At 55.6% G+C, this 115343-nt stretch carries 103 protein-coding genes, 3 tRNA genes, 1 pseudogene and 1 other annotated feature (2 of these 108 cut by a window edge); of the genes and pseudogenes, 52 read left to right on the top strand and 55 right to left on the bottom strand.

Annotated elements, in window-relative coordinates:
• From araA to BFG58_RS16600, 6 genes are all read left to right on the top strand, one after another.
• On the top strand, nucleotides 1–24 hold the 3' portion of the coding sequence (gene araA / locus BFG58_RS16625) for an L-arabinose isomerase (RefSeq protein ID WP_045907781.1). Its footprint begins 1479 nt before the window's first position; 24 of the gene's 1503 nt are visible here — the last part of the coding sequence; its start codon lies beyond the left edge, outside the window; it ends in the stop codon at nucleotides 22–24.
• Nucleotides 25–113: 89 nt separating this feature from the next.
• Nucleotides 114–809 (top strand): L-ribulose-5-phosphate 4-epimerase, encoded by a 696-nt coding sequence (gene araD, locus BFG58_RS16620; RefSeq protein WP_069720152.1) that lies wholly within the window; start codon nucleotides 114–116, stop codon nucleotides 807–809.
• Between the two features lie 156 nt (nucleotides 810–965).
• The gene (gene polB / locus BFG58_RS16615) at nucleotides 966–3323 is read left to right on the top strand and encodes a DNA polymerase II (RefSeq protein WP_069720151.1); all 2358 of its coding nucleotides are present in this window, start codon (nucleotides 966–968) and stop codon (nucleotides 3321–3323) included.
• A 128-nt stretch (nucleotides 3324–3451) separates the two neighbouring features.
• Nucleotides 3452–6358: an RNA polymerase-associated protein RapA gene (rapA, locus tag BFG58_RS16610; RefSeq protein WP_069720150.1), complete on the top strand. Its 2907-nt coding sequence runs from the start codon at nucleotides 3452–3454 to the stop codon at nucleotides 6356–6358.
• A 12-nt stretch (nucleotides 6359–6370) separates the two neighbouring features.
• Nucleotides 6371–7030, top strand: a complete 660-nt coding sequence (gene rluA, locus BFG58_RS16605) for a bifunctional tRNA pseudouridine(32) synthase/23S rRNA pseudouridine(746) synthase RluA (RefSeq protein WP_069720149.1) — start codon at nucleotides 6371–6373, stop codon at nucleotides 7028–7030.
• A 312-nt stretch (nucleotides 7031–7342) separates the two neighbouring features.
• Complete coding sequence (locus tag BFG58_RS16600) at nucleotides 7343–10627, top strand: autotransporter outer membrane beta-barrel domain-containing protein (protein ID WP_069720148.1); 3285 nt, start codon at nucleotides 7343–7345, stop codon at nucleotides 10625–10627.
• A gap of 60 nt (nucleotides 10628–10687) precedes the next feature.
• Here BFG58_RS16600 and djlA read toward each other — a convergent pair whose 3' ends face one another.
• The gene (djlA, locus tag BFG58_RS16595; protein WP_008502016.1) at nucleotides 10688–11503 is read right to left on the bottom strand and encodes a co-chaperone DjlA; all 816 of its coding nucleotides are present in this window, start codon (nucleotides 11501–11503) and stop codon (nucleotides 10688–10690) included.
• A 239-nt stretch (nucleotides 11504–11742) separates the two neighbouring features.
• Here djlA and lptD point away from each other — a divergent pair, with 239 nt between their 5' ends.
• The 6 genes from lptD to apaH are packed head-to-tail and all read left to right on the top strand — an operon-like array spanning nucleotide 11743 to nucleotide 18496.
• Entirely contained in the window at nucleotides 11743–14118 is a 2376-nt protein-coding gene (gene lptD / locus BFG58_RS16590; RefSeq protein WP_069720147.1) for an LPS assembly protein LptD, read from the top strand.
• Nucleotides 14119–14171: 53 nt separating this feature from the next.
• A complete protein-coding gene (surA, locus tag BFG58_RS16585; RefSeq protein WP_045907775.1) occupies nucleotides 14172–15458 on the top strand; it encodes a peptidylprolyl isomerase SurA in 1287 nt (428 codons plus the stop codon).
• Nucleotides 15458–16444 (top strand): 4-hydroxythreonine-4-phosphate dehydrogenase PdxA, encoded by a 987-nt coding sequence (pdxA, locus tag BFG58_RS16580; RefSeq protein WP_069720146.1) that lies wholly within the window; start codon nucleotides 15458–15460, stop codon nucleotides 16442–16444. Before surA ends, pdxA begins: the two co-directional genes overlap by 1 nt.
• On the top strand, nucleotides 16441–17262 hold the full coding sequence (gene rsmA / locus BFG58_RS16575; RefSeq protein WP_008502020.1) for a 16S rRNA (adenine(1518)-N(6)/adenine(1519)-N(6))-dimethyltransferase RsmA: 822 nt from the start codon (nucleotides 16441–16443) through the stop codon (nucleotides 17260–17262). Before pdxA ends, rsmA begins: the two co-directional genes overlap by 4 nt.
• A gap of 3 nt (nucleotides 17263–17265) precedes the next feature.
• Nucleotides 17266–17643, top strand: a complete 378-nt coding sequence (gene apaG / locus BFG58_RS16570) for a Co2+/Mg2+ efflux protein ApaG (protein ID WP_032644031.1) — start codon at nucleotides 17266–17268, stop codon at nucleotides 17641–17643.
• A 4-nt stretch (nucleotides 17644–17647) separates the two neighbouring features.
• Nucleotides 17648–18496: a bis(5'-nucleosyl)-tetraphosphatase (symmetrical) ApaH gene (gene apaH, locus BFG58_RS16565; RefSeq protein WP_045907773.1), complete on the top strand. Its 849-nt coding sequence runs from the start codon at nucleotides 17648–17650 to the stop codon at nucleotides 18494–18496.
• A 36-nt stretch (nucleotides 18497–18532) separates the two neighbouring features.
• Here apaH and folA read toward each other — a convergent pair whose 3' ends face one another.
• The 3 genes from folA to kefF form a co-directional block, all read right to left on the bottom strand.
• Complete coding sequence (folA, locus tag BFG58_RS16560) at nucleotides 18533–19012, bottom strand: type 3 dihydrofolate reductase (RefSeq protein ID WP_069720145.1); 480 nt, start codon at nucleotides 19010–19012, stop codon at nucleotides 18533–18535.
• A gap of 114 nt (nucleotides 19013–19126) precedes the next feature.
• Complete coding sequence (kefC, locus tag BFG58_RS16555; RefSeq protein WP_069720144.1) at nucleotides 19127–20992, bottom strand: glutathione-regulated potassium-efflux system protein KefC; 1866 nt, start codon at nucleotides 20990–20992, stop codon at nucleotides 19127–19129.
• Nucleotides 20985–21515 (bottom strand): glutathione-regulated potassium-efflux system oxidoreductase KefF, encoded by a 531-nt coding sequence (gene kefF, locus BFG58_RS16550; RefSeq protein ID WP_045907770.1) that lies wholly within the window; start codon nucleotides 21513–21515, stop codon nucleotides 20985–20987. The genes kefC and kefF overlap by 8 nt, the downstream gene beginning before the upstream one ends.
• Nucleotides 21516–21866: 351 nt before the next feature.
• Here kefF and BFG58_RS16545 point away from each other — a divergent pair, with 351 nt between their 5' ends.
• The gene (locus BFG58_RS16545) at nucleotides 21867–24752 is read left to right on the top strand and encodes an autotransporter outer membrane beta-barrel domain-containing protein (protein ID WP_083261497.1); all 2886 of its coding nucleotides are present in this window, start codon (nucleotides 21867–21869) and stop codon (nucleotides 24750–24752) included.
• Between the two features lie 47 nt (nucleotides 24753–24799).
• Here the strand turns inward: BFG58_RS16545 and BFG58_RS16540 are convergent, their stop codons facing one another.
• From BFG58_RS16540 to BFG58_RS24355, 10 genes and pseudogenes are all read right to left on the bottom strand, one after another.
• Nucleotides 24800–25033 carry a YgdI/YgdR family lipoprotein gene (locus tag BFG58_RS16540; RefSeq protein WP_021240552.1) on the bottom strand — a complete coding sequence of 78 codons (234 nt, stop codon included), beginning with the start codon at nucleotides 25031–25033 and terminating at the stop codon, nucleotides 24800–24802.
• Between the two features lie 182 nt (nucleotides 25034–25215).
• A complete protein-coding gene (gene carB, locus BFG58_RS16535) occupies nucleotides 25216–28440 on the bottom strand; it encodes a carbamoyl-phosphate synthase large subunit (protein ID WP_047072642.1) in 3225 nt (1074 codons plus the stop codon).
• An 18-nt stretch (nucleotides 28441–28458) separates the two neighbouring features.
• On the bottom strand, nucleotides 28459–29607 hold the full coding sequence (gene carA / locus BFG58_RS16530) for a glutamine-hydrolyzing carbamoyl-phosphate synthase small subunit (protein WP_010427050.1): 1149 nt from the start codon (nucleotides 29605–29607) through the stop codon (nucleotides 28459–28461).
• A gap of 454 nt (nucleotides 29608–30061) precedes the next feature.
• On the bottom strand, nucleotides 30062–30883 hold the full coding sequence (gene dapB / locus BFG58_RS16525; protein ID WP_045907766.1) for a 4-hydroxy-tetrahydrodipicolinate reductase: 822 nt from the start codon (nucleotides 30881–30883) through the stop codon (nucleotides 30062–30064).
• A gap of 205 nt (nucleotides 30884–31088) precedes the next feature.
• On the bottom strand, nucleotides 31089–32039 hold the full coding sequence (gene ispH / locus BFG58_RS16520) for a 4-hydroxy-3-methylbut-2-enyl diphosphate reductase (RefSeq protein ID WP_045907765.1): 951 nt from the start codon (nucleotides 32037–32039) through the stop codon (nucleotides 31089–31091).
• A 1-nt stretch (nucleotide 32040) separates the two neighbouring features.
• Nucleotides 32041–32490 carry an FKBP-type peptidyl-prolyl cis-trans isomerase gene (fkpB, locus tag BFG58_RS16515; RefSeq protein WP_003856450.1) on the bottom strand — a complete coding sequence of 150 codons (450 nt, stop codon included), beginning with the start codon at nucleotides 32488–32490 and terminating at the stop codon, nucleotides 32041–32043.
• 117 nt (nucleotides 32491–32607) lie between these two features.
• Nucleotides 32608–33108, bottom strand: coding sequence for a signal peptidase II (lspA, locus tag BFG58_RS16510; protein WP_008502034.1), 501 nt, complete (start codon nucleotides 33106–33108; stop codon nucleotides 32608–32610).
• Nucleotides 33108–35924 (bottom strand): isoleucine--tRNA ligase, encoded by a 2817-nt coding sequence (gene ileS / locus BFG58_RS16505; RefSeq protein WP_069720143.1) that lies wholly within the window; start codon nucleotides 35922–35924, stop codon nucleotides 33108–33110. The genes lspA and ileS overlap by 1 nt, the downstream gene beginning before the upstream one ends.
• A gap of 45 nt (nucleotides 35925–35969) precedes the next feature.
• Entirely contained in the window at nucleotides 35970–36896 is a 927-nt protein-coding gene (ribF, locus tag BFG58_RS16500) for a bifunctional riboflavin kinase/FAD synthetase (RefSeq protein WP_045907763.1), read from the bottom strand.
• Nucleotides 36897–36903: 7 nt separating this feature from the next.
• Nucleotides 36904–37110 (bottom strand): annotated as a pseudogene (locus tag BFG58_RS24355) (DUF2575 domain-containing protein); the annotation flags it as partial.
• 115 nt (nucleotides 37111–37225) lie between these two features.
• Between BFG58_RS24355 and rpsT the strand changes: the two are divergent.
• On the top strand, nucleotides 37226–37489 hold the full coding sequence (rpsT, locus tag BFG58_RS16495; protein WP_003856458.1) for a 30S ribosomal protein S20: 264 nt from the start codon (nucleotides 37226–37228) through the stop codon (nucleotides 37487–37489).
• A 59-nt stretch (nucleotides 37490–37548) separates the two neighbouring features.
• Here rpsT and nhaR read toward each other — a convergent pair whose 3' ends face one another.
• From nhaR to dnaK, 4 genes are all read right to left on the bottom strand, one after another.
• The gene (nhaR, locus tag BFG58_RS16490) at nucleotides 37549–38448 is read right to left on the bottom strand and encodes a transcriptional activator NhaR (RefSeq protein ID WP_032660752.1); all 900 of its coding nucleotides are present in this window, start codon (nucleotides 38446–38448) and stop codon (nucleotides 37549–37551) included.
• Nucleotides 38449–38506: 58 nt separating this feature from the next.
• Nucleotides 38507–39682 carry a Na+/H+ antiporter NhaA gene (gene nhaA / locus BFG58_RS16485; RefSeq protein WP_069720142.1) on the bottom strand — a complete coding sequence of 392 codons (1176 nt, stop codon included), beginning with the start codon at nucleotides 39680–39682 and terminating at the stop codon, nucleotides 38507–38509.
• Between the two features lie 172 nt (nucleotides 39683–39854).
• Nucleotides 39855–41000, bottom strand: a complete 1146-nt coding sequence (dnaJ, locus tag BFG58_RS16480; RefSeq protein WP_008502040.1) for a molecular chaperone DnaJ — start codon at nucleotides 40998–41000, stop codon at nucleotides 39855–39857.
• A gap of 87 nt (nucleotides 41001–41087) precedes the next feature.
• Nucleotides 41088–43001 carry a molecular chaperone DnaK gene (gene dnaK, locus BFG58_RS16475; protein ID WP_045907761.1) on the bottom strand — a complete coding sequence of 638 codons (1914 nt, stop codon included), beginning with the start codon at nucleotides 42999–43001 and terminating at the stop codon, nucleotides 41088–41090.
• A 296-nt stretch (nucleotides 43002–43297) separates the two neighbouring features.
• Here dnaK and satP point away from each other — a divergent pair, with 296 nt between their 5' ends.
• Nucleotides 43298–43864 (top strand): acetate uptake transporter, encoded by a 567-nt coding sequence (gene satP / locus BFG58_RS16465; RefSeq protein ID WP_032649862.1) that lies wholly within the window; start codon nucleotides 43298–43300, stop codon nucleotides 43862–43864.
• Here the strand turns inward: satP and BFG58_RS16460 are convergent.
• From BFG58_RS16460 to tal, 3 genes are all read right to left on the bottom strand, one after another.
• Nucleotides 43841–45163, bottom strand: a complete 1323-nt coding sequence (locus tag BFG58_RS16460) for an MFS transporter (protein ID WP_069720141.1) — start codon at nucleotides 45161–45163, stop codon at nucleotides 43841–43843. The genes satP and BFG58_RS16460 overlap by 24 nt on opposite strands.
• A gap of 122 nt (nucleotides 45164–45285) precedes the next feature.
• Nucleotides 45286–45873 carry a molybdopterin adenylyltransferase gene (mog, locus tag BFG58_RS16455; protein ID WP_008502044.1) on the bottom strand — a complete coding sequence of 196 codons (588 nt, stop codon included), beginning with the start codon at nucleotides 45871–45873 and terminating at the stop codon, nucleotides 45286–45288.
• Nucleotides 45874–45983: 110 nt separating this feature from the next.
• On the bottom strand, nucleotides 45984–46937 hold the full coding sequence (gene tal, locus BFG58_RS16450) for a transaldolase (RefSeq protein ID WP_024907418.1): 954 nt from the start codon (nucleotides 46935–46937) through the stop codon (nucleotides 45984–45986).
• Nucleotides 46938–47199: 262 nt separating this feature from the next.
• On the opposite strand from tal, the gene BFG58_RS16445 reads away from it, so the two are divergent.
• Nucleotides 47200–48630: a sodium:alanine symporter family protein gene (locus BFG58_RS16445; RefSeq protein ID WP_045907759.1), complete on the top strand. Its 1431-nt coding sequence runs from the start codon at nucleotides 47200–47202 to the stop codon at nucleotides 48628–48630.
• Between the two features lie 66 nt (nucleotides 48631–48696).
• On the top strand, nucleotides 48697–49470 hold the full coding sequence (gene yaaA, locus BFG58_RS16440; protein WP_048225595.1) for a peroxide stress protein YaaA: 774 nt from the start codon (nucleotides 48697–48699) through the stop codon (nucleotides 49468–49470).
• 32 nt (nucleotides 49471–49502) lie between these two features.
• On the opposite strand, the gene BFG58_RS16435 is transcribed toward yaaA, so the two are convergent.
• From BFG58_RS16435 to yjjY, 7 genes are all read right to left on the bottom strand, one after another.
• Complete coding sequence (locus BFG58_RS16435; protein ID WP_045907758.1) at nucleotides 49503–49805, bottom strand: DUF2502 domain-containing protein; 303 nt, start codon at nucleotides 49803–49805, stop codon at nucleotides 49503–49505.
• Nucleotides 49806–50115: 310 nt separating this feature from the next.
• Nucleotides 50116–51402, bottom strand: coding sequence for a threonine synthase (gene thrC, locus BFG58_RS16430; protein ID WP_069720140.1), 1287 nt, complete (start codon nucleotides 51400–51402; stop codon nucleotides 50116–50118).
• A 3-nt stretch (nucleotides 51403–51405) separates the two neighbouring features.
• Entirely contained in the window at nucleotides 51406–52335 is a 930-nt protein-coding gene (thrB, locus tag BFG58_RS16425; protein WP_069720139.1) for a homoserine kinase, read from the bottom strand.
• 1 nt (nucleotide 52336) lies between these two features.
• A complete protein-coding gene (gene thrA / locus BFG58_RS16420) occupies nucleotides 52337–54799 on the bottom strand; it encodes a bifunctional aspartate kinase/homoserine dehydrogenase I (protein ID WP_069720138.1) in 2463 nt (820 codons plus the stop codon).
• 24 nt (nucleotides 54800–54823) lie between these two features.
• Nucleotides 54824–54941: a sequence feature (Thr leader region), on the bottom strand.
• Nucleotides 54880–54948 carry a thr operon leader peptide gene (thrL, locus tag BFG58_RS23460; protein WP_015572623.1) on the bottom strand — a complete coding sequence of 23 codons (69 nt, stop codon included), beginning with the start codon at nucleotides 54946–54948 and terminating at the stop codon, nucleotides 54880–54882. It overlaps the preceding feature by 62 nt.
• Nucleotides 54949–55159: 211 nt before the next feature.
• The gene (locus tag BFG58_RS16415; RefSeq protein WP_045907754.1) at nucleotides 55160–55846 is read right to left on the bottom strand and encodes a tRNA/rRNA methyltransferase; all 687 of its coding nucleotides are present in this window, start codon (nucleotides 55844–55846) and stop codon (nucleotides 55160–55162) included.
• 399 nt (nucleotides 55847–56245) lie between these two features.
• Entirely contained in the window at nucleotides 56246–56386 is a 141-nt protein-coding gene (yjjY, locus tag BFG58_RS23915; RefSeq protein WP_085928893.1) for a protein YjjY, read from the bottom strand.
• Nucleotides 56387–56481: 95 nt separating this feature from the next.
• On the opposite strand from yjjY, the gene arcA reads away from it, so the two are divergent.
• Nucleotides 56482–57198 (top strand): two-component system response regulator ArcA, encoded by a 717-nt coding sequence (arcA, locus tag BFG58_RS16410; protein WP_003856501.1) that lies wholly within the window; start codon nucleotides 56482–56484, stop codon nucleotides 57196–57198.
• 46 nt (nucleotides 57199–57244) lie between these two features.
• Here the strand turns inward: arcA and creD are convergent, their stop codons facing one another.
• From creD to creA, 4 genes are read right to left on the bottom strand one after another with little or no spacing between them, the layout of a single operon-like run.
• Complete coding sequence (gene creD / locus BFG58_RS16405) at nucleotides 57245–58597, bottom strand: cell envelope integrity protein CreD (RefSeq protein ID WP_069720137.1); 1353 nt, start codon at nucleotides 58595–58597, stop codon at nucleotides 57245–57247.
• Between the two features lie 56 nt (nucleotides 58598–58653).
• Complete coding sequence (gene creC / locus BFG58_RS16400; RefSeq protein ID WP_048225587.1) at nucleotides 58654–60078, bottom strand: two-component system sensor histidine kinase CreC; 1425 nt, start codon at nucleotides 60076–60078, stop codon at nucleotides 58654–58656.
• Entirely contained in the window at nucleotides 60078–60767 is a 690-nt protein-coding gene (gene creB, locus BFG58_RS16395; protein ID WP_069720136.1) for a two-component system response regulator CreB, read from the bottom strand. Before creB ends, creC begins: the two co-directional genes overlap by 1 nt.
• Nucleotides 60768–60781: 14 nt before the next feature.
• Nucleotides 60782–61252: a protein CreA gene (creA, locus tag BFG58_RS16390; RefSeq protein ID WP_063620725.1), complete on the bottom strand. Its 471-nt coding sequence runs from the start codon at nucleotides 61250–61252 to the stop codon at nucleotides 60782–60784.
• Nucleotides 61253–61463: 211 nt separating this feature from the next.
• Between creA and robA the strand changes: the two genes are divergently transcribed.
• Nucleotides 61464–62333, top strand: a complete 870-nt coding sequence (gene robA, locus BFG58_RS16385) for an MDR efflux pump AcrAB transcriptional activator RobA (protein ID WP_045907752.1) — start codon at nucleotides 61464–61466, stop codon at nucleotides 62331–62333.
• On the opposite strand, the gene gpmB is transcribed toward robA, so the two are convergent.
• On the bottom strand, nucleotides 62330–62977 hold the full coding sequence (gpmB, locus tag BFG58_RS16380) for a 2,3-diphosphoglycerate-dependent phosphoglycerate mutase GpmB (protein WP_008502057.1): 648 nt from the start codon (nucleotides 62975–62977) through the stop codon (nucleotides 62330–62332). The two genes, robA and gpmB, sit on opposite strands and share 4 nt — an antisense overlap.
• Nucleotides 62978–63027: 50 nt before the next feature.
• Here gpmB and yjjX point away from each other — a divergent pair, with 50 nt between their 5' ends.
• Nucleotides 63028–63543, top strand: a complete 516-nt coding sequence (gene yjjX, locus BFG58_RS16375; RefSeq protein WP_069720135.1) for an inosine/xanthosine triphosphatase — start codon at nucleotides 63028–63030, stop codon at nucleotides 63541–63543.
• Here yjjX and trpR read toward each other — a convergent pair.
• On the bottom strand, nucleotides 63540–63866 hold the full coding sequence (trpR, locus tag BFG58_RS16370; RefSeq protein ID WP_047747961.1) for a trp operon repressor: 327 nt from the start codon (nucleotides 63864–63866) through the stop codon (nucleotides 63540–63542). The two genes, yjjX and trpR, sit on opposite strands and share 4 nt — an antisense overlap.
• Nucleotides 63867–63921: 55 nt before the next feature.
• Nucleotides 63922–65859: a murein transglycosylase gene (gene sltY, locus BFG58_RS16365; RefSeq protein WP_048028566.1), complete on the bottom strand. Its 1938-nt coding sequence runs from the start codon at nucleotides 65857–65859 to the stop codon at nucleotides 63922–63924.
• Nucleotides 65860–66086: 227 nt separating this feature from the next.
• On the opposite strand from sltY, the gene ettA reads away from it, so the two are divergent.
• Entirely contained in the window at nucleotides 66087–67754 is a 1668-nt protein-coding gene (ettA, locus tag BFG58_RS16360; protein WP_003856515.1) for an energy-dependent translational throttle protein EttA, read from the top strand.
• 128 nt (nucleotides 67755–67882) lie between these two features.
• Here ettA and BFG58_RS16355 read toward each other — a convergent pair whose 3' ends face one another.
• Entirely contained in the window at nucleotides 67883–68782 is a 900-nt protein-coding gene (locus BFG58_RS16355; RefSeq protein ID WP_069720134.1) for a LysR family transcriptional regulator, read from the bottom strand.
• A 108-nt stretch (nucleotides 68783–68890) separates the two neighbouring features.
• On the opposite strand from BFG58_RS16355, the gene BFG58_RS16350 reads away from it, so the two are divergent.
• On the top strand, nucleotides 68891–69892 hold the full coding sequence (locus tag BFG58_RS16350) for a zinc-binding alcohol dehydrogenase family protein (protein ID WP_044597175.1): 1002 nt from the start codon (nucleotides 68891–68893) through the stop codon (nucleotides 69890–69892).
• 65 nt (nucleotides 69893–69957) lie between these two features.
• Here the strand turns inward: BFG58_RS16350 and nadR are convergent, their stop codons facing one another.
• The 3 genes from nadR to serB form a co-directional block, all read right to left on the bottom strand.
• Nucleotides 69958–71190 (bottom strand): multifunctional transcriptional regulator/nicotinamide-nucleotide adenylyltransferase/ribosylnicotinamide kinase NadR, encoded by a 1233-nt coding sequence (gene nadR, locus BFG58_RS16345; protein ID WP_032643997.1) that lies wholly within the window; start codon nucleotides 71188–71190, stop codon nucleotides 69958–69960.
• 35 nt (nucleotides 71191–71225) lie between these two features.
• Complete coding sequence (gene radA, locus BFG58_RS16340; RefSeq protein ID WP_023293325.1) at nucleotides 71226–72611, bottom strand: DNA repair protein RadA; 1386 nt, start codon at nucleotides 72609–72611, stop codon at nucleotides 71226–71228.
• A gap of 74 nt (nucleotides 72612–72685) precedes the next feature.
• Complete coding sequence (gene serB, locus BFG58_RS16335) at nucleotides 72686–73654, bottom strand: phosphoserine phosphatase (protein ID WP_008502066.1); 969 nt, start codon at nucleotides 73652–73654, stop codon at nucleotides 72686–72688.
• Nucleotides 73655–73771: 117 nt separating this feature from the next.
• On the opposite strand from serB, the gene BFG58_RS16330 reads away from it, so the two are divergent.
• From BFG58_RS16330 to BFG58_RS16295, 8 genes are all read left to right on the top strand, one after another.
• A complete protein-coding gene (locus tag BFG58_RS16330; RefSeq protein WP_048225575.1) occupies nucleotides 73772–74416 on the top strand; it encodes a YtjB family periplasmic protein in 645 nt (214 codons plus the stop codon).
• Nucleotides 74417–74455: 39 nt separating this feature from the next.
• Nucleotides 74456–75472 (top strand): lipoate--protein ligase LplA, encoded by a 1017-nt coding sequence (gene lplA / locus BFG58_RS16325; RefSeq protein WP_063620719.1) that lies wholly within the window; start codon nucleotides 74456–74458, stop codon nucleotides 75470–75472.
• A gap of 234 nt (nucleotides 75473–75706) precedes the next feature.
• Complete coding sequence (locus BFG58_RS16320) at nucleotides 75707–76417, top strand: DUF1120 domain-containing protein (RefSeq protein WP_045907746.1); 711 nt, start codon at nucleotides 75707–75709, stop codon at nucleotides 76415–76417.
• A gap of 245 nt (nucleotides 76418–76662) precedes the next feature.
• Nucleotides 76663–77379, top strand: a complete 717-nt coding sequence (locus tag BFG58_RS16315; RefSeq protein ID WP_069720133.1) for a DUF1120 domain-containing protein — start codon at nucleotides 76663–76665, stop codon at nucleotides 77377–77379.
• An 82-nt stretch (nucleotides 77380–77461) separates the two neighbouring features.
• Nucleotides 77462–78151, top strand: a complete 690-nt coding sequence (locus BFG58_RS16310) for a fimbria/pilus chaperone family protein (protein WP_048028575.1) — start codon at nucleotides 77462–77464, stop codon at nucleotides 78149–78151.
• Nucleotides 78152–78214: 63 nt separating this feature from the next.
• Nucleotides 78215–80581, top strand: coding sequence for a fimbrial biogenesis usher protein (locus tag BFG58_RS16305; RefSeq protein ID WP_254665205.1), 2367 nt, complete (start codon nucleotides 78215–78217; stop codon nucleotides 80579–80581).
• Entirely contained in the window at nucleotides 80572–81135 is a 564-nt protein-coding gene (locus BFG58_RS16300; protein WP_069720131.1) for a hypothetical protein, read from the top strand. The genes BFG58_RS16305 and BFG58_RS16300 overlap by 10 nt, the downstream gene beginning before the upstream one ends.
• A 117-nt stretch (nucleotides 81136–81252) precedes the next feature.
• The gene (locus BFG58_RS16295; protein ID WP_045907742.1) at nucleotides 81253–81957 is read left to right on the top strand and encodes a DUF1120 domain-containing protein; all 705 of its coding nucleotides are present in this window, start codon (nucleotides 81253–81255) and stop codon (nucleotides 81955–81957) included.
• Nucleotides 81958–82000: 43 nt separating this feature from the next.
• On the opposite strand, the gene deoD is transcribed toward BFG58_RS16295, so the two are convergent.
• The 4 genes from deoD to deoC all read right to left on the bottom strand — a co-directional run bounded on the left by deoD (nucleotide 82001) and on the right by deoC (nucleotide 86314).
• Nucleotides 82001–82723 carry a purine-nucleoside phosphorylase gene (gene deoD / locus BFG58_RS16290; protein WP_045907741.1) on the bottom strand — a complete coding sequence of 241 codons (723 nt, stop codon included), beginning with the start codon at nucleotides 82721–82723 and terminating at the stop codon, nucleotides 82001–82003.
• A 103-nt stretch (nucleotides 82724–82826) separates the two neighbouring features.
• Entirely contained in the window at nucleotides 82827–84050 is a 1224-nt protein-coding gene (deoB, locus tag BFG58_RS16285; RefSeq protein ID WP_014882457.1) for a phosphopentomutase, read from the bottom strand.
• A gap of 53 nt (nucleotides 84051–84103) precedes the next feature.
• Nucleotides 84104–85426, bottom strand: a complete 1323-nt coding sequence (deoA, locus tag BFG58_RS16280; RefSeq protein ID WP_024908263.1) for a thymidine phosphorylase — start codon at nucleotides 85424–85426, stop codon at nucleotides 84104–84106.
• 108 nt (nucleotides 85427–85534) lie between these two features.
• The gene (deoC, locus tag BFG58_RS16275) at nucleotides 85535–86314 is read right to left on the bottom strand and encodes a deoxyribose-phosphate aldolase (RefSeq protein WP_069720130.1); all 780 of its coding nucleotides are present in this window, start codon (nucleotides 86312–86314) and stop codon (nucleotides 85535–85537) included.
• Between the two features lie 262 nt (nucleotides 86315–86576).
• On the opposite strand from deoC, the gene BFG58_RS16270 reads away from it, so the two are divergent.
• On the top strand, nucleotides 86577–88124 hold the full coding sequence (locus BFG58_RS16270) for a YjjI family glycine radical enzyme (protein WP_069720129.1): 1548 nt from the start codon (nucleotides 86577–86579) through the stop codon (nucleotides 88122–88124).
• Entirely contained in the window at nucleotides 88099–88959 is an 861-nt protein-coding gene (locus tag BFG58_RS16265; RefSeq protein ID WP_069720128.1) for a YjjW family glycine radical enzyme activase, read from the top strand. The genes BFG58_RS16270 and BFG58_RS16265 overlap by 26 nt, the downstream gene beginning before the upstream one ends.
• Here BFG58_RS16265 and BFG58_RS16260 read toward each other — a convergent pair.
• The 8 genes from BFG58_RS16260 to BFG58_RS16225 form a co-directional block, all read right to left on the bottom strand.
• A complete protein-coding gene (locus BFG58_RS16260) occupies nucleotides 88954–89736 on the bottom strand; it encodes a TatD family hydrolase (protein ID WP_069720127.1) in 783 nt (260 codons plus the stop codon). The two genes, BFG58_RS16265 and BFG58_RS16260, sit on opposite strands and share 6 nt — an antisense overlap.
• Nucleotides 89733–90785 (bottom strand): patatin family protein, encoded by a 1053-nt coding sequence (locus BFG58_RS16255; protein ID WP_045406360.1) that lies wholly within the window; start codon nucleotides 90783–90785, stop codon nucleotides 89733–89735. Before BFG58_RS16255 ends, BFG58_RS16260 begins: the two co-directional genes overlap by 4 nt.
• Nucleotides 90786–90905: 120 nt before the next feature.
• Nucleotides 90906–91067: a DUF1328 domain-containing protein gene (locus BFG58_RS16250; protein WP_003856556.1), complete on the bottom strand. Its 162-nt coding sequence runs from the start codon at nucleotides 91065–91067 to the stop codon at nucleotides 90906–90908.
• A 127-nt stretch (nucleotides 91068–91194) separates the two neighbouring features.
• Complete coding sequence (gene osmY / locus BFG58_RS16245; protein ID WP_008502075.1) at nucleotides 91195–91812, bottom strand: molecular chaperone OsmY; 618 nt, start codon at nucleotides 91810–91812, stop codon at nucleotides 91195–91197.
• A gap of 299 nt (nucleotides 91813–92111) precedes the next feature.
• Nucleotides 92112–93701, bottom strand: coding sequence for a peptide chain release factor 3 (gene prfC, locus BFG58_RS16240; RefSeq protein ID WP_008502076.1), 1590 nt, complete (start codon nucleotides 93699–93701; stop codon nucleotides 92112–92114).
• A 91-nt stretch (nucleotides 93702–93792) separates the two neighbouring features.
• On the bottom strand, nucleotides 93793–94470 hold the full coding sequence (gene yjjG, locus BFG58_RS16235; RefSeq protein ID WP_045907737.1) for a pyrimidine 5'-nucleotidase: 678 nt from the start codon (nucleotides 94468–94470) through the stop codon (nucleotides 93793–93795).
• A gap of 20 nt (nucleotides 94471–94490) precedes the next feature.
• Complete coding sequence (gene rimI, locus BFG58_RS16230; RefSeq protein ID WP_008502078.1) at nucleotides 94491–94934, bottom strand: ribosomal protein S18-alanine N-acetyltransferase; 444 nt, start codon at nucleotides 94932–94934, stop codon at nucleotides 94491–94493.
• The gene (locus BFG58_RS16225) at nucleotides 94903–95316 is read right to left on the bottom strand and encodes a DNA polymerase III subunit psi (RefSeq protein WP_045907736.1); all 414 of its coding nucleotides are present in this window, start codon (nucleotides 95314–95316) and stop codon (nucleotides 94903–94905) included. Before BFG58_RS16225 ends, rimI begins: the two co-directional genes overlap by 32 nt.
• Before the next feature lie 102 nt (nucleotides 95317–95418).
• Between BFG58_RS16225 and rsmC the strand changes: the two genes are divergently transcribed.
• The 4 genes from rsmC to BFG58_RS16205 all read left to right on the top strand — a co-directional run bounded on the left by rsmC (nucleotide 95419) and on the right by BFG58_RS16205 (nucleotide 96949).
• A complete protein-coding gene (gene rsmC, locus BFG58_RS16220; protein ID WP_069720126.1) occupies nucleotides 95419–96447 on the top strand; it encodes a 16S rRNA (guanine(1207)-N(2))-methyltransferase RsmC in 1029 nt (342 codons plus the stop codon).
• Between the two features lie 172 nt (nucleotides 96448–96619).
• A tRNA-Leu gene (locus BFG58_RS16215) sits at nucleotides 96620–96706 on the top strand.
• A 28-nt stretch (nucleotides 96707–96734) separates the two neighbouring features.
• Nucleotides 96735–96821 (top strand) — tRNA-Leu (locus BFG58_RS16210).
• Between the two features lie 42 nt (nucleotides 96822–96863).
• A tRNA-Leu gene (locus tag BFG58_RS16205) sits at nucleotides 96864–96949 on the top strand.
• 38 nt (nucleotides 96950–96987) lie between these two features.
• Here the strand turns inward: BFG58_RS16205 and BFG58_RS16200 are convergent.
• A complete protein-coding gene (locus BFG58_RS16200; protein ID WP_175430177.1) occupies nucleotides 96988–97257 on the bottom strand; it encodes a DUF1435 domain-containing protein in 270 nt (89 codons plus the stop codon).
• A 215-nt stretch (nucleotides 97258–97472) separates the two neighbouring features.
• On the opposite strand from BFG58_RS16200, the gene BFG58_RS16195 reads away from it, so the two are divergent.
• Entirely contained in the window at nucleotides 97473–98537 is a 1065-nt protein-coding gene (locus BFG58_RS16195; RefSeq protein WP_045907733.1) for a GGDEF domain-containing protein, read from the top strand.
• A 95-nt stretch (nucleotides 98538–98632) separates the two neighbouring features.
• The gene (gene fhuF / locus BFG58_RS16190; RefSeq protein WP_069720125.1) at nucleotides 98633–99421 is read left to right on the top strand and encodes a siderophore-iron reductase FhuF; all 789 of its coding nucleotides are present in this window, start codon (nucleotides 98633–98635) and stop codon (nucleotides 99419–99421) included.
• Between the two features lie 83 nt (nucleotides 99422–99504).
• On the opposite strand, the gene BFG58_RS16185 is transcribed toward fhuF, so the two are convergent.
• Nucleotides 99505–100851 (bottom strand): PTS sugar transporter subunit IIC, encoded by a 1347-nt coding sequence (locus BFG58_RS16185; RefSeq protein WP_045907731.1) that lies wholly within the window; start codon nucleotides 100849–100851, stop codon nucleotides 99505–99507.
• A 328-nt stretch (nucleotides 100852–101179) separates the two neighbouring features.
• Between BFG58_RS16185 and BFG58_RS16180 the strand changes: the two genes are divergently transcribed.
• Entirely contained in the window at nucleotides 101180–101638 is a 459-nt protein-coding gene (locus tag BFG58_RS16180; protein WP_008502085.1) for a YbaK/EbsC family protein, read from the top strand.
• A 38-nt stretch (nucleotides 101639–101676) separates the two neighbouring features.
• On the opposite strand, the gene bglJ is transcribed toward BFG58_RS16180, so the two are convergent.
• On the bottom strand, nucleotides 101677–102312 hold the full coding sequence (gene bglJ / locus BFG58_RS16175; RefSeq protein ID WP_048028597.1) for a DNA-binding transcriptional activator BglJ: 636 nt from the start codon (nucleotides 102310–102312) through the stop codon (nucleotides 101677–101679).
• Nucleotides 102309–103046: a LuxR C-terminal-related transcriptional regulator gene (locus tag BFG58_RS16170; RefSeq protein WP_048225553.1), complete on the bottom strand. Its 738-nt coding sequence runs from the start codon at nucleotides 103044–103046 to the stop codon at nucleotides 102309–102311. Before BFG58_RS16170 ends, bglJ begins: the two co-directional genes overlap by 4 nt.
• A 408-nt stretch (nucleotides 103047–103454) precedes the next feature.
• Between BFG58_RS16170 and BFG58_RS16165 the strand changes: the two genes are divergently transcribed.
• From BFG58_RS16165 to BFG58_RS16105, 13 genes are all read left to right on the top strand, one after another.
• Nucleotides 103455–104231, top strand: coding sequence for a threonine/serine exporter ThrE family protein (locus BFG58_RS16165; RefSeq protein ID WP_048028601.1), 777 nt, complete (start codon nucleotides 103455–103457; stop codon nucleotides 104229–104231).
• Nucleotides 104222–104695 (top strand): threonine/serine exporter, encoded by a 474-nt coding sequence (locus BFG58_RS16160; protein WP_045907727.1) that lies wholly within the window; start codon nucleotides 104222–104224, stop codon nucleotides 104693–104695. The genes BFG58_RS16165 and BFG58_RS16160 overlap by 10 nt, the downstream gene beginning before the upstream one ends.
• Nucleotides 104696–104762: 67 nt before the next feature.
• Nucleotides 104763–105404, top strand: coding sequence for a TetR family transcriptional regulator (locus tag BFG58_RS16155; RefSeq protein ID WP_063620696.1), 642 nt, complete (start codon nucleotides 104763–104765; stop codon nucleotides 105402–105404).
• Between the two features lie 41 nt (nucleotides 105405–105445).
• Complete coding sequence (locus BFG58_RS16150) at nucleotides 105446–105898, top strand: MarR family winged helix-turn-helix transcriptional regulator (RefSeq protein WP_023293337.1); 453 nt, start codon at nucleotides 105446–105448, stop codon at nucleotides 105896–105898.
• Between the two features lie 84 nt (nucleotides 105899–105982).
• Nucleotides 105983–106411, top strand: a complete 429-nt coding sequence (locus BFG58_RS16145; RefSeq protein WP_008502092.1) for an organic hydroperoxide resistance protein — start codon at nucleotides 105983–105985, stop codon at nucleotides 106409–106411.
• A 148-nt stretch (nucleotides 106412–106559) separates the two neighbouring features.
• Nucleotides 106560–107105, top strand: a complete 546-nt coding sequence (dnaT, locus tag BFG58_RS16140) for a primosomal protein DnaT (protein WP_063620694.1) — start codon at nucleotides 106560–106562, stop codon at nucleotides 107103–107105.
• Nucleotides 107102–107839: a DNA replication protein DnaC gene (gene dnaC, locus BFG58_RS16135; RefSeq protein ID WP_008502094.1), complete on the top strand. Its 738-nt coding sequence runs from the start codon at nucleotides 107102–107104 to the stop codon at nucleotides 107837–107839. The genes dnaT and dnaC overlap by 4 nt, the downstream gene beginning before the upstream one ends.
• An 83-nt stretch (nucleotides 107840–107922) precedes the next feature.
• Nucleotides 107923–108405 (top strand): DUF2501 domain-containing protein, encoded by a 483-nt coding sequence (locus BFG58_RS16130; RefSeq protein ID WP_024908282.1) that lies wholly within the window; start codon nucleotides 107923–107925, stop codon nucleotides 108403–108405.
• 270 nt (nucleotides 108406–108675) lie between these two features.
• Nucleotides 108676–110967, top strand: coding sequence for a phosphatidylglycerol--membrane-oligosaccharide glycerophosphotransferase (gene opgB, locus BFG58_RS16125; RefSeq protein WP_069720188.1), 2292 nt, complete (start codon nucleotides 108676–108678; stop codon nucleotides 110965–110967).
• Between the two features lie 180 nt (nucleotides 110968–111147).
• A complete protein-coding gene (locus tag BFG58_RS16120; RefSeq protein WP_048028608.1) occupies nucleotides 111148–111786 on the top strand; it encodes an EAL domain-containing protein in 639 nt (212 codons plus the stop codon).
• Between the two features lie 178 nt (nucleotides 111787–111964).
• Nucleotides 111965–112459 carry a spore coat protein U domain-containing protein gene (locus tag BFG58_RS16115; RefSeq protein ID WP_063620692.1) on the top strand — a complete coding sequence of 165 codons (495 nt, stop codon included), beginning with the start codon at nucleotides 111965–111967 and terminating at the stop codon, nucleotides 112457–112459.
• A gap of 2 nt (nucleotides 112460–112461) precedes the next feature.
• Nucleotides 112462–113238: a molecular chaperone gene (locus BFG58_RS16110; protein WP_063620690.1), complete on the top strand. Its 777-nt coding sequence runs from the start codon at nucleotides 112462–112464 to the stop codon at nucleotides 113236–113238.
• Nucleotides 113159–115343, top strand: the 5' portion of a protein-coding gene (locus BFG58_RS16105) for a fimbria/pilus outer membrane usher protein (RefSeq protein WP_254665204.1). 104 nt of this gene lie beyond the right edge of the window; the window shows 2185 of its 2289 coding nt (coding positions 1–2185); the start codon lies at nucleotides 113159–113161; its stop codon lies beyond the right edge, outside the window. The genes BFG58_RS16110 and BFG58_RS16105 overlap by 80 nt, the downstream gene beginning before the upstream one ends.

Here is a 115343-nt window from a genome sequence, read left to right as displayed (position 1 = left end):
GTCTATTACGGTTCAAAACGCTAAAGCACGGAATGCCCGGTGGCGCCGCGTTTACCGGGCCTACGAACCTGTAGGCCGGATAAGCGAAGCGCCATCCGGCACTGGAGACAACAATGTTAGAAGAGCTCAAACGGCAGGTACTTGAAGCCAACCTGGCGCTGCCGAAACATAATCTGGTCACCCTGACCTGGGGCAACGTGAGCGCCGTTGACCGCGATAGAGGCGTGTTCGTGATCAAGCCTTCCGGCGTCGATTACGCGGTGATGACGGCGGACGATATGGTCGTTGTCAGCATCGAAACAGGTGAAGTGGTGGAAGGCAACAAAAAGCCGTCATCCGATACGCCCACTCACCGCCTGCTCTATCGATCATTCCCGACTATCGGCGGTATCGTGCATACCCATTCGCGCCATGCCACCATCTGGGCGCAGGCGGGCCAGTCCATCCCGGCGACCGGCACCACCCACGCGGACTACTTTTACGGCACCATTCCCTGCACGCGTTTGATGACCGATGCGGAAATCAACGGCGAGTATGAGTGGGAAACCGGTAACGTGATCGTTGAGACCTTCGAAAAACAGGGAATCGACGCGGCGCAAATGCCCGGCGTGCTGGTGCACTCCCACGGCCCGTTTGCCTGGGGGAAAAACGCGGAGGACGCGGTGCACAATGCCATCGTGCTCGAAGAGATCGCCTATATGGGGATCTTCTGTCGCCAGCTGGCGCCGCAGCTGCCGGATATGCAGCAAACCCTGCTGGATAAGCATTACCTGCGCAAGCACGGTGCGAAGGCCTACTACGGACAGTAACCCCTTGCCCGGTGGCGCTGTGCTTACCGGGCCTACGGAACCTGCAGGCCGGATAAGCGCAGCACCATCCAGCGAAACAGGCACTGTATAAAACCCCAGCAAACCTACCTCAACCAGGCTATAATCAGGCCTGGTTTTGTTTTCTGGGATAACGGCGTGGCGCAGGCGCAAGAAGGCTTTTTACTGACCCGACACTGGCGGGATACGCCTCAGGGCACCGAGGTTGAATTCTGGCTGGCAACGGACAACGGCCCGCTGCAGGTGACGCTGCCGCCGCAGGAGTCCGTGGCGTTTATTCCAGAAGCGCACGTCGAAAAAGTGAAACAGCTGCTGCGCGGTGAAAACGGCTGGCGCATTACCCCGCTTGAGCTGAAAGATTTCCACCGTCAACCGGTTTATGGCCTCTACTGTCGCGCCCATCGTCAGCTGATGCGCTATGAAAAACTGCTTCGCGAAGCGGGCGTAACGCTCTACGAAGCCGACATCCGCCCACCGGAGCGCTTTCTGATGGAGCGGTTTATTACCGCGCCCGTCTGGGTCGACGGCACCGCGCACAACGGCAGCCTCGTTAACGCGCGGCTGAAGCCGAACCCGCACTACCGCCCTCCGCTGAAGTGGGTCTCCCTGGATATCGAAACCACCCGCCACGGCGAACTGTACTGCATAGGACTTGAAGGCTGCGGCGATCGGGTTGTCTATATGCTCGGGCCGGCAAATAGTGATGCCTCTGCGCTGGATTTCCGGCTTGAGTACGTCAACAGCCGCCCGCAGCTGCTGGAGAAGCTGAACCAGTGGTTTGCCGACTACGATCCCGATGTCCTGATCGGCTGGAACGTGGTGCAGTTCGACCTGCGCGTGCTGCAAAAACACGCCGAGCGTTACCGCATCCCGCTGATGCTCGGGCGCGGCAACAGCGAGCTGGAATGGCGCGAGCACGGTTTTAAGAACGGCGTTTTCTTCGCCCAGGCGAACGGTCGCCTGATTATCGACGGCATTGAGGCGCTCAAGTCCGCCTTCTGGAACTTCTCATCATTCGCCCTCGAAGCGGTGGCGCAGGAGCTGCTTGGCGAAGGCAAATCCATCGACAACCCCTGGGACAGAATGGACGAGATCGACCGGCGCTTTAACGAAGACAAGCCCGCGCTCGCCACCTATAACCTGAAAGATTGCGAGCTGGTCACGCAGATTTTCCACAAAACCGAAATTATGCCCTTCCTGCTGGAACGCGCGACGGTGAACGGCCTTGCGGTAGACAGGCATGGTGGATCGGTTGCCGCCTTTAGCCATCTCTACTTTCCCCGAATGCACCGGGCAGGATATGTCGCCCCTAACCTCGGAGAGGTGCCGCCGCAGGCCAGCCCCGGCGGCTACGTCATGGATTCCCGGCCAGGATTGTATGATTCCGTTCTTGTGCTGGACTACAAAAGCCTCTACCCGTCGATAATCCGCACCTTCCTGATCGATCCAGTCGGGCTGGTTGAGGGCCTGGCCCAGCCGGATGATGAACACAGCACCGAAGGCTTCCTCGGCGCACGCTTCTCGCGGGAAAAACACTGCCTGCCCGACATCGTGGGAAACATCTGGCACGGCCGCGATGAGGCCAAGCGCCACGGCAACAAACCGCTATCACAGGCGCTGAAAATCATCATGAACGCCTTCTACGGCGTGCTGGGTACCAGTGCCTGCCGCTTCTTCGACCCGCGGCTGGCGTCGTCGATCACCATGCGCGGGCACGAGATCATGCGTCAGACCAAAGCGCTGATTGAGTCCCGGGGCTATGACGTCATCTACGGTGACACCGACTCCACCTTTGTGTGGCTTAAGGGCGCGCATTCAGAAGAAGACGCCGCGCAAATCGGCAAAGCGCTGGTCGCCTTCGTGAACGACTGGTGGCAGGAACATCTGCAGAAAGCGCGGTTAACCAGCGCGCTGGAGCTGGAATTTGAAACCCATTTCGCCCGCTTTTTAATGCCCACCATTCGCGGTACCGATCAGGGCAGCAAGAAGCGCTACGCCGGGCTGATTCAGGACGGCAACGCACAGCGGATGGTGTTTAAAGGGCTCGAGACGGTACGTACCGACTGGACGCCGCTGGCGCAGCAGTTCCAGCAAACGCTCTATCTGCGGGTGTTTCGCAATGAACCGTATCAGGACTACGTGCGCGAGACGATAGCCAGCCTGATGGCGGGCGAGCTTGACGCGCAGCTGGTGTATCGCAAACGCCTGCGCCGCCCGCTCGCGGAGTACCAGCGCAACGTTCCTCCGCACGTGCGCGCCGCGCGCCTCGCGGATGAAGAAAACGTCCGCCGTGGCCGCGCGCCGCAATATCAGAACCGGGGCACCATCAAATACGTCTGGACGATAAACGGTCCGGAACCGGTGGATTATCAGCACTCACCTCTGGATTACGAACACTATCTGACACGTCAGCTTCAGCCGGTTGCCGACGGAATTTTGCCCTTCATCGACGACGACTTTGCTACACTGGTTACAGGGCAACTTGGCCTATTTTGACACGTGACGAAATGGCTGCCATCCAGTACCATAGCGCCCTTTCCATTCCCGGACCCATTTTTCGATGACCGTCTTTTTTGACGGTGGTCGAACTATTGCCTGCAATTAAAGATTAGAGCCGAACAACTATGCCTTTTACACTTGGTCAACGCTGGATCAGCGATACAGAAAGCGAACTTGGATTAGGAACCGTCGTTGCCGTTGATGCGCGCATGGTTACCCTCCTCTTCCCTGCCACTGGTGAAAACCGCCTGTACGCTCGCAATGACTCCCCTGTAACCCGCGTGATGTTTAATCCGGGTGACACCGTGACCAGCCATGACGGCTGGCAGCTCAAGATTGAAGACGTAAAAGAAGAGAATGGACTGCTCGCCTACATCGGCACTCGCCTGGACACCGACGAGGCCAATGTCATCCTGCGCGAAGTGCTGCTCGACAGCAAGCTGGTGTTCAGCAAGCCGCAGGACCGCCTGTTTGCCGGGCAAATCGACCGTATGGATCGCTTCTCGCTGCGCTATCGCGCGCGTAAGTTCCAGAGTGAACAGTACCGCATGCCGTGGAGCGGCCTGCGCGGCCAGCGCACCAGCCTGATCCCCCACCAGCTGAACATCGCCCATGACGTGGGCCGTCGCCATGCGCCTCGCGTGCTGCTGGCAGATGAAGTGGGCCTGGGTAAAACCATTGAAGCGGGTATGATCCTGCATCAACAGCTGCTCTCCGGCGCCGCCGAGCGCGTGCTGATCGTGGTGCCAGAAACCCTGCAGCACCAGTGGCTGGTTGAGATGCTGCGCCGCTTTAACCTGCGCTTCTCTCTGTTCGATGACGAACGCTACGCCGAAGCGCAGCACGATGCGGACAACCCGTTTGAAACCGAACAGCTGGTGATTTGTTCTCTCGATTTCGTGCGCCGCAGCAAGCAGCGTCTTGAGCATCTGTGCGATGCCGAGTGGGACCTGATGGTGGTCGACGAAGCGCACCACCTGGTCTGGAGCGAAGATGCGCCGAGCCGCGAATATATGGCTATCGAGCAGCTTGCCGAACGCGTGCCTGGCGTCCTGCTGCTGACCGCAACGCCGGAACAGCTGGGTCTCGAAAGCCACTTCGCCCGTCTGCGCCTGCTCGATCCCAACCGTTTCCACGATTTTGAGCAGTTTGTGGAAGAACAGAATAACTACCGTCCGGTGGCGGATGCCGTCGCCCTGCTGCTGGCGGGCAAGCGTCTTTCTAATGACGAACTCAACACCCTGAGCGATCTGATCGGCGAGCAGGATATCGAGCCGCTTTTGCAGGCCGCGAACAGCGAGAGCGACAACGCGGAATCCGCGCGCAAAGAGCTGATCGACATGCTGATGGATCGCCACGGCACCAGCCGCGTGCTGTTCCGTAACACCCGTAACGGCGTGAAAGGGTTCCCGAAACGCGAGCTGCACACCATTAAACTGCCGCTGCCGACGCAGTATCAGACGGCGATTAAAGTCTCCGGCATTATGGGCGCGCGCAAAACGCAGGAAGAGCGCGCCCGCGACATGCTTTATCCGGAGCAAATCTACCAGGAATTCGAAGGCGATACCGGCACCTGGTGGAACTTCGATCCGCGCGTGGAGTGGCTGATGGGCTACCTGACTGCACACCGCTCCCAGAAAGTGCTGGTGATCTGCGCCAAGGCGGCTACCGCCCTGCAGCTGGAGCAGGTTCTGCGCGAGCGTGAAGGTATTCGTGCCGCCGTGTTCCATGAAGGCATGTCCATCGTTGAACGCGACCGTGCCGCGGCGTGGTTTGGCGAAGAGGACAGCGGCGCGCAGGTTCTGCTGTGCTCGGAAATCGGCTCCGAAGGCCGTAACTTCCAGTTTGCCAGCAACCTGGTGATGTTCGATCTGCCGTTTAACCCGGATCTGCTCGAGCAGCGTATCGGCCGTCTGGACCGTATCGGTCAGGCCCATGATATTCAGATCCACGTGCCATATCTGGAAAAAACGGCCCAGTCCGTGCTGGTGCGCTGGTTCCACGAAGGTCTGGATGCGTTTGAACATACCTGCCCGACGGGCCGCACCATTTACGATCAGGTGCATGGCGATCTGATCGGCTACCTGGCCGCGCCGGAAAACACCGACGGCTTTGACGATCTGATTAAGTCCTGTCGTGAGAAGCACGACGCGCTGAAAGCCCAGCTGGAACAGGGTCGCGATCGCCTGCTGGAGATCCATTCCAACGGTGGCGAGAAAGCGCAGGCGCTGGCAGAGAGCATCGAAGAGCAGGATGACGACACCAGCCTAATAAGCTTCTCGATGAACCTGTTCGATATCGTCGGCATCAACCAGGACGATCGTGGTGAGAACCTGATAGTCCTGACCCCGTCCGATCACATGCTGGTACCGGATTTCCCGGGCCTGCCGGAAGATGGCTGTACGATCACCTTCGAGCGTGACGTGGCGCTGTCCCGTGAAGATGCCCAGTTCATCACCTGGGAACACCCGCTGATCCGCAATGGGCTGGATCTGATCCTCTCCGGCGATACCGGCAGCAGCACGATCTCCCTGCTGAAAAACAAGGCGCTGCCGGTGGGGACGCTGCTGCTGGAGCTGATTTACGTTGTGGAAGCACAGGCGCCGAAGCAGCTGCAGCTCACCCGTTTCCTGCCGCCGACGCCGGTCCGTCTGCTGCTGGATAAAAACGGCACGAACCTGGCCGGACAGGTCGAGTTCGAAAGCTTCAACCGCCAGCTGAGCGCGGTGAACCGCCATACCGGCAGCAAGCTTGTTAACGCGGTCCAGCAGGACGTGCACGCTATTCTGCAGCAGGGCGAAACCCAGATTGAGAAAGCGGCCAGAGCGCTGATCGATGCCGCACGCGCGGAAGCCGACGAGAAACTGTCTGCGGAGCTGTCGCGTCTGGAAGCGCTGAAGGCCGTGAACCCTAACATCCGTGACGACGAGCTGGCGGCGATTGAAAGCAACCGTCAGCAGGTGCTGGAAAGCCTCAACCAGGCTAGCTGGCGTCTGGATGCCCTGCGTCTTATCGTTGTGACGCATCAGTAACCGGAGCGCAAGATGGTGATGGAGCCGTACAATCCGCCGCAGGATCCCTGGCTGGTCATTCTGTATCAGGATGAACACATTATGGTGGTCAACAAGCCCAGCGGGCTGTTGTCCGTGCCGGGGCGTCTGGATGAGCACAAAGACAGCGTGATGACGCGCATTCAGCGCGATTTCCCTCAGGCGGAGTCTGTCCATCGCCTGGACATGGCGACCAGCGGCGTGATTGTGGTGGCGCTGAATAAGGCGGCGGAACGCGAGCTGAAGCGCCAGTTCCGCGAGCGCGAGCCGAAAAAGCAGTATATCGCCCGCGTCTGGGGTCACCCCGCGCAGGCGGAAGGGCTGGTGGATTTACCGCTGATCTGCGACTGGCCGAACCGGCCAAAGCAGAAGGTGTGCTACGAAACCGGCAAGGCCGCGCAGACCGAGTATGAAGTGCTGGAGTACGCGCCGGATAATACCGCGCGCGTCCTGCTTAAGCCGATTACCGGACGCTCACATCAGCTACGCGTGCATATGCTTGCCCTGGGTCATCCGATTCTGGGTGACCGGTTTTACGCGCCGCCTGAAGCGCTGGCCTTAGCGCCACGTCTGCAGCTGCACGCGCAGACGCTCACCATCACCCATCCTGCCTTCGGTAATGCGATGACGTTTAAAGCTCCGGTGGACTTCTAATCCACGCTCAATAAATATTTGTTATCGGGCACGCGCCTGATAACAAATATTCAAAATCCATATATTTCACACCAATAATAAAACCACCACAAATAATATTCACAAAAGTCATTTCTTATAATAACGCCTCTCTCATTTATTTAAAAAAACTAAAATACATATTAAAAAATAGTAAATTGAATTAACGTCGGTCATTGTTAAAAATCCTCCTAAAAAATAAGGAAATACTAATCCCACTGGCTCCCAGGCCAGGTCGTTTCGCTAGCCAAAAACATTCAGAAACAATCGACTCATCAATTTACAAGGACGTATATGAACAGGACTTACAACATCATCTGGAATTACGCCAGAAATATGTACATTGTTGCCTCTGAGTTTTCCCGTGGAGACAGCAAAACCCGCTCACGCGTTCGCGCTGGAGGGGCTATCGCGACCTTTATTTTATCCGGCATTGCGGGTTCGGCACTCGCGACTGACAGGACGTTTGAGGCTGTCCCAGGTGATAACGAGATCAGCGGCGAATACTCAACCACAGAGAATGTTACCGCAGCGGTAACAGCCAACGGTTCCGATGTCGTTGTTAACGATAGTGGCGCGCTGACAATATCGACTAGCGGAGACTCAGCGATGGGCCTTTACGTTTTCAATGGCGCGAAAGTCACGCTAGACGATCCCAACACCACCATTACTACTTCTGGATATGGCATGGCCAGGGGGCTCGTTAACCAACAAGGAACGGTCACATTAGCTAACGTTACTATAAAAACCACCGGTGATTTTGGTAATGCGGGCATATTTAACAATGGCGAAATGACCGGCACCGGGGTCACCATTAGTACAACCGGTAGCGAGAGCTACGGGATTCAGAATTACACCCAAACGTTTACCTTTGACTCATCAAAAATTGATACTTACGGTGAAAAGTCTATCGGATTATTGAATACCGGTCGCGCAGCGCTCTCGGATACGCAAATTACCACGCATGGACAGAATTCTGACGCGATATCCTCCAGTAAAGCAACCAGCGCTGTCGTGCTGAATAACGGTTCTGTTATCACGACAGGGGAAAATTCACGGGCGGTGGTAATCGATAATGGCGGGAAATTTGATGCAACCGGCACCACGATTACCAGTGAACAGTCTGCAGCCATCGTCTTGCAAAACGCCAGCAATGCCGCCATCGCTAACAGTAATATTTCCGGTAGCAATGCCGTCTTCTCGTTCAGCGGTGGAAAAAATGTCGCCACAATTGACGGCGGAAGCATTACGGCAACCGCATCCGGAGGAAGTACTTTTGCCGTGGATTCAGGATCTGCCGATATTAGCGTGAAGAATGTGCAAACGATGAATGCAGACAATCTGCTCACCGTGGCCAATACCGCCGATGCAGTCACCCTGAGCGCTGAAAACAGCAAGTTGTCCGGCGCCGTTAAGGCCAGCGGTGATAATGTCAGCATGAATCTGGATGAAAACAGCCAGTGGCTGCTTACCGGCGATTCCAGCGTCGGTAATCTTTCCAGTAACGGGCGCATCACGCTCGGCGATGAAAACGGCAGTGCCGGTATGCTCAATGTCGGTAATCTCATCCTTCAGGAGAACAGCCAAACTGATGTCTACCTCGATGCAAACGCGACAAGTGCCCCTGTTATCGCTCAGAATGCAACGTTGAATGGCACGCTGAATATTACGGGTTACGGTGGTGCCAGCACGCTTTCAGCGGATAGCACCTTCACGGTGATTGACGCTGAAAATGCAATCAATGGCAATTTTACCCACCTCACCGTCGCGGGTATGGCATCAGGATCCGTTGACTTCATCACCTTCAGCGGCACCGTTGACCCCGCCGACGTGACGAATTACGTCCTGACGCCGTCATTAGCCTGGTATGCCAGCCAGAACCCAACGCCAACGGCGGCTCACGGCACATTCACCCTGAACAATGCTGACGGCAGCTTTACGCTGAGCACGGCGCTTGTCGATCAAAATGCTAACGCCACGACGGGATGGGACGGTAAATCACTCACCAAAGAGGGGCAAGGTACGCTGATTCTGAATGCCGCAAACAGTTACAGCGGCACAACAGATGTTAACCAGGGCACGCTCTGGCTGGGCGAGGCCGGCGTTATCGGCGTACAAAACAGCGAGCAGGCCGTGAATGTTGCGGCAGGCGCGACGTTTGGTGGCGACAACGGTGTGGTGAACGGCAATGTTAACAGCAAAGGCACCGTTCAGTTCAACGACACGCTTACGATCAATGGTGATCTGAGCAACGCAGGCAGCATTATCAGCGGCAATATCGAAGGTACCGACGGCACAACGACCAGTAACACACTGATCGTAAACGGCGATTATACCGGTAATCAGGGGTCTCTGACGCTGAATACGCAGTTAGGCGACGACACGTCGCAAACCGATATGCTTAACATTACGGGGAATACGTCCGGTAACACTACCCTGTACATTAACAACGCAGGCGGTCAGGGGGCCCTGACCCAAAACGGAATTGAAGTGATTAAGGTCGGCGGTGAATCAAACGGTACCTTTGTTCAGGGTAACCAGGTCCAAATCAACGCCTACGAATACCGTCTGTATCAGGACTCAGGGAACTGGTATCTCCGTTCCCAGGCCACGGGTGAGGGTGGCGACGTAACGCCTCAGTATCGTGCTGATATCGGTTCATACCTTAGCAACCAGTGGCTGGCTCGCGATCTGCAGATGCAGACCCTCTCAGACCGAGAAGGCAGCCAGTTCAAATCGCAAAACGGCACGACATGGGCGCGTTTCAAAGCAGGTAAGAACCAGTCCACTGCGGCAGAGAGCAATATTGATATCGACAGCAACTACTCCCAGTTCCAGATGGGGGGCGATGTTGCAGCCTGGAACAACGGCGAACAAAACCTGGTGGTCGGGATTATGGGTAGCTATATGAACGCCAGCAGCGACAGCACAGGAAATAGAGGTGCTGACGGCAGCCACTTTAGCGCTGACGGTAAAGTCGATGGCTATAACCTCGGCGTCTATGCCACCTGGTTTGCCGATGCCCGACAGCATCAGGGTTTTTATGTCGACAGCTGGTATCAGTACGGGATGTACCACAACAGCGTAGATAACGGGGACGTTGGCTCAACGGATTACGATTCAAACGCCAACGCCGTTTCGCTGGAAACGGGCTATCGCTACGATGTCGCACTCGGCGACAACACGCTGAGCCTCACGCCGCAGGCACAGATCGTCTGGCAGGATTACCGTGCCGATGACATCAAAGACAGCAGCGGCACAACGATTGATGGGCAAAACGGTGACAGCTGGACCACCCGTTTAGGTCTGCGAGTTGACAGCAAGATGAATAAGGCGAACGACGCGGTTATCCAGCCGTTTGCGGAGGTCAACTGGCTGCATACCTCTGAAGAAACGGCAGTTAACTTTGGTGACACACAGATCAAACAGGATATTCCTGCCGATCGTGCGGAGCTGAAAGCGGGTGTTCAGGCGAATGTGAACAAGCAATGGAGCGTTATCGCCCAGATGTCCGGACAGAAAGGTGATAATGATTACAGCGATGTAAACGGCAGTCTGAACGTACGCTACAGCTGGTAATCACGTAGAAAGGGCCTGGCAGTTCATCCTGCCAGGCCCTTCTTCATTCTGCAGAGGGGCTTATTTAAAGCCTTTCTTCTCTTTAATCAGTTCGTACGCTTTCTGAATTTCCTGCGCCTTTTGCTTCGCCATCTCCATCATTTCCGGCGGTAAGCCTTTCGCGACCAGCTTGTCCGGATGGTGCTCGCTCATCAGCTTACGATAGGCACGTTTGATCGTGGTCTGATCGTCAGAAGGCTTTACGCCAAGTACGTTACAGGCATCTTCCAGCGTCGGACCACGCTGCGCCTGCTGCCAGGCACCGCCAGATGACTGCTGGTGATAGCCGCCGCCAAACTGCGCCCCACCCTGCATCATGCGCAGGAACTGGTCGAACTGCATACGGGAGATGCCCAGCTCTTCCGCAATCACGTATAAAACATCGCGCTCGTTAGGATGAAGCGAGCCGTCGGCGAAGGCCGCCTGAATCTGAATTTCCAGAAACATCCGAATTAAATCAAAACGGCCGAAGCAGATGCTGCGGAACTGACGCATTTTTTCGCGAAGCGGATAGTTATCGGATTTCCCGATGCGAAACGCATTTTGCGCCTCCAGGCGGGAGTCACCGTGCAGATTCATGCGGTCCATAAAGACGCTGGCAATCTGAATATCGGCTTCCGTAACGCGGCCTTTGGATTTGGTTAAATGCCCCATCACCTCAAAAGTGGTGGAGAAAAAGAGTGACTGACGCTCGCGCTGATTGGCAAACCAGGCCATTTTGCGGCTGCGCGCCTTATCAAACATATGGCCAATAATAAGCCCCAGCACTATTCCCCAGAACCCGGCACCCATGATGATGGCGAACGCAACGCCGATTATTTTACCCCAATACTGCATATACTCCCCGGATAGTCATATTCCTGGCCGACGCAACGTCATCATCACTGTGTTCAAGTCACGGTCAATTGAAGGACATCGCCTATAATTTGCTTTATCATACTCGTCATTCGATAGCGAGCCTAACACTCTGGCACGCAAACGGGCAGGATTAACGCTGGTACTGCGCAGATGAGTAAGATAGTCTCTGAGCGTTTGTAAGCCGTAGCCACTGATGACGGAACAATAAAATACAACGTATGAAAAAACGTATCCCCACCCTCCTGGCCACAATGATTGGCACCGCCCTGTACAGTCAACAGGGGCTGGCGGCCGATCTCGCCTCGCAGTGTATGCTTGGCGTCCCAAGTTATAATCGCCCACTGGTGAGTGGCGATACCAATAGCTTGCCGGTAACCATTACTGCCGACAGTTCAAAAGGGACTTACCCTGACAATGCCACGTTTACAGGTAATGTCGATATTAATCAGGGCAATAGCCGCCTGCAGGCAGATGAAGTACAGTTGCACCAGAAGCAGCCGGAAGGCGCGGCCGAACCGGTACGCACGGTGGATGCGCTGGGTAATGTGCACTATGACGACAATCAGGTCATCCTGAAAGGTCCGAAAGCATGGTCAAACCTGAATACCAAAGACACTAACGTCTGGAAAGGTGATTACCAGATGGTGGGTCGCCAGGGGCGCGGTGACGCAGACCTGATGAAACAGCGCGGAGAAAACCGCTATACCATCCTGGAAAATGGCACGTTCACGTCGTGTCTGCCGGGTTCAAATACCTGGAGCGTGGTCGGGAGCGAAGTGATCCATGACCGCGAAGAGCAGGTCGCTGAGATCTGGAATGCCCGCTTCAAAGTGGGTCCGGTCCCCATATTCTACAGCCCTTATTTGCAGCTTCCCGTGGGTGACAAACGTCGCTCCGGTTTCCTGATCCCAAATGCCAAATACAGCACCACGAACTACTTTGAGTTCTACCTGCCGTATTACTGGAATATCGCGCCCAACATGGATGCGACGATCACGCCGCATTATATCCATAAGCGCGGCAACGTCATGTGGGAGAACGAATTCCGCTATCTGACCCACGCCGGTGCGGGTCTGATGGAGCTGGATTATCTGCCGTCGGATAACGTTTACAAGGACGACGCCAGAAACGTCTCGGGTGATAACCGTCACCGTTGGCTGTACTACTGGCAGCATTCCGGGGTGATGGATCAGGTGTGGCGCTTTAATGTTGACTACACCAAAGTCAGCGATTCGGCTTATTTTAATGACTTCTCGTCCAAATACGGCTCGAGTACCGATGGCTATGCCACGCAGAAATTCAGCGTAGGCTATGCGGTGCAGAACTTTGACGCAACGGTCTCGTCCAAGAAATTCCAGGTGTTTTCTGACCAGTCCACGCCTACCTATGGCGCTGAGCCACAGCTGGACGTCAACTGGTATCAGAATGACGTGGGACCCTTCGACACCCATGTTTACGCTCAGGCGGTGCATTTCGTGAACACGGATTCGGACATGCCTGAAGCCACGCGTGTTCACCTGGAGCCGACGATCAATCTGCCATGGTCTAACGACTGGGCAAGCCTGAATACCGAAGCCAAGCTGATGGCGACGCACTATCAGCAAAAAAATCTCGATAATTACAACGCAACGAACAGTGCGCATCTGGAAGAGTCGGTTAACCGAACGCTCCCTCAGTTTAAAATGGACGGCAAGCTGATCTTCGAGCGTGATATGGCCCTGCTGGCGGATGGGTATACCCAGACGCTTGAACCGCGTATGCAGTATTTGTACGTGCCATACCGCGATCAGAGCAACATTCAAAACTACGACTCCTCTTTACTGCAGTCTGACTACAGTGGTCTGTTCCGCGACCGTACTTACGGCGGTCTGGACCGCATCGCCTCAGCGAACCAGTTAACGACCGGCGTCACAACACGTGTTTATGATGATGCCGCCGTTGAACGTTTTAACGTTTCTGTGGGTCAAATCTACTACTTCACAGAGTCTCGCACGGGCGATGACAATATTCAGTGGGAGAAAGACAACAAAACGGGATCGATAGTGTGGGCGGGAGATACCTACTGGCGTATGACTGACCGTTGGGGCCTGCGTGGCGGTGTGCAGTATGACACGCGTCTCGACAACGTTGCTAACAGTAGTGCGGCCATAGAGTATCGTCGCGATGAAGATCGTATGATTCAGGTAAGCTATCGTTACGCTAGCCCAGAATATATTCAGGCAACGCTACCGAAAAGCAATGATCAGAACAGCATCAACTACTGGAAATCGCCACAATATTCGGATGGTATTTCTCAGGTCGGTGCGGCAGCGAGTTGGCCCATCGCCGACCGTTGGTCAATCGTAGGCGCTTACTACTTTGACACTAACGCGAATAAAGCTGCTGACCAGATGGTGGGGCTGCAATATAACTCCTGCTGCTACGCGCTGCGTGTCGGTTACGAACGTAAGCTTAACGGCTGGGAAAACAATCAAAGCAAATACGATAACGTGATTGGCTTTAACTTCGAGTTACGCGGCCTGAGTTCCAACTACGGTCTGGGTACGCAGAAAATGCTGCGCTCGAATATTCTGCCTTACCGCAGTTCCTTGTAATGTGCTTGATTTGCAACGTAATCCGCTTTGCGGTTAATTGAAATGGAAAAAGTATGAAGAACTGGAAAACGCTGCTGCTCGGTGTCGCTATGGTTGCGAATACCAGCTTCGCGGCCCCCCAGGTTGTTGATAAAGTCGCCGCGGTGGTTAACAACGGCGTCGTGCTTGAAAGTGACGTTGACGGTCTGATGAAATCGGTGAAGCTCAATTCGGGCGAAGCGGGTCAGCAGCTTCCGGATGACGCCACGCTGCGCCACCAGATCCTGGAGCGTCTGATCATGGATCAGATCGTTCTGCAGATGGGGCAGAAAATGGGTGTGAAGGTCACTGACGAGCAGCTCGATCAGGCGATCGCTAACATCGCGAAACAAAACAACATGTCTTTAGACCAGATGCGCAGCCGTCTGGCCTATGACGGCATCAGCTACGCCACCTACCGTAATCAGATCCGTAAAGAGATGCTGATTTCGGAAGTGCGTAACAACGAAGTGCGTCGCCGCGTCACTATCCTGCCTCAGGAAGTGGACGCGCTGGCAAAACAGGTGGGTAACCAGAACGATGCGAGCACGGAGCTGAATCTGAGCCACATTCTGATCCCACTGCCAGAGAACCCAACGTCCGATCAGGCTGCGGAAGCAGAAAGTCAGGCGCGTTCCATTGTCGAACAGGCGCGTAACGGCGGCGACTTTGGCAAGCTGGCCATCACCTACTCCGCAGACCAACAGGCGCTGAAAGGCGGCCAGATGGGCTGGGGACGTATTCAGGAGCTGCCGTCCATCTTTGCTCAGGCCCTGAGCACGGCGAAGAAAGGGGATATCGTCGGTCCAATCCGTTCAGGCGTGGGCTTCCACATTCTGAAAGTGAACGATCTGCGCGGCCAGAGCCAAAATATCTCCGTTACCGAAGTTCACGCTCGTCATATTCTTCTGAAACCGTCACCAATCATGACTGACGATCAGGCGCGAGCGAAGCTGGAACAGATTGCAGCAGACATTAAGAGCGGTAAAACCTCGTTTGCGAAAGCAGCAAAAGAGTTCTCTCAGGATCCTGGCTCTGCTAACCAGGGCGGCGATCTGGGCTGGGCGGCAGCGGATATTTACGATCCTGCCTTCCGTGACGCGCTCATGAAGCTGAACAAAGGCCAGATTAGCGCGCCGGTCCACTCTTCGTTTGGCTGGCATCTGATCGAGCTGATGGACACCCGTAACGTTGATAAAACGGATGCGGCGCAGAAAGACAGAGCCTACCGTATGCTGTTTAACCGTAAGTTCTCTGAAGAAGCAGCCACCTGGATGCAGGAACAACGCGCCAGTGCTTACGTGAAAGTGCTGAGCAACTAATGAAACAGCATCGTGTTGTTATCACGCCCGGCGAACCCGCCGGGATTGGGCCTGACCTCGTTGTCCAGCTCGCCCAGCGCAGCTGGCCAGTAGAACTGGTTGTCTGCGCGGATGCAACACTGTTACAGGACCGGGCAACGCTGCTCGGTCTGCCTTTAACGCTCATCCCTTACGTTGAAGGTCAACAGCCTGCACCGCAGCAAGCCGGTACCCTCACCCTTCTCTCTGTTCCCCTTCGTACGCCGGTCATTCCTGGCCAGCTCAGCACGGAAAACGGCCACTATGTGGTTGAAACCCTTGCGCGCGCCTGCGACGGTTGCCTGAAGGGCGAATTTGCCGCCCTGATTACCGGCCCCGTCCACAAAAGCGTGATCAACGAAGCGGGCATACCGTTTACCGGGCATACGGAGTTCTTCGAAGAGCGATCGCACAGTCCGAAAGTGGTGATGATGCTGGCGACCGAAGCGATGCGCGTTGCCCTGGTGACCACCCATCTGCCGATCAAAGCGATTCCGGATGCGATCACCCCCGATCTCCTGCGCGAGATCATCGGGATTTTGCATCACGATCTGCAGACAAAATTTGGGATCCCGCAGCCGCATGTGCTGGTTTGTGGCCTGAACCCGCACGCGGGCGAAGGCGGGCACATGGGCACCGAAGAGATCGACACCATCATTCCGGTACTCAACGAAATGCGGGCGAAGGGAATGAACCTCAGCGGTCCGCTGCCTGCTGATACCCTTTTCCAGCCGAAATACCTGGATAATGCCGACGCCGTGCTCGCGATGTACCACGATCAGGGCCTGCCCGTGCTAAAATACCAGGGCTTTGGCCGCGGGGTGAATATCACCCTCGGTTTACCCTTTATTCGAACGTCCGTTGACCACGGTACTGCGCTGGATCTGGCAGGCCAGGGGAAAGCGGATGTCGGCAGTTTTATTACGGCGCTTAATCTCGCCATCAAAATGATTGTTAATACTCAATGACTAATCGAGTCCATCAGGGCCACTTAGCCCGTAAACGTTTCGGGCAAAACTTCCTTAACGATCAGTTCGTGATCGAAAGCATTGTCTCGGCTATTAATCCACAAAAAGGCCAGGCGATGGTCGAAATCGGCCCGGGCCTTGCCGCACTGACCGAGCCGGTAGGCGAACGCCTCGACGAACTGACCGTCATCGAACTGGACCGCGATCTGGCCGCACGCCTGCAAACGCACCCGTTCCTCGGGCCGAAGCTGACTATCTATCAGCAGGACGCCATGACCATGAACTTCGGCGAACTGTCGGAAAAAATGGGCCAGCCGCTGCGCGTATTCGGCAACCTGCCGTATAACATCTCCACGCCGCTCATGTTCCACCTCTTTAGCTATACTGATGCCATTGCCGATATGCACTTCATGTTGCAAAAAGAGGTGGTTAACCGTCTGGTTGCAGGCCCGAACAGTAAAGCGTATGGTCGTTTAAGCGTGATGGCACAATATTACTGCAACGTGATCCCGGTACTCGAAGTACCGCCGTCAGCGTTCACACCACCACCGAAAGTGGATTCAGCGGTTGTGCGCCTTGTGCCGCACAAAACGAAACCGTACCCGGTTAAAGATCTGCGTGTACTGAGCCGCATTACCACTGAAGCCTTTAACCAGCGTCGTAAAACGATCCGTAACAGCCTCAGCAATTCATTCACCGTTGAGGTATTAGCTGAACTGGGGATCGACCCGGCAATGCGTGCGGAGAACATTTCCGTAGAGCAGTACTGCAAGCTGGCTAATTACATCAGCGAAAATGCGCCGCCGAAGGAGAGTTAAGCCATGATTGATTCGCCCCGCGTATGTGTCCATGTACAAAGTGTCTATGTTGAATCACAGTCCTCGCCGGACGAAGAACGCTTTGTCTTTGCTTACACCGTGACCATTCGCAACCTGGGGCGGACGCCCGTGCAACTGCGCGGACGCTACTGGCTTATCACCAACGGCAATGGCCGCGAAATCGAAGTTCAGGGGGAAGGTGTGGTCGGTGAACAGCCCCACATCGCCCCTGGCGAAGAGTACCAGTACACCAGCGGCGCGGTGATTGAAACGCCGATGGGTACCATGCAAGGCCATTATGAAATGGTCGATGTCGATGGCAATGGCTTCCGCGTTGCCATTCCCGTGTTCCGTCTCGCCGTAACCACACTTATTCATTAATCTAATGTCTACATATCTGATTGGCGACGTTCACGGTTGCTACGATGAACTGATCGCATTATTAAAACAGGTCGACTTTACGCCAGAACAGGACACGCTCTGGCTGACGGGCGATTTAGTCGCACGTGGCCCCGGCTCGCTTGAGGTATTACGTTTCGTCAAATCACTGGGCGACAGCGTGCGCATGGTGCTGGGCAATCACGATCTGCATCTGCTGGCAGTGTTCGCCGGGATCAGCCGCAATAAACCTAAAGATCGCCTCACCCCGCTGCTGGATGCGCCGGACGCGGACGATCTGATTAACTGGCTGCGCCGTCAGCCCCTGCTGCAGGTTGACGAAGAGAAAAAGCTGGTCATGGCGCATGCCGGGATCACGCCACAATGGGATCTTGAAACGGCGAAAACCTGTGCGCGTGACGTTGAGGCAGTGCTGGCAAGCGACTCGTATCCTTTCTTCCTCGATGCCATGTACGGCGACATGCCGAACCACTGGAGCGAGGATCTCAGCGGTCTGGCCCGTCTGCGCTTTATCACGAACGCCTTCACCCGTATGCGTTTCTGCTTCCCGAACGGACAGCTGGACATGTATTCCAAAGAGACGCCGGAAAGCGCACCGGCCCCGCTCAAACCGTGGTTTGCCATTCCGGGACCGGTGACAAGCGAGTACAGCGTGGTATTTGGTCACTGGGCTGCACTGGAAGGAAAAGGGACGCCGGACGGGATTTACGGTCTGGATACCGGATGCTGCTGGGGCGGAGAGCTAACCTGTTTACGCTGGGAAGATAAAGCTTACTTTGTTCAGCCGTCCAACCGACAGCTGGACTTAGGGGAAAGTGAGGCCGTCGCCTCCTGAATCATGCCCTCTCCCGGGCGGGAGAGGGCAAATCACTTAACGACGTTCCAGGATCTCGAAGCAGTAGCTGTGAGAGTTCTGTGCATCCGCATCGTGGAATTCGCTGAATACCGATTCCCACTCGTCCGGATCGTAGTCCGGGAAATGGGTATCCCCTTCCACTTCCGCATCAATATGGGTCAGATACAGCTTCTGCGCTTTAGGCAGGAACTGCTCGTACACGCGCCCGCCGCCAATTACCATGATCTCTTCGGCATTGCCGCATGCAGCAATCGCCTCGTCGACGGATTTTACCCATTCGACGCGATCGTCAGTACGCGGCTGGCTACTGATAACGATATTTTTACGGCCCGGCAATGGACGACCAATCGACTCCCAGGTCAGGCGGCCCATCACTACCGGCTTGTTTAACGTAGTACGTTTAAACCATGCGAGATCGGCAGGCAGGTTCCACGGCATGGCATTTTCCATACCGATAACGCGGTCCACCGCCAGCGCTGCAATCAGACTGATCATTGAAAATTTCCCGGATGCAAAAAATTGCCGCCACTATACGGAAAGCTTAATCTTTCGTCGACTGGCGGCAGAGTAAAGATACAGAAATTTTTTAATATTGCTGGCAACTCCACTTCACGCGGAAGGTTTACTCTCCGGTTCGTCAGCCGGATCGCCGGTATGCTTGCCCTCTTCCGTGCCCTGCCAGCCGTGACGCTGGATCAGCGACAGGTGATTGCGATCCTCATTGATGATTTCCGTCAGCATGGCGCTGGTGCGTTTAAACACTGCCGCACGCTCCGTGGCCGTACTGCCTGCCATCGCCGCCATCTCTTCCACCATTTCGGTATTAAAGCGACGGAATAGATCCGCCCGTTCGCGGGCTTCATACGCGCCGAGCCCCAGGTTTTCCAGCGCCATGCGGCCAGACTTCAGCGCGCCTTCAAAGGTTTCACGCTCGGGGGCTGCGACGCCCGCCTGCCTGAGGCGGATATAATGATCAACATCGCGCGCGCGGGAAATGATGGTCAGATCCGGAAAATGCTCTTTCGCCATTTCCACCATCTGCATGCTGGTCTCCGGATCGTCAATCGCGTTAATCAATACCTCCGCTTTCGCCGCCCCGGCGGATTCCAATAGATCGACGCGGGTTGCATCGCCGTAAAACACCTTCATATCAAATTTACGCAGGGTATCGACATGGTCGGGGTCGTGATCGAGGATAACCATTTTCACCCCGCTGGACAGCAACAGACGGCCAACGATCTGCCCGTAGCGGCCAAATCCGGCAATGATGACGCGAGGCTGCTCCTCGTCAATCTCATCGGCTTCGCGCTCCTGATCGCTACCCGATTTTTCCAGACGCGTCAGCACCACAAGCAGAACGGGCGTCGCGGCCATCGACAGTGCGACTGCCAGCGTCAGCGCTTTTGCCCACTCGGGATCGAGGACGTTTGCCATCTGCGCCGCGCCAAAGACCACGAACGCAAATTCGCTCCCCTGCCCCAGCAGAACCGCAAACCAGCTGCGCTGCTTATTCGGCACCTTCAGCGGACGCGCAATCAGCCACAGCATCGCCATTTTAATGATCAGGAAGCCGACCAGCAGGACGACGATCCGCAGCGGGTGCGTCACCAGCGTGCCGAAGTCGACGGACATTCCTACGCCGATGAAAAACAGCCCCAGCAGCAAGCCTTTGAACGGCTCGATATCGCTTTCCAGCGCGTGACGGTATTCGGAACTCGCCAGCAGAACGCCCGCCAGGAAGGCCCCCATCGCCATCGAAAGACCGGCTTCCTCCAGCAGCAGACCGAAACCAAACACCAGGAAGAGCGCCACGGCACTGAACACTTCGCGAAGGCCCGAGCGGGCAACGAACCGCAGCAGCGGGCGGGTGACGTAGCGACCAAGCAGCACCACCAGCGCCAGCGCCCCCACGACTTTTAATGCCGACAGCGCGAACGCCCCCAGCGTCGTGGAGGAACCGCTGGCCGCTAGCAGCGGGATCATCGCCACCAGCGGGATAGCGGCAATGTCCTGGAACAGCAGCACTGAGAACGCGCTGCGTCCCATCTGGGAGACCGTCAGATTGCGCTCGTTCATAGCCTGCATGGCAATGGCGGTCGAGGAGAGCGCCAGCGTCATGCCGATAAGCTCTGCCACTTTCCAGTCCATGCCCAGCAGGATGCAGAACCCACCCAGCAGCAGGCCACAGGCCACCATCTGCAGCGCCCCGCCGCCAAATACCGAGGCGCGAAGCTTCCACAGGCGCTGCGGATCGAGCTCCAGACCAATCACAAAGAGCATCAGCACAACGCCAATTTCAGCGAAATGAAGGATCGCCTCTGCATCCGTCACCAGTCGAAAGCCCCACGGTCCAATAACGCAGCCCGCAATCAGGTAGCCGAGAACAGAGCCCAGCCCCAGGCGTACCGCCACGGGCACAATCAGCGCCGCTGCGCCAAGGTATATCAGCGCCTGTATCAGCGTATGGCTATCCATGGTGCGCCTCCTGCCACTCAAGTAAGCGTTGTTTATAATGGCGAGCCTGCGCCTGCAGCGTTTCGTCATCGCAGACAAAGGTGCAGTGCATCGCAAAAGGCGGGAGCCAGTTCAGGCCGCAGTAGAGCGCGGTCGCCTGCAGCGGCTGTGCCAGGACCTCAAAACCCGGGAAGGAACCAATATCAAAGTGGCTTTCTCCTCCGCCCGTGGTAACCGCCCACATCAGGCTTTTCCCTTTTAGCGCATGACCATTGTGGCCATACGCCCAGCCGTGGGAGAAGACCTTATCAATCCACAGCTTCAGCAGCGGGGGCGTGCTGTACCACTGCATGGGATGCTGCCAGACGATCAGATCGGCACGGGAAAGCGCCTCCTGTTCAGCGGCGATATCGATGTTGAAATCGGGATAAAGTTGATAGAGAGAACGTATCTCTACGTTATCAAGCGTCCTTACCTGCTCAAGCATCCGCTTATTCGCATGAGAGTGCTGCGGATAAGGGTGCGCGTAAATAATGAGTATCATCAAATGGCCTGTCTTCTTCTCTTCTTGTAGCAGTGAGTGTAGACAGTTAACCCGCCCGGTGAAAGGGGCGTAGAGGCCATGAAAAGGAAAGCGCAGCTATTGGTAATCATCATTCGCAGGACGTTTTTATCTTCGCAAAAGATCCATGACATGAATTCCTCCCGTTAATCCATATAAAGATGAGATATTTTAAGAAAATCTAAAATAATTTTTTAATAAATCGATCTATACATAACACATTGAAAAAATAATAATTTTATGCTCTTTGTCGCGAGCTCATTCTTTTACTTCGCATATAAACGTTATTTTAATGCGTTATATCGCGCCCTTCTTATTCAAATGGATGTGTACATGAGCAACAATTATTTCAGACTCAATAAAACAACCAGAACGCTGGGCAATCTGTTTCCTGCCTTGTTGATATTCACGCCCGCCGTAGCCTTTTCCGGTACGATTGACCAGTCCACCTCCGTGCCGCAAGATTTCTCCGCCGACACTGAATACGTCATAAGTAAAGACGTTACGATCACCTCTTCCGGGAATGAGGCGGCCGTCTCCGTAACAGGGTTTAACGTAAAAACGGCCACCAATCAGGGAAATATTTCTGGAACGGCAAACGGGCTAGAGATTAATACTGGCGCGCAGCGCGTCATTATTAATAATGATCTCAACGCAAATATTACATCTAAAACAGGCAACGCTATTAACATCCAGTCAATGCTGGGTGACTTAAATAATGAGGGAAATATTTCCGGCGCTGAAAATGGGATCTTTGTCAGTGAATCTTCCTCTGCAATAAATATTTCCAATACGTCATCGGGAGTGATAAAAGGTAAGAACGGTATCAGCGCTCAAACAGGGGCCGGTATAGATAACAGCGGTACAATCACCGGCACGAGTGACAACGGTATTATCCTGAGCGATGGCAATTCGAAAATCATCAACACGGGTACCGTTCAGGGCCTTCAGAACGGCATCAACGTAACGGATACGGCGAAAGTTGATATCACTAACAAGGGCTCGATTGGCGGTGGCGATACGGCGATTACGTTTGCCAGCAGCAAAAATAATACGTTGGTACTTGATACAGGCTCGTCACTGAAAGGCGACGTCATTTCTAGCATCTCTAAAGGAAATACGGTAACCCTGGCAGGAACCGGCACAGAAGACAGCAATTTTGTTGGCTTATCGGAAGGTGATGGCTTCGCTTCTTTAGAAATGGACGGTGAAAGCTGGGCGCTCTCAGGGAATATCGACATTATCGGTTCTGGTAATTCGCTGCTGGTTAACAGCGGTGAGTTAATCCTGTCAGGGAATGTGTCTAATGCAGGCACGACTCTCGTTGCCAAAGATGCTTCTCTCCAGTTGGGTGATGGCACGAGAACGGCGACGCTGAGCGGTGGACTGACCAACAACGGCACCCTTATTTTTAATCAGGGCAGTAATACGGCGTTCGCCACCGGCATTACCGGTAGCGGCAATGTTGAAAAAGTGGATTCCAACACCCTGACGCTAACCGGCAAAAACACCTACACGGGTGATACCGTTCTGCATAGCGGCACCACGCTGGTCGGTGTTGGTTCAACGCTTGGTACAAAGAGTAGCAACGCGACGATTACTGTCGAAAATGGCGCTCAGTTTGCCACTGCTGGCGAAGTAAACGACAATATCAACATCCTCACGGGTGGTACGCTGGCAGCATGGAATGCGATTCAGGGTAACGATACGCTGAGCGTTTCAGGTATCGATACGGTCAACGGCAACGTCACCAACGGTGGCACACTGTTACTCAGCGCCGCCAATCACAGCGTTGGCAATAATTTCACCATTAACGGCGACTATACCGGCTCTGCGGGCAGTCAGATCGTGATGAACAGTACCCTGGGTGAAGACAACTCGCCAACCGATCATCTCACCATTACTGGCAGCAGCTTTGGGCAGTCCGACGTCAGCGTGAACAACATTGGCGGCCTGGGCGCGCAAACCGTTAACGGCATGGAAATTGTCAGCGTTGGCGGCAGCTCCGAAGCCCAGTTGACCCTTGCCAAACCGGTGGTTGCCGGTGCGTGGGAATATAATCTTTATCAGCACAGCAACGGCAACTGGTACCTGGAGTCAAAGGCCACGCCTTCCGATGAACCGTCTGACAATACCGATGATGGCGATAACACCGACAACGGTGATAACACCGACAACGGCGGTAACACCGACAACGGCGGTAACACTGACAACGGCGGTAACACCGACGACGGCGGCAACACCGACAACGGCGGTAACACCGACAACGGCAGCAACAGCGGTCCTGAGGTCATGGCTCCGGAGGTTGGCGCTTACTTAGGCAACTACCTTGCCGCGCAGAGCATGTTCCTGCACAAGCGTGACGATCGCGATCAGATCACCTTCCGTAATGAAGAAGACCTCAACACCTGGATGTACGTCAAAGGTCGCTACCATGAAAACAATGCAGGCGGCGACAAAGTCAGCTATGACACCACCACCACCGTGCTTCAGGTAGGCAGCGACTTTATGAGCAAGCCTATGGACAACGGTATTCTGCGTGCGGGCGGCATGTTCGGGGCCGGTCAGGCGAAAACCCACTCTGATGCAAAACACAACGTGCGTGATGCGCAGGGCAAAGTGGACGGCTTTAACGTCGGCCTGTATGCAACCTGGCAGGAAGATCAGAAGCTGCGCCTGGGCAGCTACGTTGATACCTGGGCCGCCTACAGCTGGTACAACAATAAAGTGACCAGCAATCGCAACGATGAAGACTACGACAGCACCGGTTTTGCCGCTTCCGTCGAAGTGGGCCATGCGTGGGTGGTTGATTCAGAGAATGAGCGCACCTGGAAAATCGAACCGCAGGCCCAGATCGTCTACAGCTATCTGGATCAGGAAAATCATACCGATCGCGACGGCGTGCGGGTGACAACGCTGGACAACGACGGTCTGTTTGGTCGTCTGGGCGTCAAATCAAGCTACTTCCAGCAGAAAGATGTGAAAGCCTGGCAGCCGTACGTTGCCGTGAACTGGCTGAAAGGTGCGGGTCAAAACGATCTGGCGTTTAACGGCGAGACTGTCAGCAACGATACGCCGGAAGATCGTGGACAACTGGAACTGGGCGTCACCGGTAACCTGAACGACACCACCACGCTCTCCCTGCGCGCCAGCGGCGAGTGGGGTGAAAACAGCTATGCTGCTTATGGCGGTCATATCCTGCTGAACCACCGCTGGTAATCGTTCCTGAAAGACTAAAAGCCGTGGCAAACGCCACGGCTTTTTTATTAGTTATCCAGCTCGCCCATTGATTTAACCTGATCGCGGTTGATCTGCTCGGTCTGACCCGTTTCCGCATTTTTATACGACACCAGACCGGTATCATCATCGACCTGTGGTTTTCCGTCGGTGACAATAGTTTTGCCATCGGTGGTTTTCACTGCCTGGTTAGAGGAACAGCCCGCGACGGTAAACGTTGCAGTGGCGGCAAGAAGGGTGGCGATCAGTAATTTATTTTGCATGGTGTTTTCCCCTGCTCTCAGTTGAATTTCGTTATCGACCTAATGATTTTAGGCTAACTCACTGAATGCGGATGAAAAACCAGAAGGTTCTGAAGATGGATAAAGAAAAAAAGTAGGGCGGGTAAGCGAAGCGCCACCCGCCATTTGCCCGGCGGCGCTACCGCTTGCCGGGCCTACGCAGATTACTTGCTAATCTGCGCGTGCATTTCCTGAACCGAAATCACCTTCTCGGTGGCATCCGCGTTCAGCGCCATGGCTGTTGCGAAACCGCCGTTCAGGGTGGTGTCGTAGTGCACTTTGTACTGCAGCGCGCTGCGGCGAATCAGCTTGGAGTCTTCAATCGCCTGGCGGCCTGCGGTGGTGTTGATGATGTAGGTGTATTCGCCATTCTTAATACGATCCTGAATGTGCGGACGACCTTCATGCACCTTGTTCACCAGACGCGGATTGATGCCCGCTTCGCCCAGCACAATCGCCGTACCGTGGGTCGCGTCCAGCTCAAAGCCCTGCTTCAGCAGCTTGGCCGCAAGGTCAACCACGCGCTCTTTGTCGCCTTCGCGAACGGAGAGCAGCGCACGGCCCGATTTTCTCATGGTTGAGCTACTGCCCAGTTGCGCCTTCGCGAACGCTTCTGCGAAGGTGCGGCCTACGCCCATCACTTCCCCGGTTGAGCGCATTTCTGGCCCTAACAGCGGGTCAACGCCCGGGAATTTGTTGAACGGCAGCACCACTTCTTTCACCGAGTAGTACGGTGGAATGATCTCTTTGGTCACGCCCTGCTGTGCCAGCGTCTGGCCTGCCATCACGCGCGCCGCCACTTTCGCCAGCGGAATACCGGTGGCTTTGGAGACGAACGGTACGGTACGTGCCGCACGCGGGTTGACTTCAATCAGGTAGACTTCGTTATCTTTCACCGCGAACTGGACGTTCATCAGGCCGCGAACCTGCAGCTCGAAGGCCAGCTTCTGCACCTGCTGGCGCATCACATCCTGAATTTCCTGGCTCAGGGTGTACGCAGGCAGAGAACAGGCAGAGTCACCGGAGTGCACGCCCGCCTGCTCGATATGCTCCATGATGCCGCCAATCAGCACCATTTCACCGTCGCAGATGGCGTCAACGTCCACTTCTACCGCATCGTCGAGGAAGCGGTCGAGCAGCACTGGCGCATCGTTGGAGACGCTCACCGCCGTCTGGAAGTAGCGACGCAGGTCGGCTTCGTCGTAGACGATTTCCATCGCGCGGCCGCCCAGCACGTAGGAAGGACGCACCACCAGCGGGTAGCCAATCTCTTTCGCCTTCTCTACAGCCTGTTCGATGGCCGTCACCGTGGCGTTCGCTGGCTGTTTCAGCTTCAGACGGTCAACCGCCTGCTGGAAACGCTCGCGGTCTTCCGCACGGTCAATCGCATCCGGGCTGGTACCGATAACCGGTACGCCTGCCGCTTCCAGCGCGCGCGCCAGCTTCAGCGGAGTCTGGCCACCGTACTGCACGATAACGCCTTTTGGCTTCTCAATGCGCACGATTTCCAGCACGTCTTCCAGGGTAACCGGCTCGAAGTAGAGGCGGTCGGAGGTGTCGTAGTCGGTGGAGACGGTTTCCGGGTTACAGTTGACCATGATGGTCTCGTAACCGTCTTCGCGCAGCGCCAGCGAGGCGTGTACGCAGCAGTAGTCGAACTCGATGCCCTGGCCGATACGGTTTGGACCACCGCCCAGCACCATAATCTTGTCGCGGTCGACGGACGGGTTCGCTTCGCACTCGTCTTCATAGGTGGAGTACATGTACGCGGTGTCGGTCGAGAATTCAGCCGCACAGGTGTCCACGCGCTTGTAGACCGGGTGCAGGTCATACTGGTCACGCAGCTTGCGGATTTCCGCTTCGCGCACGCCCGCCAGCTTAGCCAGACGCGCATCGGCGAAGCCTTTACGCTTCAGCACGCGCAGGAAGTCAGCGTCCAGGCCGTTGATACCCAGCTCGGCCACTTTCTCTTCCAGACGCACCAGCTCTTCAATCTGCACCAGGAACCAGCGGTCGATGTTAGTCAGGTTGAAAACGCCGTCGACGGACAGGCCGGCACGGAAGGCATCGGCGATGTACCAGATACGCTCTGCGCCCGCGTCTTTCAGCTCGCGGCGGATTTTGGTCAGCGCTTCCGGGTCGTCCAGACTCACTTTAGGGTCGAAACCGGTCGCGCCCACTTCCAGGCCGCGCAGCGCTTTCTGCAGGGATTCCTGCTGGGTGCGGCCAATCGCCATCACTTCACCGACAGATTTCATCTGGGTGGTCAGACGGTCGTTCGCGCCCGCGAATTTCTCGAAGTTGAAGCGAGGAATTTTGGTCACAACGTAGTCGATGGACGGCTCGAAGGACGCAGGCGTGCGGCCACCGGTGATGTCGTTCATCAGCTCGTCGAGGGTGTAACCCACCGCCAGTTTCGCCGCCACTTTCGCAATCGGGAAGCCGGTCGCTTTAGACGCCAGCGCGGAGGAACGGGACACGCGCGGGTTCATTTCGATAACAATCAGGCGGCCGGTTTTCGGGTTCACGGAGAACTGCACGTTTGAACCACCGGTTTCCACGCCGATTTCACGCAGTACCGCCATCGAGGCGTTACGCATGATTTGGTACTCTTTGTCGGTCAGCGTCTGGGCTGGCGCAACGGTGATGGAGTCGCCGGTGTGGATACCCATCGCATCGAAGTTTTCGATGGAGCAGACGATGATGCAGTTGTCGTTTTTATCACGCACCACTTCCATCTCGTACTCTTTCCAGCCAATCAGCGATTCATCAATCAGCAGCTCTTTGGTTGGAGAGAGATCCAGACCGCGTTCGCAAATTTCTTCGAACTCTTCACGGTTGTAAGCGATACCGCCGCCGGTGCCACCCATGGTGAACGATGGACGGATGATGCACGGATAGCCCACGTCAGCCGCAACGGCCAGCGCTTCTTCCATGTTGTGCGCGATACCGGAGCGCGCGGTGTCGAGGCCGATTTTCTTCATCGCCACGTCGAAGCGGCGACGGTCTTCGGCTTTATCAATCGCGTCGGCGGTCGCACCAATCATGGTGACGCCGAATTCGGCCAGCACGCCCTGACGCTCCAGCTCGAGCGCGCAGTTCAGCGCCGTCTGGCCGCCCATGGTTGGCAGCACCGCGTCCGGACGCTCTTTCTCGATGATTTTACGCACCACTTCCCAGTGAATCGGCTCGATGTAGGTCGCATCTGCCATTTCCGGGTCGGTCATGATGGTAGCCGGGTTAGAGTTAACCAGGATGACGCGGTAACCCTCTTCACGCAGGGCTTTACACGCCTGCGCGCCGGAGTAGTCGAATTCGCAGGCCTGGCCGATGACGATCGGGCCAGCGCCAAGGATCAGGATGCTTTTTATGTCTGTACGTTTTGGCATTGTCTTCTCGGCTCCTGATTATTTAGCGGTCTTACGGTATTGCTCGATAAGTTCGATGAAGTGATCGAACAGCGGCGCGGCGTCGTGTGGGCCCGGGCTGGCTTCCGGATGCCCCTGGAAGCTGAACGCTGGCTTATCGGTGCGATGAATCCCCTGCAGGGTGCCATCGAACAGCGACTTATGGGTCACGCGCAGGTTAGCCGGCATTGAGGCCTCATCGACGGCAAAGCCGTGGTTCTGCGCGGTGATCATCACCGTGTTGTTATCGATATCTTTCACCGGGTGGTTACCACCGTGGTGGCCGAACTTCATCTTGACGGTGTTCGCACCGCTCGCCAGCGCCAGCAGCTGATGGCCGAGGCAGATGCCGAATACCGGGATGTCGGTTTCCAGGAAGGACTTGATGGCAGCGATGGCGTAATCGCACGGCGCCGGGTCGCCAGGGCCGTTGGACAGGAAAATACCGTCCGGATTCATCTTCAGTACGTCTTCAGCAGACGTTTGTGCCGGCACCACCGTCAGGCGGCAGCCGCGGTCAACCAGCATGCGCAGGATGTTGCGCTTGGCGCCAAAATCGTAGGCCACCACGTGGAACGGCAGCTCGCTCTCTTTTTTCGCTTCCGGCAGGTCGCCTTCCAGCGTCCAGCTACCCTGAGTCCAGCTGTAGGCTTCTGCGGTAGTGACTTCTTTCGCCAGGTCCATGCCGTTCAGGCCCGGGAAGGCTTTCGCTTTTTCCAGCGCCAGCGTCGCATCGAGGTTATCACCCGCGATGATGCAGCCGTTCTGTGCACCCTTCTCGCGCAGCAGACGCGTTAACTTACGGGTATCGATATCGGCAATCGCCACGATGTTATGGCGCTTCAGGTAAGAAGAGAGGTCTTCGGTATTGCGGAAGTTGCTGGCAATCAGCGGCAGGTCACGAATGACCAGGCCCTGCGCATGTACCTGAGAGGATTCTTCGTCAGCCGCATTGGTGCCGACATTGCCGATATGAGGATAAGTAAGAGTAACGATTTGGCGAGAATAGGAAGGATCAGTGAGGATTTCTTGATAACCGGTCATTGAAGTATTGAAAACGACTTCCCCAACCGCCGAACCCGTTGCCCCTATGGCCCGACCGATAAACTGGGTTCCGTCTTCCAGAACCAATAGCGCTGACTTAATCAAAACACCCTCCAGAGAATATTCACTCACTTTATTTGCATATTAATTCATAACCATGTCATGGATCAATGCAAATGTGTTGCCAGCGGATTTTTGGCAAACGGCGGCATTCTGGAGATTTGGTGGGTAAAAGTCAACTTAAAACCGATATTTTGTTTAGTCTTTTGCGTATCTGACGAGGTGAGTGAAGCTTAAGCGACAAAAAGATCAGGTAAATCACTGCGGAAAACGCTTGCGCACCGGTTTTAATGAAAAATGAGTCGGCACAGCATCAAAAAGTGGACCAAATGGTCAAAATTTACATTTCAGTAACGAGAATTAAGTGGAATAGCTATACTTTCAAGGCTAAAGGAACGAAATGAGCACGAAACAGATAAAATAAAAGGGCAATAAATTATTGCCCTATGCAATCAAAGGATTACGACTGCAATAACCACATCACGATGGGTAATAATGCTTACAGATTGTTGAGATCAAGCACATCTCTCATATCAAAAAGACCATTTTTCTTCTCTTTCAGCCACAAGGCGGATCGAACGGCACCATTGGCAAACGTCATTCGGCTGGACGCTTTATGCGTAATCTCGACGCGTTCGCCAATATCGGCGAACATCGCGGTATGTTCGCCGACGATGTCACCCGCCCGGACGGTTGCGAAACCAATGGTGCCCGGCACGCGCTCCCCGGTGTGGCCTTCGCGGGCATAGACCGCGCAGTCTTTTAAATCTTTATCAAGTGCATGAGCAATCGCTTCGCCCATTGCCAGCGCCGTGCCTGATGGCGCATCAACCTTATAGCGGTGGTGAGCTTCGACAATCTCAATATCGGTGTAGTTGCCCATCACCTTCGCCGCCTTCTCCAGCAGCTTCAGCATGACGTTAACGCCCACGCTAAAGTTTGCGGCGAAGACAATCGCAATCTCTTTGGATGCATCCTGGATAGCCTGCTTGCCCGCATCGTCAAAACCGGTGGTGCCGATCACCATCCCCTTGCCGTGCTGACGGCAAAACGCCAGATGCGTGAGCGTCCCTTCAGGACGGGTAAAATCGATGAACACATCGAAGTCATCTTTAACCGCGTCCAGGCTGCTTTGTACGGTGACGCCGGTCTTTCCCGCGCCCGCCAGCTCGCCAGCATCGGTCCCCAGAAGTGATGAACCGTCACGCTCCAGCGCCGCGCCAAGTGCTACGCCATCCATCTGAAGTGCCGCCTGAATAAGCTGACGGCCCATACGTCCACCCGCGCCCGCAATGGCGACACGGATCTGTGCATCATGCATAGTTATTCTCTTACGTTAAAATGATGTAAACCGTTTTCAGATTAACCAGCCTTTCTGAGCACTGCCAACTGAAAACACCAATAATTAGAATTTAACGTGAAACCGACTTAAATATCAGTAAAAGACATGATTTTGTCGTCACGATAAAGTAACGGGTAAAAAAAAGGCCAGCACAGGAGGTGCTGGCCTTTCATCAGAAAAGGGACTATTCGACTTCGCGGGCGTCGATTCTCAGCTCTTTCGGCACTTCGAAAACAATATTCTCTTCGCGTCCTTCCAGCGGCACCGCTTCGCCGCCGCCCAGCTCCTGCAGACGGGAAATGACGTTTTGTACCAGAATATCGGGCGCGGATGCCCCGGCCGTCACGCCTACGCAGGCCGCGTCTTTAACCCACACTTCCTGAATATCCGTGGCATCGTCGATCAGGAACGCCGCCTTCCCCATTCGCTGTGCCAGTTCAGCCAGACGGTTAGAGTTGGAGGAGTTCTTAGAGCCGACCACCAGCACCACGTCCGCCTGTTCAGCCAGTGCGCGCACCGCTTCCTGACGATTGGTGGTGGCGTAGCAGATGTCGTCCTTGCGCGGCCCGACGATTTTCGGGAAGCGCTGACGCAGGGCATCAATCACGTCTGAGGTATCGTCGACGGAGAGCGTCGTCTGGGTCATAAACGACAGGCGCGCTTCGTTTTTCACGTTCAGCGTGAAGACATCTTCAGGCGACTCCACCAGGTACATTCCCCCTTCAGGGTTGCTGTACTGGCCCATGGTGCCCTCGACTTCCGGGTGGCCAGCATGGCCAATCAGGATCGACTCTTCACCACGGCGGCTGGCGCGCGCCACTTCCATATGCACCTTGGTCACCAATGGGCAGGTGGCATCGAAGACGGTCAGATCGCGGCTTTTGGCTTCGTTACGGACCGCCTGAGAGACGCCGTGCGCGGAGAAAATCAGGATCGCACCGTCCGGCACTTCGCTGATCTGCTCGATAAAGATGGCACCGCGTTCGCGCAGGCTGTCGACCACGTAGCGGTTATGCACCACTTCGTGACGTACATAAATCGGCGCGCCGTAAATCTCCAGCGCGTTTTCAACAATGCTGATAGCGCGGTCTACACCGGCGCAGAAGCCGCGCGGGTTAGCCAACAGGATCTGCATTTCAGGCCTCCAGTGCCGGATCGATTTCCAGCACTTCAACATCAAAATGAACGGTACGCCCGGCAAGCGGATGGTTGAAGTCAACGGTAATCGAGTCGCCGTTGATTTCGCGGATCACGCCAGGCATTTCGCTGCCGTCCATAGCGGTAAAGAGCATAATCGCGCCGATTTCCGGTTCACCTGCGTCCATAAACTCGCGGCGCGAGAAATACTGGATCAGGTCCGGGCTTGGCACGCCAAATGCCGCATCCGGCTCCAGCGAAAAGGCTTTTTTCTCGCCCTCTTTCAGGCCCAGAAGCTGCTGCTCAAGACCTTCAGACAGGGAGGTATCGCCAAGACGAAACAGGGCCGGTTTACCGTTATTGCGGGTGGACTCAGCCGTTGAACCATCATCCAGCTTCAGCGTGAAGTGAACGAGAACCGCGCTGTTGCTCTGTACGGATTTAGACATGCAAATTGCTCGCTTGTTTTGGGTCACCTGTTGCCCGGTGGCGCTACGCTTACCGGGCCTACGGGAAGCCACAAATTCTGTAGGCCGGGTAAGCGTAGCGCCACCCGGCATTGATGCTTACGCCTGCTCTTTCGCAGCGGGTTTAGGCAAGAAGCCTTCCAGCACGATTAACGCCGCACCGATGCAAATGGCGCTATCAGCGAGGTTAAAGGTCGCGAAGTGCCAGTCGCCGACGTAGAAGTCGATCATATCGACCACAAAGCCGTGCCACAGGCGATCAAACAGGTTGCCCAGCGCGCCGCCAATGATCAGCGCGTAGGCGATGTTATTCAGCTTTTGCGTTGCCTTCGAGCGGTACATCAGCACCGCCAGGATCACGCAGATACCGAGAGCGATACCCGCAAAGAACCAGCGCTGCCAGCCACCGCTGTCAGCAAGGAAACTGAACGCCGCACCGTAGTTGCGCGCGTAGTGCAGGTTAAGCGACGGGAACAGCGGGACCGTCTCCCCCAGAGCAAAGTTCTGGAGGATCAGGAATTTGCTGCCCAGATCAATAATCAGCACCACCACAACCAGCCACAGCCAGCGCAGTCCTGTTGAACAGAGAGTTTTACTCATCAGGCAAACTTACGTTTTTCGCCGTCACCGGCGACGTTGCTTACACAGCGTCCGCAGATGTCTGCGTGTTCCGCCACCTGACCGACATCGGTGGTGTAATGCCAGCAACGCGGGCATTTCTCACCGTCGGCTTTGCTCAGCGCGACTTTCAGTCCTTTGAGCAGTTCGCTCTGCTGAGCATCAGCAGAAGCCTCGGCATAATCCGCAACTTTCGCACCGGAGGTCAACAGGACAAATCGTAATTCATCGCCCAGCGCCGTCAGCTTCGCCGCCAGTTCTGGCTCCGCGTACAGGGTTACTGCCGCTTCCAGAGAGCCGCCGACTTTCTTATCAGCACGCGCCTGCTCGATAACCTTGTTCACTTCGCCACGCACTTTCAGCAGCTCGTCCCAGAAGGCATCGTTCATCGCTTCGGTGCTGGAGAGATCGAACAGACCTTCGTACCACTCGCCGGTGAAGACATACTTCTCACGATCGCCCGGCAGGTAACCCCAGATTTCATCCGCGGTGAAGGACATGATCGGCGCCATCCAGCGTACCAGCGCTTCTGCGATATGGAACAGCGCGGTCTGGCAGCTACGACGCGCCACGCTGTCCGCTTTCGCGGTGTACTGGCGGTCTTTGATGATGTCGAGGTAGAACGAGCCCATCTCAATGGAGCAGAAGCGCATCAGGCGCTGCACCACTTCGTGGAAGTCATAAGACTCGTAGGCCTTCAGGATATCTTCCTGCGCCGCTTTCGCGCAGCCTACCGCCCAGCGGTCCAGAACGACCATCTCTTCCGGTTTCACCATGTCTTTTGCCGGATCGAACCCGTTCAGGTTCGCCAGCAGGAAGCGCGCGGTGTTACGGATACGACGATAGCTGTCGGCAGCGCGTTTCAGGATCTCGTCAGACACCGCCATTTCGCCGGTGTAGTCGGTAGAGGCCACCCACAGACGCAGAATGTCTGCGCCCAGCTTGTTCATCACATCCTGCGGAGAAACGGTGTTACCGATAGATTTGGACATCTTACGGCCCTGACCATCCACGGTGAAGCCGTGAGTCAGTACCTGACGGTAAGGCGCTTTACCCTTCATGGCGGTAGAGATCATCAGAGATGACATGAACCAGCCGCGGTGTTGGTCAGACCCTTCCAGATACATATCGGCAGCGTGACCGGCAAACTCCGGACGCACGTCAACCACGGAGGAGTGGGTAGACCCGGAATCGAACCACACGTCCAGGGTATCCGGCACTTTCTCGTAGTTATCCGCATCAGCGCCCAGGATGTCGCGGGCGTCGAGATCCCACCACGCCTGAATGCCGTCAACTTCGACGCGCTTCGCCACTTCTTCCATCAGTTCCAGGGTATTCGGGTGCAGCTCATGCGTCTCTTTATGCACGAACAGAGACATCGGCACGCCCCAGGTACGCTGACGGGAGATACACCAGTCAGGACGGTTAGCCACCATGGATTCGATACGCGCCTGGCCCCAGTCAGGGATCCACTGCACGCCTTTGATCTCTTTCAGAGACTGCTCGCGCAGGCCCTTCTGATCCATGCTGACGAACCACTGCGGGGTCGCACGGAAGATGATCGGGGTCTTGTGACGCCAGCAGCACGGATAGCTGTGCTGCATTTTTTCAACGTGCAGCAGCGCGCCGCTGGTACGCAGCATGTCGACGATAATGTCGTTCGCTTTGAAGACGTTGATACCGTCCAGCGCCGGGTAGGTGCCAGGCAGGTAAGAACCGTCCGGGCCAACCGGGTTAGCGATTTCCAGACCGTACTTCAGGCTGATGTTGTAGTCGTCAGGACCGTGGCCACCGGCGGTATGTACCGCACCGGTACCCGCTTCCAGCGTCACGTGGTCGCCGAGGATCGCCGGAACGTCGAAGTCCAGGAACGGGTGTTTGAAGCGCATCAGCTCCAGGGCGTCACCTTTCACGGTGCCCAGCACGGTGTAGTCAGTGATATGCGCGCGCTGCAGCACGCTCTCAACCAGATCTTTCGCCAGGATAACCGCCTGACCGTCAATCTGCACCAGCGCGTATTCGAACTCACCGGACAGGGAGATCGCACGGTTGGCTGGCAGGGTCCACGGGGTGGTGGTCCAAATCACCAGAGAGATCGGGCCGTTTACCGAGGCGACGCCAAATTTGGCTTTTACCGCATCCTGATCCACCGCGTGGAAAGCCACGTCGATAGACGGAGAGGTTTTGTCGTAATACTCCACTTCCGCTTCTGCCAGCGCAGAACGGCAGTCCACGCACCAGTGCACCGGCTTAGCGCCTTTATGCAGGTGGCCGTTACCGATGATTTTGCCCAGCGCACGGATAATGTTGGCTTCCGTTTTGAAGTCCATGGTCAGGTACGGGTGCGACCAGTCGCCCAGCACGCCCAGACGGATGAAGTCAGCACGCTGACCGTCAACCTGCGTGGCTGCGTATTCGCGGCACTTCGCACGGAACTCGGCGGCGGTGAACTTCTCACCTGGCTTGCCGAACTCTTGCTCGACTTTCAGCTCGATTGGCAGACCGTGGCAGTCCCAGCCCGGAACGTAAGGCGAGTCATAGCCCGCGAGTCCTTTGGACTTCACGATAATGTCTTTCAGAATCTTGTTAACCGAGTGACCAATATGAATGCTGCCATTCGCATAGGGAGGGCCATCATGCAGAATGAAGGTTTTTTTGCCTTTTTTGGCTGCACGAATGATGCCGTACAGGTCATCATCGGTCCAACGCGCCAGCATTCCCGGTTCGCGCTTGGCGAGATCGCCGCGCATCGGGAACCCTGTTTCCGGCAAATTCAGGGTTGATTTATAGTCACTCATCAGATTCTCGGTTCCGTATTTATCACGTAGGCAGTTAAGCCGGTTCTAAAGCCCAAAAAACTCGCGGGCCGTCAATTCATCTCGCGCAATTTGCGCTTTGAGTTCATCCAGCGAACCAAATCGCTGCTCATTGCGTATTTTTTTACGCAGTATTACATCTATATGGCGACCATACAGGTCCATTACAACGTCCAGCAGGTGCACTTCCAGCTGTTGACGCACACCGGCGACGGTCGGACGCGTGCCAATATTGGCGACGCCGTAGAACGGCTTATCGCCCAGTCCTGCCACTTCTACCGCATAGACCCCTTTAACCGGGGAAACCTGACGACGCAGCGGTATATTCGCCGTCGGGAAACCTATCGTGCGGCCCAGCGCATCGCCATGGACCACGCGGCCAGAGATGGTGAACGGATGCCCCAGCAGGGTTTCTGCCGTATCCAGTTCATCATCGGCCAGTGCCCGGCGTACCGCCGTGCTGCTGACGCGCACGCCGCCTTCACAGAAGGTCATCGCGCTGGTGACGTCAAAACCGTACTCCAGACCAGCCTTCTGTAATAGCAAGAAATCGCCCTGACGACCAGCGCCAAAGCGGAAATCATCGCCCACGGCAAGAAACTGCACGCCAAGACGCTTAACCAGCAGGTCGCTGACGAAATTTTGTGCTGTCAGCGCGGCAAAGCGGCGATCGAAACGTACGCACAATACGTAGTCCACGCCGGACTCAGCCAGATAGCGCAACTTCTCGCGCAGGCGTGTAAGACGGGCGGGAGATTTATCGCCCGCGAACAGCTCCAGCGGCTGCGGTTCGAAAATCATCACTACAACGGGCAGACCACGGGCCTCCCCTTCTTTACGCAATCCCTGCAACAGCGCCTGATGACCACGATGCACGCCGTCGAAATTACCAATGGTCAGCACGCACCCGTGCGGGGCTCTGCTGAGATTATGTATGCCGCGTATCAGCTTCATGTCTGGCTCAAAACAGTGAAAATCGCCAAAGTATACCTTGTACAGCGGTTAAGGTTAACCGGCGATTGTTCGTGCAAAACAGAAAGCCGTAATGATTTCATCAGGCTGACCTTTCGCAGCGAAAAAATCTGCTCGCGAACTGCGATTTTTATGCCGAAAAGCTGTATTCACGAACAACAAGCTGGTAGAATCCTGCGCCATCACTACGTAACGTAGCGTCGCCACATTAACGGCGCTTATTTGCACAAATCCATTGACAAAAGAAGGTATAGAGGGCATATTCCTCGGCCTTTGAATTGTCCACATAGATCATATTTGGGAGTTGGACCTTGGCTAATATCAAATCAGCTAAGAAACGTGCCGTACAGTCTGAGAAGGCTCGTAAGCACAACGCAAGCCGTCGCTCTATGATGCGTACCTTCATCAAGAAAGTATACGCAGCTATCGAAGCTGGCGACAAAGCTGCTGCGCAGAACGCATTTAACGAAATGCAACCAATCGTGGATCGTCAGGCTGCTAAAGGTCTGATCCACAAAAACAAAGCAGCGCGTCATAAAGCAAACCTGACCGCGCAGATCAACAAACTGGCTTAATCGCCGCTTGTTGTTGCTTGTTTTAAAAGAACCCGCTTAACGCGGGTTTTTTTATGTCTTCAGATTGCCGGTGGCGTAAACAGCGCCGAGTAGTCACGGTTACAGATTCGCTGTACCGCGGGGTGCTGAATCATTCTTTCGGCAAATATGGCGTGATACTCCTCCATCACGTTATCCACTCTGCCTATCTCCGTAATCTTGTCATCCGAATAGAGATCGTGCGCGTAGAGCGTCGGCGCAACAAAGATGGCGTTATGCGCTTCACCAAAGGCTTTCATCAGCGCCGCATCGTCGAACTCACCGAGGATTTCCACCTTCAGCCCCTGGGAATTAAACCAGTTCAGCAGCTTGCGTCCGAGCATGGAACGCCTTCCCGGCACCAGCAGGCGACGCTCTTCCAGGCAGGCCGGGAAGGGTTTCTCCGGCGGCGGATTAATGCACCAGAAGCTCACGCCGCATTCTCCAATCTTCACCGAGAACAAGCCTTCCTGCTGCGTGGAGTCAATCGGGCAGTCCGAGATAATCATGTCCAGCTTGTGCTGGCTTAGCTGTTCCAGCAGCATCTCGTGAGTGGATTCAAAGCAGCGAAGATGAATTTGTTCATCTTCAACCACCGCCGCGTCCAGCACGCCGCTCACCAGCCGTTTGGACAGCGCATCCGCCACGCCAACATCAAAAAGCAGGTTCGACTCTTTGCGGTAGTTGACGATATCCAGCATCTCCTGGCTCAGGGTGAACATCTTGTCCGCGTAGCGGAAAACCAGTTCACCCAGTTCGCTGGGTTCAATCCCGCGCCCCTTACGCTTGAACAGCTTGCCCTGCAAACGCTCTTCCAGCGCCTTAATTTGCCCGGTGATGGTTTGCGGCGTCAGGTAGAGCGCCTCTGCTGCCCCGACCACCGATCCCTGTTTATAGACGTGCCAGAAGTAGTAAAGATGGTTGTAATTTAAATGAGACATCGCGTCTTCTCTCCCTGAGTGTGGATCGGGAGAAGGCTCGCCTCCTCCCGGTGTTCCGTTATGCCTGGACGGCCTGTCCGGACAATTTTACCTTCAGCAAGGTATAACCGATTACCGCGGCCAGTAATGACCCGATAAGAATGCCGAGTTTCGCCCAGACGATCAGCTCAGGCGCATGCGCGCCAAACGCCAGCGTCGAGATAAAGATCGACATCGTAAACCCGATACCACACAGCACGCCGACGGCCATAATCTGCTTAAACGTAGTGCCGTGCGGCAATGACGCCAGCTTCAGTTTCGTCGCCAGCCAGCAGAAGATACTAATACCCAGCGGCTTGCCGATAAACAGCCCGGCAATAATGCCCAGCGGCAGCACGGACGTTAGCCCGTCCAGCGTCACCCCGCCGAGGGAAACGCCCGCGTTGGCAAACGCAAACAGCGGCAGGATCATAAAGGCGACCCACGGGTGCAGCACATGCTCCAGCTGTTTGGCAGGCGACTTGCCGTCCTGCGGCTTCAGCGGCACGAAGAAGCCGACGATCACCCCAGCCAGCGTGGCATGCACGCCTGATTTCAGCACCGCCGTCCACAGCACCATCCCCACGAGGATGTAGATACCGATGCGGCGCACATTAAAGATGTTCAGCAGCGCCAGCACCGCAATCGCCCCGGCAGCCACGCTCAGGGACAGGATCGACAGATCGCTGGTGTAGAACAACGCGATAATCACAATGGCGCCAAGGTCATCAATAATCGCCAGCGCCATCAGGAAGATTTTCAGGGCTACCGGCACGCGGCTTCCCAGCAGGGCCAGCACCCCGAGCGCAAAAGCGATATCCGTCGCAGCCGGGATTGCCCAGCCGTGACGTGCGATCGGATCCTGCCAGGTGAACGCCAGAAAGAGCAGCGCCGGCACCACCATCCCGCCGAGCGCAGCAATGACCGGGAACGCCGCACGCTGGCGGCTGGCAAGCGAACCCAGCACCAGCTCACGCTTAACCTCAAGCCCCACAAGCAGGAAGAACACCGCCATCAGCGCATCGTTGATCCAGAGCAGCATGTTCTTGTTGATTTCCAGCGCCCCGACCTTCAGTTCAACGGGCGTTTCCAGAAAAGCATGATACAGATCGCGGGTCATTCCGACGTTGGCCAGTACCATCGCGGCCGCAGCAGCCATAATCAGGATCACGCCGCCGGATGCCTCACTGCTAAAGAAACGGTGTAGTAATTTCACTTTAGTTCTCTCTTTTACAACAATACCTCGATAAAACCATAATACCAAGCCAGATAGCTCGGCAAAAACAGATTAATATTGAGTATAGGTTCAGTTTAACCGAGCAATACCGATAAAAAGAAAAAGCCCGGAATCGCTTCCGGGCTTTTGCGGATGAAAACCAGCTAGTCGATTAGCGGGTCAAATCATCGAAGAATTTTTTGACGCCATCGAAGAAGCTTTTGGAGCGCGGGCTATTTTTCTCACCCGTCGGGCCACCGAAACTCTCCTGCAACTCTTTCAGCAGCTGTTTCTGCTTGTCGTTCAGGCCAACCGGCGTTTCCACGACGACGCGGCACAGCAGATCGCCCTGCGCACCACCACGAACGGATTTAACGCCTTTACCGCGCATGCGGAACAGCTTACCGGTCTGGGTCTCGCCCGGGATCTTCAGATTGACGCGACCATCCAGCGTCGGTACTTCAATTTCGCCACCGAGTGCCGCCATCGCGAAGTTGATCGGTACTTCACAGTACAGGTTGTTCCCTTCGCGCTCGAAAATCGCGTGCTGTTTCACCTGCACCTGAACGTACAGATCGCCTGCCGGTGCGCCGTGTTCACCTGCTTCACCTTCGCCCGCCAGACGAATGCGGTCGCCCGTATCGACGCCAGCTGGGATCTTAACGGACAGGGTCTTGGTTTTCTCAACGCGACCGTGGCCGTGGCACTTGGTGCACGGATCTTTAATCAGCGTACCGCGACCGTGACAGTGCGGACAGGCCTGCTGTACCGCGAAGAAGCCCTGACGCATCTGCACCTGGCCGGAGCCGTGACAGGTTGGACAGGTCTGCGGCTGCGTACCCGCTTTCGCGCCGCTGCCGTGGCAGACGTCACACTCTTCCAGCGTCGGAATACGGATCTCTTTGGTGACGCCGCGAACGGCCTCTTCCAGCGTCAGATCCATGTTGTAGCGCAGATCCGCGCCGCGCGCCGCGCGCTGACGACCACGACCGCCGCCGAAGATGTCGCCAAACACATCGCCAAAGATATCGCTGAAGTCAGCGCCGCCGCCAAAGCCGCCGCCACCGAATCCACCGCCGCCCATGCCGCCCTGTTCAAAGGCTGCGTGACCGTACTGGTCATAGGCCGCACGTTTTTGTGCATCGGTCAGGACTTCATAGGCTTCTTTGATCTCTTTAAATTTGGCTTCAGCCTCTTTGTCACCCTGATTACGGTCCGGGTGGAATTTCATGGCCAGGCGCTTATACGCCTTTTTGATTTCACGCTCTTCCGCAGTTTTCGGAACGCCTAAAATCTCGTAATAGTCTTGCTTTGCCATTGGTTTTTTTAAGCCCCTTAACATGCGAGCACGGGCGTGGAGAGTTCTCCTACGCCCGTGCCGATTAATTACCCTGCATCAGGGCGATTATTTTTTGTCTTTAACTTCTTCGAACTCAGCGTCGACAACGTCGTCGTCTTTCGCGTTGTTCGCAGAAGCGTCAGCGCCCGCCTGCTGTTGAGCGTGCTGCTGCTGAGCGATTTCCATCAGCTTCTGGGAAGCCTGTGCCAGCTCCTGCATTTTCGCTTCGATGTCCGCTTTGTCTTCGCCTTTCAGAGACGTTTCCAGTGCGCTCAGTGCAGCTTCGATAGCAGTTTTGTCTTCCGCTGGCAGCTTATCGCCGGCTTCTTCAACCTGCTTACGGGTGCTGTGCAGCAGATGGTCACCCTGGTTACGGGTCTGAACCAGCTCTTCGAACTTACGGTCGGATTCCGCGTTAGCTTCGGCATCGCGAACCATTTTTTCGATTTCTGCTTCGTTCAGGCCAGAAGATGCCTTGATGGTGATCTTCTGCTCTTTACCGCTGTTTTTGTCTTTCGCAGACACGTGCAGGATACCGTCAGCATCGATGTCGAAGGTGACTTCGATCTGTGGCATGCCGCGCGGTGCCGGGTTAATACCGTCCAGGTTGAACTGACCCAGAGATTTGTTATCCGCCGCACGCTTACGCTCACCCTGCAGCACATGGATGGTTACCGCAGACTGGTTGTCTTCAGCGGTAGAGAACACCTGGCTGTGCTTGGTTGGGATGGTGGTGTTTTTGTTGATGAGCGCAGTCATCACACCGCCCATGGTTTCGATACCCAGAGACAGCGGGGTAACGTCCAGCAGCAGTACGTCTTTCACTTCACCGGTCAGTACGCCACCCTGAACCGCAGCACCAATTGCCACCGCTTCGTCCGGGTTAACGTCTTTACGTGGCTCTTTACCAAAGAACTCAGCCACTTTCTTCTGGACCATTGGCATACGGGTCTGGCCACCAACGAGGATAACGTCGTTGATATCAGACACGGACAGGCCAGCGTCCTGCAGAGCAACTTTCAGCGGCTCGATAGAACGGTTCACCAGGTCTTCTACCAGGCTTTCCAGTTTCGCACGGGTCACTTTGATGTTCATGTGTTTAGGACCGGTCGCGTCTGCGGTGATGTACGGCAGGTTCACGTCGGTCTGCTGAGCGGAAGACAGCTCGATCTTCGCTTTCTCAGCGGCTTCTTTCAGGCGCTGCATAGCCAGCGGGTCGTTACGCAGGTCAATGCCCTGATCTTTCTTGAACTCGTCAACGAGGTAGTTGATCAGACGGGTATCGAAGTCTTCACCACCCAGGTGGGTATCACCGTTGGTTGCCAGAACTTCGAAGGTTTTTTCGCCGTCAACTTCGTCGATTTCGATAATAGAGATATCGAAGGTACCACCACCCAGGTCGTAAACCGCGATAGTACGGTTGCCGACTTCTTTATCCAGACCGTAAGCCAGTGCAGCCGCGGTTGGTTCGTTGATGATACGTTTTACTTCCAGACCTGCGATACGGCCAGCATCTTTGGTTGCCTGACGCTGAGCATCGTTGAAGTAGGCAGGAACGGTGATAACAGCTTCAGTTACCGGCTCACCCAGGTAATCTTCAGCGGTTTTCTTCATTTTTTTCAGCACTTCAGCAGAAATCTGCGGTGGTGCCGTTTTGGTGCCTTTCACATCAAGCCATGCATCGCCGTTATCTGCTGCGATGATTTTGTAAGGCATGATGGAAACGTCACGCTGAACTTCTTCGTCCTGGAAGCGGCGGCCGATCAGGCGTTTAATCGCAAACAGGGTGTTTTGCGGGTTTGTCACTGCCTGACGTTTAGCCGGCTGACCAACCAGAGTTTCACCATCCTGGGTATAAGCAATGATAGAAGGCGTGGTGCGATCGCCCTCGGCGTTCTCCAGCACGCGTGCAGTAGTGCCATCCATAATCGCTACACAAGAGTTGGTTGTACCCAGGTCGATACCAATAATTTTACCCATCTAAACGTCTCCACTAAAAATTCAGTCAACATGTGGTTGTGTACCTGTAATAAGGGCAGAACGTGCTTTTTCAACTGCCCAGATTTGATTTTTTTCAGGTCCACACACTGCGGTTGACTACAAGATGGGGTCGCGACGGCATCCATCAAGGGGGAATGATAAAAAAAATTTTAATTTCACCCTGATGAGATCATAGACGCCATCGATTGCGCCCATTATGATGCCGCGCCCCGTCAGGGAGAACTGACGCGGGTTTAACCATTTCACCATATTAATGATGATTTTTTTGAGGACTTATGGGCAACACTAAGTTGGCTAATCCGGCTCCGCTGGGCCTGATGGGTTTTGGCATGACCACTATTCTGCTGAACCTGCACAATATCGGGATGTTCCCGATGGATGGCATCATCCTGGCGATGGGCATTTTTTACGGCGGTATCGCGCAAATTTTCGCGGGCCTGCTGGAATATAAAAAAGGCAATACCTTCGGCTTAACCGCCTTCACCTCTTACGGTTCTTTCTGGCTGACCCTGGTTGCCATTCTGCTGCTGCCTAAAATGGGCATGGCAGACGCGGCAAACGCCCACTTCCTGGGCGTTTATCTGGGCCTGTGGGGCATCTTCACCCTGTTCATGTTCTTCGGTACCCTGAAAGGCAACCGCATGCTGCAGTTCGTCTTCCTGAGCCTGACCGTCCTGTTCGCCCTGCTGGCGATTGGTCACCTCGTGGATAACGAAGGCATCGTTCATGTTGCAGGCTGGATTGGTCTGGTTTGCGGCGCGAGCGCTATCTACCTTGCAATGGGTGAAGTGCTGAACGAGCAGTTTGACCGCACCGTGCTACCGATTGGTGAAAAACACTGATCCTTCTGTCGTGTCCGCCTCGCGGGCACGACATCCCTTCTTCTGCCCCAGCCAAATCCCTAATCCCAGCCCCATCACCGACAGCGCCAGCACGTACCAGGCCGGAGCCATGGGAGAAACGCCCATCAGGACCGTCACCGCAATCGGCGTCAGCCCGCCGAAAATGGCATACGACACGTTGTAGGAAAACGAAATCCCGGTAAAGCGAACCTCTGGCGGGAACGCGCGCACCATCACGTACGGTACCGCCCCGACAACGCCCACGCACAGCCCTACCACGCCGTACAGCAGGAACAACTGTTCAGGATGGCTGCCTGCCAGATGGTAAAACGCCCAGCTTGAAGCGGCCAGTAACAGGCTGCCGACAATAAAGGTGACGCTGGCGCCGAAACGATCTGCCGCCAGCCCGGCGGCCAGACAGCCAAAGCAGAGCATGATTGTCGCGATACTGTTTGCCTGTAGCGTCACGGCAGGGGCGAAACCGTACTGCTTTTGCAGCCAGACTGGGGACATCAATATCACTACCACAATGCCCGCCGAGAGCAGCCAGGTGAGCAGCATCGATACCACCACCGCTTTTTTATGGCGTACCACGACCGCCTTCACCGGCAGCTCCTGCGCCAGCGCTTTGCGCTGCTGCATTTCGAGGAAAATGGGGGTCTCCTGCAGCCAGCGGCGCAGGTACATCGCGACCAGACCAAACGCCCCGCCCAGCAAGAACGGAATACGCCAGCCCCAGTCGTGTACGGCCTGCTGCGTCATGCTGGTATTCACAATGGTGGCGACCACCGAGCCGAGCAGGATCCCGACCGTTAGCCCCGCCGTTAAGGTTCCGCAGGCGATACCAATGCGGCGCACGGGAACATGCTCCGCGACAAACACCCACGCGCCCGGCACTTCACCGCCAATCGCCGCCCCCTGCAGGACGCGCATCAGCAACAGCAGCAACGGCGCGAGAATGCCCATCGAGGCATAGGTAGGCAACAGACCAATGGCCAGCGTCGGCACGGCCATCAGCAGGATGCTAAGGGTAAACATCTTCTTACGGCCGACCAGATCGCCAAAGTGGGCCATGATAATGCCGCCCAGCGGACGCGCCAGATACCCGGCGGCAAAAATGCCGAAGGTTTGCACCTGACGCAGCCACTCCGGGATATCTGCCGGGAAGAAGAGTTCCCCCACCACGGCGGCGAAGAAGACGAAGATAATGAAATCGTAAAACTCCAGCGCGCCGCCTAAGGCCGCGAGCGTGAGGGTTTTGTAATCCTGTCGATTCAGAGGTCGGGTGTTATGTGACATAGCGAACCATTATGCGTGTATTGTGGATTTATTTTTACAGCAATCGTAAAGAAAAAATTACTATACCGTAAAACCGTTACCACGCTATCGCCGCTTCAGCTTATGTCACATATTGATTAATTTCAGGAGATTGTTTCGCGACGCGCGTTTTTAGGACGAAAAGCTGCTACCACTTTCTCATCGGTTTCGACATACGGGCCGTCAAGCAACTGTATACAATACGGTACACTTGCAAAGATACCGTGAACGATGACGCTGCCGTCTTCCGCTTTAAGCCCTTCCAGGGTCTCTTTGATCGACTTCGGCTGGCCCGGCAGGTTCAGGATCAACGCCTGCTTGCGGATCACCCCCACCTGGCGGGAAAGAATGGCCGTCGGAACAAAGTGTAGACTGATCTGGCGCATCTGTTCGCCGAAGCCAGGCATTTCACGATCGGCAATCGCCAGCGTCGCGTCCGGCGTCACATCACGGCGTGCGGGGCCGGTTCCGCCGGTGGTTAACACCAGGTGACAGCTCATCTCATCCACCAGCTCACACAGGGTCTGCTCGATGATCGGCTGTTCGTCGGGAATCAGGCGAGTCTGGATCTCAAACGGGGTAGTCAGTGCACTGGCCAGCCACGCTTCCAGAGCGGGGATGCCTTTATCCTGGTAAACACCGCTGGAGGCGCGGTCAGAAATCGACACTAAGCCGATGCGTAAGGTATTCATATCCATTCCATTCAAAGAGTACTGATTAAAGGGAATGATACACGCAGAGAGGGGATTCAGACAGGGGACGAAAGCAGTCGCGTGACCGGGAGCCCGGTCACGCAGAATGATTACAGCAGGTCGCCGATCATTTTTTCCAGTTTGCCCTGGTCAACAGCAAACTTACGGATACCGTCCGCCAGTTTGTCTACCGCCATTGGATCCTGGTTGTGCTGCCACAGGAACTCGGATTCAGTGATGCGCTCTGGGCGTGCTTTCACTTCACCGGTGTAGGACAGTTTACGCTCCAGGGTACCTTCGCTTTCTGCCAGCTCTTTCAGCAGCGCAGGCGCGATGGTCAGGCGGTCACAGCCAGCCAGCTCGATGATTTCACCGACGTTACGGAAGCTTGCGCCCATAACCACAGTCTCATAGCCATGCTGTTTGTAGTATTCGTAGATTTCAGTCACAGAAATCACGCCTGGATCTTCAGCCGGTGCGTACTCTTTCTTATCGGTGTTGGCTTTGTACCAGTCCAGAATACGGCCCACGAACGGAGAAATCAGGTATACGCCCGCTTCTGCACAAGCACGCGCCTGAGCGAAGGAGAACAGCAGGGTCAGGTTACAGTTGATACCGTCTTTTTCCAGCTGCTCTGCAGCGCGAATACCCTGCCAGGTAGAAGCCAGTTTGATCAGGATACGGTCGTTGCTGATGCCCGCGTCGTTGTACATTTTGATCAGACGTTTCGCTTTGGCAATAGACGCTTCGGTGTCGTAGGAGAGACGCGCATCCACTTCGGTAGAGATACGGCCAGGAACCAGTTTCAGGATCTCCAGACCGATGTTCACTGCCAGTTTGTCAGTGGCATCCACAACCTGCTGCGCGCGGTCATTGCTCTGCGCTTTCGCCCAGGTCACTGCGTCGTCAATCAGTTTGCGATACTCAGGGATCTGTGCGGCGTTAAGGATCAGAGAAGGGTTGGTTGTGGCATCCTGCGGCTGGTACAGCTTCATTGCCGCGATATCTCCGGTGTCAGCTACGACAGTGGTGAACTGACGAAGGGAGGTCAATTTATCCGTCATGATAGTGTTTCTCTTTTAACGTGCCCTGGATAATTCACGCTACCGACAGCATGCCTGCAGCGGAAAAATGACAGGTTTACTTGTTAGGGGGATGTAACCGGTCTGCCCTGATGATAACACGACGGAGGGGTAGCGCAACCGCAGACAGTGCGCTTAGGCAGAGTATGATAAACTGGAAATATTAACAGGCTGCTAAGCAACAGCATGCCCAATCAGTGGTAGCGCTTACATATTCACATTGGCATCAACAAGAGGGACGTTAATGCCTGATTTCTTTTTCTTTATTAACGAAGTCCTTTGGGGTTCGATAATGATATACCTGCTTCTGGGAGCAGGGATTTGGTTTACGCTACGCAGTGGGTTTATCCAGTTTCGCTATATTCGCAAGTTTGGCAGAAGTCTGAAAAACAGCGTCACGCCTCAGCCGGGCGGATTAACGTCATTCCAGGCGCTCTGTACCAGCCTCGCGGCTCGCCTCGGCAGCGGCAATCTGGCGGGCGTTGCGCTGGCCATCAGCGCCGGTGGGCCGGGCGCGGTCTTCTGGATGTGGGTGACGGCGCTACTCGGGATGGCCACCTCCTTTGCCGAAAGTTCGCTTGCACAACTCTACAAAGAGAAAGATAAGCACGGCCAGTTTCGCGGTGGTCCAGCCTGGTACATGGCGCGTGGCTTAGGGATGCGCTGGATGGGCGTCCTGTTCTCGGTTTTTTTACTGCTCGCGTACGGTCTTATTTTTAATACCGTCCAGGCGAATTCGGTCGCCAACGCCCTGCGCTATGCCTTCTCCTGCCCCGAGTGGATCGCGGGTCTCGCTTTAGCCCTCGTCGTTCTGCTTACCATCTCGGTCGGTCTCAAGGGCATCGCTCGCCTGATGCAGTGGCTGGTGCCCATTATGGCGCTGCTCTGGGTTGCCGCGAGCCTGTTCGTTGCCGCACTGCATCTCGATCAGGTGCCGGGCGTGATTGCCACCATCGTCAAAAGCGCCTTTGGCTGGCGCGAAGTGGCCTCCGGGGCGCTGGGCTACACCTTCAGCCAGGCGCTGATGGCGGGTTTTCAACGGGGCATGTTCTCCAATGAAGCCGGTATGGGGTCAACCCCCAACGCGGCCGCCGCCGCCTCTTCCTGGCCGCCGCACCCGGCCGCACAAGGCATTGTGCAGATGATTGGCGTCTTTACCGATACCATTATTATCTGTTCCGCCAGCGCCATGATTTTGCTGCTGGCAGGCCCCGTACCGCACGCGTCGGGCACCGTCGGGATACAGCTTCTCCAGCAGGCGCTGGTCAACCTGACCGGCGGCTGGGGAGCCGGATTTGTCTCGCTCATCCTGATCTTGTTTGCCTTCAGCTCGATAGTGGTGAATTACCTTTACGCCGAAAATAACCTTATTTTCCTGAAGCTCGACTCCCGCGCCGCAATCGGAACCCTGCGCCTGGGGGTTATCCTGATGGTGATTGCAGGCTCCCTGCTCAGTATGCCGCTGGTCTGGCAGCTGGCCGATATCATTATGGCGCTGATGGCGATCACTAACCTCACGGCAATCCTGCTGCTCTCGCCCGTGGTGACCCTGATTGCCAGAGACTATCTGCGTCAGCGTAAACTCGGCGTTCCGCCGGTCTTTGATCCCGCCCGCTATCCCGATATCAAGGCGCAGCTTGCCCCCGGCACGTGGGATGATTTGCCGCGGCAATAACAGCTATCGATCAATTCGGGGCGATTTTTTGCTAAAGTCGCTCTAAATTTCCTGCAAGGACTGGATATGCTGATTCTGATTTCACCTGCAAAAACGCTCGACTACCAGAGCCCGCTCGCCACCGAACGCTATACCCAGCCTGAACTGCTGGACTACTCGCAACAGCTGATCCGCGAAGCGCGTAAGCTCTCTGCGCCACAAATCGCCTCGCTGATGAGCATTAGCGACAAGCTGGCAGACCTTAACGCGACCCGCTTTCATGAATGGCATCCGGATTTCACCCCTGCCAACGCTCGTCAGGCGATTCTGGCATTTAAAGGCGACGTGTATACCGGCCTGCAGGCGGAAGATTTTAGCGAAGCCGATTTCGATTTTGCCCAGCAGCATCTGCGCATGCTGTCGGGTCTGTACGGCGTACTGCGCCCGCTGGATCTGATGCAGCCTTATCGTCTGGAGATGGGGATTCGTCTGGAGAATGCCAAAGGCAAAGACCTTTACCATTTCTGGGGCGATATCATCACCGATAAGCTGAATGCGGCGCTGCACGCACAGGGCGATAACGTAGTGATTAACCTGGCGTCCGATGAATATTATAAGTCGGTGAAGCCGAAAAAACTGGATGCCGACATCATCAAGCCGGTATTCCTTGACGAGAAGAACGGTAAGTTCAAAGTGATCAGCTTCTACGCCAAGAAAGCGCGTGGCCTGATGAGCCGCTACATCATTCAGAACCGCCTGACGAAGCCGGAGCAGCTAACCGCCTTCAACAGCGAAGGCTATTTCTTTGACGAGGCGTCGTCAGGGAAAGGCGAACTGGTGTTTAAGCGCCACGAGCAGTAAAAACAAACCCCGCCAGCTGGCGGGGTTTTGCATTAGTGGTGTTTCCAGTCCGGGCCGCGATCGTCGCGGCGGTCATCGTGGTGATGGTCATCGTGACGATCGTCGTGTTTACGATGCTCATCATGTGGGCGCCAGTGGTTATCGCGCCAGTCATAATGCGCTTTCCACCAGTCGTGGTCGCGCCAGCGGCCGCCGTCCCAGTAATGCCCGTTATTATCCCGGTCGCCAATCTGCAGTTTGACCGCGGGTACGAGGGTGATTTCGGATGCCTGTACCGCCATGGGAGCGACCAGCATCAGTGAAAGCGCAATCAGCACAGGTTTCAGTGTAGACATCGGTGACTCCTTATTATCTTTGCCCAACGTGGGCCGATGTAAGGAGAGTACGCGAGGGGAACGGGGGATGTTATTCTCTGCAATCCTAAACGCTAAGTGACCGCATTTATTGGGAATTTCTACTTTTTCCCTGCTATTTTTCTCCTTAATTTCTCCATAAAAAAAGCCGGGTGGCGCTTCGCTTACCCGGCCTACGATTTGTTCGTCGTTGTAGGCCCGGTAAGGCATAGCCGCCACCGGGCAACACAATCACGCACGCGTCATCATTGGTTGTAGGTCGGGTAAAGCGTAGCCGCCACCCGACAAAAAATCATGCGCGAGACATCATCAGCTTACGCAGCGCGGCAAAGTCTGCCGGCAGCTCATGAGACAACAGCGGCAGGTCGGCACGCTCGGCCAGCTCTTTTGGCAGCGGCAGCGTTTCGCCCAGAATCGCCTCCACGCTCTCTTTGAACTTCGCCGGATGTGCGGTTCCCAGGAACAGGCCGTATTCACCCGGATTAAGCTGATCGCGCAGCGCGCGGTAGGCGATCGCCGCGTGCGGTTCAGAGGTATACCCCACCGCCTTCAGCTCGCGCATGGTGGATTTGGTGGTCTCATCCGTCACCGCGGCATAGCCCAGGTCACCCAGGCGCCAGATCTTACGGCGGAACAGCTCTTCCACGCGCGGCCAGTTGTTTGGCTGTGACACATCCATCGCATTGGAGAGGGTCGCCTGCGTGGCGTTCGGCGCCCACTTCCCGTCTTTCAGGAAGCGCGGCACGGTGTCGTTGGCATTGGTGGCGGCGATAAAGCGTTTCACCGGCAGACCCAGGGATTTTGCCAGCAGGCCCGCCGTCAGGTCACCGAAGTTACCGCTCGGCACGGAGATCACCAGCTGGTTGCGCGCTTCCTGCGGCAGTTGCGCCACCGCTTCGAAGTAGTAGCAGATCTGCGCCAGCAGACGGCTGATGTTGATGGAGTTGGCGGAGTTCAGACCCAGCGCCACCTTCAGCTCTTCGTCGTCGAAGGCCTGCTTGACCAGCGCCTGGCAGGCATCGAAATCACCGTCAATTGCCACGGTTTCAATGTTGCCGCCGAGGGTGCAGAACAGTTTCTCCTGCAGCGGGCTGATTTTACCTTTCGGATAGAGGATCACCACGCGGACGTTTTTCAGGCCGTAGAACGCATGGGCTACCGCCGCGCCGGTATCGCCGGAGGTTGCGGTCAGGATGGTCACCGGCTTGTCGCCGCTGATGTGGGTCAGCATCTGCGCCATAAAGCGGCCGCCGAAGTCTTTGAACGCCAGGGTTGGGCCGTGGAACAGCTCCAGACAGCCGACGTCAGGCTCAACCTGCTGAACCGGCGCCGGGAACGCGAATGCCGCGCGTACGCGCTCTTCCAGCAGCTCCTGCGGAATTTCATCGCCGATAAACGCGGACAGAATTTTGGTGCTGCGGGTGACAAAATCCTGCTTCAGCAGGTCATCAATCTCGGTCAGCTGGAATTCCGGCAGGTCATGAGGGAAAAACAGCCCCTGATTTTTGCCCAGTCCCTGAGTCACCGCCTGCGCGAAGCTGACCTGCTCGTTATGATCTTTAAGGTTGTAGAGTTTCATTAATTATCCCAGTACTCGTGCGCCAGCCGTGTCCAGACGGCAAATATGAACAAAGCCTTCCTGATTTTGCAGGTAGTGTTTAGAGAGCCAGTCCGCCACGCGCTGCGCAGTGTCTGCCTTGTCGCACAGGGCGAACAGCGTCGGGCCGGAGCCGGAGATGCCGCACGCCTGCGCGCCGATATCCATTGATGCCTGTCGCGCCTCGTTAAAGCCGGGCAGCAGCTTCGTGCGGTACGGCTCGGCAATGACGTCCTTCATCAGTTTGGCCGCCAGTTGCGGCTGGCGGGTGTAGCAGGCGTGGATAAAGCCCGCCAGATGACGCCCGTGGGCAATACAGTCCTGACGACGATACTGCGCGGGCAGGATCGCACGCGCTTCCGCGGTTGAAACCTTGATACCCGGATAGGCCAGCACCCACAGCCACTCATCAAACCCTGGCACCTGCTGGCTGATGATGCCATTTTCTTCGATCATCAACTGCATGCCGCCGAGGAAGCACGGCGCCACGTTGTCATAGTGAATGCTGCCGGAGATACGCCCTTCCAGCTCGCCCATTAAGCCCAGCAGGCGATTGTTGTTCAGCGGCTTGCCGCAGTGCTCGTTTATTGCTACCAGCGCGGCGACCACCGAGCAGGCGCTGGACCCCAGACCCGAGCCGATCGGCATACTCTTTTCCAGCGTCATGGCGACCGGCACGTTTTTGCCGATCTCCTGACAGAAGCGTTCCCAGCACTGATAAACGATATTTTCGCGCGGCTCAGACGGCAGTTTACTGGCGAAGCGGCCCACGTTATTCAGGCTGAAGCTGTCTGCCGCTTTCACCGTCACCGTATCACCCAGCAGCGAACCATCCACCGGCGTCACCGCCGCACCCAGCACGTCAAATCCGACGCTCATATTCGCGCTGGAAGCCGGGGCATAAACTTTGACCATGTTAAACTCCTAACTTCCATGACAGGGTACGCAGCAGATCGGCAAACACACCCGCCGCCGTAACATCGTTCCCTGCGCCATAGCCGCGAAGCACCAGCGGCAGTGGCTGATAATAGTGGCTGTAAAACGCGAGGGCGTTTTCGCCGTTTTTGACTTTGTACAGCGGGTCGTTGCCATCCACTTCGGCAATCTTCACCCGGCACACGCCATCTTCTTCAATGTTGCCAACATAGCGCAATACCTTACCTTCATCACGGGCTTTTGCAACGCGAGCGGCAAACGCGTCGTCAAGCTGCGGCAACCTGGCCATAAAGGCGCCAACATCGCCGCTGCTGTCAAATTCTGCCGGCAGAACCGGTTCAATCACGATATCGGAAAGCTCAAGCTCACGGCCCGTTTCGCGGGCGAGGATCAGCAGCTTGCGCGCCACGTCCATACCGGAAAGGTCGTCACGCGGATCCGGCTCGGTATAGCCCAGCTCGCGCGCAGCGCGGGTGGCTTCCGAGAGGCTCATCCCCTCATCCAGCTTGCCGAAGATAAACGACAGCGAGCCGGAGAGAATGCCGGAGAAACGCTGCAGTTCGTCGCCCGCGTTAAGCAGGTTCTGCAGGTTCTCGATAACCGGCAGGCCCGCCCCCACGTTGGTGTCGTACAGGAACTTGCGGCGCGACTTGCTCGCCGCCAGACGCAGCTGGTGATAGTAATCCATCGACGAGGTGTTGGCCTTTTTATTCGGCGTCACCACGTGGAAACCTTCACGCAGGAAGTCCGCGTACTGGTCGGCCACCGCCTGGTTCGAGGTGCAGTCGACGATGACCGGGTTAAGCAGGTGATACTCTTTTACCAGACGGATCAGGCGACCCAGGTTGAACGGCTCTTTTGCCTCCTTCATCTCGGCCTGCCAGTTTTCCAGGTTCAGGCCGTGGACGTTGGTCAGCAGCGCTTTGGAATTCGCGATCCCGCAGACGCGCAGGTCGATGTGTTTCTTCTTCAGCCACGCCTGCTGGCGCTTCACCTGCTCCAGGAGCGCGCCGCCCACGCCACCCACGCCAATCAGGAACAGCTCGATGACCTGATCGGTGTTGAACAGCATCTGGTGAACCACGCGAACGCCGGTGGTGGCATCGTCGTTATCGACGACAACAGAAATTGAACGCTCTGACGAGCCCTGGGCAATCGCCACGATATTGATATTGGCGCGCGCCAGCGCGGCAAAGAATTTGGCGGAGATACCGCGCAGGGTGCGCATACCGTCGCCTACTACGGAGATGATCGCCAGACGCTCCTGAATCGCGAGCGGCTCCAGCAGCTCTTCTTTCAGCTCCAGATAGAACTCTTCCTCCAGCGCGCGGCGGGCGCGCAGGCAGTCAGCCTGCGGCACGCAGAAGCTGATGCTGTATTCGGAAGAGGACTGGGTGATCAGCACCACCGAAATACCGTTGCGGGACATGGCCGCAAACACGCGCGCCGCCATGCCGACCATTCCTTTCATCCCCGGACCGGAGACGCTGAACATCGCCATATTGTTGAGGTTGGAGATGCCTTTCACCGGCAGACCGTCCTCATCGGTGCTCGCGCCAATCAGCGTACCCGGCGCCTGCGGGTTACCGGTATTTTTAATCAGGCAAGGGATCTGGAACTGGGCAATCGGGGAGATGGTACGCGGGTGAAGCACTTTGGCGCCGAAGTAGGAAAGCTCCATCGCTTCCTGGTACGACATCGACTTCAGCAGCCTGGCGTCCGGTACCTGGCGCGGGTCGCAGGTATAGACGCCGTCGACGTCAGTCCAAATCTCGCAACAGTCCGCACGTAAGCAGGCAGCCAGCACGGCGGCGGAGTAGTCGGAGCCGTTACGGCCCAACACCACCAGCTCGCCCTTCTCGTTACCGGCGGTAAAGCCCGCCATCAGGATCATGTGGTCAGACGGAATTTTGCTGGCGGCGATACGGCGGGTTGATTCGGCAATATCAACGGTGGATTCGAGGTAGTGGCCCACCGCCAGCAGTTTTTCAACGGGATCGATCACGGTCACGCTATGGCCGCGCGCTTCCAGCACGCCCGCCATGATGGCGATAGAGAGTTTTTCACCGCGACAAATCAGCGCCGCGTTGATGCTGTCCGGGCACTGGCCGAGGAGGCTGATGCCGTGCAGGACATGTTTAATTTGCGCGAATTCCTGCTCAACGAAGGACTTCAGCTGCGCATGCGGGAAGCCAGGCAGCGCCTCTGCCAGCCCATGCAGTAAGTCAGCGAAGATACGCTCTGCGTCGCTGATGTTCGGAAGTGCATCCTGACCACCGATGGTCTTTTCAATCATCGCCACCAGATGGTTCGTGATTTTTGCCGGGGCAGAGAGCACGGTCGCAACCTGCCCCTGCCTGGCGTTGCTTTCCAGGATATCGGCAACACGCAGAAAACGTTCTGCATTTGCCACTGATGTACCGCCGAACTTCAACACTCGCATGGTTCTACCTCGTTTCCTTTAGCCGAAAAAAAAGCCCGCACTGTCTAGGTGCGGGCTTTTTTCTGTTTTTCCTGTACGCGTCAGCCCGCATCGTTACCTGTGGTAATGATGATGGTTGTGGTAATGGTGGTGATGCTGATGCGTTTCATGGATGTTGTGTACTCTGTCATTATTATCTGTCTGTGCTGTATTCTTTTAGGGTTAAAGGATCGGGCACCTTAAGTCAACGAATTTTTAATTTGATCACAATTCGGGAGACTCTCACGTCCCGCTGTGTGCAGATTTATTTTCATCCGATTCCCCCATGTGCAACCCATCCAGACAGACTTATTCGCCATAGTAAAAACTTATGGCAGTGTTTTACTCGGCCAATTTTTTTTCAATATCGTGTAGCAAACGGTGCAGCATGGCGGTGTCCCGCTGTTCAAGACGCCCCAAACGCTGCTGCAACCAGTCAGCCATTTTTTGATCGTCCGCCACCCCCAGATGCACGAGCAGGTTTTCTACGCGCGCGCGAAGTGCGGCAAGCTGATTTTCATCGGTTCCTGTATTTTGCGACGGGGGAATTTGTATTAAGGATGCTAATTGATAGCAATACACCATGACCGCCTGGCCTAAATTGAGGGACGGATAATCCGCGACCATCGGTGCCCCCGTCAGCACGTCCGCCAGTTCCAGCTCTTCATTGGTTAATCCAGAATCTTCACGCCCAAACACCAGCGCCGCTTTCTCCAGCCACTGGCTTTTCTCGCTGAGCATCGGCACCAGCTCCGCTGGCGTGGCATAGTAGTGGAACTTCGCCCGGCTGCGCGCCGTGGTTGCGACGGTAAACGAAATATCGTGCAGCGCATCGGCAAGCGTAGCGTAAGTGGTTATATTATCGAGAATATCTCCCGATCCGTGCGCCACCCAACGGGCGGCGGGTTCCAGATGGGCCGTGCTGTCCACAATACGCAAATCGGTAAAACCCATGGTCTTCATGGCACGCGCCGCTGCGCCTATATTTTCTGCTCTGGCTGGGGCAACCAGTACAATCGACAGATGCATTTATGCTCTCTTTTTAATCAGTTAGCCGGTAAAAATGTGATGCACTTCAACATATTACGCAGCGCGAATTTACAAAATTGCAACACAAATCACCGAAATAGCGTTTCATAACAAATTAAAAACGCTAAACTATTCTGTGTCTGAACAATCAGTTAGAATGTTAACAGAACACTATTATCCTTATGTTTTATAATGATAATAGCGACATGAATACCCTATTCTGATTGGATTCGCTTCGTTTATAAATCAATGTCCGCAACTAGTTGGTTTATTGAAAAATTGTGACAAAGGCTAGCATTCGGCTACGATGATTTCATCAAACTGTTAACGTGCTACAATTGAACTTGATATATGTCAACGAAGCGTAGTTTTATTGGGTGTCTGGTGTCACTTAGCCTGTTATGTTGCTGTTAAAATGGTTAGGATGACAGCCGTTTTTGACACTGTCGGGTCCAAAGGGAAAGTACCCAAGACCAAGCTAATGATGTTGTTGACGTTGATGGAAAGTGCATCAAGAACGCAATTACGTACTTTAGTCACGTTAAGCCGATCATGTTAATTTGCGACATGCATCAGGCAGGTCAGGGACTTTTGTACTTCCTGTTTCGATTTAGTTGGCAATTTAGGTAGCAAACATGCAGACCCCGCACATTCTTATCGTTGAAGACGAGTTGGTAACACGCAACACGTTAAAGAGCATTTTCGAAGCAGAAGGCTACGATGTCTTTGAAGCGACCGATGGCGCAGAGATGCATCAGATCCTTTCTGAAAATGATATCAACCTGGTGATCATGGATATCAACCTGCCGGGCAAAAACGGTCTTCTTCTGGCGCGCGAACTGCGCGAGCAGGCGAACGTCGCGTTAATGTTCCTGACGGGCCGTGATAACGAAGTTGATAAAATTCTTGGCCTGGAAATCGGTGCGGATGATTACATCACCAAGCCGTTCAACCCTCGCGAGTTAACCATTCGTGCACGCAACCTGCTGTCCCGTACCATGAACCTGGGCACGGTCAGCGAAGAGCGTCGTAGCGTCGATAGCTACAAATTCAACGGCTGGGAACTTGATATCAATAGCCGTTCGCTGATTAGCCCGAACGGCGAGCAGTATAAACTGCCGCGCAGTGAATTCCGCGCGATGCTGCACTTCTGCGAAAACCCGGGCAAGATCCAGTCCCGTGCAGAGCTGCTGAAGAAAATGACCGGCCGTGAGCTGAAGCCGCACGACCGTACCGTAGACGTCACCATCCGTCGTATTCGTAAGCACTTCGAATCTACGCCAGATACGCCGGAAATCATCGCCACGATCCACGGCGAAGGGTACCGTTTCTGCGGTGACCTGCAGGAGTAATCCCGCAGTTAACGCATTAAAAAACGGCGCATTTGCGCCGTTTTTTTTATTTCCAGATCCGCATCGTGTCGTTATCAGGCTCTGCCGGAGGTTCAGGCCGCTTTGGCTGAGAAAGCGAGTACCAGTCGAAATGCCGGGTCAGGTACATCACGGCAAACAGCGCCAGCGCGAGAACCGCTGACCCCAACAGCAACGCGCTGTCCTCCGAGCGCAGCAGGAACCACATCACGACATCCAGCCCGAGTAGCGCCAGCACAAACAGCCCGCTGCGCTTCCAGCTTTTCATCACGGCCTGCAGGTACATTACGTTCATCGCTGCACCAACCAGACTTGCAACGACCCAGGCGGGCGTAAACCCGACGTGTTCAGACAGCGCCAGCAGCACCAGATAGAACAGGACCAGCGACAGCCCCACCAGCAGATACTGCATCGGGTGAAGGCGTAATCCGGTTAAGGTTTCGAAGACAAAGAAGGCCATAAACGTCAGCGCAATCAGCAAAATGGCGTACTTGATCGCACGGTCAGTCAGTTGATACTGATCGGCAGGCGTGGCTACCGTAACGCTAAAAGCAGGGATTGATTCCCACTCTGGCGACTCACTGCCGTTAAACCAGCTCTCAAGATTGTTCGCAAACCAGCTGCTCTGCCAGTTCGCCTGAAAACCAGAATCACCAATTTTATGTTTCACCGGCAGATAGTTACCCATAAAACCCGGATGAGGCCAGTTGCTGTTGAGCGTCATTTCACTGTTGCGTCCCACAGGAACCACGGCAAAACTCCCCGTTCCGGCCAGATTCAGAGACATCTCCAGGGCAAACGTTTTTGACTCCAGCGTTTTGTCAGTCAGCGGAATATGAATACCGGAAAGCGCACCATACACACCCGACCCAGGCTCGACGCTCAACGCCTCGCCATTGATGCTGGAGACTTTCACCGTGCCAATGCCCCGCGCATCCCCCACGCCGACAACGATAAACGGTTGCCCAAGGGTCATCGTTTCCCCTTTAAGCTGCGCCATTTTCTCGGTGCTGAACCGCACTTTTATCCTGAGATCGGTGTTCCAGATTTGTCCGTCATAGATCCCGATATTTCGGGACTCAACGTGCTGGCTACCTTCAACAACCAGAGACTCCGGCAGAATAAAATGCATATAGCTTTTCTTGTACTCGACTTTCTTCTCATCCTCTACCTTGTAAAAAATCTCCGTTACCGGGATAGCAATCAGCGGCCCGACCAGTTTTTGCGGCCCGCTGGTACTCTGACGCAGCGTATTTTCAACATCGTTGCGGTAGCTCTCTCGCTCTGATATCAGGTTACTGACCATAAAAAGCGGGACTAACAACAGCAGGATGCACCCCAGAAGGGTGCTAACTTTCCAGAACAGGGGGGATTTCATCATTACGTCTCCTTTGTGATGAGGAGAGCGTAACCAGGCTATGTGGGGCCAGTTTGAAGTTATGTGAAGGGACGGTGAAGTCTCAGCGTGGCCATCACGCCACCTTCATCACGATTACGCAATGTAATCTCTCCCTGATGCAGACGCGCCACCTCCTGAACAAACGCCAGCCCGAGCCCGCTGCTCTTTAACCCGTTCTCGCGCGGAAGGGAATAAAAGCGCTCAAAAATACGCTCCAGCGCGTAATCCGGGATCCCGCTTCCGCTGTCGGTGACGATCAGCTCTACCTGCCTGCGATCTTCCCGGGCCGCCAGCGCAATGGCGCCACCCTGCGGGGTGAAATCGATAGCGTTATCCAGCAAATTGCCGAGCGCCTGTTCGAGAAGGTCGGGATCGCCCGCCACATAAAGCGATGTCGGCTGAAGGGTCAGCACAATTTCTTTCGCTGCCAACAGCGTCGCTCGCGCGTCTGCAAGCCGAGTGAAGAGCGAGTCAACGCTGACAGCTTCAGGCGTAATCTCGACACGATTTTCAAGCCGCGCCTGAGTGAGCAGCTTTTCAACCAGCGACTGCATGCGCGCATTTTGCACCAGAATATTATCGATAAACCGCGCGGCAACCTGCGGCGGCGGCTGCTCGGAGAGAATTTCTGCCGCGCCGCGTATGGCGGCAATCGGGCTTTTCAGCTCGTGGGTCAACGCATGGACATAGCGTTCAATGTAGTTTTTCCCTTCAAGGCGGATACGCATATTTTCCAGCGCCTGTGCCAGCTTTTGCAGCTCGCTACTGCCTGGATTAGGCAATGGGAGAGGCGTATCGGTGGTTACCGAGTCGGCATAGCGCGATAACGTACCAATAGATCGATTGATCCACCACGCCACCGCCAAGCCAATCAGCAGGGCAATGCCGAGCAGCGCACCGCCTGCCCACAATATCCGTCGCTCGCTGCGGTGAATCACCGGAGCCATCGCGCTGTTCGGTTTCCCCACCGACAGCACGCCGATTATCTTGCCCTGATCCACAACCGGTGCGGCAACATACATCACCGTGCTTTCCGGATCGTCTGGATGGCTCTGGGTACTGCGCGCGCCGTATTCGCCGCGAAGCGTCAGCCAGACATCATTCCAGCGCGAGTAATCTTTTCCCACGGCCAGACCAGCGGAATCAAACACGACCCTGCCCTGCGCATCGGTCATGTAGACGTGATACTCGTTACGCACTTTATGAATACCGCCAATATTGGCGCGAAATGGGCGCTGATGAAGCTGAGAAAAGGCCTGTGCAAGCTTGCCCTGCTGCGCGTGACCCGAAAGCAAATCATCACGTCCGATTTCGGCCAACAGGGTCGCGGTATCGATTAATGTGCCCTCGGTTGCCCTGCGCACGCCGGGCTTCACCTCCTGAACAAAGATCGACAGCACGAACCACGCGGCGATGGCGACGATCAGGAAATACCCCAGCAGCAACCGCATCCCAATGCGCATCAGTAAAGGCCCAGACTGTAGCCCATACCGCGATGGGTGCTGATGGGGGACAGTTCCTCGTTCACCGCCCGCAGCTTGGCGCGCAGGGTTTTGATGTGGGTGTCCACGGTACGATCGAAACTGTCGCCGTCTTCACCCCACACCTTGTCCATGAGCTGCTGACGCGAAAAGACCCGACCGGGTGCCTGTAACAAGGTTTTGAGCAGCAAGAATTCGTAGCGGGTCAGGGGCAATGTTTCCCCGCACCAGCTGATTCGCGCGGCAGGCTCGTTCAGTTCAAACTGCCCGATACGCAACGTTTCTGAGGGTGCGGCGGATTTTTGCATGCGCCGTAAAACAGTCCGAACCCGCGCGCAGACTTCACGAGGGGAGAAAGGTTTCGCAACGTAGTCATCAGCGCCCATTTCCAGGCCAAGCAGCTTGTCGACTTCATCACTGCGCGCCGTCAGAAACAGCACAGGCAGCGAGGGATGCTGCGCCAGCAGCCGACGGCAAAGCTCAAACCCGCTGATGTCCGGCAATCCGACATCCAGAATGGCGAGCGCTGGAACCTGCCGCCGCGCCTCCTCCAGCACGGGTAAACCGCGTTCAAACGCCTTTACCGCGAATCCTTCCTGCTGAAGCATGTAGATCAGCGTATCGGCGATACTGGTTTCGTCTTCAACCAGCCAGACCACAGGTTGTTGCATGATTCATCCCTGAATTAATGCCACGGCATAATCGGCACCGCGCTGATCGCGTTCTTCGGTGAGCCTTCCACCACTTTGTCGGAATAGGCAAGGTAGGCCAGCGTATTGCGTTTGGCATCGTAGAAACGCACAACCTGCAGCTTTTTGAACACCAGCGAGGTCCGTTTCTGGAATACCACGTCGCCCTGCGCTTTGCCGTTTTTAATTTTATCGCTCAATTCAACCGGTCCCACCTGCTGACAGGAGATCGCCGCATCGGAGGTGTCCTCCGCCAGCCCCAGGCCGCCTTTGATACCGCCCGTTTTCGCACGGCTGACATAGCAGGTGACGTTTTTCACGTCTGGATCATCAAACGCCTCAACGACAATTTTGTGGTCCGGGCCAAACATTTTGAACACGGTATCGACGGAACCAATCTGTTCCGCCTGTGCAGCGCGTCCGACCATCAACATCAGCGCGGTGAAGAGCAAAGTCTTGTATTTCATATTGTTACCATTCTTTAAAATTACACTGAGCGATTATTCAACACTTTAGACAAAAATGTAGCAAGATCACAGGATTAGAATATATTTGCCCATAATGCCCTGCAAAAAGCATGAATGCGCAAAAAAAACACTGAATGCTAAAACATCAAAAAATGCTATTATCCGCTAACCTGTTATCAGGCACCTGCTGTTTTAAGGATGAGGATAGTATATGGATCAGGCTGGAATTATTCGCGACCTGCTCACCTGGCTGGAAGGTCATCTCGACCAGCCTTTGTCACTGGATAATGTGGCGGCTAAAGCAGGCTATTCCAAGTGGCATCTGCAAAGGATGTTCAAGGATGTCACCGGTCATGCTATCGGGGCCTATATTCGCGCACGTCGTTTATCGAAATCTGCTGTGGCTCTGCGCCTGACCGCGCGCCCGATTCTGGATATTGCCCTGCAATATCGTTTCGATTCGCAGCAGACCTTCACCCGCGCCTTTAAAAAACAGTTCTCGTTGACGCCAGCGCTGTATCGTCGCTCGCCTGACTGGAGCTCGTTTGGCATGCGTCCGCCGCTGCGTCTGGGCGAGTTCGCGATGCCGAAGTATGAAATTATTACCCTGCCGGAAACCCATCTGATCGGCACAACGCAGAGCTACTCCTGTTCACTGGAGCAGATTTCCGAGTTTCGTCATCAGATGCGCGTTCAGTTCTGGCGCGACTTCCTGAGCCACGCGCCGGCGATCCCGCCGATCCTGTATGGTCTCAACGAAACGCACCCAAGCCAGGAAAAAGACGACGAACAGGAGGTGTTCTACACCACCGCGCTGACGCCAGAGATGGCCAATGGCTACATTCAGGGTTCGAAGCCTGTCGTGCTGGAAGGTGGCGAATACGTGATGTTCGCCTATGAAGGGCTGGGAACGGGGGTGCAGGAGTTTATCCTGACCGTTTACGGAACCTGCATGCCGATGCTGAATCTGAATCGCCGTAAAGGTCAGGACATTGAGCTCTACTACCCGGCTCAGGATGCGAAACCGGAAGAAGGCCCTATCAATCTGCGTATGGAATTCTTGATTCCAATACGTCGTTAACGCTGCAGTTCGTCAAGCGCAGGGGCATCGAGATGCGAAATGTCCCCTGCCATCTCCACGACCCAACCTGATGCCAGCCACGCGCTTTCCTGATAATCAATTCGGGAAATGGAGCAGTTACGCAGACGCAGACGGCGCTCAGCGTAAGCCGGTAACCCCAGAATGGTGCTCACCAGGCAACCCAACGCAATCCCATGACTCACCAGCAGCGGACGGCTTCCCGCCGGAAGCTTCAGGCATTCCGCCAGGGCGGCATGCATACGTACGCTGAGCTCCTGCATGGATTCGCCCTCAGGAATACGGCCATCTTCGGTACCGTTCACCAGCGTGCGGCGCCAGCCCTCTTCCGTTTCCGTCAGCGTATCGATATGGCGTTTTTCCAGCACGCCCATATCCAGCTCGCGCAGGCGCGGCTCAAGCATGACGTCACAGCCGCAGGCGTCTGCGATGATGCGCGCCGTCTGCTGTGTGCGACCTAAATCGCTGGTAATGACGTGGGTAATGCCCAGCGTTCTGGCACGCTCTGCCACCTGCCACGCTTGCTGCACACCCTTCTCAGTGAGAGGACTGTCTGACTGGCCTTGAATACGTCGCTCGGCGTTCCACTGCGTTTCACCGTGGCGAACAAGGTATACCTGTAACATGCTTTTTTTCCGTTATACTGCGATGAGTTTTTTTTGAATCGAGCTTAATTATGCACCATGTTGTCTCTGCTACCACTAATCCTGCCAAAATTCAGGCAATTCTAAGGGCATTTGACGAGATCTTCGGCGCAGGATCCTGCCATATTGAGGCCATCGGCGTCGAGAGTGGCGTTCCTGAACAGCCGTTTGGCAGCGAGGAAACGCGCGCTGGCGCACGAAATCGCGTGGCAAATGCCAGGGCTGCGGCACCGGATGCGGACTTTTGGGTGGCGATTGAAGCCGGTATCGACGAAGGCGCAACCTTTAGCTGGGTGGTGATCGAAAGCCGTGAACAGCGCGGCGAAGCGCGTTCGGCCACCCTGCCCCTGCCGGAGATCATTCTGGAAAAAGTGCGTGCGGGTGACGCGCTCGGGCCGGTGATGTCGCAGTACACCGGCATTGATGAGATTGGCCGTAAAGAAGGAGCGATTGGCGTCTTTACCGCAGGCGCGCTGACGCGTTCAGGCGTTTACCACCAGGCGGTGATCCTGGCATTAAGCCCGTTCCATAACGCGATTTATCTTTAGGTATTTTTCAACAACACCGCTTCCAGCCACTGACGCAGCTCAACGGGCGCCGATTTCAGGCTGTTCGATCCGCGGGTAATCGTTGCGATGCCCGCGCCGAGCTCATTTTTCAGCTCGCGCTGGCTCATTTCGCCGCGCAGTAACTCTTCAATGATCCGCACGCGCGTGCCCAGCGCCTCACGCTCGTCCGGCGTGAGCATCAGCTGCATCAGGGGTAAATGCAAATCCTGCTCGTAAGACTGGCGAAGCAACTCCACAAAACGAAGCCACTCCTGATGACGTTGTTCGGCCATTGCCGAGGAATACGGGGAATGCTGGGTCATGTTATGCTGCCTCTTGTACTCATTAGCGAGTACAGCATAACACAACCCACGCCGATCAGTAACGTCTCTGCCACTCGGCATCGCTCATCAGGGTATCTTTCTGCCCCATGAAGTAGCGATAGTAGGCGTCGTAGGCCAGCACGTTCTTCACGTAGCCGCGCGTTTCCGAGAACGGGATGCTCTCGACAAACGCCACGGCGTCGATGCGTCCGGCGCTGTTGCCGAGCCAGGTGCGCACGCGACCCGGTCCCGCGTTATAGGCCGCCGACGAGAAGATGCGGTTGTTGCCGAACTGCTGATACACATACTGGAGATAGCTGGTACCGATATTGATGTTGGTATCCGGATCGAGAAGCTGTGACGGGCTGCTGTATCCAGGGATGTTAAACATCTTCACCGTGTGCGTCGCCGTTCCCGGCATAATCTGCATCAGGCCGCTGGCGCCCACCGGGGAACGGACTTTCGGGTTCCAGGCACTTTCCTGACGGGCAATGGCCATCGCGTAGCTTTGCGGAATATCTTTGCCGCGGGTATAGCGTTCGAACAGATCGTTGTACGCCAGCGGGAAACGCTCCTCCAGATGATCCCACAGCTTACCGGCGATCGTCGCCTGCACGCTCAGATCCCACCAGTGGTTATCAAAGGCATAGCGGGCAAGCTGGGCTTTTTCATCGGTGGTGCGGCTGGTCACCAGATTCGCCCATTCGCTGCGCGCGGTGTTATCCATATTCCAGTACATCAGCTCGCGAACGCGCGCCATTTCTGGCCCCTGCGTCAGCGCCGGGTTCGCGTTAGCGGGCGCCTTATCAATGCGGAAGGTGTACTCCTCGCCCAGGCGCTGCGCGGCCGCCATCGGGTAGAACCCGCGTTGCTGCATCAGCGTATGGAGAATCTCTTTGGCTTCATCATCACGACCGCGCTCCATCAGCAGATCGGCCTGCCAGTAGCGCCATTCGTCTTTCTCTTTGGCCTCCATTGGCAACCGCGCGAGCCAGGTATTGAGCCCGCGACGATCGCCCGTACCCAGCGCCATGCGCACGCGGCGCTCCACCAGCGACGTGGAGTTCGAACGCATAATGGCATCGTCTCGCCAGCGCGCCTGCTCGTCGGTTACATCGGTGCCCATCAGTCGCCACGCCACAATATCGCGCAGCTCCTGGGTTTGCTCCTCATTAAGCTGCTGCGCCTGCACCAGCTGTGGGATCATCAGCCGTGCGTTTTCCACATCGTCACGCGCCACGCTGGCAAAAGCCACCGCCGCCATCTGGCGGGTAAAATCGGTCGCGCCCGTACTGCGGGCAAAGGTCAGCACGCTGTTGGGATCGTTTGCCAGCGAGATAACCGCCGTGGAGATCGTCTGGTAATCGGACGGCATCTGCCCCGCCAGCGTGGTCACCAGCCGCGTGTTGCCTGCCTTCATCGCCAGGCGGATGCGCTCAAGATAGGACAGCGGGTCCTGCTTGCCGGAAGCACGCCACGCGCCAAACAGGGAATCACAGGCGTTCGGCTGATTTTTCCCGGTCAGCCAGAGCTCTTTCGCCCCGGCCCAGGCCTCTTCCTGCTGGCCGGTCGCCCATTTTGCGTAGTAGTAGTTACACTGCGCTTCGGTGGTATTCGGCTTTTCTGGGCTAAACGCCAGCAGCCCGCGCCAGTCTTCGCGACGCGCCAGCTCATTCACAAAACGAGACTGGAGATTTCGGGCTGGCGGCAGGGTCGGGTTCGCCTGAATGAAGTTATTCACGGTGACGGTGGGCTGGTTCATGAGATCGTCCGTGATCTGGCGATACTCAAGATACGGATACAGCGGATAATCCTTTAGCGTCGGCATCAGCGCCTGAACGGTATCCATCTGCTTGTTGTCCCACGCCTGTTTAATCTGAGCGTAGCGACTACGTTGTTCATCCAGTGAATCGGCATGCACCGCCTGGCTTACCGCCATTACGCATACGCTGGCAGCCAGCAGACGCCAGACCACCTGTTTGGCTTTTTCCACAAGCTCTTCCTCATTGTTTTTTCGTCAATTGCAGCGTCTTGCCACGTCAAAGTCTCATTAACTTATGCTAACCAGGCATCCTTCAACGCGCCACGTCATGGACACTTTTTTACCTTTCTTGCGCGTTTTAACACTCCCGACGTTCCTGGCTGGGATTAGGGCGGGAAAAAGGCTACACTTCGAGGCTGAAATTCCTTCTCATTACGATAAAAGAGGCGAAGTCCAACGTGGCTCAATTCGTTTATACCATGCATCGTGTCGGCAAAGTTGTCCCGCCGAAACGTCATATTCTTAAAAATATCTCGCTGAGCTTCTTCCCGGGCGCAAAAATCGGTGTTCTGGGTCTCAACGGTGCCGGTAAGTCCACCCTGCTGCGCATCATGGCCGGCATTGATACAGACATCGAAGGTGAAGCCCGTCCGCAGCCTGGCATCAAGATTGGCTACCTGCCGCAGGAACCTCAGCTGAACCCGGAACACACCGTTCGCGAATCTGTTGAAGAAGCGGTATCCGAAGTGGTTAACGCCCTGAAAGGTCTGGATGAAGTGTATGCCAAATACGCCGAGCCGGATGCGGACTTCGACAAGCTGGCCGCACAGCAGGGCAAGTATGAAGAGATCATCCAGGCGCACGACGGTCACAACCTGAACGTGCAGCTGGAGCGCGCGGCTGATGCCCTGCGTCTGCCGGACTGGGATGCAAAAATCGCGAACCTCTCCGGGGGTGAACGCCGCCGCGTGGCGCTGTGCCGCCTGCTGCTGGAAAAACCAGACATGCTGCTGCTCGACGAACCAACTAACCACCTGGATGCGGAATCCGTGGCGTGGCTGGAGCGCTTCCTGCACGACTTCGAAGGCACCGTTGTGGCGATTACCCACGACCGTTACTTCCTCGACAACGTCGCCGGCTGGATCCTGGAGCTGGACCGCGGTGAAGGTATTCCGTGGGAAGGCAACTACTCCTCCTGGCTGGAGCAGAAAGATCAGCGTCTGGCTCAGGAAGCGTCTCAGGAAGCGGCCCGTCGTAAGTCTATCGAGAAAGAGCTGGAGTGGGTGCGTCAGGGCGCGAAAGGCCGTCAGTCTAAGGGCAAAGCCCGTCTGGCACGCTTCGAAGAGCTGAACAACACCGAATACCAGAAACGTAACGAAACCAACGAACTGTTTATTCCACCTGGAGCACGTCTGGGGGATAAAGTGGTTGAAGTGACCAACCTGCGTAAGTCTTACGGCGACCGTGTGCTGATCGACGACCTGACCTTCTCCGTACCGAAAGGTGCTATCGTCGGCATCATCGGTCCGAACGGCGCGGGTAAATCAACTCTGTTCCGCATGATGTCCGGTCAGGAACAGCCAGACAGCGGCTCTATCACCCTGGGTGAGACCGTGAAGCTGGCCTCCGTTGACCAGTTCCGTGACGCGATGGATAACAGCAAAACCGTGTGGGAAGAAGTCTCCGGCGGTCTGGATATCATGCGTATCGGCAACACCGAGATGCCAAGCCGCGCCTACGTTGGTCGCTTTAACTTTAAAGGCACCGACCAGGGCAAACGCGTGGGCGAGCTGTCCGGCGGTGAGCGCGGTCGTCTGCACCTGGCGAAGCTGCTGCAGGTGGGCGGTAACGTTCTGCTGCTCGATGAACCAACAAACGACCTGGATATCGAAACCCTGCGCGCGCTGGAAAACGCCCTGCTGGAGTTCCCGGGCTGCGCGATGGTTATCTCGCACGACCGCTGGTTCCTGGACCGTATCGCGACCCACATCCTGGACTACCAGGACGAAGGTAAGGTGGAGTTCTTCGAAGGTAACTTCACCGAATACGAAGAGTACAAGAAACGCACGCTGGGCGCCGACGCGCTGGAGCCGAAGCGTATTAAGTACAAGCGTATTGCGAAATAAAAGCAAAACGGCAACTTCGGTTGCCGTTTTTTATGGTTGTTCCCTCTCCCCGCGGGAGAGGGCCAGAGTGAGGGCATCAGGCCGCACAGTGTGTAGGCCGGGTAAGGCGAAGCCGCCACCCGGCTTTTTTATTTGCCCACGTAATACCGCTTCACCTCGTCAAACTGCATCGCAAACTCGATATAGCTCATCAGCGCGGGCGAATTCAGCTTGCGGCTCGGGTAGGCCAGCCAGAGGTCGTTGCCTTCAACGTTCCACTCCGGCAGCACCTGCACCAGCGCGCCCTTTTCAACCTTATCTTCCAGCAAAAATGCAGGAAGCAGCGTGATCCCCGCCCCGGCCATCGCGCACTCGCGGGCGTACACCAGATTATCGGTCATGTGCGCGTTATCCGGCAGGTAGCGGTAATCCTCATTCTCGCTTCGCAGAAGCCACTCCGACCAGGCTCTGTGCGTAATGCTGCGGTGCTCCACCAGCTGACGGGGATGCGTTAGCGGCGCCCGACGCGCCAGATAGTTCGGCGAGGCCAGCATGTAGCGCGGACAGTGCCCGATCATTCGACCAATCAGGGAGGAGTCCTGCGGCTTGCCGGTACGCAGCGCCACATCAAAGCCGGACTCGACCAGATCCACCACATCATCAGAGATCGACACGTCCAGCGAAACCTCAGGATAGCGAAGCTGGAACTCGGCATTCATATGCGCCAGCAGCGTCGCGCCAATCCCAGCCGGACAGGTGATGCGCAGCCGCCCGCTCGGGTTTTCGCGCAGGCGCTGAATGGCATACTCCGCCCGCTCGCTGGCCGCCAGCATTTCGCGGCAGTGCACCAGATAGTGCTCGCCCGCAAACGTCAGGTTCAGCCTGCGGGTGGTGCGGTTCAGCAGGCGGATACCCACCTGCTGCTCCAGCTGGCTAATTCGCTGGCTGACGCTGGATTTCGGCAGTTCGGCTTTCTGGGCTGCCGCGGTAAAGCTGCCCATCTCCGCCACCAGCGCGAAAAGCGCCATATCCTGCAGCTGTTTAAACATGATTGTTCATCCTGTACGAACGCTGAGTTCTTGATTGTCCATCTTATCATGCAGCTGGCCACTTAATAGACTAGCCTCAACAAAACGCATGCCATTGAGGAGCACACCATGTCAGTTAAAGCCATTGCCGTGAACCCGGAAAATCCGTCCACCTTCATTGAAATCACCCCACCAATGCCACAGCCCGGCGAGCACGATCTGCTGGTGGAGGTCAAAGCCGTCTCGGTTAACCCGGTCGATACCAAAGTCCACGCAGGCATTGCCAAAAACGGGCTGAAAGAGCCGCGCGTGCTGGGCTGGGATGCCAGCGGGATCGTCAAAGCCGCTGGCGCTGGCGTCACCGGATTCAAACCGGGAGATGAGGTGTGGTATGCAGGGGACATCACCCGCCCGGGCAGCAACACCACACACCAGCTGATCGACGCGCGCATTGTCGGGCACAAACCGACAAGCCTCGGCTGGGCGGCTGCCGCTGCGCTACCGTTGACCGCGCTCACCGCGTGGGAAGGCCTATTTGAACGGCTGAATATTCAGGATGCCGGTACGGACAAAACCCTGCTGATCATCGGCGGTGCGGGCGGCGTGGGATCGCTGGCGATCCCGTTTGCGAAGCACAACAGCAAGGTAAAGGTTATCGCAACGGCGTCCCGTGAAGATTCCGCCCAGTGGTGCCGCGATCGCGGTGCAGATGTGGTGGTGAACTACCGCGATCTGAAAGGCGAACTGGCGAAGCACGGGCTGAACTTTGTGGATTACATTTTCATCCTCAACGATACCGACGGACACTGGGAGGCGGTCAGCGAACTGATTGCGCCGCAGGGGCATATCTGTTCTATCGTGGAGAATGAACACCCGCTGAACCAGGACAAGCTGAAGTCGAAATCCGCCGCGCTGCACTGGGAATTTATGTACACCCGCAGCATGTACCAGACCGCTGATATGGCGCGTCAGGGTGAGATCCTCAATGAGGTGGCGAAGCTGGTGGATAACGGCGTGGTGGAAAGCTCACTGAGTGAAACGCTGCACGGGCTGAGCGTGGAAAGCATTACGGAGGCGCACCGTAAAGTGCTGGACGGGCATATGCGTGGGAAAGTGGTGGTTGAGTATTGAGTGGGTTGCTCCCCCTCACCCTAACCCTCTCCCCATAGGGGAGAGGGGATAGCACGGAGCCGTCTTTAACCCTGCTCCCCCATCATCTCCTTCACCAACTCGACGCAGCGCAGGAAACGGGAGTCGTAGTCCGACTCTTCCACGTGCACAAACTCAACGTTGTTTTCGTTGAGCATATCCACCAGCATGGTCTGGAATTCACGCCTGTCGACGGAGCTGCCGAGGCTACGCATGCCGTCGGCCACCCACGGGGTGTTGTTTTCCAGCAGGATCACCAGGTCAAAGCGGTATTCGTCAATCAGCGCCTGCACGAACGGATGTTCACGCCCTTCGTACTTTTTGCAGAACGCCTGGGTGGTGACAAAATCGGTATCGATAAACGCCACCTTGTTGGCGTATTTCACCGCGAAATCAATGTACTGAGCGTGACCGAGCGCGATTTTGTCGTAGTCGGAATACTGCAGCGCCATCTCATCGCCGCCCAGATGGGAAAAGACATAGTCGCGCCCGTACTCCCACGCGCTGGTGGTATTGAAGATATTCGCCAGCTTGTTGACCAGCGTTGACTTACCGCTCGACTCGCCGCCCAGGATGGCGACGGTGCGCACAAAGAACGGCTTCACCTCGGTCGGGATGTAATCCCAGTAGCGGAACGGGTTCTCACGGATCTGCGCCCCGCTGATGTTCATGAAGGTGCGTTTCGGGTCGATCAGCACCGTCTCAATGCCCAGATGCTCGCGAAACTGCGGCGCGTCGGACTCTTCAGAGGTGTAGATCCAGTTAGGCGCAATGCCCTTCTCTTCCATAAACGCTTTGATGCCGTTGCTCCACACGTCCCAGCCGTGCGGGTACGGCTCCATGCCCTCTTCGTTAAAGGCGTGAATACGGATGTTTTTCTGGTACTTGAAGGTCTGAAGCAGCCAGCGCAGGCGGTCCGGCACGGTCGGCTGCTGCGACATGGCGCTATCTTCAAACAGCTGGCGATCGCGGGTTTCGTCGTACCCCATGATGATGTGCAGCTCATCCACCTGGCTACAGGCGCGCTGGATCAGATAGATATGCCCGGTATGCAGCGGGTAAAACTTGCCGAACACCACGCCGATGTTCTTTTGCATACGCGGGAATTCCAGCCCCAGAAAGCGGTGCAGCGCTTCCAGCTTCTGCGCGCTGGGGCTTTTGATTTTGGCGTTCAGCAGTTGGCTCAGGTAGCCTTTGGTCATGCCGCTGGCGTCTGCCACCTGCTGCAGCGTGCAGCCCTTCTGGCGGATAGCGGTCTTGATGTAGTCAAATGATGACATAAATTACGGTGCCTCCTGCAAAATCGAATACGTAATTATAAGTCGTCAAAGACATTTAACGCATCTGCGAGTTTCTTCACGCCAAAAACCTGCATCCCTTCCGGGATTTTTTTCGGCACGTTGGCGGCGGGAACGATCGCGCGACGGAAACCGTGTTTTGCCGCCTCGGAGATTCGCTCCTGCCCGCTCGGCACCGGACGGATTTCCCCGGCCAGCCCCACCTCGCCGAAGACGACCAGATCCTGCGGCAGCGGTCTGTCGCGCAGACTGGAGACCATCGCCAGCAGCAGCGCCAGGTCTGCGCTGGTCTCGGTGACTTTGACGCCGCCGACCACGTTCACGAAGACGTCCTGATCCGCCATCTGCAGCCCGCCGTGACGGTGCAGCACCGCCAGCAGGATCGCCAGACGGTTCTGTTCCAGACCAACCGCTACGCGCCGCGGGTTGCCCATCATCGAGTGATCGACCAGCGCCTGAATTTCGACGAGCAGCGGGCGCGTCCCTTCCCACAGCACCATCACCGAGCTGCCGGAGGTGATCTCATCGCCACGGCTCAGGAAGATGGCCGATGGGTTGCTGACTTCGCGCAGCCCCTGCTCGGTCATGGCAAACACGCCTAACTCGTTCACCGCACCAAAGCGGTTTTTATGACTGCGCAGGGTGCGGAAGCGGGAATCCGCGTCGCCATCGAGCATCACGGAGCAGTCGATACAGTGTTCGAGCACCTTCGGCCCCGCCAGCGAGCCGTCTTTGGTCACATGGCCCACCATCACAATCGCCACGCCGCGCGTTTTAGCAAAGCGCGTCAGGTAGGCCGCCGTTTCACGCACCTGCGCGACGCTGCCCGGCGAGGACTGGATGTCCGCCATGTGCATCACCTGGATGGAGTCGATCACCATCAGCTTCGGCTGCTCTTCTTCGGCGATCATGCAGATCTGCTCAATGCTGGTTTCCGACAGCATGTTCAGGTTGCCGGTCGGCAGGCCCAGACGGTGCGCGCGCATCGCCACCTGCTGCAGGGACTCTTCCCCCGTGACGTACAGGGTTTTCATCTGCTCGGCGAGCTTGCAGAGCGTTTGCAGCAGCAGGGTTGACTTGCCCGCGCCCGGGTTACCGCCGATAAGAATCGCGCTGCCCGGCACCACGCCACCGCCGAGCACGCGATCGAACTCTTTGAACCCGGTGGAGAAGCGCGGCAGCTCTTCGAGGCTGATGTCCGAGAGCTTCTGGACTTTCGCTACGCCTGCATTGCCCGCGTAGCCGCTCAGGCGTTCATTGCGCGCCACGCTCGGCGAAGCCGCCACACCACGCACTTCGGTGATGGTGTTCCAGGCATGACAGGCGCTGCATTGCCCCTGCCAGCGCGGATAATCCGCACCACATTCATTACAGACAAATGCGCGTTTTGGAGCTTTCGCCACGGTTTACCTCGTTATTTCTCTGCGGCCTGCGAGCCGGGTGGCGCTTACGCTTACCCGGCCTATAAAGCAGACCGTTATTTCTGATTAAGGCTGCCGGAGAGAATGCAGAACACCCCCATCAGGTCAGCGTGACGGATAGTCACTTCCGTCTTTTCATTCACTTTTGGCTTGGCATGGTAGGCAATGCCCAGGCCGGCCGCTTTGATCATTGGCAGGTCGTTCGCGCCGTCCCCGATGGCGACGGTCTGGACAACCGGAATTTCATATTTTTCCGCCAGACGCGTCAGCGTATTGGCTTTGTACTGGGCATCCACAATATCGCCGATCACCTGGCCGGTCAGCTTGCCGTCCATGATCTCCAGCTCATTGGCCACCACGGTGGTCAGATGCAGTTTTTCCCGCAGATAATCCGCGAAGAAGGTGAAGCCACCGGAGGCGATCGCCACCTTCCAGCCGAGGGACTGCAGCTTCAGCACCAGCTGCGTCAGCCCGGGCATCAGCGGCAGCACATCGCGCACCTGGCGCAGAATGTTGGCATCGGCCCCTTTCAGGGTCGCCACGCGCTGTCTCAGGCTGGCGGTGAAATCCAGCTCGCCGCGCATCGCACGCTCGGTGACTTCCGCCACCAGCTCGCCGCTGCCCGCCAGCTTCGCAATTTCGTCAATACACTCGATCTGAATGGCGGTAGAGTCCATGTCCATGACCAGCAGGCCGGGCGTTTTCAGGTGCGGAATTTTACCCAGCGGCGCGACGTCCAGCCCGGCGTCATGCGCCAGGCGCGTGGCGCGCTGCGTCAGAGAGCCCGCCAGACGAATGACCTGATAGTCTTCCACGCACCAGGCGGCGACGATGACCATCGCGGCCCCCAGTTTGGTTTGATACTGGGTCAGGCGTTGCTTATCCAGACCGCGTCCGTACAGCAGCCAGCCGCTACGACCGGCGTGGTAATCCAGAGGCATCACCTCATCGCCACTTAAAGAGAGCGGCAATCCTGGCCATAAAGAGACATCCGTTGGCAGGTCACACCAGGTAATGTTCGGCATTAAAGCTCCTGTAATTTCGTTCGCGCCGGAAGGTTGCAGAGGGAAAATAACGCATGAGGCTACCCTGTAACCATCACTTCTGGCAACATTAAGCCGTAAATTTTCAGCAGGTGGAATATGGCTCGCGCAAAACTGAAATTCCGGCTCCATCGCGCCGTGATTGTCCTTTCCTGTCTCGCACTCTTAGTGGTGCTGATGCAAGGGGCATCGTGGTTTAGCCAGAATCATCAACGGCAACGCAACCCGCAGTTTGAAGAGCTGGCCCGCACGCTGGCACGCCAGGTGACGCTCAACGTCGCGCCGTCCATGCGAACCGAAACGCCGGACGAGAAACGAATAGGTCAGGTTTTACGCCTGCTGACGGAGAACAGCCGCATTCTTGATGCGGGCGTCTATGATGAGCAGGGCAACCTGATTGCCCGCGCGGGCGAACATGTCGACGTGCGCGACAGGCTGGCGCTGGACGGCAAAAAAGCCGGCGGCTACTTCAACCAACAGCTTGTTGAACCTATTCAGGGCAAGAATGGCCCTCTGGGGTATCTGCGCCTGACGCTCGACACCCATACTCTTCCGACTGAAGCCAAGCAGGTCGATAATACCACCAACATTCTGCGCCTGATGCTGCTGCTTTCACTCGCCATTGGCGTTGTGCTGGCGCGCACCCTGCTTCGCGGCAAACGCACGCGCTGGCAGCAATCCCCGTTCCTGCTGACCGCCAGCCGGTCGGTCCCCGAAGACGAAGAGAGCGAGAAGAAAGAATAGTGATAAAGTAGGCGAACGATTCAGAAAAGGAACTTTGCCATGACGACGTTACGCCTGCTTATCTCTGACTCTTACGATCCCTGGTTTAATCTCGCGGTGGAAGAGTGCATCTTCCGCCAGATGCCTGCCACCCAGCGCGTCCTCTTTCTCTGGCGTAACGCCGATACGGTGGTCATTGGTCGTGCGCAAAATCCGTGGAAAGAGTGCAACACCCGGCGCATGGAAGAAGACAACGTCCGCCTGGCGCGCCGGAGCAGCGGCGGCGGTGCGGTGTTCCACGATCTGGGCAATACCTGCTTTACCTTTATGGCGGGAAAACCGGAATACGACAAAACCATCTCAACATCCATCGTCCTCAACGCGCTCAATGCGCTCGGCGTGACGGCTGAAGCTTCGGGACGCAACGATCTGGTGGTCAAAACGCCCGACGGTGACCGCAAGGTCTCCGGCTCTGCCTATCGTGAAACGATGGATCGCGGCTTCCACCACGGTACCCTGCTGCTGAATGCCGATCTGAGCCGTCTGGCGAACTACCTTAATCCTGATAAGAAAAAGCTACAGGCTAAGGGCATTACGTCCGTACGCGGGCGCGTGGCGAATCTGGTGGAACTGCTGCCCGGGATTACTCACGAGCAGATTTGCGATGCGATCCGTGACGCTTTCTTTGCACATTACGGTGAGCGGGTAGAAGCCGAAGTGATCTCCCCGGACAAAACGCCGGACCTGCCCAACTTCGCCGACACCTTCGCCCGCCAGAGCAGCTGGGAGTGGAACTTCGGTCAGGCCCCTGCCTTTTCCCATCTACTGGACGAACGTTTTACCTGGGGCGGCGTGGAATTGCACTTTGACGTTGAGAAGGGCCATATTACCCGCACGCAGGTCTTTACGGATAGTCTCAATCCGGCACCGTTAGAGGCGCTGGCCGCGCGTCTGCAGGGCTGTTTGTATCGGGCGGATATGTTGCAGCAGGAGTGTGATGCGCTGATCGGCGATTTTCCGCAACAAGAAAGAGAATTGCGGGAATTATCGGCCTGGATCGCCCAGGCTATAAAATAACCCGGATAAAAAGCGGTGAATAAATGCACCGCTTTTTTATTATTCGCTTGCCTCTACATGTAAATACATGCACAAATGTATTTACCCGCATTAATATTTCTCAAAACAAAAATTAGAATTAATCATTATAGAATTAACATTAACCATTAATAGAATCCTCGCGCTTGCAACACTGCAAGTTAATGACTTCATGATAATTAATACAATTATTCAATTATTGGTTAAGGAATAACAATGAAAAAAGTTCTTCTTGCAACACTGATTGCAATGACGTCCACGGCAGCGCTGGCAGACGGCAGCATCGTGATGAAGGTTCAGGGTAAAATGAACCATGCTTCTTGCACCCCTGAATTAAGCAACGGCGGTTCTATTGATTTTGGGACTATCGCGCTGGATCAGCTCTCTCCAACCCAGACCAACCAGATGGGCCAGAAAGACATGTCTCTGACCATCAACTGCCCGTCTGCAACCAAAGTTGCCTGGAGTATTGCCGATAACAAAGAAGACTCCAATGCGGCAAACGATCTGAGCTCCAGCGAGTTTTATATTCGTGATGCTAAAGACAATGGCGGCGACGTGTATGGTGCAGGCACCACCTATGGCGTGGGCACCACTGCCGCTGGCGACAAAATTGGTGCGTATGCGATCAGCACCCGCGTCAATGAAATCACGGCTAACGGCATGCCTGCCCAGGCTATCTATGCCCCAGCCTACGTGAACAGCAAAGGCGAATACATGTGGCGCAACCTGGCGTCTGGCGTTATCGCTAACGGTAACGCGGAAATTATGACCGCAACCAAGCCTGGCTATACCGCACCGCTGGCCATCACCAACGTGGTTTATCCGTTCAAAGTGTCTCTGGCGATTGTTAACACTAACCGCCTGTCCACCACGGATGAAGCTCAGCTGAGCGGCGAAACCACCATCACGCTGGTTTACCTGTAATCATTGACGATTGGTCACTATCACGGCGGAGTATTCCGCCGTTTTCATTTAAATAAATACATTCATAAATGTTTAAATGAGCCTTATTAAATCTCAAAGCACGTGTAAGTAAAACTAATTATTGAATTACTTAAATCATTACTAAAATCGGCGCTGCTTGTCATGCCGATACTTATCGATTTGCAAGTCATTTTTAAATTAAAAATATCTGAGTTATTAACTCTTTCTATGGTTAAGGAATAACAATGAAAAAGCTCCTTCTCGCTACCGTTTTATCAATGGCAGCGACTGCGGTCTATGCTGAACCGACTGCAATGCTGAAAGTTCAGGGAACGCTGACCAGCGCTGGTTGCGTGCCTGAAATCAGCAACGGCGGTCTGGCCGATTTCGGCGAAGTGGGTCTGGATTCGCTTTCCTCCTCCGCGGCCTACCAGGCTGGCCATAAAGATGTGACATTCACCATCAAATGCCAGTCGGCTACCCGCGTAGGCTGGACGATCAAAGATGACCGTGCAGATTCAAATGCCGGTAAGAATAAAACATCAAGCGAGTTCCACGTGGATAACGGCACGGCGAACGGTGCTCAGGCATCCGGTAACTACCAGCTGAACGGCGTGGGTAAAACCAGCGCAGGGGAAAACATCGGTGCCTATTCCGTTGCGACCTATCTGACTTCCGTCACCGCAGACGGCGCAACGGCTCAGCCTATTGCCGCGTCTATGTACACCGGCGGCGCCATCAGCAGCAGAAGCTGGGTCAACATGTGGACCAGCGGCATCATCATGAACGACGGCACCGACGTGATGACCGTTGCCAAAACGGGTCAGCGTGCGCCAATGGCCTTCACCACTGCGGCTTTCCCACTGAAAATCGCCCTGGCTATCGCGCCAAGCAAAGATCTGACCCTGACCGACAAAACCGATCTCGACGGCCAGTCCACTATTACGCTGGTTTATCTGTAATTCAGCATGTTGCCGCAAAACTCTCCATTTCGATGGGGAGTTTTTTACTACCGTTAACCACGAAAAAATCATGACCAGAATAATGAAAACTTCATCCCTGTTTTCCGTCCTTTTATTCGCGCTTCCCACCACGCTGTTCGCCGCAGGCATGGTACCTGAAACCACGCTGCTGATGATTGATGAAGCCAACCACGGCGGCGTAATGAGCGTCAAAAATACCGACACCATACCGACTCTGCTCTACACCTCTATCAACGATATCGAAGGGGAAAATGGCGTAAAGCTCAACGTCACCCAGCCCGTTGTTCGTCTGGAGCCTGGCCAGGAACAGCAGGTGCGTTTTATTCTTGAAACCGATAAACCTCTCACGGTCGAACACTATAAGCGCGTGATCTTCGAAGGCATTCCGCCGAAGAGCAAAGATAAAAACGTGAAGGTGGGGATTAACCTTCGCCAGGATCTGCCGGTACTGATCCATCCGAAAAGTCTGCCTGTCGTCACCGACGCGTGGAAGTTACTGACCTGGTCGCTGGAAGGAAAAGAGGTTGTGGTGCGCAATACCTCCCCTTACGTCGTGCGCTTCTCAACCGCCATTACCCTACTTCCATCGCGAGCAACCGGGCTGGTCAACAAGACCTTTATCCTGCCGGGTGAAACCATGAAAGTGCAGATGGACAAGCCGATGGGTAGCGCCGATAACGCAGTAGAGTTCAGCCCCGCGAGTCGCTACGGGATTGAAGTGGATAACTACACAGCCCCCCTTAAACGCTAAAACGACAGGGATGCTTTGGTGACTGAGCTATCATTGCGCAACAGGATGCGCCGAGCGGCAGTAGTGGCAGCATTACTGCCGTCTTCCGCGTTGCATGCGTCCGATGTGGACTTTAATACGGATATTCTGGCGACACGTGGCATCAGTACCAACCTCGCCCACTATTTCTCTGAAGCTCAACGCTATCTGCCTGGCAAGCATGCCGTGCAGGTAAAAATAAACGGCATTGAAAAGGGCAGCCTCGCCGTCAAGATTGGGGACGAAGGGCAGCTCTGCGTTGATGATGATTTCATCAGCGCCGTGGGGCTTTTACCGCTAAATATCAGCGAAAAAGAGACGTGTCATGACCTGCTCAAAGACTACCCTTCAGCCACGATCAAGCTCATGCCCAACACCGAGTCACTGGAGATCTTCGTTCCGGCAGAAGCCATGGATAACGGGTTCTATGCCGCCAGGTTTTACTCTCACGGCGGCGTTGCGGGCCTCATTAACTACAACGCTTTCACCAACTACAACGAATATGGCAGCGGTGGCAACAGCACGTTTTCACAGGGAAATATCGGCACCGGTATTAACATTGCAAACTGGACGCTGCGCAGTAACTACATCCTGACGGACGATAACGGCACCCGCAGTGCCGAGAATCTTTACACCTACGCTGAGCACGTTTTTGAAGAGAAAAAAATGCGTGCGCAGGTCGGTCAAATCAATATCAACTCCGCCCTGTTTAGCGGCGCGCAAATTACCGGGGTCCAGCTCATGCCTGAAACCGGTCTTCAGCCCAATATTCAGGTCACGGAAGTCTCTGGTATTGCCCGTACAAACCAGGCTCGCGTAGAAGTTCGTCAGTCCGGTCAGGTTATCTATTCTTCGCTGATCAATGCCGGTCCCTTCACGCTGCCGGACGTACCGGTTTTGCGCAGCAATGTCGACCTGGATGTCAGCGTCATCGAAACCGATGGCTCAACAACCCATTTCACCGTGCCCTCATCAGCCCTCAACGTCATCGGGAGCAACCGTGCCGAGGGGTTAAATCTGGCACTTGGTCAGGTTCGCGACAGTGGCGATGAAAAGAACTCTCCCTGGGTGTTCACCGTGTCTGACGGTACGAGCCTGACTACACGCCTGACTGCCGTTGGGGCAAGCGTGCTGGCCGAGAAATATCAGTCTACCGGTGCAAAGCTCGACTGGTCCGTCAATGAAAACTGGCTCATTTCACCCAGCGTGTTGCTGAGTCAGTCCCGCTTTTATGATACGCAGCGGGGCAGCAAGTTTGAGCTCAGCAGCAATATTTTACTCCCCGCGCAGCTGACGCTTGGGCTCAGTGCTTCCCAGTATAACGGCGACTTTCGTGAGCTCACCGAAGCCATGGACGAAGAATCGCAAAGCTATGAAAACGCATGGAATACCAGCCTCAGCTGGAACAACGAATACATCGGCTCCCTCTCTTTACAATACAGCGCGAACTCTGGCGATGAGAGCAGCGGTGACTCACGCTATCTGATGGCCTCGTGGAGCAAAAGCCTGGGGCGTACTTCGCTGTCCGTAAACTGGCAACACGCCATGAGCAATAGCGAAACAGAAAACAGCACCAGCAACAATGACGATCTCTTCTATGTCAGCCTGATCGTCCCTCTGGGCGACGATCGCGTCAGTACCTACATGCGTACTCAGGGTGAAAAGCAAAACTATGGCGTCCAGGACAGCGGTTCTGTCGGCCGAAACCTCAACTACAACATTTCTGCCGATCGCGATAATCAGGACAAAAGTGATTCCTTTAACGGCAATATAACGACCAACCTGCACTATACCCAACTTGGGCTGTCTGCCGGTCTGAATGACGGAAACCAGCATAACTACAGCGCATCGTTAGGGGGTGGCATTGTCATGCACCGCCATGGCCTCACCTTTGCCCCCTTCCCGGTGAAAGAGACCTTTGGCATCGCAAGGCTAAGTGAGCCGGAAAGCGGAATAGAAATCACCACACCCGATGGCACCGTCTGGACAGATTACTGGGGGCAAGCCGTCGTTCCCGGGCTCAGAGAGTGGCAGAAATCACAAATTGTGATCAATACCAGCTCGCTGCCGCAGGGGATGGATTTATCAAATGGTATCCAGACCGTGTCCGCGGCCTACGGCTCATTTGCCCAGGTCGATTTCCAGGTGCTGAATACCCGTCGCGTGATGCTGAAGGTAAAACATGTCAATGGCGGCTGGCTCGAAAAAGGGCTAAGTATCGTGGACAAAGACAGCAACTATATTGTCAGCGTGATGGATAACGGCAGCGTGTTTATTTCTGATGCCTCGACGACGCCGGAGCTGTATGTAGTGGACGACAATATGACGCGTTTATGCCAGATCCACTACACGCTGAATGAAGAGAAAGATAAAGACGCCTATTACGAAAAAGCAGAAGGAACATGCCAGTGAAAATAGTTAACGTGATGCTGAGCGGTCTGACATTATTTTTCGCCTCTCAGGTATTCAGCGAGGAGTGCCAGATGACCCTTTCTCAGCCGACCGTCTCGTTTGGCCGATTCAAACAGGACGATATTGCTGCCTCTCTGAAAAACTGGAATCGCATGCCCGCAAAAGAGGTGATGATCAACGTGTTTTGCCCTCAGCCTCAGTTCATGGCCCTGTTCATGCAGTCCGCATCTGGCGCCAACGGCGGCGTGCTGTTTGGGCAGGAGGGACGGCTGGCGCTGGTCGCGAACAACATGACGGTAGACGGACGCCGCTACGATCTCGTCAAAACCACCGACCGGGTAAAATTTACCTCATCAGACAGCCCCAAAGAACATGTTTTCCTGAAAAACAACGACGGCATCATTGCTCGCCAAAACGCGACACCGGTTCAGGGCAAGCAAATGAGCGTAACCATAAAACTTATACCCATCATTAATAATAACCAGCTGCGCAGAATTTCCGATAATACCGACCTGGAAAGCACCCTCGCCTGGGAATTATTAACAAGCGAGTAAAAGAATTCACCTTCGTATTCATTTTTTGGGTGAAGAGTAAGAAGAAAAATAAACCTTTTAAATTATGGATCCGTCCATTCAATTTAATATTCATTACATCTATGTTAAGGATTAACCATGAAAAAGAGTCTCCTTGCCGCCGCACTGGCACTGGCAGCGACCTGTGCTCATGCGGGTGACACAGCGGTACTGAAAGTCAAAGCGTCGCTGACAGGCAATTCCTGTACGCCTGAACTCAGCAACAATGGCGTGATCGATTTCGGTACCGTCCAGGTCGGCGATCTCTCTCAAACCCAGGCAACCCAGCTGGGTGAAAAGGGTCTGACACTTACGATCAACTGCCCAACGCCGACTAAAGTGGGCTGGAGCATCGCGGATAACCGCGCAGACACCAACGCCAGCACCGGCAGCAGTTCCAATCTGAAGGTGATGAATGCGACGTCTAACGGTGGCGAGCTGCGCGGCAGCATCTCGACCTTTGGTCTGGGTAAAACGCATGACGGTAAGAACATCGGCGCATACTCAGTGTATACCAGCACCGGTGACGTCACGGCGAACGGCGCAACGGTTGAGCCTATCCGTACTGCGCTGTCTGCAGGTACAAGTATGGGCCGCTGGCAGAAAGCCAATGGTGGCACCATTGCGAACAAAGACCTGGGTCTGATGAGCGTGGCATCTGCCGGTAAAACCGACCCGATGGCGGTGACCAGCGTCTCTTTCCCGCTGAACGTCTCGCTGGCAGTGGAAAACCTGAAGAAGCTGTCTCTGACGGAAGACACCGAGTTTGATGGTCAGGCGACGATCAGCGTCGTGTATCTGTAAGAAGTTAAAATGCCGGGCAGCGAATGCCGCCCGGCAGACAACATTACGCTTTATCGCCCAGCAGAACGGATTCCAGCGCGATTTTGATCATGTCGTTGAAGGTGGTCTGACGCTCAGCGGCAGTGGTCTGCTCATGAGTACGGATATGGTCGGACACGGTGCAGATGGTCAGCGCTTTCGCACCAAACTCAGCCGCAACGCCGTAGATACCCGCCGCTTCCATTTCCACGCCCAGAATGCCGTATTTTTCCATCACGTCGAACATCTCGCCGCCGTCTGGTGCATAGAACAGATCGGCAGAGAAGAGGTTACCCACGCGCGCGTCAACGCCCAGCGCTTTTGCCGCGTCAACCGCGTCACGCACCATGCCGAAGTCAGCGATTGCCGCGAAGTCATGGTCTTTGAAACGCATGCGGTTTACTTTGGAATCGGTGCAGGCACCCATACCGATAACCACGTCGCGCAGCTTAACGTCCATACGCACCGCGCCACAGGAGCCCACGCGGATGATTTTCTTCACGCCGAAGTCGGTGATCAGCTCTTTGGTGTAAATAGAGCAGGATGGGATACCCATACCGTGACCCATGACGGAGATTTTGCGGCCTTTATAGGTACCGGTAAAGCCCAGCATGCCGCGTACGTTATTCACTTCGCGCACGTCTTCGAGGAAGGTTTCTGCAATGTGCTTCGCGCGCAGCGGGTCGCCCGGCATCAACACGACGTCAGCGAAATCACCCATTTCTGCATTAATGTGAGGAGTTGCCATCTTCAGTTCCTTTTACATTGTTGTTTTTGCCGGGTGGCGGCTATGCCTTACCCGGCCTACAAAACCGTAGGCCCGGTAAGCGAAGCGCCACCGGGCAATGACATCAGAACATGGCCTTGCCATATTCCATGTCAGACGTACCAAAATATTTCGCCAGGGTCTGGCCGATGTCCGCGAAGGTTTCACGGTGACCCAGCGAGCCCGGCTTCACTTTCGGGCCGTACACCAGCACCGGAATGTGCTCGCGGGTGTGGTCGGTACCGGTCCAGGTTGGGTCACAGCCGTGGTCCGCGGTCAGGATCAGAATGTCATCTTCACCCACCAGCTCCATCAGCTCCGGCAGACGGCGGTCGAACAGCTCAAGACCCGCAGCATAACCCGCGACGTCGCGACGGTGACCCCAGGAGGAGTCGAAGTCCACGAAGTTGGTGAAGACAATGGTCTTGTCGCCCGCTTCTTTCATCTCTTTGATGGTGGCATCGAACAGCGCATCGAGACCGGTCGCTTTGACCTTTTTGGTGATGCCGCAGTTAGCGTAGATATCCGCAATTTTACCCACGGACACCACGTGACCGTCTTTCTCATCGACCAGCTTCTGCAGCACGGTTGGCGCCGGCGGCTCAACGGCCAGATCGTGACGGTTACCGGTACGCTGGAAGTTACCCGCTTTGTCACCAATAAACGGACGCGCGATCACGCGGCCGATGTTGTAGCCGCCTTCGGTCAGCTCTTCGCGGGCGATTTCGCACAGCTCGTAGAGTTTATCCAGGCCAAACGTCTCTTCGTGGCAGGCAATCTGGAACACGGAGTCAGCAGAAGTGTAGAAAATCGGCTTGCCGGTTTTCATATGCTCTTCGCCGAGCTGGTCCAGAATCACGGTACCGGAAGAGTGGCAGTTGCCGAGGTAACCCGGCAGGTTGGCACGCTTCACCAGCTTATCGAGCAGCTCCTGCGGGAAGCTGTTCTCGTGATCGGAGAAGTAACCCCAGTCGAACAGCACCGGCACACCGGCGATTTCCCAGTGGCCAGACGGGGTGTCTTTACCGGAGGAGAGCTCGTGCGCCCAGGCATAGGCGCCCACGACTTCCGCGTTGCCGTCCATACCGGCTGCGATTTTACCGGTAGAGCCTTCATGCGCTTTCACCAGCCCAAGGCGGGTCAGGTTAGGTAGAGTCAGAGGGCCTTTACGACCGTTATCCGCTTCGCCTTTCGCACAGGCTTCCGCGATGTGACCCATGGTATCGGAACCCACGTCACCAAAACGTTCTGCATCTTCGGTTGCGCCGATGCCGAATGAGTCCAGCACCATAATAAATGCACGTTTCATAATTGTTCTCCGTACGTAGTGCTTCAAAAATTATCGATCAGATCAGTATACCGCTATTCGGTGATACGGCGATAGACAGTCGGTGTGGTTTCCGGTGCTTTATCGTCAAGCGTGATGGCCGCTTTCACCGCTTTCGCCGCTTCCTGCCAGCTGGCTTCGTCTTTGGCGTGGATCACCGCCAGCGGACGTTGGCCGTCAACGCTGTCGCCCAGACGGGCCATATCGGTAAAGCCGACGCTGTAATCAATGGTGTCTGAGGCCTGACGACGACCGCCGCCCATTGAGACCACCGCCATGCCGAGGGCACGGGTGTCCATGGCGGAGACAAATCCTTCGCTATCGGCATACACCGCTTTGCTGAGCGTCGCGGTGGGCAGGTACTTCGCGTAATTTTCGACGAAGTCGGTCGGGCCTTTTTGCGCCGCGACCATGCGGCCGAAGATCTCCGCCGCTTTGCCGTTGTCCAGCACCGCCTGCAGCTTCGCGCGGGCGTCGGCGTCGTCTTTGGCGAGCTTGCCGGAGATTAACATCTCAACGCACAGCGCCATGGTGACGTCGAACAGGCGCGGGTTACGGTATTCCCCCGTCAGGAACTGGACGGCTTCACGCACTTCGACGGCGTTACCGGCGCTGGAAGCCAGCACCTGGTTCATATCGGTGAGCAGTGCGGTAGTGCGCACGCCTGCGCCGTTGGAGACGCCAACGATCGCTTCGGCCAGCGCCTCAGAGAGTTCATAGGTTGGCATAAACGCGCCGCTGCCTACCTTCACGTCCATCACCAGCGCGTCCAGCCCTTCTGCCAGCTTCTTCGCCAGGATAGAGGCGGTGATCAGCGGGATGGAGTCAACGGTCGCGGTGATGTCGCGGGTCGCGTAGAAACGCTTGTCTGCCGGAGCAAGAGAGCTGGTCTGGCCGATAATCGCCACACCAACGTCTTTAATAATGTCGCGGAAGCGGTTGTCATCCGGGAAGATATCGAAGCCCGGAATGGCTTCCAGTTTATCGAGCGTACCGCCGGTGTGGCCCAGGCCGCGCCCGGAGATCATCGGGATGTAACCGCCACAGGCTGCCACCATTGGGCCGAGCATCAGGGAGGTCACGTCACCCACGCCGCCGGTGGAGTGTTTATCCACAATCGGGCCGTTAAGGTTGAGGCTTTTCCAGTCCAGAACGGTTCCTGAATCTCGCATCGCCATGGTCAGCGACACGCGCTCAGGCATCGACATATCGTGGAAGAAAATGGTCATCGCCAGAGCCGCAATCTGCCCTTCTGAGACGGTGTTATCACGAATGCCGTTGATGAAGAAGCGGATCTCTTCGTCGCTTAATGCATGACCATCACGTTTTTTACGAATAATTTCTTGTGCGAGAAACACGGTAACCTCCATGCGGAATCGGGGGAATTGTGGCGGGTGGCGCTACGCTTACCCGCCCTACGATCCTGTAGGCCGGATAAGCGAGGCGTCATCCGGCATTGTTGGCAATCAGTAGCTGCTTGCGCTCTTACCGTCGCCGTGACCCAGCGCCTTCAGCAGGCTGGCCAGCAGGCTGGACGCACCGAAGCGGTAGTGACGGGAATCGGCCCAGTCGGCGCCGAACAGCTCGTCGGCAATCGCCAGGAACTGCTGCGCGTCTTCGGCGGTACGCACGCCGCCCGCAGGTTTGAAGCCTACGGTTTTGGACACGCCCATGTCGCGGATCACTTCCATCATGATGCGCGCGCTTTCCGGGGTCGCATTTACCGGCACTTTACCGGTAGAGGTTTTAATGAAATCCGCACCGGCTTTGATGGAGATTTCAGAGGCTTTACGAATCAGCGCCTCTTCTTTCAGCTCGCCGGTTTCGATGATCACTTTAAGCAGCACGTCTGCCGCCGCACACGCGTCTTTACAGGCCTTCACCAGGTCAAAACCGACCTGCTCGTTACCGGCGATCAGCGCGCGGTAAGGGAACACCACGTCAACTTCGTCTGCACCGTAGGCAATCGCCGCGCGGGTTTCTGCCAGCGCAATCTCGATATCGTCGTTGCCGTGCGGGAAGTTAGTCACGGTTGCAATGCGCACGTCCGGCGTGCCCTGCTCTTTCAGCGTTTTACGGGCAATCGGGATAAAGCGCGGGTAGATACAAACGGCTGCGGTGTTACCCACTGGCGTTTTTGCCTGATGGCACAGGGCGATGACTTTCTCATTGGTGTCGTCATCGTTCAGGGTAGTCAGGTCCATCAGTTTCAACGCGCGCAGGCTGCTTGCAGTTAAATCGGTCATAACAATCTCCAACGGCAGTGCCGTATAAATTTTACCTTGCGGGTCTGTGAGTATTCTAACATCCACCCGCATCCACACTTCGACATTCATCACAGTTAATGAAAACTGCGTACAAATTTGCATTACTGTAATGAGATCTTCTTCAAACTTTAGTGCGCAAATTGCCGACTAAAGCAGCAATACCCCCAGTGGGATCAAAAGCGCCAACAGGCAGGCTTTCTACAATCCGTTCATCATCCGCAGAACATTCAAGGAAGCGAATATGCCTCACTCCAGCCCCGACGCCCTGCAGCAACGTTGCCAGCAAATTGTGACAAGCCCGTTGTTAACCCCGGAACAAAAACGTCATTTTCTGGCGCTGGAAGCGGAAAACAACCTGCCGTATCCGGCACTTCCTGAAGCTGCGCGCGCCGCGCTGGACGAGGGGTTTATCTGTGACATGTTCGAAGGCCATGCGCCTTACAAACCCCGTTACGTTCTGCCGGATTACGCAAAATTTCTGGCTAACGGTTCAGAATGGCTGGAGCTGGAAGGGGCAAAAGATCTCGACGATGCCCTCTCGCTGTTAACCATCCTCTACCATCATGTTCCATCCGTCACATCGATGCCGGTCTATCTCGGCCAGCTTGATGCGCTGCTGCAACCGTATGTTAGAATTCTAACACAAGAAGAAATCAATAGCCGAATAAAACGTTTCTGGCGCTATCTTGACCGTACGCTGCCGGATGCCTTTATGCATGCCAATATCGGGCCGGAAGATACGCCCATCACCCGTGCCATTCTGCGTGCCGATGCAGAGCTGAAGCAGGTCGCGCCGAACCTGACCTTTATTTATGATCCAGAGATCACCCCGGATGATTTACTGCTTGAGGTGGCGAAAAACATATGTGAATGCAGCAAACCGCATATTTCTAATGGCCCGGTGAATGATAAAATTTTCACAAAAGGCCGTTATGGCGTGGTGAGCTGTTACAACTCCCTGCCTCTGGCTGGCGGTGGCAGCACCCTGGTGCGTCTCAATCTCAAGGCCATCGCCGAACACAGCACGACAAGTGAAGACTTCTTCAGCCGCGCCCTTCCGCACTACTGCCAGCAGCAAATAGCCATCATTGATGCCCGCTGCGATTTCCTGTATCAACAATCCGGCTTCTTTGAGAATAGCTTCCTGGTGAAAGAGGGGCTGATTGATGCCGATCGGTTTGTGCCGATGTTTGGCATGTACGGTCTGGCAGAAGCGGTAAACGTGCTCTGTGAGAAAGCAGGCATCGCGGGACGTTACGGAAAGGATGAGCAGGCCAACGCGCTGGGTTATCGCATCAGCGAACAGCTTGCGACGTTTGTCGAAAACACGCCGGTGAAACACGGCTGGAAGCAGCGCGCGATGCTTCATGCGCAGTCGGGGATCAGCTCCGATTCGGGCACCACGCCGGGCGCGCGCCTGCCCTACGGTGACGAGCCGGATCCCATCAGCCACCTGCTGGCGGTGGCTCCCCATCACAAGCACTACTCTTCCGGGATAAGCGATATCCTGACGCTGGATGAAACGGTAAAACGCAACCCGCAGGCGGTGGTCCAGCTGTGCCTGGGCGCGTTCAGGGCGGGTATGCGCGAGTTTACCGCCAACGTCGCGGGTAACGATCTGGTGCGCGTCACCGGGTATATGGTGCGGCTATCGGATCTGGAGAAATATCGGCAAGCAGGGTCGAGAACGAACACCACGTGGCTGGGGGAAGAGGCCGCACGCAATACCCGCATTCTGGAACGTCAGCCGCGCGTGATTAGCCATGAACAGCAGATGCGCTTTAGTTAGTCAGGTCATTCCTTTTTCCTGCGTGGACGGGCCGGGCAGCCGCCTGGCCCTGTTCCTGCAGGGCTGCAACCTGCGCTGTAAAACCTGCCACAACCCGTGGACGATCGGCCGCTGCAACGACTGCGGGGACTGCGTGCCCCACTGCCCACACGACGCGCTGACCATTCAGGCCGGGCGCGTCTGGTGGCAGGAGAGCGACTGCCAGCAGTGCGACACCTGCCTGCACCTGTGCCACCAACAGGCGACGCCCATGGCGCACCGCCTGAGCGTGGAGGAGATCCTCACCCAGGTCCGCAAATCCGCACCGTTTATCGAAGGGATCACCGTAAGCGGCGGGGAAGCCACAACGCAATTGCCGTTTTTAGTGACGCTGTTCACCGCGATCAAAGCCGATCCCGCCCTGCGTCATCTGACCTGTCTGGTCGACAGCAACGGTTTGTTAAGCGAAACCGGCTGGCAAAAGCTGCTGCCGGTACTGGATGGCGCGATGCTGGACCTGAAAGCATGGGGGAACGAACACCACCGCTTCCTGACCGGACGCGACAATCCGCAGATCAAGCAGAGTATCCGCTGGCTGGCAGAACGCCACCGTTTGACGGAGCTCCGCTTGCTGGTGATTCCGGGGCAGTGTGATTACCTGGAACATCTGAAGCCGCTGACGGCGTTTATCCACGGGCTGGGAAACGTGCCGGTACGCCTTAACGCGTTTCATGCGCACGGCGTATACGGTGAGGCGGCGTCGTGGCGTAGCGCCACGCCCGAGGACGTTGAACCGCTGGCGCGGGCGCTGGAAAAACAGAAAATAACGGTGATTCGCCCGGCGCTTTATCTATAGCGTGATGCCAAATACCGAGCGCGTATTTTCCAGCAGCGCATCGGCAATTACCTCTTCCGGCTCCTGTCGCAGTTCACACAGGGTGGTGAACACGCGCGCCGCCTGTTCCGGGCGATTCGGCTGTCCCTGAAAACCATTCAGCGGCATATCCGGCGCGTCAGTTTCCAGCAGAAGCGCCGACAGCGGCAGCTGTGCCATCACGTCACGGGTTTTACTGGCGCGCGGATAGGTGATGGTGCCACCTACACCAATTTTGTAGCCCAGTTCAATGAAACGCTGCGCCTGCTGCAGGCTGCCGGAGAAACCGTGTACGACGCCCCTGCGCGGCAAATCGATGCGCTTCAGGTGCATTGCCAGCTTATCGTGCGTACGTCTTGAATGGAGGATCACCGGCAGATCGTGACGCTTCGCCAGCCTGAGCTGCGCGTCGAGGATCGTCTGCTGGCGCTCAAAATGCGGATCCTCGCGATAAAGATCGAGGCCGATCTCCCCGATGGCGACAAGCTTGTCCCCTGCGGTCCGCAGGATCTCATCAAGTCTCTCAATGTGCTCATCACGATGCCGCTCAATCACGATCGGATGCAGGCCGAGCGCCGCATAGAGCGCGGGGTGCCGTGCAGCAAGATCCAGCACCCGGGAAAAGTACGCCGCCTCCACTGACGGCACAATAATGGCCTGAACGCCTGCGTCAGCCGCTTTCGCAATACTGTGTTCTTCATCTCCCGTAAACGGTGGGAAATCAAAGTGGCAGTGGGTATCGATAAAGCGGTGCGTCACGCCAGATCCTCGTTATCCAGTAAAGCGTCATTCGCCTGCGGAATGTCCACCAGGGGCACCGTCAGAGCGTCGTTGGCGACAATCGCAGGCGGCGTAATAATGCGTTTATGGCGATGAAGCGGCGGTTGCTCCGCCAGCATTTTCCCCACCGTCGCCAGGAAGTAGCGTCCGCACAGCCGTCCCGTTTTGTAATCCATGCGCAGCGCAGGGACGCGGCTGCCCAGCGCCATGCTCAGCAGCGGCTTAGGCGGATAAATTTCAAAAATACGCAGCTTACCCGGCGGCTTTTCAATGAAACGTTGCATCGCGCCGTAGGTGGTTTCATGCTGCTTCGCGATGTTCACCAGTGGCTGCAGGCTGCTGTCGCCCAGCCAGCGCTCCATCCGCTTAAACCACTGTGGGGTGTAATACATTTGCGACGGTACGGTACGGATCACCACAATGGTTTTCGCCCCGCGACGGGCGGCTTCCTGCACCGGCACGGCGTCACTGATCCCGCCGTCCAGATAGCTAATGCCGTCCAGCAGCGCACCGGTACGATAAAAACCGGGAATGGCGCTGGAGGCGCGGATGATGTCCAGCCAGTTATCTTTCTGAGGCGAAAAATAGCCCGGCGAATAGTCATCCCCCCGGCTGGCGCACATCCAGAATTCTTTACCGCTATCAAACAGGCGGGCCGCGGTGTCCATGGCCAGCGGCATCTGGCTGGAAGTTGATTCCAGCAGCCAGTCGAGGTCGATCAGGTTACCGCCGCGCACAAAGCGCACCGGATTAAAAAATTCTTTCGCCGTGGTGTAGCGCATGATGACCTTTCGCGCGTATCCGGGCTGGTTACAGACATAGGCAGAAAGATTCTGTGCCCCGGCAGACGTGCCGAAGTACAGGTCAAACGGATTGAACTGCGCGCGCATAAACTCATCCAGCACGCCAGCGGTGAAAATGCCGCGCTGTCCGCCACCCTCGCAGACCAGCGCGAGTTGACCTGCGCGAAACGGTTTTAACGTCAGCGGCGCAATATTGCCGAGCGTAACGGGAATTCGTTGCCCCACCTCTGCTTTCCTGTTTTGATTATTTTATAACACCACAGTAACGCACCCGACCTGTTACGCAAATAAGAAAAAGCCAGTCGCAGTGACTGGCTTTATTTTGTTGACGGAATATTGCGTTTGCTACGGACGTCGACGCCCCGTAAACAGGCTGACCAGGAACAGAATAATACCGACAACGAAGACAATTTTAGCTGCCCATGCCGCTGTACCTGCCAGTCCACCAAAGCCCAATGCGGCGGCAATTAACGCGATAACCAGAAATATAATGCCCCAACGAAACATAAGCTTCTCCTTTACCATAGTTAATGTCGGCCGCTAAACGTGAGCGCTCAGGTCACTCACCGGCGTTTTTCCAGAGTCGTTCTTATATCGCCCGCAGGTTTTAGCCAGACGGGCGAATGGTCCAGATTTACTTCGTTTTCAGATCGTTTTTAACGCTTTTCACACCATCAATCGCTTTCGCAATAGACTCGGCACGTTCACTTTGCGCCTGCGAATCTACCGTACCGGAAAGCTGAACCACACCATCGGTGGTTTCCACTTTCACCTTACGGGACGGCACGATGTCATCTGCTAAAAGTTTAGCTTTGATTTCGCTGGTGGTGGCTGCATCACCGGCATAACCTTTCACCGACGCGTTTTTGCCGTCACGGACGTGCAGCTTATCGCTGACGGAGGCAACGCCTTCGACGCCTTTCGCCACTTTCACCGCCTGTTCTGCCTGAGCCTGGCTTTCAACAAAGCCGCTCAGCGTGACCACTTTTTTGTCGGTCTTAACGGAAATATCGGTGCTCTTGATGGCTTCATCATCCACCAGTGCGGCTTTCACTTTTGCTGTGATAGAGCTGTCATCCATGAAATTGCCGACTTTATTCATAGAGCTATCGATTTTTTGCCCTGCGCTGTCAGCCGTGGATTGTGCTTTATCCATGGTGCTGCTTTCCGCCAGGGCGGAGCCGCTCACCAGAACGCTACCCAGTGTTACAGCCAGCAGAGTTTTAGAAATCTTCAGTCTTGTCATATTCATCGATCTATTCCTGTGTTGACCCGTTATTCGGGCTACGTACTTCCTTAGTAGTGATATATATTGCGAATAAACACACGGGTGAAATGGATAACCTAAAGCCATGCATTGAACAGTTAATTTATCCACGCCCGGTGTTAAACACTGAGTTAAATATAGATCACTCTCACAGAGCCGCTTTCAGAATTGGGTAAAAAATGGGCGAATAGCGTGAAATTGCGTTGAATTAAGAACATTCCGCAAGGGATTAATAAGACAGGAATAAAAGAAGAGCACGGCTGCTGCCGTGCTCTGAGAGGGGATTAGTGCTCGCGGGTTTTACGGAACTGAACGTCAGGATAACGCTCCTGCGTCAGGTTCAGGTTGACCATCGTTGGCGCGATATAGGTCAGGTTATCGCCGCCATCCAGCGCCAGCTGAACTTCATTCTTACGCTTAAATTCTTCGAATTTCTTCACGTCAGAACACTCAACCCAGCGCGCGGTCGCGACGTTCACCGATTCGTAAATCGCTTCTACGTTGTATTCGCTCTTCAGGCGCGCAACGACCACGTCAAACTGCAGCACGCCGACCGCACCAACGATCAGATCGTTGTTCGCAATCGGGCGGAAGACCTGCACGGCGCCCTCTTCGGAGAGCTGGACCAGGCCTTTCAGCAGCTGTTTCTGCTTAAGCGGATCGCGCAGACGAATGCGACGGAACAGTTCCGGCGCGAAGTTCGGAATACCGGTGAACTTCATCATTTCACCCTGCGTGAAGGTGTCGCCGATCTGGATGGTACCGTGGTTGTGCAGACCGATGATGTCGCCCGGATAGGCTTCTTCAACGTGCGAACGGTCACCCGCCATAAAGGTCAGCGCGTCGGAGATGACAACGTCTTTCCCGATACGCACCTGGCGCAGCTTCATGCCCTTTTCATATTTACCGGACACCACGCGCATAAAGGCCACGCGGTCACGGTGTTTCGGATCCATGTTGGCCTGAATCTTAAATACGAAGCCGGTGAACTTCTCTTCTTTTGCTTCCACTTCACGGGTGTCGGTTTTGCGCGGCATCGGCTGCGGCGCCCACTCCACCAGACCGTCGAGCATGTGGTCAACGCCGAAGTTACCCAGTGCGGTACCGAAGAAGACCGGGGTAATTTCGCCGCTCAGGAACAGCTCTTTGTCGAATTCGTGAGACGCGCCCTTGACCAGCTCCAGCTCGTCGCGCAGCTGCGCGGCCAGCTCTTCCCCGACCGCCGCGTCCAGATCCGGGTTGTCCAGACCTTTAACAATGCGCACTTCCTGAATGGTGTGGCCTTTACCGGTCTGATACAGGTAGGTTTCGTCTTTATAGAGGTGATAAACGCCTTTGAACAGCTTACCGCAGCCAATCGGCCAGGTGATTGGCGCACAGGCGATCTTCAGCTCGTTTTCCACTTCATCCATCAGTTCCATCGGATCGCGGATGTCACGGTCGAGTTTGTTCATAAAGGTGAGGATCGGCGTATCGCGCAGACGGGTGACTTCCATCAGCTTACGGGTACGATCTTCTACACCTTTCGCGGCGTCGATCACCATCAGACAGCAGTCCACCGCCGTCAGGGTACGGTAGGTATCTTCGGAGAAGTCTTCGTGACCCGGGGTGTCCAGCAGGTTCACCAGGCAGTCGTGATACGGGAACTGCATCACAGAGGTGGTAATCGAAATACCACGCTGTTTTTCCATCTCCATCCAGTCGGATTTTGCATGCTGGCTGGAGCCACGGCCTTTAACGGTACCCGCAGTCTGGATCGCCTGTCCGAACAGCAACACCTTCTCAGTGATGGTCGTTTTACCGGCATCGGGGTGCGAGATAATGGCAAAAGTGCGGCGCTTGGCCACCTCTTGCAGATAAGGAGACAACGTCATAATTAAATCTTCTTTTATAAGCGCGGCAGCACGCCACGCATCATGGAATACAAAATTGCGGCTATTTTACCCATCAACGGGGGGCAGGCAATCATTGTTTACACAGGAGTTGCTCCAGTTCGTTCAACGACGTCACGGTCCAGGTCGGCTCGATGCCGTCAGGCTTCTCACGGCCATGCGCATTGAGCCAGACGGTCGACAGACCGGCCTTCATGCCGCCCAGAATATCTGACTCTGCCGTATCCCCCACCATCAGGACACGATCGCGGTCGGGATTGCCAGCCTGCGCCAGCGCGTAGTCGAAAATTCGCGGATCTGGCTTCGGCACGCCAACCTCTTCCGAGATCACCAGCGCGTCAAAATGATCGCGCAGGCCGGTACGCTCAAGGCGGATCTGCTGCAGGGCAGTAAAACCGTTGGTGATGATCCCCAGTTTCACCTTACCTTTCAACGCATTCAGCAGGGAAACCGCGCCCGGCAGCGGCGCACAGATATCGGCCATGGCGTTAAGGAAAGCCTCGTTCAGCGTTCCCGGACTGACCTTTAAGCGTTCCGCCCAGACGTCAAAGCGCTGGTGCTGAAGCTGTAACGCGGTGATGGCACCGTTCTGGTAATCCACCCACAGCGGTTTGTTGACCGCCTGATAGTCCTGAAAATCTTCAGCGGTGAAGGTTACGCTATAGTCGAGAAACATCCGCTGCAGGCCGCCGAACGAGTCGAACGTAAACAGCGTTTCGTCGGCATCAAAGAAAATCCAGTCCCATTTCATCGTTACAACCTTATTTTTTATTATCCAATCGGCAGAGCCATTATGATGGCGTCTTCACGTCCCTCTGCGGTGGGGTAGTAGTTACGGCGGATTGTCGCCTCGTTAAAGCCTAAGCTTTCATAGAGCGCGATGGCGGCGACATTCGACGCGCGCACCTCCAGCCACAGGGTGAAAACGTCACGGGTTTCGAGCTCACGGATGAGGTGCTCAAGCAGTTCTCTTCCCAGCCCACGGCGCTGAAACGCGGGATCAACCGCGATATTAAACAGCGTCGCCTCATCAAGAACAACCTGCGTGATCGCGAAAGCGGCCATGGTGCCGTCAACGTCCAGGCGGTAGTTCAGATACCGTTCGCCCTGATTGCTGGCGAAGGTTTTTTCGCTCCACGGAAACGCGTGGGCGCGTGTTTCAATCGCGAACGCTGTGGACAGGTCAGGCGTCGTGAGGGAAGAAATCGTGTTCATATTCGCAGATTTGTTGCCATAGCGCGCTGCGCGCTTTTGGGTTGGCTTTCAGTTCGTCCAGCGCTGGCGAGCAGATCTGGCTCCCCTGAAGAGAGATCTCATTCGCCTCTCCGATACGCCAGCTGTTACAGCGACTATCAGGAGGCAGCATCGCGACACGCTCTGGCGTCAGCGGTAAAACCTGGTCGGCCGTCAGCTTCAGGCTGCGAAGGACATCATCGATCAGGGGGTCATTCAGGGCAGGCAGTTCTTCCGCCACCATCACCAGACGAACGTGCGCCGGGATGGAGATGGCGATTTCGCCCTGCAACGCCGTCGGGCGACGCAAAGCCCACTGGGTGATGCCCAGTTGCTGCAACTGCCAGTCTCGTCGGGATGTCATAGGGAAAACTCCTGTCTCTCAGGCGCGCAAATATAGCAAATGTGTCGAAAGTGCGCCATCTACCTACTATAATCCCCGCCTGAGTTTATTGAGGAACAATTCATGTCTGCATTTACCCCGGCAAGTGAAGTCTTGCTGCGTCACAGTGATGATTTCGAAGAAAGCCGTATTCTGTTTGCCGGAGATATGCAGGATGACCTGCCCGCGCGTTTCGACTGTGCTGAAAGCCGTGCCCACACCCAATACTACCACCACTGGCAGGTGCTGAGCCGCCAGATGGGCGAGCGCGCGCGCTTTAGCCTGGTGGCAGAGCAGAGCGATATCGCCGACTGCGATACGCTGATCTACTACTGGCCGAAGAATAAACCGGAAGCCCAGTTCCAGCTGATGAACCTGCTCTCCCTGCTGCCGGTCGGCTGCGATATTTTCGTGGTCGGTGAAAACCGCAGCGGCGTGCGCAGCGCGGAACAGCTGCTGGAAGGCTATGCGCCGCTGAACAAAGTCGACAGCGCTCGCCGCTGTGGTCTGTACCATGGCCGTCTGGAAAAACAGACAACATTTCATGCGCAGGCATACTGGGATGAGTACCAGCTTGACGGCCTGACCATCAAAACGCTGCCGGGCGTGTTCAGCCGCGATGCGCTGGATACGGGCAGCAAGCTGCTGCTTTCCACTCTGACGCCGCACACCAAAGGCAAAGTGCTGGATGTGGGATGCGGCGCGGGCGTGCTCTCTACCGTGCTCGCCAGCCATTCGCCAAAGGTGCGCTTAACCCTGTGTGACGTGAGCGCCCCGGCGGTTGAAGCCAGCCGCGCAACGCTTGCCGCAAACGGCATTGAAGGCGAGGTGATTGCGAGCAACGTCTTCTCCGACATCACCGGTCGCTTCGACATGATTATCTCTAACCCGCCGTTCCACGACGGTATGGAGACCAGCCTGGAAGCAGCACAAACGCTGATCCGTGGTGCAGTCCGTCACCTCAACAGCGGCGGCGAGCTGCGTATCGTTGCGAACGCCTTCCTGGCGTACCCGAAAGTGCTGGATGAAACCTTTGGCTTCCACGAAGTCATCGCCCAGACGGGTCGCTTTAAGGTCTACCGCACCGTGATGACACGTCAGGCCAAAAAGTAATCGCCTCCCCTGTAGGCCGGATACGCGAAAGCGCCATCCGGCTTTACACGGCGCGTCCATAGGACATTTTTCCATCAATCAAGGCATCACGCGCACTTTTCTGTTGACGTAAAGCTGAAAACATCTAGAATGCGCCTCCGTGGTTACGATACTTTTACAGTATCGATGGTATGCGAAGGTGGCGGAATTGGTAGACGCGCTAGCTTCAGGTGTTAGTGTCCTTACGGATGTGGGGGTTCGAGTCCCCCCCCTCGCACCATAAATCACGATGATATTGCTCGCACTGGGCGAAGGTGGCGGAATTGGTAGACGCGCTAGCTTCAGGTGTTAGTGTCCTTACGGATGTGGGGGTTCGAGTCCCCCCCCTCGCACCAACGAGGCGATATCAACATAGCAATAAAGAGTAAGATGACTGTGCGAAGGTGGCGGAATTGGTAGACGCGCTAGCTTCAGGTGTTAGTGTCCTTAGGATGTGGGGGTTCGAGTCCCCCCCCTCGCACCAATTATCTTACAACCCCTCTGAATATCTTCTTTTCCCTGTTATTTCAAACTCATCAGTATCACCAGAATTCCGCTGACCAGCGCGACACACGATGGCAGTAAAACAAAGTGACGCAGTTGCTTATGCCAGATCATGCCTGACGTGACTAACAGTCCTGACACAATGATGGCTTTCCAGGTATCAAGAGAGAGATCGGCAAACGTCAAACCGCCGAGAATAGCTCCCGGTAGCAATACCCCCCAACCGCTGCCCAGCGCCCTGTTCAACATGATCCGTCCTCTTTCAACGATAATGATAACCAATATCATATGATAGAGATTATCATTTGTCAGCTGAATGAATCAAAATCCATCGACCTTTACCTTTCCCGTAATGACAGGAATTGCCTAAGGTGATAAATTGCGCACCTGTTAACAACGTCTAAAGATTTTCTGATAATTACTCTTTGCGCTTTTTGCATATTTTATTGCGAAACGACATCTATTTATTTGTTTTAATTAAATTTTAATAAAAACACACGACTATGACATCACAATCCTGGCGGTCTTTGGTTCACAGAAAATATCAATTATCGTTACGTTTATTTTTATTTCTGAACGCAACCTCGGCAGTGTTCTCGGTAACAAACCCGCTCAATTCTGTACGCCTGTTTTCCGCCCCTCTGATTGCTATTTTCTCCATCAGTACCGGCCTGTTCATCTGGCACTGGCGAAAGCGCGCGCGGAAGATAAATATTCCTGTCGTTTCAGGGATCTTCGGTATTTTGTGGGCCTGGCAAATTGTCTCCAAATTCGCCTTAATTACCCATGATCATGCGACGTATTTGTTAATCGCACTTTTAACGGTGCTTTTTATCGGCACGCTGGCGTTCGCCAGTAATATCAAAGCCTTTACGCTGCATTCACTGCCCACCTTTATTGTCTGCCTGTGGTTAAGCGATCACGATATATGGCTGAGAATGACCTATTCTTTCGCACTTCCTGTGGTGGCAATTGCTATTCATAACATTTTGCAAAGACGCAACGACCGTTTCGCTCAGGAGCTGCTCTCTCGCCTTCTGGAAGAACGAGAAACCCTTACCGATCTCAGCATGATGGACCCGCTTACCGGGCTCTATAATCGTCGCGGTCTGCAAAGCCGTCTGGAGAATCTGCCCACGGTAGAAAATGGCGAGCATTTTGTCCTGCTGATGGATATCGACCACTTCAAAGCCTATAACGACCATTACGGCCATATGATGGGCGACCAGGCGCTGAAGCGCGTCTCTGCAGCAATCCGCGATGCCGTGCGTTCTCGCGATATTGTGGCGCGTTTTGGTGGGGAAGAGTTTATGGTGCTGCTGACCAACATTTCACTCGAACACGCCCGCCAGACGGCCGAGCGGATCCGTCAGAAAGTCTATGATTTGAAAATCCCGCATCTGTTTAACGAAAGCGTCGCGACAAACGTCACCATCAGCATTGGTATCGCCATTTTCGAGGATGAAGACGTGGAAGGCGCGCTGGAAAAAGCGGACAAAGCCCTCTATGAAGCAAAGCATATGGGACGCAATAACATTCTGTTAAGTGAAGAGATTCAGACGGCGTAGACATAACGACGATGTCACCCGGACAAAAGTCTTGCCATTGGTATGAGCAATAGTTAGGATTGGCAATCATTATCATTTAGATTTCTATCTATACTATGGCCACGCATACTGCACACATCGTCGAACCTCTCCTCTGGCGAGCGCCGCTCACCAGCGGGAATGCTTCGCTTGCAGATGCGATACGGGACAAAATTGCGGAAACGCGCGCCCACCTGCTGGATTTTATCCGGCTTGATGAAGCGCCCCCGTCCCACGCGATGACGCTCTCAGAGTGGCGACAGCCGTCAAAGCTGCAATCGCTGCTGGCCACCTATTCCGACCATATCTATCGCAATCAACCCACCCTTACGCGGGAAAATAAACCCCTGCTCTCTCTCTGGGCGCAGTGGTATATCGGGCTGATGGTTCCTCCGCTCATGTTGGCGCTGTTAACACAGAAGAGCATGCTGGAACTCTCGCCGGATAAATTCCATGTTGAGTTTCACGAAACCGGACGTGCTGCTTGCTTCTGGATTGATCTCCACGAAGACCATAGCGCTGAACGCCTGACGGCTCAGGAACGTATGGAGCAGCTCATCACCCAGACTCTGATCCCGGTGGTGGAAGCGCTGGAAGCGACGGGAGAGATTAACGGGAAGCTTATCTGGAGCAATACGGGCTATTTAATCCACTGGTATTTAACGGAAATGAAGCCGCTGCTCGGTGATGAGAACGTTGAGGCCCTGCGTCAGTCCTGTTTCTTTGCCAGGCAGCTTTCCGATGGCCGTGACAACCCGCTATTCCGCACCGTTGTACTCCGTGACGGGCTTCTGGTTCGCCGCACCTGCTGCCAGCGTTATCGCCTGCCGGACGTTAAGCAGTGTGGGGATTGCACGCTGAAGTAGAGCAGTGAATTGCCCGGTGGCGCTTCGCTTACCGGGCCTACAAAAACAAAAAACGGCAACCTGCGTTGCCGTTTTGTTTTTACCTATGCCACCTGTTGATTGTCCTCTTCCGCGCTACGCTGCGCTTCTTCCGCTTCCTGCTCCAGCAGCTGCTTCTCATACACTTTGAAGAACGGGAAGTAGATGATCGCCGATACGCAGGCCAGAACCACAACCAGAATAGCCGCGCGGAAGTCCCAGCCCAGGGCCCACGCTGCGCCTATCGGCGCCGGTGCCGTCCAGGGAACGACCGAGATGACGCGCCCAATCAAATCAAACGTCATCGCCGCCCACGCCAGCACGGCGTTGACCATCGGTGCCAGCAGGAACGGAATAAAGAACACCGGATTCATTACAATCGGTGTACCGAAAATGACCGGCTCGTTGATGTTAAAGAAGCTGGGAACCACGCTCAAACGGCCAATAGAGCGTAAATGCGCTGAACGACTACGCAGATAGCAAATCACCAGCCCCATCGTGGCGCCCGACCCGCCAATCACGATAAAGAACGTCCAGAACGCCTCCATGAAGATATGCGGCAGAGGTTGGCTGGCGGCCAGTGCGGTCTGGTTAGCGCCCAGATTAGTCAGCCAGAACATCTGCAACATTCCGGAGACGATGGCAGCGCCGTGGATCCCGGCGAACCACAGCAGATGACCAATCAACACGGCCAGCAGGATCGCAGGCAGAGAATCCGCCGCGGAAACCAGAGGTTTAAAGACCGACATAATGGCCTGCGGGATCAGCATGCCAAACTGAGACTGAATCACCAGGCTCAGAGGATAGAGGGTCACCACCACCACCAGCACCGGAATCAGCAGATCAAAAGAGTTTTTGATCATCGGCGGGACCTGGTCCGGCAGTCGAATGCCGATGTTATGCGCTTTGAGGAAACGCATCATCTCAACGCAATAAATCGCCACCAGAATCGCGGTAAAAATGCCCGTGCCACCCAGACTGTCGACAGGGAGCGTGCCTTTGGTTTTGGGTGCCGCGACCAGCAGAAACGCCATCAGCGACAGCATGGCGCACATAAACGGGTCCAGCTGATGAGATTTGACGTAGTGTTTGCCAAGGTTATAGGCAATGGCCGCACAGATATAAATGGACATAATGCCCATCGTCATATCAAACGGCGTCAGGATTTGGCCCTCAAACTGCTTCGCCATATCCAGCCAGGCGCGGGCGAAACCCCAGGTGGTATCAGGCGAAAAAGGTGGGTAAGCGAACACTAACAAAAACGAACCCACAATCATAAATGGCATCGCGGAGATAAACCCGTCACGAATAGCCATAACATGACGCTGGGACGAGATCCGCCCGGCTATCGGGCTGACGTAATTTTCGACGAAACGGAATATCAGGTTAAACGCAGCATGGTTGGCAGACATGGCAGATCTCCTGTCAGACGTTTGTTACGGGCACATACGCGCCGCACGTTGTTCCATACATCAGCTTCACAACCTTGCTGGCTTGCCAACCAGCGGTACTGCTCAGACGAAATGGTTTCATATTTGGCTCTTATTATTGGATACAGGGGACGTTACGTACTCAGTATTAATCTACGCTTCCCGCTCTGCAACCGGTTACTGTAACCGGTTTCTGTGATTGTGAAGAGGATCCAGAAATCAGCCGTTTGGGATATTTGTTACTTAAGAGATATTTACAGAGCATAATTTCTTATGACAGATTACGCAGGATATTTGTCAGGAGGAAACAATGAGTTTGCAGTCTGTACAGCAGTTTTTTGCCGACAACGCGCCGGATATAGACGTTATTGAGCTTAGTCAAAGTACTGCTACCGTTGCGTTGGCTGCTGCCGCCCATCGTGTCGAGCCGGGACAAATCGCCAAGACCCTGTCACTCAAGGTTAAAAATGAGGTGATTCTGGTCGTGGCGAAAGGCGATGCGCGTCTGGATAACAAAAAGCTGAAAGACACGTTTGGTGCGAAAGCGCGCATGCTCAGCAGTGATGAAGTGGTGACCATCACCGGTCATCCCGTTGGCGGCGTGTGCCCGTTCGGGCTGGAAAACCCGCTCGCGGTGTATTGCGATATCTCTTTAAAGCAGTACGCCGAAGTGCTGCCTGCCGCAGGCGCAATTCACAGCGCTGTGCGCATTTCACCTGACAGAATGGCAGAGCTGACTTCCGCAAAATGGGTGGATGTCTGTATCTGATTGACGCGCCAGAGCGTATCTGGCGCGCAAAAAACGGTTTATAAAAAGGTAGGCGTGAGGAGAGTCAAACATTGTGGCTCTCTTGCAGGAAGATGCGTAATAATATCCGCCGCATCGAGTAACCCTACGTCTGAATTCACGCCCAGTTTCACCATCGCATTAAACTTATGTGCCCGGATGGTCTTAATATTCCGTTCAAGATGTGCCGCGATTTCAGGGATGGAATACCCGCAGGACATATAACGCAATATTGCCCGTTCTGTGGGGCTCAGCATCCTGTTTTGGCTCCGGTACCAGTGATTCAGCATATTGTCATTGATACGCAGCGTTTCGCTCAGCAACTCCACGAGTTCCTTCTGCAGATGCTCAAGCGTCACCGATTTACTGACGACACCGTGCAGGCGTGATGGAGAAAGATGGCTAATGAGCCGTGCTTCCATCTCGTCAGAAACCAAAATGATGCGCTGGATATGGCCGTGCGTAAACGCAAGGTCCCGCAGGTGCGCCAGGCAGTTACGGCGCTCCTCTCGCGCATCGGAAAGGGAATAGATCAGCGAGAAAAAATTAACGTGACGAAGTGCATTCTTAAAGCTGTCAAATTCACTAAACAGGTGTAGCTGATAATGGCTCAGGCCGGGCATGGCAAAAAGATGCTTTAGCCCGACAGCCGTCATCGTGCAACTTTCGATGATGGCGATATGTCTTGTTGAATCGGTTTTTTCCATTCCTCGAACTCTCCATAGGCTGACAACAAACTCAGCTCTCTCATTCCCTGTGTACTGTTGATCCAGGCGTACATATCCGCATTGCTGCGTAATGAAAGCCGTCGCATCGCACTGTTTTTCTGCGCACTGATGGTTTTATTGCTCTTCTTAAGCAATGTGGCGATTTGGTTAATCCCCCATCCTTTCCCTAACAGACGCAGGACCTTACGTTCGGAGTGCGTAAGCGCGATAACGTGTTCGTTTTCATCCTCCGAGCCCTGAGGCTCCGGGGTTAATAACGTCTGGCTTATCCGCTCTGCCCGCTCACTCCCTGCCCGAATCGCGTTAACCACGCCTTCAATGGGCTCCATATCAGAAAGCAACGTACTTTCCGGGCGCATAAGTAACTCAACCGCAATAGGGTAAAGCGGACGCGAGACTAAAAAGATCCAGTGAATGTCCCGGTATTGATTCAATAAACTGTAATATTCTTCAAGCGCACCCCGAGGATTCCTGTATTCGCCTGAAATATCGGCAATAATGACGTCCGCGCGGCGTAACTGGAGCAGCGTTAATTCCTGCAATGAGCGGCAATAGCTCAATTCAAAATCGGGGAAATGACGTGCCATCACGCCTCCTAACCCGTTTTGCATCACGGGCATCCGGCTAATGACAACGCCATGCTTACCATGCAATGACAACATAGACCCTCCGTGTCCATTTTTCATTTGATGAGTAACGTTAAAACACATCAACGTATGACTATTTCGTCCCTGAGTGTAAGACTGGTTAATACAAGCAGAAGATGAGATGTATGCTTAGTTTAAGAAATGCCTAAACAGCAGTAATATCTCACAAAGCGAAATAAAATTTAATTGTGGAGTCATTAAAATAACGACAATTTAAAATTAGAATAACTAAATACAAATATTTTATAGTTTGATATTAATAATTCACGGCATTAATAAATTAATCCCGCCCACTTTCACGACACCGACTGTCACTGTTTGCACAAACCTTGATCTGGCCCACAGCAAGAGGGACTGCACTTTGTGCTAAAAGTACTCATTATGGGCTAACCGGCAACCTCTCCATCTTTTTCAGGACACGACATGCAGGCAGAGCGGTCAACGCAGCGTGCTATCACGCGGCTATGTATTCAGTGCGGTCTTTTTCTGCTTCAGCACGGCGCGGAAAGCGCGCTGGTTGAGGAGCTTTCCACCCGGCTGGGGCTGGCGCTAGGGATGGACAGCGTCGAAAGTGCCATCTCATCCAATGCCATTGTGCTGACCACGATTAAAGACGGTCAGTGCCTGACCTCCACGCGCAAAAACCATGACCGCGGCATAAACATGCACGTCGTGACCGAAGTGCAGCACATTGTCATCCTCGCTGAACATAAGCTTCTCGATCTCAGGGAGATTGAAAAACGGTTCAACCAGATCAAGCCATTACGTTATCCGCGCTGGCTCGTCGTGTTGATGGTAGGGCTCTCGTGCGCCTGCTTTTGTAAGCTCAACAAAGGCGGATGGGACGGTGCAATCATCACCTTTTTCGCCAGCAGTATCGCCATGTATGTTCGCCAGCTGCTGACGCATCGGCAGCTGCACCCGCAAATTAACTTCTGCATTACCGCATTTGTCGCCACCACGGTTTCTGGCCTGCTGCTGCGTCTGCCGCAGTTTGCCAACACCCCGACCGTTGCCATGGCCGCCAGCGTGCTTCTGCTGGTTCCGGGCTTTCCGTTGATCAACGCCGTCGCCGACATGTTTAAAGGGCACATCAATACCGGTCTGGCACGCTGGGCGATCGCCAGCCTGCTGACGCTGGCGACCTGCATCGGCGTGGTCATGGCCATGACACTCTGGGGGCTACGCGGATGGGCGTAATCGATTTTCTGCTGGCACTGGCGCAGGACATGCTTCTGGCCGCGATTCCGGCCATCGGCTTCGCGATGGTATTTAACGTCCCGCAACGCGCTCTGCCGTGGTGTGCCCTGCTGGGCGCGATTGGCCATGGCTCACGCATGGTCATGATGACGGCGGGTTTTAACATCGAATGGTCGACATTTATGGCCTCCATGCTGGTCGGCAGTATCGGCATTCAGTGGTCGCGCTGGTACCTGGCACATCCCAAAGTGTTCACCGTTGCCGCGGTGATCCCGATGTTTCCGGGCATATCGGCCTATACCGCAATGATTTCCGCGGTGAAAATCAGCCATTTCGGCTATACCGAGCCTCAGATGATCCTTCTTCTCAGCAATTTTCTTAAGGCGTCCTCCATCGTCGGCGCGCTCTCCATCGGGCTGTCGATCCCCGGCCTGTGGCTATACCGCAAACGCCCACGCGTTTGATATTTGTGTTATTTCGCTGCCGTGGAGATAATCCGTCTGGTCCGTTTGGTGAAAATAAGGAAAGGATGTGGCTAACCCTGGCAGCGAACACCCCGATCACAGTGAAGAATCCAGCCTGAAAGAGAAAATCTTTCAGAGCGCCATCGCGCTTTTTGCCGAGTATGGATTGAACGGTGCACGGATGGAGCAGATCGCAGAGAAAGCGGGCACCACCAAACGCATGGTGGTTTACCATTTCAAGAATAAAGAGAACCTCTATCTCCTGGTACTGGAACATGTTTACACCCAGATTCGCGCCAGTGAAAAAGCGCTAAGCCTGACGGGAATGCCCCCGGTCGAAGCGCTGGTCAATCTGGTTGAAGCCACTTTTGACTATCATGCCGACCACCCTGACTACATCCGGATTATCTGCATGGAAAACATGCAGCGCGGCCGCTTTATGCAGCAGTCGAGCTATCTCCGCCAGGTCAACCGCAGCGCGCTCGACCTGCTGGAGGAGATCCTGCGCCGGGGGAAAGAAAAACAGCTCTTCAGTGAGACGGTAGACGCCCGCGATCTTCATCGTCTGATAAGCAGCTTCAGCTTTCACTACGTTGCCAACAGCTACACCTTTACGCTGCTGTTTGAAGAAGGCGCAGACGAGCAGGCGCAGCGCCAGCACTACCGCAAAATGGCCGTTCAGGTGGCGCTCCGTTACACCTGCCCATAAAATTGCTTGCAATTAAATCGTACACTATCTATATTCATCTCATGAACGCGAAAACGAACGATGCAACCGCTGCGCTCAAGCTGGATAACCAGCTCTGCTTTGCCCTCTATTCGGCAAATCTGGCGCTTAACAAGCTGTACCGGCAGTTGCTGGCACCGCTGAACCTGACCTATCCACAATATCTGGTGATGCTGGTGCTGTGGGAGCAGGATGATATGACGGTGTCGGACATCGGTGAACGGTTGTTCCTTGACTCTGCGACCCTGACGCCGCTGTTGAAGCGTCTGGAAAGCGCCGGGCTCATCAACCGCCACCGTTCACGCAAAGACGAACGTCAAGTCGCCGTCACCCTGAGTGAAGCGGGACGTGAGCTCCAGCAGCAGGCTTTGGGTATCCCCCATGCGGTGGGGTGCGCAGCGCAGTGTGATACTGACACCCTGCTGGCGCTCAAACAGCAGCTCGAACTTTTGCGACAACAGCTACACCGCGCGTAACGCTATACTTTACGCGTTATTATTTACCCATATATATCGCACGCTATTTAATAGTACACGTTAAAACAAGATGAGGAACCTGCCATGTCTTTAGAAAAAGTTGTTTATACCGCCAAAGCAAAAGCCACCGGTGGCCGTGACGGTCGTGCCACCTCCTCCGATGGCGTACTGGACGTCAAACTGGGTGTGCCAAAAGAGATGGGCGGCATGGGGGGAGACGTGACCAACCCTGAGCAGCTGTTTGCCGCGGGCTACTCTGCCTGCTTCCTGGGCGCGATGAAGTTCGTGGCGGCACGCGACAAATTTACCCTGCCAAAAGATGCCTTTATTGAAGGCGAAGTGGGTATTGGTCCGCTGCCTACCGGTTTTGGTATCGAAGCAAAACTGAACATCCATGTTGAAGGTATGGATCCTGCGGAAGCTAAAAAGCTGGTCGATGCGGCGCACATTGTTTGCCCGTACTCTAATGCAACCCGCGGCAACATCGACGTCACGCTGAACATCATCGCGTAATAACTGCCTGACGGCGCTGCGCTTATCAGGCCTACAACTGTAGCCCCGGTCAGCGCAGCGCCGCCGGGGAAATCCCCTCCTTCCCTTTCCCCTCTCTGTGCTACCATAAGCCCATATCACGCCCGTAGTCATCAGTAGAGTAAGCGTTATGTCCTCCAGAATTCTGACCACCAGCATTGCTGGTATTGATGCCTTTATGCGCGACCCTCGCGGTGTGTTGACCCACGCCGAAGGGGGCACGGTTGCGGTTTTTGCCGACAACGCGCCAGCGTTTTACGCAATCACACCGGAACGTCTGGCACAGCTTCTGGAGATCGAAGCGCAATTGTCACGCCCGGCAAGCGATGTCACGCTGGATAATCAGTTCTTTGATGAACCGGTTAACGTTCCCGTGACCGTTCCGATGGGTAAATTTGCCCTCTATTCGGGCTGGCAGCCGGATGCAGATTTTCAGCGGCAGGCCGCGCTGTGGGGCATTGCGTTAACCCAACCCGCCACCGCGGAAGAGCTTGCCGCGTTTACCGCCTGGTGGCAGGCGGAAGGGAAAGTGTTCACCCATATTCAGTGGCAGCAAAAGCTCGCGCGTCATCTCCAGATTACCCGCGCCGGCAACAATGGCCAGCCAAAACGTGATATCAATGCGTTTTCAGAACCGGATAAACAGATCCCCAGCGGATTCCGAGGTGCGAAATGAAGAACGTCGGCGACCTGATGAAACGTCTGCAAAAAATGATGCCTGCCAACGTGAAGCCTGCTTTCACCACCGGTGAAGAGCTGCTGGCGTGGCAAAAAGAGCAAGGTAAGATCCGCGCCGCCGCGCTCGCACGCGAAAACCGGGCGATGAAAATGCAGCGCACCTTTAACCGTTCCGGTATTCGTCCCCTGCACCAGAACTGCTCGTTCGATAACTATAAAATTGAGACCACCGGGCAGATGAACGCGCTGGCCGCCGCGCGGCAGTATGTGGATGAATTCGACGGCAATATCGCCAGCTTCATCTTTAGCGGCAAGCCGGGCACCGGCAAAAACCACCTGGCTGCCGCCATCTGCAACGAGCTGCTTCTGCGCGGTAAATCAGTCCTCATCATCACCGTGGCCGATATCATGTCCGCGATGAAAGACACCTTCAGCAACCGTGAAACCAGCGAAGAACAGCTGCTTAACGATCTGAGTAACGTCGACCTGCTGGTCATCGATGAGATTGGCGTTCAGACGGAATCCCGCTATGAAAAAGTCATCATCAACCAGATTGTCGATCGCCGCTCTTCGTCCAAACGCCCGACCGGCATGCTGACAAACCACAACATCGACGAGATGACCCGCTTGCTGGGGGAACGCGTCATGGACCGCATGAAGCTGGGTAACAGCCTGTATGTCATCTTCGACTGGGACAGTTACCGCAGCCGCGTCACCGGGAAAGAGTATTAAGACAGTTCCAGGAATCGCCGACAGGTCGCAGGTATATACTGGAACCCCTTCGGCCCAAAACGGACCTTTTTGAGAGAGCCATGATGAAAAAACAGATTCTAATCAGCACCTTTTTAGGCGCACTGCTGGTAACCGGCGCAGCGCAGGCGGCGTCCTGGCAGGAGTCCCTGTCAAGCGCAGCAAATGAGCTGACCAAAGAGAGCAGCAGCACGCAGGGCGGACTCTCCGCCTCTTCCCTCACCAGCCTGCTGGGCAACAGCGGTCAAAGCCTGAGCGCGGGCACGATGAACAACGCGGCGGGGATTCTGGAATATTGCGCGAAGCAAAAGCTGGCCTCCGTGACCGACGCGCAAAACGTGAAAAACCAGGTGCTGGGTAAACTGGGTCTGGATACCCAGGAGCAAAAAGCGGACACCAACTATATGGACGGCATTCAGGGCCTGCTTAACGCGCAGAACGGTCAGCAGCTTAACCTGAGCACCCTCGGCAACTCTTCTCTGGCCAAACAGGTGAAAACCAAAGCCTGCGATCTGGTGCTGAAACAAGGCGTTAATTTCATCTCCTGATCCACCCCATTTTCTGCCATAACACGCCGCGTTTAATGCGATAGTCTTGCAACGCGGCGCTAAATGAGCGTTTTTCCTGCCTGCCACCGTCTCAGCGTCCGTTTGTCAGGATGTGCACGTCTTCATAAAAACGATTTTCTAAACCAAATCCTAACAACAGCACACTTTCGTGACACTAAAATTGCAGCTTAACGACATCGCAATTACATTGTATGACCCAAAAAATAAACAGTTAGCCAGCGAAGCATCTGGCGTCACGAGGATATGCTGTTGTCTGAATTCCTGTCTCTTATCCTTTTTCTGGCTTCTGTCGGCGTTTACGCCTGGAAAGCCGGCCGTCACACCTGGTGGTTTATCGCCACGCTGGTGGTGCTCGGCATTTTTATTATTTTAAACATTACCTTATACGCCAGCGATTACTTTACCGGTGACGGCATTAACGATGCGGTGCTCTACACGCTGACAAACAGCCTGACGGGCGCGGGTGTAAGCAAGTACATTCTGCCGGGGCTCGGCCTTGTCGTTGCGCTGGTCACCATTTTTGGCGCACTGGCCTGGGTGCTGCGTCGACGTCGCCATCATCCGCACCATCATGGCTACAGCCTGCTGGCGTTATTCCTGGCGCTGGCCTCCGTCGACGCCAGCCCGGCGTTCCATCAGATCACCGAACTGGTGAAATCCCAGTCGCGCGACGGCGATCCGGATTTCGCGGCTTACTACAAAGAGCCGTCGAAAACGATCGCTAACCCGACGCTCAATCTGGTCTATATCTACGGTGAAAGTCTGGAGCGCACGTACTTTGATAACGATGCCTTCCCGGACCTGACGCCAGATCTGGGTGCGCTGAAAAATGAAGGTCTCGATTTCAGCCACACCATGCAGCTGCCCGGTACGGATTACACGATTGCCGGTATGGTTGCCTCCCAGTGTGGTATCCCGCTGTTCGCGCCTTTTGAAGGTAACGCCTCAGCCTCCATGTCGACCTTCTTCCCGCAGAATATTTGCCTCGGCGATATCCTGAAAAACTCCGGCTACGAAAACTATTTTGTGCAGGGAGCAAACCTGCGCTTCGCCGGAAAAGATGTGTTCCTGAAATCCCACGGTTTTGACCACCTGTACGGCTCAGAAGAGTTAAAAACGACGGTTGCCGATCCGAGCTACCGCAACGACTGGGGCTTCTATGACGATACGGTACTCGACGAAACCTGGAAGAAATTCGAGGAGCTGTCCCGCGCGGGCAAGCGTTTCTCTCTCTTTGCGCTGACGGTGGACACCCATCATCCGGACGGGTTTGTCTCGCGCACCTGCAAGCGCAAAAGCTATGACATTGATGGTAAAAACAACAAATCGTTCAGCGCCGTCACCTGCAGTCAGGAGCACATTGCCGCGCTGGTCGAGAAAATCAAAGCCTCGCCCTGGTTTAAAAACACCGTCATTGTCGTCTCGTCCGATCACCTGGCGATGAAAAACAGCGCGTGGGACCAGCTCAACAAGCAGGATCGCAGCAATCTGTTCTTCGTCCTGCGCGGCGACCAGCCGCAGCAGGAGGAGATCGCCACCAAACGCAACTCCATGGATAACGGCGCCACCGTGCTGGACATCCTGGGCGGCGACAACTTTATTGGCCTGGGCCGCAGCACGCTGTCGGGGCAATCCCTGTCGGAAGTGTTCCTCAACATGAAGGAAAAAATCCTCGCCTGGAAGCCCGACATCATCCGTCTGTGGAACTTCCCGAAAGAGATGAAGGACTTCACCGTCGATCGGGATAAAAACACCATTGCCTTCTCGGGCAGCAACTTCCGCCTGCCGCTGCTGGTACGCGTGTCGGAGGGTCGCGTTGAGCCGCTGCCAGAAAGCGAGTATTCCGCGCCGCTGCGCTATCAGCTGGCCGATTTTGCGCCACGCGATAACTTCGTCTGGGTCGACCGGTGCTACAAAATGGGCCAGCTCTGGTCGCAGCCGCTGGCGCTCTCTACCGACTGGTGTGTTTCTCAGGGCCAGCTCGGCGGCGAGCAAACCGTGCAGCACGTGGATAAAGCCCAGTGGAAAGGCAAAACCGCGTTTAAAGATACGGTAATTGATACGGCGCGCTATCAGCACAACATCGACATGCTGAAAATCAGCGACAACGATATTCGCTACAAAGCGGACAGCTTTATCTTTAACGTGGCCGGCGCGCCGGAAGAAGTGAAGCAGTTTAGCGGCATCTCGCGGCCGGAGTCCTGGGGACGCTGGTCCAACGCGCAGCTGGGCAATGAGGTGAAAATTGAGTACACCCATCCCCTGCCGGAACAGTTCGACCTGGTGATCACCGCCAGGGCCTATGGGCCGAATGCTAACAAGCCCGTCCCCGTGCGCGTGGGCGATCGGGAGCAGACGTTAACGCTTGGAAACGACGTGAGCACGCACACGCTGCATTTTGAGAATCCTTCACGCAGCAATACCCTGGTCATCGTGCCGCCGGACCCGCAGTCCACGAACGAGGGGAATATCCTTGGTCACTCACCGCGTGAGCTCGGGATCGGCATGGTCGAAATCAAAATCATCAGCAAAGCGGGTTAATGCGCGTCGCGCCCGGCGTTCTGCCGGGCGCTTATGAAAATAAATAATCCTATATAACTCCTATAAATTAGATAAAAACACTTTATATAAGCTATTTTTATCTATAAATATCCTGCCAAAAACCAAATCCATAAAATGTGCAGCTCCTGAAATCACCACGGAGCGTTACGCACGTTTATCATGCTAACCGGCTATAAGTTCGAATCCATCCGGGCACTGCGCAGTGAAAATGTGATTGCCTGGGAGGTATTGTCCACGGCAAAGCCCAACGTCAATCTTGAAGATTACTTTGGCTCGATGTCGGCGACGCAGCGTAAAGCGCACTTCTTTGCGCAGCTTCGTCACGCCATGTTTTGCAAGGATGGCGACAAGTATTATCTCAATGCGACATCGGATTTACTGCTGGAAACGGACTTCCTCGACAGGCTAAAAGAAGAAACCCCGTGCCCGGAGAGACTTGCTATCGAGATCACCGATCTCCATACGATGGTCCAACTCGACGATACGCAAAGCCGGGTGCTGCAAAAATGCATTGCGACGCTCCATCAGTGGGGGATTGAAGTGTGGGCAGACGATGTCTGCGAAGACCTTCTTCCCGACCTGCTGACCAGCCAGATCCGCTTCTGCGGCATCAAAATTGACAAACATACCTTCTGGAACGGACGGACCGAGCAGGCGAAGTTTCTGCACCTCACCCGCGAGTGCAAGCGCGTCGCCAGCAAGGTGCTGATCGAAGGCATCGAAACCGCGGGTGATTTCGCGCTGGCCCGCGCCAGCGAGGCCGATTACGGCCAGGGCTATCTGTGGGGGAGAAAATGACCCCTTTCATTCCGAATGCTGGCGATCGGGTCATCGTTCTGCGCGGCAACGCCTGCTTATGGCCTTGCCCCACTTTTTGCTGCCACAACCTGGCGGAATGCCATCAAAAACGCTGCCTGCTGGACGCTCAGTCATTCGCTTTGTAATTGCACTGTTACTCACGTCAGGAAATAAGATCATGAAAATTATTCCCACCGCTGTATGTTGTTCCGCTCTCCTGCTTCCTGCTGCTGCGATCGCCGCAGACAGTACCGCAAGCGCGACGATGCACGTCTCACTTGAGGTTGTGAAGTCGTGCACCCTCAAAGCCAACGATCTTAACTTCTCGCGTCACGGCTCCGATGAGTCGAGTGAAATCCAGGCCAAAACGCAGGTCGATATCGTTTGTACCAACGGCACGCCGTTCACCCTCACCGCCACCAGCAACGACGGCGAAAACGGTACCTTCTGGCTGAAGCCGGAAAATGGCGAAACGGGCGCGCAGAAGATTGCGTGGAAGCTCTTTGCTGACGAAGGCAAACAGACGCAAATCACCGGTACGAATGGCCTGGACGATACCGGCAACGGAGCGGAACAGGAGGAAACGCTGTATGGCGTCATTGACGCCGGGGCGCTGACAACCGCCCAGGCAGGGAACTACAGCGACGATATCACGTTAAAACTGGAGTATTGATCGTGCGTCGTTACCTTCCCTGCTTCATTTTGTGGCTCATGATGCTGGCGCTGCTGTCACGCTACGCGCTGGCCGCCACGCTTCAGGTGGCCCCGGTAACGCTCGATCTGCAGAGCGACCAGCGGGCAGCGGCGGTCTATCTCACTAACAGTGGGAAAGCGGCTATCCATGCGCAGATTCGGGTGTACGAATGGACGCAAAAAAACGGTAAAGATGTGCTGGTGGCCACCGGGGAGGTGGTCAGCAGCCCGGCGATGACATCACTGGCGCCGGGCCAGCAGCAGCTGGTGCGCATTATCGTCATGCAGCCCGGCAACCGTGCGCAGGAACAAAGTTACCGGCTGGTCATCGACGAACTGCCGGACGCCGCGTCCCGTGCCGCCAACCCCTCCGCGGTACACTTCCTGCTGCGCTACTCGATTCCGGTGTTTATTGCCGGGAACCAGAGCGCGCCCGTCAGCCACGATGCCCTGAGCTGTGAGCAGGCAGACATACCGGCCACTCTCCGCTGCTTTAACGCCGGAAACCGCCACATCCGCCTGAGCCACCTTGAGGCCCTGACGGCCGATGGGAAAGTTGTAGGGTCGATTAAAGGCCTGGCGGGCTATGTGCTTCCGGGACAAACCGCCCTTTTATCGCTCAAGCAGCCCACACGTCACGCGCTCAGCACGCTGCGCGTCTATCTCAATGATGACCATCATGCCAGCCAGATACCTCTGCGCCCGCTCGCTTCTCGCGCTCCTGTTTTGGCTACCGCTCATGCTGTCAGCCCGGACTGATCCCGCCGACACCGTGCAATGGCTGGCCATTACCGTGAACCACGCCCCGCGAGGCGAACTTTGGGCCTGCCGGGTGGTGGATAATGCGCTATGGATAAGCCGCAGCGACATGAAAAAGCTGGGGCTTCACGCCCCGGAGGATCGCGCCGGGTGGGTTGAGCTGACCTCCCTGCCAGGCCTGAAGGTCAATCTCGACGTGCTGTCCCAGCAGGTTTCAATTACCGCAGAGGCCGACGCGCTCGAAGGCCAGCAGCATCTGACCGTCTCAAAGCCCGCGCCGATGTACCGCTATCCCGATGCGCAGCCCGTCAGCGCCTATACGCTCGGATACGCGCTCTACGCCAGCGACGTACAGGGGAAGCGCCAGCTTAACGCCCAGACCATGCTGACCGCGTCCGGCGGGCTGCCCGGAACGTTCAGCAGCAGTTTTTCAAGCCATGCCGGGGAGGAAAACAGCGCCGGTCGACCGACCCACACGCGTCTCGAAACCCGCTGGCAGTGGGACAACACCGACTCGCTGACCACGCTGGCGCTGGGCGACAGCGTCACCACCGGCACCCGCTGGAGCCGACAGGTGCGCTTTGGCGGGCTACACTGGGCACGTAACTTTGAGCTCAATCCCCAGCTCAATACCGAACCGCGCAGCCGCTACAGCGACACCGCCGTGCTGCCTTCCACGGTCGATTTGTATATCGACGGCCTTAAGCAGAGCAGCCAGCGCGTCACGCCGGGAGACTTTCTGCTGGATACCCTGCCCTCCTTCACCGGAAGCGGGCAAGCGGAGGTGGTCATTACCGATATCAACGGCCAGCGTCGCGCCGTACAGCTCGATCTCTACGGCGCGCCGGGGATGCTGGCGGAAGGGCTCAGCAGCGGTTCGCTGGACATCGGCTGGATGCGCGAAAACTACGCCCTGCACTCCGACGACTATGCCGCCTCGCCGCTGCTGGACGCAGGCTGGCGCTATGGGGTGAATAATCACCTGACGCTGGCGCTGCATACGGAGCAGCAGCGCAGGCTGCGCAACGTGGGCGCGGGCGCTGACTGGCTGGTCTCCCCCGCCGTAGGGGTGCTCAGCCAGCACGTTGCCGTGAGCGACAGCCCTTACGGTCAGGGCGTTCAATGGGGCCTCGGCTGGCAGTGGAACGGCAGAGGAACGGGCATTTCTGCCAGCACCGTCCGAACCGAAGCGGATTTCGCCGACAACGCCCGCATGAGCGGTGCCGCGCCCGTCAGGCGCAGCGACAGCGTGTGGGTAAGCCAGTCCATCCCCCATTTCGGTACCGTGGGCGCGGGCTGGGTACAGCAGAACATTCAGGGCAGCACAGAGCGTTACCTCAACGCCTCCTGGTCGGTATCGCTGCCGGCACACATCTCCACCACGCTGAGCTACACCCGCTCGTTTACGGATGCGTCGAGTCACGTTCAGCTGCTGTTTTCCGTCCCATTGGGTCGCGAGGACACGCTCTCCGCTCAGGCCAGCCGGGATACGCCGCGCATGGATTACCGCCACCAGCCGGACGATGAGGCCGGCGGCTGGTCATGGGAGCTGGGCCAGGGCTTTGGCGAACGACGTGAAAAATATGCGGACGTAGGCTATCTGGGCCGAGCGGGCGAATGGCACGTTGGGTTGCAGCAAGGTGCCAGCCAGGGCAACCAGTACGCCTCCGCCGAAGGTAGCCTGACGCTGCTGGACGGCAGCCTGCACGCGCTGCGCTACATCCAGCAGGGCATGGCGCTGGTCTCCACGCACGGTGTTGGGCACGTACCGGTGATGCTGGAAAACCGCCCGGCCGGTGAAACGGATGAGGACGGTTATCTCCTGCTGACCGATCTGCCGCGCTACCACAACAGCAAAGTCAGCATTAACCCGCTCGATCTGCCCGCCGATGTGATCGCCCCCGTCACCGACATGCATGCCAGGCCGGGCAACAGCAGCGCGGTCAAAGTCGAGTTTAACGTCCATCATGCCGTCACGGTTCAGGCCCGGCTGGTCGACAGCCGCCGCAGGCCGCTCCCGCTGGGCAGCGTCGTGTCAACGCCGCAGGGTGCCACCATCGTGGGACGCGACGGCTTTATCTGGCTTGAAGATCCGCCCCTGCCGG

It is taken from the genome of Enterobacter sp. ku-bf2 (genome assembly GCF_001742765.1).
In the GTDB taxonomy this organism is placed as follows: domain Bacteria; phylum Pseudomonadota; class Gammaproteobacteria; order Enterobacterales; family Enterobacteriaceae; genus Enterobacter; species Enterobacter quasiroggenkampii.
This window is presented reverse-complemented; position numbering and strand designations above follow the sequence as displayed.

Coding starts and splice junctions, on each gene's coding strand:
- rsmA (WP_008502020.1), top strand. CDS start 16,441: ATGACTAATCGAGTCCATCAGGGCCACTTAGCCCGTAAACGTTTCGGG.
- gpmB (WP_008502057.1), bottom strand. CDS start 62,977: ATGTTACAGGTATACCTTGTTCGCCACGGTGAAACGCAGTGGAACGCC.
- prfC (WP_008502076.1), bottom strand. CDS start 93,701: ATGACGTTGTCTCCTTATCTGCAAGAGGTGGCCAAGCGCCGCACTTTT.
- BFG58_RS16145 (WP_008502092.1), top strand. CDS start 105,983: ATGTCTTTAGAAAAAGTTGTTTATACCGCCAAAGCAAAAGCCACCGGT.
- rsmC (WP_069720126.1), top strand. CDS start 95,419: ATGTCTGCATTTACCCCGGCAAGTGAAGTCTTGCTGCGTCACAGTGAT.
- yaaA (WP_048225595.1), top strand. CDS start 48,697: ATGCTGATTCTGATTTCACCTGCAAAAACGCTCGACTACCAGAGCCCG.
- BFG58_RS16160 (WP_045907727.1), top strand. CDS start 104,222: ATGGGCGTAATCGATTTTCTGCTGGCACTGGCGCAGGACATGCTTCTG.
- BFG58_RS16265 (WP_069720128.1), top strand. CDS start 88,099: ATGAACAGCAGATGCGCTTTAGTTAGTCAGGTCATTCCTTTTTCCTGC.
- BFG58_RS16130 (WP_024908282.1), top strand. CDS start 107,923: ATGAAAAAACAGATTCTAATCAGCACCTTTTTAGGCGCACTGCTGGTA.
- ispH (WP_045907765.1), bottom strand. CDS start 32,039: ATGCAGATCCTGTTGGCTAACCCGCGCGGCTTCTGCGCCGGTGTAGAC.
- trpR (WP_047747961.1), bottom strand. CDS start 63,866: ATGACCCAGCATTCCCCGTATTCCTCGGCAATGGCCGAACAACGTCAT.
- satP (WP_032649862.1), top strand. CDS start 43,298: ATGGGCAACACTAAGTTGGCTAATCCGGCTCCGCTGGGCCTGATGGGT.
- osmY (WP_008502075.1), bottom strand. CDS start 91,812: ATGAATATGACAAGACTGAAGATTTCTAAAACTCTGCTGGCTGTAACA.
- lspA (WP_008502034.1), bottom strand. CDS start 33,108: ATGAGTAAAACTCTCTGTTCAACAGGACTGCGCTGGCTGTGGCTGGTT.
- deoD (WP_045907741.1), bottom strand. CDS start 82,723: ATGGCAACTCCTCACATTAATGCAGAAATGGGTGATTTCGCTGACGTC.
- BFG58_RS16435 (WP_045907758.1), bottom strand. CDS start 49,805: ATGTCTACACTGAAACCTGTGCTGATTGCGCTTTCACTGATGCTGGTC.
- BFG58_RS16250 (WP_003856556.1), bottom strand. CDS start 91,067: ATGTTTCGTTGGGGCATTATATTTCTGGTTATCGCGTTAATTGCCGCC.
- creA (WP_063620725.1), bottom strand. CDS start 61,252: ATGAAATACAAGACTTTGCTCTTCACCGCGCTGATGTTGATGGTCGGA.
- yjjG (WP_045907737.1), bottom strand. CDS start 94,470: ATGAAATGGGACTGGATTTTCTTTGATGCCGACGAAACGCTGTTTACG.
- ileS (WP_069720143.1), bottom strand. CDS start 35,924: ATGAGTGACTATAAATCAACCCTGAATTTGCCGGAAACAGGGTTCCCG.
- ribF (WP_045907763.1), bottom strand. CDS start 36,896: ATGAAGCTGATACGCGGCATACATAATCTCAGCAGAGCCCCGCACGGG.
- folA (WP_069720145.1), bottom strand. CDS start 19,012: ATGATCAGTCTGATTGCAGCGCTGGCGGTGGACCGCGTTATCGGTATG.
- arcA (WP_003856501.1), top strand. CDS start 56,482: ATGCAGACCCCGCACATTCTTATCGTTGAAGACGAGTTGGTAACACGC.
- deoC (WP_069720130.1), bottom strand. CDS start 86,314: ATGACCGATTTAACTGCAAGCAGCCTGCGCGCGTTGAAACTGATGGAC.
- dnaT (WP_063620694.1), top strand. CDS start 106,560: ATGTCCTCCAGAATTCTGACCACCAGCATTGCTGGTATTGATGCCTTT.
- BFG58_RS16195 (WP_045907733.1), top strand. CDS start 97,473: ATGACATCACAATCCTGGCGGTCTTTGGTTCACAGAAAATATCAATTA.
- apaH (WP_045907773.1), top strand. CDS start 17,648: ATGTCTACATATCTGATTGGCGACGTTCACGGTTGCTACGATGAACTG.
- BFG58_RS16115 (WP_063620692.1), top strand. CDS start 111,965: ATGAAAATTATTCCCACCGCTGTATGTTGTTCCGCTCTCCTGCTTCCT.
- BFG58_RS16545 (WP_083261497.1), top strand. CDS start 21,867: ATGAGCAACAATTATTTCAGACTCAATAAAACAACCAGAACGCTGGGC.
- dnaK (WP_045907761.1), bottom strand. CDS start 43,001: ATGGGTAAAATTATTGGTATCGACCTGGGTACAACCAACTCTTGTGTA.
- BFG58_RS16460 (WP_069720141.1), bottom strand. CDS start 45,163: ATGTCACATAACACCCGACCTCTGAATCGACAGGATTACAAAACCCTC.
- dnaJ (WP_008502040.1), bottom strand. CDS start 41,000: ATGGCAAAGCAAGACTATTACGAGATTTTAGGCGTTCCGAAAACTGCG.
- nadR (WP_032643997.1), bottom strand. CDS start 71,190: ATGTCATCATTTGACTACATCAAGACCGCTATCCGCCAGAAGGGCTGC.
- BFG58_RS16355 (WP_069720134.1), bottom strand. CDS start 68,782: ATGTTTAAACAGCTGCAGGATATGGCGCTTTTCGCGCTGGTGGCGGAG.
- BFG58_RS16300 (WP_069720131.1), top strand. CDS start 80,572: ATGCCAGTGAAAATAGTTAACGTGATGCTGAGCGGTCTGACATTATTT.
- BFG58_RS16295 (WP_045907742.1), top strand. CDS start 81,253: ATGAAAAAGAGTCTCCTTGCCGCCGCACTGGCACTGGCAGCGACCTGT.
- rapA (WP_069720150.1), top strand. CDS start 3,452: ATGCCTTTTACACTTGGTCAACGCTGGATCAGCGATACAGAAAGCGAA.
- kefC (WP_069720144.1), bottom strand. CDS start 20,992: ATGGATAGCCATACGCTGATACAGGCGCTGATATACCTTGGCGCAGCG.
- BFG58_RS16540 (WP_021240552.1), bottom strand. CDS start 25,033: ATGCAAAATAAATTACTGATCGCCACCCTTCTTGCCGCCACTGCAACG.
- yjjX (WP_069720135.1), top strand. CDS start 63,028: ATGCACCATGTTGTCTCTGCTACCACTAATCCTGCCAAAATTCAGGCA.
- BFG58_RS16225 (WP_045907736.1), bottom strand. CDS start 95,316: ATGACATCCCGACGAGACTGGCAGTTGCAGCAACTGGGCATCACCCAG.
- BFG58_RS16315 (WP_069720133.1), top strand. CDS start 76,663: ATGAAAAAGCTCCTTCTCGCTACCGTTTTATCAATGGCAGCGACTGCG.
- lplA (WP_063620719.1), top strand. CDS start 74,456: ATGACGACGTTACGCCTGCTTATCTCTGACTCTTACGATCCCTGGTTT.
- fhuF (WP_069720125.1), top strand. CDS start 98,633: ATGGCCACGCATACTGCACACATCGTCGAACCTCTCCTCTGGCGAGCG.
- carB (WP_047072642.1), bottom strand. CDS start 28,440: ATGCCAAAACGTACAGACATAAAAAGCATCCTGATCCTTGGCGCTGGC.
- BFG58_RS16150 (WP_023293337.1), top strand. CDS start 105,446: ATGAACGCGAAAACGAACGATGCAACCGCTGCGCTCAAGCTGGATAAC.
- dapB (WP_045907766.1), bottom strand. CDS start 30,883: ATGCATGATGCACAGATCCGTGTCGCCATTGCGGGCGCGGGTGGACGT.
- BFG58_RS16320 (WP_045907746.1), top strand. CDS start 75,707: ATGAAAAAAGTTCTTCTTGCAACACTGATTGCAATGACGTCCACGGCA.
- djlA (WP_008502016.1), bottom strand. CDS start 11,503: ATGCAGTATTGGGGTAAAATAATCGGCGTTGCGTTCGCCATCATCATG.
- araD (WP_069720152.1), top strand. CDS start 114: ATGTTAGAAGAGCTCAAACGGCAGGTACTTGAAGCCAACCTGGCGCTG.
- surA (WP_045907775.1), top strand. CDS start 14,172: ATGAAGAACTGGAAAACGCTGCTGCTCGGTGTCGCTATGGTTGCGAAT.
- BFG58_RS16185 (WP_045907731.1), bottom strand. CDS start 100,851: ATGTCTGCCAACCATGCTGCGTTTAACCTGATATTCCGTTTCGTCGAA.
- pdxA (WP_069720146.1), top strand. CDS start 15,458: ATGAAACAGCATCGTGTTGTTATCACGCCCGGCGAACCCGCCGGGATT.
- BFG58_RS16310 (WP_048028575.1), top strand. CDS start 77,462: ATGAAAACTTCATCCCTGTTTTCCGTCCTTTTATTCGCGCTTCCCACC.
- BFG58_RS16270 (WP_069720129.1), top strand. CDS start 86,577: ATGCCTCACTCCAGCCCCGACGCCCTGCAGCAACGTTGCCAGCAAATT.
- bglJ (WP_048028597.1), bottom strand. CDS start 102,312: ATGACGGCTGTCGGGCTAAAGCATCTTTTTGCCATGCCCGGCCTGAGC.
- BFG58_RS16350 (WP_044597175.1), top strand. CDS start 68,891: ATGTCAGTTAAAGCCATTGCCGTGAACCCGGAAAATCCGTCCACCTTC.
- nhaR (WP_032660752.1), bottom strand. CDS start 38,448: ATGTCTCATTTAAATTACAACCATCTTTACTACTTCTGGCACGTCTAT.
- thrB (WP_069720139.1), bottom strand. CDS start 52,335: ATGGTCAAAGTTTATGCCCCGGCTTCCAGCGCGAATATGAGCGTCGGA.
- kefF (WP_045907770.1), bottom strand. CDS start 21,515: ATGATACTCATTATTTACGCGCACCCTTATCCGCAGCACTCTCATGCG.
- serB (WP_008502066.1), bottom strand. CDS start 73,654: ATGCCGAACATTACCTGGTGTGACCTGCCAACGGATGTCTCTTTATGG.
- BFG58_RS16600 (WP_069720148.1), top strand. CDS start 7,343: ATGAACAGGACTTACAACATCATCTGGAATTACGCCAGAAATATGTAC.
- dnaC (WP_008502094.1), top strand. CDS start 107,102: ATGAAGAACGTCGGCGACCTGATGAAACGTCTGCAAAAAATGATGCCT.
- BFG58_RS16165 (WP_048028601.1), top strand. CDS start 103,455: ATGCAGGCAGAGCGGTCAACGCAGCGTGCTATCACGCGGCTATGTATT.
- BFG58_RS16170 (WP_048225553.1), bottom strand. CDS start 103,046: ATGTTGTCATTGCATGGTAAGCATGGCGTTGTCATTAGCCGGATGCCC.
- robA (WP_045907752.1), top strand. CDS start 61,464: ATGGATCAGGCTGGAATTATTCGCGACCTGCTCACCTGGCTGGAAGGT.
- BFG58_RS16200 (WP_175430177.1), bottom strand. CDS start 97,257: ATGATATTGGTTATCATTATCGTTGAAAGAGGACGGATCATGTTGAAC.
- mog (WP_008502044.1), bottom strand. CDS start 45,873: ATGAATACCTTACGCATCGGCTTAGTGTCGATTTCTGACCGCGCCTCC.
- creD (WP_069720137.1), bottom strand. CDS start 58,597: ATGATGAAATCCCCCCTGTTCTGGAAAGTTAGCACCCTTCTGGGGTGC.
- rimI (WP_008502078.1), bottom strand. CDS start 94,934: ATGAACACGATTTCTTCCCTCACGACGCCTGACCTGTCCACAGCGTTC.
- creB (WP_069720136.1), bottom strand. CDS start 60,767: ATGCAACAACCTGTGGTCTGGCTGGTTGAAGACGAAACCAGTATCGCC.
- apaG (WP_032644031.1), top strand. CDS start 17,266: ATGATTGATTCGCCCCGCGTATGTGTCCATGTACAAAGTGTCTATGTT.
- creC (WP_048225587.1), bottom strand. CDS start 60,078: ATGCGCATTGGGATGCGGTTGCTGCTGGGGTATTTCCTGATCGTCGCC.
- thrC (WP_069720140.1), bottom strand. CDS start 51,402: ATGAAACTCTACAACCTTAAAGATCATAACGAGCAGGTCAGCTTCGCG.
- rluA (WP_069720149.1), top strand. CDS start 6,371: ATGGTGATGGAGCCGTACAATCCGCCGCAGGATCCCTGGCTGGTCATT.
- lptD (WP_069720147.1), top strand. CDS start 11,743: ATGAAAAAACGTATCCCCACCCTCCTGGCCACAATGATTGGCACCGCC.
- BFG58_RS16445 (WP_045907759.1), top strand. CDS start 47,200: ATGCCTGATTTCTTTTTCTTTATTAACGAAGTCCTTTGGGGTTCGATA.
- BFG58_RS16415 (WP_045907754.1), bottom strand. CDS start 55,846: ATGCATCTGTCGATTGTACTGGTTGCCCCAGCCAGAGCAGAAAATATA.
- BFG58_RS16180 (WP_008502085.1), top strand. CDS start 101,180: ATGAGTTTGCAGTCTGTACAGCAGTTTTTTGCCGACAACGCGCCGGAT.
- BFG58_RS16330 (WP_048225575.1), top strand. CDS start 73,772: ATGGCTCGCGCAAAACTGAAATTCCGGCTCCATCGCGCCGTGATTGTC.
- BFG58_RS16120 (WP_048028608.1), top strand. CDS start 111,148: ATGCTAACCGGCTATAAGTTCGAATCCATCCGGGCACTGCGCAGTGAA.
- fkpB (WP_003856450.1), bottom strand. CDS start 32,490: ATGTCTAAATCCGTACAGAGCAACAGCGCGGTTCTCGTTCACTTCACG.
- thrA (WP_069720138.1), bottom strand. CDS start 54,799: ATGCGAGTGTTGAAGTTCGGCGGTACATCAGTGGCAAATGCAGAACGT.
- tal (WP_024907418.1), bottom strand. CDS start 46,937: ATGACGGATAAATTGACCTCCCTTCGTCAGTTCACCACTGTCGTAGCT.
- deoB (WP_014882457.1), bottom strand. CDS start 84,050: ATGAAACGTGCATTTATTATGGTGCTGGACTCATTCGGCATCGGCGCA.